Source organism: Lentimicrobium saccharophilum, from assembly GCF_001192835.1.
Taxonomy (GTDB): Bacteria; Bacteroidota; Bacteroidia; order Bacteroidales; family Lentimicrobiaceae; genus Lentimicrobium; species Lentimicrobium saccharophilum.
Genome location: NZ_DF968182.1, coordinates 1,407,324 through 1,522,666 on the forward strand (window position 1 = coordinate 1,407,324; position 115,343 = coordinate 1,522,666).

100 protein-coding genes, 1 tRNA gene and 1 riboswitch (2 of these 102 cut by a window edge) are annotated in these 115,343 nt (G+C 45.8%); of the genes, 35 read left to right on the forward strand and 66 right to left on the reverse strand.

All coding sequences use genetic code 11. The annotated features are described in order from the left end of the window. From TBC1_RS05220 to TBC1_RS05230, 3 genes are all read right to left on the reverse strand, one after another. Positions 1–266 carry the 5' portion of an IMP dehydrogenase gene (locus tag TBC1_RS05220; RefSeq protein ID WP_062039485.1) on the reverse strand. 1,237 nt of this gene lie to the left of the window's left edge, so the window shows 266 of its 1,503 coding nt (coding positions 1–266); it begins with the start codon at positions 264–266; its stop codon lies off the left edge, out of view. Positions 267–504: 238 nt separating this feature from the next. Then, positions 505–586: transfer RNA gene (locus TBC1_RS05225), tRNA-Leu, on the reverse strand. Positions 587–669: 83 nt separating this feature from the next. After that, positions 670–1,482, reverse strand: coding sequence for a hypothetical protein (locus tag TBC1_RS05230; protein ID WP_062039488.1), 813 nt, complete (start codon positions 1,480–1,482; stop codon positions 670–672). 370 nt (positions 1,483–1,852) lie between these two features. Here TBC1_RS05230 and TBC1_RS05235 point away from each other — a divergent pair, with 370 nt between their 5' ends. Next, the gene (locus TBC1_RS05235) at positions 1,853–3,253 is read left to right on the forward strand and encodes a PQQ-dependent sugar dehydrogenase (RefSeq protein ID WP_082189487.1); all 1,401 of its coding nucleotides are present in this window, start codon (positions 1,853–1,855) and stop codon (positions 3,251–3,253) included. Between the two features lie 110 nt (positions 3,254–3,363). Here the strand turns inward: TBC1_RS05235 and tpx are convergent, their stop codons facing one another. The 3 genes from tpx to TBC1_RS05250 all read right to left on the reverse strand — a co-directional run bounded on the left by tpx (position 3,364) and on the right by TBC1_RS05250 (position 7,350). Next, positions 3,364–3,861, reverse strand: coding sequence for a thiol peroxidase (gene tpx, locus TBC1_RS05240; RefSeq protein WP_062039491.1), 498 nt, complete (start codon positions 3,859–3,861; stop codon positions 3,364–3,366). Positions 3,862–3,970: 109 nt separating this feature from the next. Continuing rightward, positions 3,971–4,450 carry a glyoxalase superfamily protein gene (locus TBC1_RS05245; protein WP_062039494.1) on the reverse strand — a complete coding sequence of 160 codons (480 nt, stop codon included), beginning with the start codon at positions 4,448–4,450 and terminating at the stop codon, positions 3,971–3,973. A 2-nt stretch (positions 4,451–4,452) separates the two neighbouring features. Further along, entirely contained in the window at positions 4,453–7,350 is a 2,898-nt protein-coding gene (locus tag TBC1_RS05250; protein WP_172668836.1) for a glycoside hydrolase family 3 N-terminal domain-containing protein, read from the reverse strand. 103 nt (positions 7,351–7,453) lie between these two features. Between TBC1_RS05250 and TBC1_RS05255 the strand changes: the two genes are divergently transcribed. Beyond that, positions 7,454–8,977 (forward strand): vWA domain-containing protein, encoded by a 1,524-nt coding sequence (locus tag TBC1_RS05255; protein WP_062039499.1) that lies wholly within the window; start codon positions 7,454–7,456, stop codon positions 8,975–8,977. Positions 8,978–9,010: 33 nt separating this feature from the next. On the opposite strand, the gene TBC1_RS05260 is transcribed toward TBC1_RS05255, so the two are convergent. Then, the gene (locus TBC1_RS05260) at positions 9,011–9,703 is read right to left on the reverse strand and encodes a Crp/Fnr family transcriptional regulator (protein WP_062039502.1); all 693 of its coding nucleotides are present in this window, start codon (positions 9,701–9,703) and stop codon (positions 9,011–9,013) included. Positions 9,704–9,913: 210 nt separating this feature from the next. Here TBC1_RS05260 and TBC1_RS05265 point away from each other — a divergent pair, with 210 nt between their 5' ends. From TBC1_RS05265 to TBC1_RS05290, 6 genes are all read left to right on the forward strand, one after another. Beyond that, positions 9,914–10,297 carry a hypothetical protein gene (locus TBC1_RS05265; protein WP_062039504.1) on the forward strand — a complete coding sequence of 128 codons (384 nt, stop codon included), beginning with the start codon at positions 9,914–9,916 and terminating at the stop codon, positions 10,295–10,297. Positions 10,298–10,329: 32 nt separating this feature from the next. Then, positions 10,330–11,229, forward strand: a complete 900-nt coding sequence (locus tag TBC1_RS05270; RefSeq protein ID WP_062039506.1) for a DUF5777 family beta-barrel protein — start codon at positions 10,330–10,332, stop codon at positions 11,227–11,229. Positions 11,230–11,270: 41 nt separating this feature from the next. Beyond that, the gene (locus tag TBC1_RS05275) at positions 11,271–11,687 is read left to right on the forward strand and encodes a c-type cytochrome (protein WP_062039509.1); all 417 of its coding nucleotides are present in this window, start codon (positions 11,271–11,273) and stop codon (positions 11,685–11,687) included. A gap of 99 nt (positions 11,688–11,786) precedes the next feature. Beyond that, positions 11,787–12,779, forward strand: coding sequence for a cytochrome c3 family protein (locus tag TBC1_RS05280; protein WP_062039512.1), 993 nt, complete (start codon positions 11,787–11,789; stop codon positions 12,777–12,779). Continuing rightward, a complete protein-coding gene (locus TBC1_RS05285) occupies positions 12,769–13,455 on the forward strand; it encodes a cytochrome b/b6 domain-containing protein (protein ID WP_062039514.1) in 687 nt (228 codons plus the stop codon). The genes TBC1_RS05280 and TBC1_RS05285 overlap by 11 nt, the downstream gene beginning before the upstream one ends. A 51-nt stretch (positions 13,456–13,506) precedes the next feature. Next, positions 13,507–14,556, forward strand: coding sequence for a cytochrome c3 family protein (locus TBC1_RS05290; RefSeq protein WP_062039517.1), 1,050 nt, complete (start codon positions 13,507–13,509; stop codon positions 14,554–14,556). Between the two features lie 196 nt (positions 14,557–14,752). Here TBC1_RS05290 and rho read toward each other — a convergent pair whose 3' ends face one another. Further along, the gene (rho, locus tag TBC1_RS05295; protein ID WP_062039520.1) at positions 14,753–16,633 is read right to left on the reverse strand and encodes a transcription termination factor Rho; all 1,881 of its coding nucleotides are present in this window, start codon (positions 16,631–16,633) and stop codon (positions 14,753–14,755) included. A 422-nt stretch (positions 16,634–17,055) separates the two neighbouring features. On the opposite strand from rho, the gene gcvT reads away from it, so the two are divergent. From gcvT to TBC1_RS05315, 4 genes are all read left to right on the forward strand, one after another. Further along, positions 17,056–18,144, forward strand: a complete 1,089-nt coding sequence (gene gcvT / locus TBC1_RS05300; protein WP_062039523.1) for a glycine cleavage system aminomethyltransferase GcvT — start codon at positions 17,056–17,058, stop codon at positions 18,142–18,144. Positions 18,145–18,181: 37 nt separating this feature from the next. After that, on the forward strand, positions 18,182–18,943 hold the full coding sequence (locus TBC1_RS05305) for a 2-phosphosulfolactate phosphatase (protein WP_062039526.1): 762 nt from the start codon (positions 18,182–18,184) through the stop codon (positions 18,941–18,943). A 22-nt stretch (positions 18,944–18,965) separates the two neighbouring features. Continuing rightward, complete coding sequence (locus tag TBC1_RS05310) at positions 18,966–21,023, forward strand: dipeptidyl-peptidase 3 family protein (RefSeq protein ID WP_062042793.1); 2,058 nt, start codon at positions 18,966–18,968, stop codon at positions 21,021–21,023. Between the two features lie 267 nt (positions 21,024–21,290). Then, positions 21,291–22,490, forward strand: a complete 1,200-nt coding sequence (locus tag TBC1_RS05315) for a porin (protein WP_062039528.1) — start codon at positions 21,291–21,293, stop codon at positions 22,488–22,490. Positions 22,491–22,713: 223 nt separating this feature from the next. Here TBC1_RS05315 and TBC1_RS05320 read toward each other — a convergent pair whose 3' ends face one another. The 20 genes from TBC1_RS05320 to TBC1_RS05415 form a co-directional block, all read right to left on the reverse strand. Next, on the reverse strand, positions 22,714–23,142 hold the full coding sequence (locus tag TBC1_RS05320) for a rhodanese-like domain-containing protein (RefSeq protein WP_062039530.1): 429 nt from the start codon (positions 23,140–23,142) through the stop codon (positions 22,714–22,716). A 46-nt stretch (positions 23,143–23,188) separates the two neighbouring features. Beyond that, positions 23,189–24,262, reverse strand: a complete 1,074-nt coding sequence (gene arsB, locus TBC1_RS05325; RefSeq protein WP_062039531.1) for an ACR3 family arsenite efflux transporter — start codon at positions 24,260–24,262, stop codon at positions 23,189–23,191. A gap of 141 nt (positions 24,263–24,403) precedes the next feature. Then, positions 24,404–24,754, reverse strand: a complete 351-nt coding sequence (locus TBC1_RS05330) for a four helix bundle protein (protein WP_062039533.1) — start codon at positions 24,752–24,754, stop codon at positions 24,404–24,406. Positions 24,755–24,899: 145 nt separating this feature from the next. Next, positions 24,900–25,322 (reverse strand): arsenate reductase ArsC, encoded by a 423-nt coding sequence (locus TBC1_RS05335; RefSeq protein WP_062039535.1) that lies wholly within the window; start codon positions 25,320–25,322, stop codon positions 24,900–24,902. 35 nt (positions 25,323–25,357) lie between these two features. Next, positions 25,358–25,690 carry an ArsR/SmtB family transcription factor gene (locus TBC1_RS05340; protein ID WP_062039537.1) on the reverse strand — a complete coding sequence of 111 codons (333 nt, stop codon included), beginning with the start codon at positions 25,688–25,690 and terminating at the stop codon, positions 25,358–25,360. A gap of 140 nt (positions 25,691–25,830) precedes the next feature. Continuing rightward, positions 25,831–26,364 (reverse strand): methyltransferase family protein, encoded by a 534-nt coding sequence (locus tag TBC1_RS05345; protein WP_062039538.1) that lies wholly within the window; start codon positions 26,362–26,364, stop codon positions 25,831–25,833. A gap of 186 nt (positions 26,365–26,550) precedes the next feature. Then, positions 26,551–27,558 carry a T9SS type A sorting domain-containing protein gene (locus tag TBC1_RS05350; protein ID WP_062039540.1) on the reverse strand — a complete coding sequence of 336 codons (1,008 nt, stop codon included), beginning with the start codon at positions 27,556–27,558 and terminating at the stop codon, positions 26,551–26,553. A 186-nt stretch (positions 27,559–27,744) separates the two neighbouring features. Continuing rightward, positions 27,745–28,521, reverse strand: a complete 777-nt coding sequence (locus TBC1_RS05355; RefSeq protein WP_062039542.1) for an alpha/beta fold hydrolase — start codon at positions 28,519–28,521, stop codon at positions 27,745–27,747. 149 nt (positions 28,522–28,670) lie between these two features. Next, positions 28,671–29,564: a PIG-L deacetylase family protein gene (locus TBC1_RS05360; RefSeq protein ID WP_172668837.1), complete on the reverse strand. Its 894-nt coding sequence runs from the start codon at positions 29,562–29,564 to the stop codon at positions 28,671–28,673. A gap of 152 nt (positions 29,565–29,716) precedes the next feature. Next, the gene (locus tag TBC1_RS05365) at positions 29,717–30,166 is read right to left on the reverse strand and encodes a GNAT family N-acetyltransferase (RefSeq protein ID WP_062042796.1); all 450 of its coding nucleotides are present in this window, start codon (positions 30,164–30,166) and stop codon (positions 29,717–29,719) included. A gap of 258 nt (positions 30,167–30,424) precedes the next feature. Continuing rightward, positions 30,425–30,961 (reverse strand): STM3941 family protein, encoded by a 537-nt coding sequence (locus TBC1_RS05370; protein WP_062039546.1) that lies wholly within the window; start codon positions 30,959–30,961, stop codon positions 30,425–30,427. Between the two features lie 272 nt (positions 30,962–31,233). Then, positions 31,234–31,713, reverse strand: a complete 480-nt coding sequence (gene tsaA / locus TBC1_RS05375; RefSeq protein WP_062042800.1) for a tRNA (N6-threonylcarbamoyladenosine(37)-N6)-methyltransferase TrmO — start codon at positions 31,711–31,713, stop codon at positions 31,234–31,236. A gap of 230 nt (positions 31,714–31,943) precedes the next feature. Then, entirely contained in the window at positions 31,944–32,171 is a 228-nt protein-coding gene (locus TBC1_RS05380) for a hypothetical protein (protein ID WP_062039548.1), read from the reverse strand. Positions 32,172–32,201: 30 nt separating this feature from the next. Further along, positions 32,202–32,570 (reverse strand): alpha/beta fold hydrolase, encoded by a 369-nt coding sequence (locus tag TBC1_RS05385; protein ID WP_062039550.1) that lies wholly within the window; start codon positions 32,568–32,570, stop codon positions 32,202–32,204. Between the two features lie 167 nt (positions 32,571–32,737). After that, positions 32,738–33,106, reverse strand: coding sequence for a helix-turn-helix domain-containing protein (locus TBC1_RS05390; protein ID WP_062039551.1), 369 nt, complete (start codon positions 33,104–33,106; stop codon positions 32,738–32,740). An 11-nt stretch (positions 33,107–33,117) separates the two neighbouring features. Beyond that, positions 33,118–33,414 carry a type II toxin-antitoxin system HigB family toxin gene (locus tag TBC1_RS05395; protein ID WP_062039552.1) on the reverse strand — a complete coding sequence of 99 codons (297 nt, stop codon included), beginning with the start codon at positions 33,412–33,414 and terminating at the stop codon, positions 33,118–33,120. Positions 33,415–33,554: 140 nt separating this feature from the next. Next, positions 33,555–33,749 carry a hypothetical protein gene (locus TBC1_RS05400; protein WP_172668838.1) on the reverse strand — a complete coding sequence of 65 codons (195 nt, stop codon included), beginning with the start codon at positions 33,747–33,749 and terminating at the stop codon, positions 33,555–33,557. 213 nt (positions 33,750–33,962) lie between these two features. Continuing rightward, complete coding sequence (gene rhuM / locus TBC1_RS05405; RefSeq protein WP_062039554.1) at positions 33,963–34,967, reverse strand: RhuM family protein; 1,005 nt, start codon at positions 34,965–34,967, stop codon at positions 33,963–33,965. 199 nt (positions 34,968–35,166) lie between these two features. Continuing rightward, a complete protein-coding gene (locus TBC1_RS05410; protein ID WP_137305451.1) occupies positions 35,167–36,342 on the reverse strand; it encodes a thrombospondin type 3 repeat-containing protein in 1,176 nt (391 codons plus the stop codon). A 178-nt stretch (positions 36,343–36,520) separates the two neighbouring features. After that, positions 36,521–37,618 carry an alpha/beta fold hydrolase gene (locus tag TBC1_RS05415; RefSeq protein ID WP_062042803.1) on the reverse strand — a complete coding sequence of 366 codons (1,098 nt, stop codon included), beginning with the start codon at positions 37,616–37,618 and terminating at the stop codon, positions 36,521–36,523. Between the two features lie 1,133 nt (positions 37,619–38,751). On the opposite strand from TBC1_RS05415, the gene TBC1_RS05425 reads away from it, so the two are divergent. The 4 genes from TBC1_RS05425 (at position 38,752) to TBC1_RS05445 (ending at position 42,750) form a co-directional block, all read left to right on the forward strand. Further along, entirely contained in the window at positions 38,752–39,225 is a 474-nt protein-coding gene (locus TBC1_RS05425) for a hypothetical protein (protein ID WP_062039558.1), read from the forward strand. Between the two features lie 286 nt (positions 39,226–39,511). Beyond that, on the forward strand, positions 39,512–40,741 hold the full coding sequence (locus TBC1_RS05430; RefSeq protein ID WP_082189491.1) for a PDZ domain-containing protein: 1,230 nt from the start codon (positions 39,512–39,514) through the stop codon (positions 40,739–40,741). A 367-nt stretch (positions 40,742–41,108) separates the two neighbouring features. Then, the gene (locus tag TBC1_RS05440) at positions 41,109–41,531 is read left to right on the forward strand and encodes a hypothetical protein (RefSeq protein WP_062039564.1); all 423 of its coding nucleotides are present in this window, start codon (positions 41,109–41,111) and stop codon (positions 41,529–41,531) included. Between the two features lie 229 nt (positions 41,532–41,760). Next, entirely contained in the window at positions 41,761–42,750 is a 990-nt protein-coding gene (locus TBC1_RS05445) for a hypothetical protein (RefSeq protein WP_062039566.1), read from the forward strand. A 7-nt stretch (positions 42,751–42,757) separates the two neighbouring features. Here TBC1_RS05445 and TBC1_RS05450 read toward each other — a convergent pair whose 3' ends face one another. Then, the gene (locus tag TBC1_RS05450) at positions 42,758–43,441 is read right to left on the reverse strand and encodes an MORN repeat-containing protein (RefSeq protein WP_062039569.1); all 684 of its coding nucleotides are present in this window, start codon (positions 43,439–43,441) and stop codon (positions 42,758–42,760) included. 1,186 nt (positions 43,442–44,627) lie between these two features. On the opposite strand from TBC1_RS05450, the gene TBC1_RS05455 reads away from it, so the two are divergent. Then, positions 44,628–46,124 (forward strand): C10 family peptidase, encoded by a 1,497-nt coding sequence (locus TBC1_RS05455; protein ID WP_137305453.1) that lies wholly within the window; start codon positions 44,628–44,630, stop codon positions 46,122–46,124. Between the two features lie 87 nt (positions 46,125–46,211). Here TBC1_RS05455 and TBC1_RS05460 read toward each other — a convergent pair whose 3' ends face one another. From TBC1_RS05460 to TBC1_RS05590, 27 genes are all read right to left on the reverse strand, one after another. Further along, positions 46,212–46,895, reverse strand: coding sequence for a DUF4395 domain-containing protein (locus TBC1_RS05460; protein WP_062039573.1), 684 nt, complete (start codon positions 46,893–46,895; stop codon positions 46,212–46,214). A 168-nt stretch (positions 46,896–47,063) separates the two neighbouring features. Beyond that, positions 47,064–47,384, reverse strand: a complete 321-nt coding sequence (locus tag TBC1_RS05465) for a DsrE/DsrF/TusD sulfur relay family protein (RefSeq protein ID WP_062039575.1) — start codon at positions 47,382–47,384, stop codon at positions 47,064–47,066. A 29-nt stretch (positions 47,385–47,413) separates the two neighbouring features. Next, positions 47,414–47,776: a DUF190 domain-containing protein gene (locus TBC1_RS05470; RefSeq protein WP_062039577.1), complete on the reverse strand. Its 363-nt coding sequence runs from the start codon at positions 47,774–47,776 to the stop codon at positions 47,414–47,416. Continuing rightward, positions 47,773–48,156 carry a fluoride efflux transporter CrcB gene (crcB, locus tag TBC1_RS05475; protein ID WP_062039579.1) on the reverse strand — a complete coding sequence of 128 codons (384 nt, stop codon included), beginning with the start codon at positions 48,154–48,156 and terminating at the stop codon, positions 47,773–47,775. The genes TBC1_RS05470 and crcB overlap by 4 nt, the downstream gene beginning before the upstream one ends. Positions 48,157–48,239: 83 nt before the next feature. Further along, positions 48,240–48,303, reverse strand: a riboswitch (Fluoride riboswitch). A gap of 68 nt (positions 48,304–48,371) precedes the next feature. Continuing rightward, complete coding sequence (locus tag TBC1_RS05480) at positions 48,372–49,934, reverse strand: fibronectin type III domain-containing protein (protein ID WP_137305455.1); 1,563 nt, start codon at positions 49,932–49,934, stop codon at positions 48,372–48,374. Positions 49,935–49,978: 44 nt separating this feature from the next. Beyond that, a complete protein-coding gene (locus TBC1_RS05485; RefSeq protein ID WP_062039582.1) occupies positions 49,979–55,579 on the reverse strand; it encodes a hypothetical protein in 5,601 nt (1,866 codons plus the stop codon). Positions 55,580–55,613: 34 nt separating this feature from the next. After that, the gene (locus TBC1_RS05490) at positions 55,614–57,305 is read right to left on the reverse strand and encodes a hypothetical protein (protein WP_137305459.1); all 1,692 of its coding nucleotides are present in this window, start codon (positions 57,303–57,305) and stop codon (positions 55,614–55,616) included. Between the two features lie 515 nt (positions 57,306–57,820). Beyond that, positions 57,821–58,720, reverse strand: a complete 900-nt coding sequence (locus TBC1_RS05495) for a hypothetical protein (protein ID WP_201781631.1) — start codon at positions 58,718–58,720, stop codon at positions 57,821–57,823. A 5-nt stretch (positions 58,721–58,725) separates the two neighbouring features. Further along, on the reverse strand, positions 58,726–59,043 hold the full coding sequence (locus tag TBC1_RS18285) for a DUF2141 domain-containing protein (RefSeq protein WP_394330751.1): 318 nt from the start codon (positions 59,041–59,043) through the stop codon (positions 58,726–58,728). A gap of 143 nt (positions 59,044–59,186) precedes the next feature. Next, on the reverse strand, positions 59,187–59,390 hold the full coding sequence (locus TBC1_RS05505; RefSeq protein WP_062039588.1) for a hypothetical protein: 204 nt from the start codon (positions 59,388–59,390) through the stop codon (positions 59,187–59,189). 132 nt (positions 59,391–59,522) lie between these two features. Then, complete coding sequence (locus tag TBC1_RS05510) at positions 59,523–62,660, reverse strand: efflux RND transporter permease subunit (RefSeq protein ID WP_062039590.1); 3,138 nt, start codon at positions 62,658–62,660, stop codon at positions 59,523–59,525. Between the two features lie 12 nt (positions 62,661–62,672). Further along, a complete protein-coding gene (locus TBC1_RS05515; RefSeq protein WP_062039592.1) occupies positions 62,673–63,722 on the reverse strand; it encodes an efflux RND transporter periplasmic adaptor subunit in 1,050 nt (349 codons plus the stop codon). Positions 63,723–63,747: 25 nt separating this feature from the next. Then, on the reverse strand, positions 63,748–65,064 hold the full coding sequence (locus tag TBC1_RS05520) for a TolC family protein (RefSeq protein ID WP_172668839.1): 1,317 nt from the start codon (positions 65,062–65,064) through the stop codon (positions 63,748–63,750). Between the two features lie 206 nt (positions 65,065–65,270). Further along, positions 65,271–65,660 carry a hypothetical protein gene (locus TBC1_RS05525; protein ID WP_062039596.1) on the reverse strand — a complete coding sequence of 130 codons (390 nt, stop codon included), beginning with the start codon at positions 65,658–65,660 and terminating at the stop codon, positions 65,271–65,273. Further along, positions 65,657–66,244, reverse strand: a complete 588-nt coding sequence (locus TBC1_RS05530) for a TetR/AcrR family transcriptional regulator (protein ID WP_062039598.1) — start codon at positions 66,242–66,244, stop codon at positions 65,657–65,659. The genes TBC1_RS05525 and TBC1_RS05530 overlap by 4 nt, the downstream gene beginning before the upstream one ends. A 43-nt stretch (positions 66,245–66,287) precedes the next feature. Continuing rightward, a complete protein-coding gene (locus tag TBC1_RS05535; protein WP_062039600.1) occupies positions 66,288–66,626 on the reverse strand; it encodes a cupin domain-containing protein in 339 nt (112 codons plus the stop codon). Between the two features lie 190 nt (positions 66,627–66,816). Next, positions 66,817–68,136 (reverse strand): permease, encoded by a 1,320-nt coding sequence (locus TBC1_RS05540; RefSeq protein ID WP_062039602.1) that lies wholly within the window; start codon positions 68,134–68,136, stop codon positions 66,817–66,819. A 41-nt stretch (positions 68,137–68,177) separates the two neighbouring features. Further along, positions 68,178–68,873: an aromatic aminobenezylarsenical efflux permease ArsG family transporter gene (locus TBC1_RS05545; protein ID WP_062039604.1), complete on the reverse strand. Its 696-nt coding sequence runs from the start codon at positions 68,871–68,873 to the stop codon at positions 68,178–68,180. An 8-nt stretch (positions 68,874–68,881) separates the two neighbouring features. Continuing rightward, positions 68,882–69,310 carry a nitrophenyl compound nitroreductase subunit ArsF family protein gene (locus tag TBC1_RS05550; protein WP_062039606.1) on the reverse strand — a complete coding sequence of 143 codons (429 nt, stop codon included), beginning with the start codon at positions 69,308–69,310 and terminating at the stop codon, positions 68,882–68,884. A gap of 8 nt (positions 69,311–69,318) precedes the next feature. Further along, the gene (locus TBC1_RS05555; protein ID WP_062039608.1) at positions 69,319–69,552 is read right to left on the reverse strand and encodes a thioredoxin family protein; all 234 of its coding nucleotides are present in this window, start codon (positions 69,550–69,552) and stop codon (positions 69,319–69,321) included. Positions 69,553–69,590: 38 nt separating this feature from the next. After that, a complete protein-coding gene (locus TBC1_RS05560) occupies positions 69,591–69,896 on the reverse strand; it encodes an ArsR/SmtB family transcription factor (protein WP_062039610.1) in 306 nt (101 codons plus the stop codon). 948 nt (positions 69,897–70,844) lie between these two features. After that, positions 70,845–72,926, reverse strand: a complete 2,082-nt coding sequence (locus TBC1_RS05565; protein ID WP_062039612.1) for a histidine kinase — start codon at positions 72,924–72,926, stop codon at positions 70,845–70,847. 45 nt (positions 72,927–72,971) lie between these two features. Beyond that, positions 72,972–73,748, reverse strand: coding sequence for a LytR/AlgR family response regulator transcription factor (locus TBC1_RS05570; RefSeq protein WP_062039614.1), 777 nt, complete (start codon positions 73,746–73,748; stop codon positions 72,972–72,974). A 161-nt stretch (positions 73,749–73,909) separates the two neighbouring features. Then, entirely contained in the window at positions 73,910–75,475 is a 1,566-nt protein-coding gene (locus TBC1_RS05575) for a T9SS type A sorting domain-containing protein (protein ID WP_062039616.1), read from the reverse strand. A gap of 93 nt (positions 75,476–75,568) precedes the next feature. Next, positions 75,569–78,343, reverse strand: coding sequence for a right-handed parallel beta-helix repeat-containing protein (locus TBC1_RS05580; protein WP_082189492.1), 2,775 nt, complete (start codon positions 78,341–78,343; stop codon positions 75,569–75,571). 475 nt (positions 78,344–78,818) lie between these two features. After that, on the reverse strand, positions 78,819–79,871 hold the full coding sequence (locus tag TBC1_RS05585) for an agmatinase family protein (protein WP_062039620.1): 1,053 nt from the start codon (positions 79,869–79,871) through the stop codon (positions 78,819–78,821). A gap of 341 nt (positions 79,872–80,212) precedes the next feature. After that, positions 80,213–81,331, reverse strand: coding sequence for an acyloxyacyl hydrolase (locus tag TBC1_RS05590; protein ID WP_062039621.1), 1,119 nt, complete (start codon positions 81,329–81,331; stop codon positions 80,213–80,215). An 85-nt stretch (positions 81,332–81,416) separates the two neighbouring features. On the opposite strand from TBC1_RS05590, the gene TBC1_RS05595 reads away from it, so the two are divergent. Next, a complete protein-coding gene (locus TBC1_RS05595) occupies positions 81,417–81,746 on the forward strand; it encodes a DMT family protein (RefSeq protein ID WP_062039623.1) in 330 nt (109 codons plus the stop codon). 643 nt (positions 81,747–82,389) lie between these two features. Here TBC1_RS05595 and TBC1_RS05600 read toward each other — a convergent pair. The 3 genes from TBC1_RS05600 to TBC1_RS05615 form a co-directional block, all read right to left on the reverse strand. Then, positions 82,390–83,808: a sugar transferase gene (locus tag TBC1_RS05600; RefSeq protein WP_062039625.1), complete on the reverse strand. Its 1,419-nt coding sequence runs from the start codon at positions 83,806–83,808 to the stop codon at positions 82,390–82,392. Next, entirely contained in the window at positions 83,805–84,707 is a 903-nt protein-coding gene (locus tag TBC1_RS05605) for a hypothetical protein (RefSeq protein ID WP_137305461.1), read from the reverse strand. The genes TBC1_RS05600 and TBC1_RS05605 overlap by 4 nt, the downstream gene beginning before the upstream one ends. 119 nt (positions 84,708–84,826) lie before the next feature. Continuing rightward, the gene (locus tag TBC1_RS05615; RefSeq protein WP_062039631.1) at positions 84,827–85,813 is read right to left on the reverse strand and encodes a Gfo/Idh/MocA family protein; all 987 of its coding nucleotides are present in this window, start codon (positions 85,811–85,813) and stop codon (positions 84,827–84,829) included. An 84-nt stretch (positions 85,814–85,897) separates the two neighbouring features. Here TBC1_RS05615 and TBC1_RS05620 point away from each other — a divergent pair, with 84 nt between their 5' ends. Continuing rightward, positions 85,898–86,560, forward strand: a complete 663-nt coding sequence (locus TBC1_RS05620; protein ID WP_062042809.1) for a protein-L-isoaspartate(D-aspartate) O-methyltransferase — start codon at positions 85,898–85,900, stop codon at positions 86,558–86,560. Between the two features lie 1,134 nt (positions 86,561–87,694). Here TBC1_RS05620 and TBC1_RS05625 read toward each other — a convergent pair. The 4 genes from TBC1_RS05625 to TBC1_RS05640 all read right to left on the reverse strand — a co-directional run bounded on the left by TBC1_RS05625 (position 87,695) and on the right by TBC1_RS05640 (position 93,148). Continuing rightward, the gene (locus TBC1_RS05625) at positions 87,695–88,483 is read right to left on the reverse strand and encodes a hypothetical protein (protein WP_062039634.1); all 789 of its coding nucleotides are present in this window, start codon (positions 88,481–88,483) and stop codon (positions 87,695–87,697) included. Between the two features lie 11 nt (positions 88,484–88,494). Further along, positions 88,495–90,885, reverse strand: a complete 2,391-nt coding sequence (locus TBC1_RS05630; RefSeq protein WP_062039636.1) for a TonB-dependent receptor — start codon at positions 90,883–90,885, stop codon at positions 88,495–88,497. Between the two features lie 92 nt (positions 90,886–90,977). Continuing rightward, positions 90,978–91,904 (reverse strand): tRNA (adenosine(37)-N6)-dimethylallyltransferase MiaA, encoded by a 927-nt coding sequence (miaA, locus tag TBC1_RS05635; RefSeq protein ID WP_062039638.1) that lies wholly within the window; start codon positions 91,902–91,904, stop codon positions 90,978–90,980. Further along, the gene (locus TBC1_RS05640) at positions 91,901–93,148 is read right to left on the reverse strand and encodes a glycosyltransferase family 2 protein (RefSeq protein WP_062039640.1); all 1,248 of its coding nucleotides are present in this window, start codon (positions 93,146–93,148) and stop codon (positions 91,901–91,903) included. Before TBC1_RS05640 ends, miaA begins: the two co-directional genes overlap by 4 nt. A gap of 51 nt (positions 93,149–93,199) precedes the next feature. On the opposite strand from TBC1_RS05640, the gene TBC1_RS05645 reads away from it, so the two are divergent. From TBC1_RS05645 to TBC1_RS05655, 3 genes are all read left to right on the forward strand, one after another. Next, a complete protein-coding gene (locus TBC1_RS05645) occupies positions 93,200–94,927 on the forward strand; it encodes an aromatic amino acid hydroxylase (RefSeq protein WP_062042812.1) in 1,728 nt (575 codons plus the stop codon). Positions 94,928–95,047: 120 nt separating this feature from the next. After that, positions 95,048–95,701, forward strand: coding sequence for a phosphoribosylanthranilate isomerase (locus TBC1_RS05650; protein WP_062039642.1), 654 nt, complete (start codon positions 95,048–95,050; stop codon positions 95,699–95,701). Positions 95,702–95,996: 295 nt separating this feature from the next. Then, on the forward strand, positions 95,997–97,178 hold the full coding sequence (locus tag TBC1_RS05655; RefSeq protein ID WP_137305465.1) for a hypothetical protein: 1,182 nt from the start codon (positions 95,997–95,999) through the stop codon (positions 97,176–97,178). Positions 97,179–97,369: 191 nt separating this feature from the next. Here the strand turns inward: TBC1_RS05655 and TBC1_RS05660 are convergent, their stop codons facing one another. After that, positions 97,370–98,215, reverse strand: coding sequence for an AraC family transcriptional regulator (locus tag TBC1_RS05660; RefSeq protein ID WP_062039646.1), 846 nt, complete (start codon positions 98,213–98,215; stop codon positions 97,370–97,372). A 130-nt stretch (positions 98,216–98,345) separates the two neighbouring features. On the opposite strand from TBC1_RS05660, the gene TBC1_RS05665 reads away from it, so the two are divergent. The 5 genes from TBC1_RS05665 (at position 98,346) to TBC1_RS05685 (ending at position 105,386) form a co-directional block, all read left to right on the forward strand. Further along, positions 98,346–100,505: a GH92 family glycosyl hydrolase gene (locus TBC1_RS05665; protein ID WP_062039648.1), complete on the forward strand. Its 2,160-nt coding sequence runs from the start codon at positions 98,346–98,348 to the stop codon at positions 100,503–100,505. Further along, positions 100,502–102,409, forward strand: a complete 1,908-nt coding sequence (locus TBC1_RS05670; RefSeq protein WP_082189495.1) for a beta-L-arabinofuranosidase domain-containing protein — start codon at positions 100,502–100,504, stop codon at positions 102,407–102,409. The genes TBC1_RS05665 and TBC1_RS05670 overlap by 4 nt, the downstream gene beginning before the upstream one ends. A 256-nt stretch (positions 102,410–102,665) precedes the next feature. Next, positions 102,666–103,211: a YcxB family protein gene (locus tag TBC1_RS05675; RefSeq protein ID WP_062039652.1), complete on the forward strand. Its 546-nt coding sequence runs from the start codon at positions 102,666–102,668 to the stop codon at positions 103,209–103,211. Positions 103,212–103,220: 9 nt separating this feature from the next. After that, positions 103,221–103,748 (forward strand): hypothetical protein, encoded by a 528-nt coding sequence (locus tag TBC1_RS05680; RefSeq protein WP_062039654.1) that lies wholly within the window; start codon positions 103,221–103,223, stop codon positions 103,746–103,748. A 468-nt stretch (positions 103,749–104,216) separates the two neighbouring features. Beyond that, the gene (locus TBC1_RS05685) at positions 104,217–105,386 is read left to right on the forward strand and encodes a cation:proton antiporter (protein ID WP_062039656.1); all 1,170 of its coding nucleotides are present in this window, start codon (positions 104,217–104,219) and stop codon (positions 105,384–105,386) included. A gap of 355 nt (positions 105,387–105,741) precedes the next feature. Here the strand turns inward: TBC1_RS05685 and TBC1_RS05695 are convergent, their stop codons facing one another. Then, positions 105,742–106,905: an IS4 family transposase gene (locus TBC1_RS05695; protein WP_062039660.1), complete on the reverse strand. Its 1,164-nt coding sequence runs from the start codon at positions 106,903–106,905 to the stop codon at positions 105,742–105,744. A 378-nt stretch (positions 106,906–107,283) separates the two neighbouring features. On the opposite strand from TBC1_RS05695, the gene TBC1_RS05700 reads away from it, so the two are divergent. From TBC1_RS05700 to TBC1_RS05735, 8 genes are all read left to right on the forward strand, one after another. Continuing rightward, the gene (locus TBC1_RS05700) at positions 107,284–107,691 is read left to right on the forward strand and encodes a hypothetical protein (RefSeq protein ID WP_062039662.1); all 408 of its coding nucleotides are present in this window, start codon (positions 107,284–107,286) and stop codon (positions 107,689–107,691) included. 163 nt (positions 107,692–107,854) lie between these two features. Continuing rightward, positions 107,855–108,241, forward strand: a complete 387-nt coding sequence (locus tag TBC1_RS05705) for a hypothetical protein (protein WP_062042815.1) — start codon at positions 107,855–107,857, stop codon at positions 108,239–108,241. Positions 108,242–108,368: 127 nt separating this feature from the next. Beyond that, positions 108,369–108,494: a methyltransferase domain-containing protein gene (locus tag TBC1_RS18290; RefSeq protein WP_394330755.1), complete on the forward strand. Its 126-nt coding sequence runs from the start codon at positions 108,369–108,371 to the stop codon at positions 108,492–108,494. Between the two features lie 676 nt (positions 108,495–109,170). Further along, positions 109,171–109,503, forward strand: coding sequence for a hypothetical protein (locus TBC1_RS05715; protein WP_062039664.1), 333 nt, complete (start codon positions 109,171–109,173; stop codon positions 109,501–109,503). Positions 109,504–110,296: 793 nt separating this feature from the next. Further along, entirely contained in the window at positions 110,297–110,650 is a 354-nt protein-coding gene (locus TBC1_RS05720; protein WP_062039666.1) for a hypothetical protein, read from the forward strand. An 80-nt stretch (positions 110,651–110,730) separates the two neighbouring features. Continuing rightward, a complete protein-coding gene (locus TBC1_RS05725; RefSeq protein WP_062039668.1) occupies positions 110,731–111,966 on the forward strand; it encodes a T9SS type A sorting domain-containing protein in 1,236 nt (411 codons plus the stop codon). Then, positions 111,966–114,179 (forward strand): TonB-dependent receptor, encoded by a 2,214-nt coding sequence (locus TBC1_RS05730; protein WP_062039670.1) that lies wholly within the window; start codon positions 111,966–111,968, stop codon positions 114,177–114,179. The genes TBC1_RS05725 and TBC1_RS05730 overlap by 1 nt, the downstream gene beginning before the upstream one ends. Further along, a complete protein-coding gene (locus TBC1_RS05735; RefSeq protein ID WP_062039672.1) occupies positions 114,157–115,179 on the forward strand; it encodes an HmuY family protein in 1,023 nt (340 codons plus the stop codon). Before TBC1_RS05730 ends, TBC1_RS05735 begins: the two co-directional genes overlap by 23 nt. A gap of 26 nt (positions 115,180–115,205) precedes the next feature. Here TBC1_RS05735 and TBC1_RS05740 read toward each other — a convergent pair whose 3' ends face one another. After that, positions 115,206–115,343, reverse strand: partial view of a flavin reductase family protein gene (locus TBC1_RS05740; RefSeq protein WP_062039674.1) — the 3' portion only. The gene runs 759 nt beyond the window's last position; only the last 138 of its 897 coding nucleotides appear in the window; the start codon falls outside the window, past its right edge; it ends in the stop codon at positions 115,206–115,208.

The window sequence follows — 115,343 nt, forward strand, 5'->3', positions numbered from 1 at the left end:
TGCTCTTCAATTGGCTGGGAGCCAAAAATAAACGACAGACCCCCGTTCCGGGCCAGTGCAATGGCCATATTTGAATCCGAAACAGACTGCATAATGGCCGAAACCAGCGGAACATTCAGGCTGATATCCGGCCGTTCCCCTTTTCTGAACTTCACCAGGGGTGTTTTCAGGCTGATTGCACCGGGCGTGCATTCCTTCGTGGTGAGTCCCGGTATCAGCAGGTACTCATTGAAAGTCCTTGAAATATCGTTGATAATCTGTGCCATAATAGTGATCTAAGGAACTGCAAAGCTAAAGAAAAAGCTGTCAGATACGGGCAGACACAGGCACTTTCACCAAAGAAATATACCGGATCTGCTTATTCAGGCGCTGGCTGGCACGGGACCGGACCTGCCAGTGAAACCAATGAAACATACGGAAACAAAAAACCCGCTGAAGCGGGCTGATTGAGATTTTGATTGTTGCAATTATTAACTAATTGATAATCAATACAAATTTGCTTTGTGCGGATGAAGGGACTCGAACCCCCACGCCTCTCGGCACCAGATCCTAAGTCTGGCGCGGCTACCAATTACGCCACATCCGCAAGCGGGGGCAAAGATACAACTTTTTGCATTGACATCAATAATGCGTTTTAAAACAGATCAACCACGCCGGGTTATAAATCAGCTAATCCTTCAGAATATGACTGTAAATGCCTTCCGGAAAGAAATAACAGGAAAACCAGCCGGCAACCGGCATCCATAAAGCGTTGTAATTTCCTTCACCTTCCTCGTAAACGTATTTCCGGATGTAAGTATCGTCCCCTGCAGTATATTTTTTGGTTATCGTCAGGTTTTGCCGGTCATAAATATATTCCTCCACGGCATTTACCGCACCGGCATTGCCATTGATCACTTCGTAGCCTGATATTTTTACCAAACCGGCACCGGAATACTCAAGTTTGGCTTTAGCCATCAGATTGCCATTTGCATGAACCATTGAAAACTGCGCCGGAAAACCATCCTCATAGCCGATTTCTTCAGTAACATATAAGGTTGAATCAGACAGGAGGACCTGCATTGAAACCAACTTTTCACCGGAGTAGCTATATATGAGGCGGTTTCTTAATTCAGGCGGTGAATTGTGCGAAATCCGTTCGATTACATCACACTGTTTCAGGAGGGAGCCATTCCAGATAAAGTACCGGAAACTGTGCGCGAAACCATCGGTCCGGAATACATAATCCCGGATCTTACCATGAAGCATGGTCATGATTTCGTCATTGCTTACGGGTATCCATTCATTTTCATGTAAACTGTAATAACGCCTGGCAACAGTATCCTCAGAATAGCTGATGAGACATTTCTCTGTCATTTCATCACCATAGTATGTATAAATGCCCGTTATACGGTTGTCATCATATTCGATTTCGGAGCGGAAATCCAGGGCTTCGCCATGAATAACGGTTTTCAGCCTCAGCCCTTCACCGAACTTCTTCATGGGCTCCGGATCTTCTTTATTACATGAGGTAGATAACAAAAGGATAAACAGGGATAAAAAGAGGGAGAGGGATAACCGCATATATTATATGGCTTTATGAAATAATAAACAAATGTAAATGAATTAACCGTCTTACAATGAAAAAGAACATCAATTGCCCTTAATATTTCCTTATCAGCCGGGCCTCTCAGGGCATGGCTGCAACTATTATTTTTATAGCATCACAAAACCTGGCATCCTGATATTCAGACCGGGTGAATGCATCATAACTTCAGCAACATTATAGATTCTGCTTTAAAATGTATAGACTGCCGGCCTGACTGCTCAACCTTTTCGCAAAAATCCTGTTTAATTTTACAAACAACAGCTTATGCATAAACACAATAAATCCAACCTGATCATAATATCGGTGATTGCATTGCTTTCCATGGCCTGCACCAAAGAATCGGAAAGTCAGTTGTATATTGGTTCCACCGCTGTAGATACCACCACTGTGCTTTCCGGCATTGACACCCCCTGGGAACTGCTATACGGACCTGACGGTTATCTCTGGTTTACTGAACGATCAGGCAAAGTCAGCAGGTTCAATCCGCTTACAGGTGAAAGTACTGTTATTCTCACCATCCAGGATGTGCTGGAATATGGCGAGGCCGGGCTTCTGGGCATGGTGCTCCACCCTGAATTTGAAGGACAACCATGGGTATACCTGGTCTACAACTATGCTTCAGGTGAATTTGTGAAGGAACGGCTGGTGCGTTATGTATGGAATGGCAGCACACTCACCGACGGAATCACCCTGATCAACAACATACCGGCTAATTCCTACCACAACGGCTCGCGGCTGGTATTCGGCCCTGACGGCAAGCTGTACATGTCGACGGGTGATGCCGGATTCACATCAAATTCCCAGAATCCCAACTCTCTGGCGGGAAAGATCCTGAGAATCAACCCTGACGGCAGCATACCCGCCGACAATCCCGTGGCCGGAAGCTATATCTGGGCCTCGGGCTTACGCAACACACAGGGACTGGTCTTTTCGCCGGAAGGACTGCTTTACGGATCGGAACACGGCCCGAATAACGATGATGAGTTCAACCTGCTTGAAGAAGGCCGGAATTACGGCTGGCCGGCAGTGGCAGGCTTCTGCGATCTGCCCGCAGAAATCACATTTTGTCAGGAAAATAACGTAAGAGAGCCGCTTTATGCCTGGACGCCCACCCTTGCCGTTGCCGGCATTGATTATTACAATCATCCTGCCATCCCGCAATGGCAACACTCCATACTAATGACCTCGCTCAAGGCTTCAAAACTGGTAAGCCTGAAACTCAGCACCGACGGCCTGTCGGTGGTGAGCGCCGAGAACTGGTTCGATGGTTATTGGGGTCGCCTCAGGGATGTGTGTGTCAGTCCAGACGGAAAAATCTACCTCGCTGTAAGTAACCGCGACGGCAGGGGCTCGCCACGGCCCGGCGATGACCGGATTATAGAAATCAGGGTCGTTTCTCCCACCAGCGACAACGTTGCAAACATTGAAGACAGCCGGCTTAAAGTCATCCCGAATCCCATCAACGGAACAGGCCAGGTTAAATGGAAAGGATTAAAATCTGCCGGGGAATACTTTATCCTTAATACAGCAGGAGCCATTATAGCCTCCGGAAAGGCTGCCGCACCGTCATTCAGCATTTCAACAGTTCACTTCATACCCGGTTATTATATTCTGAGAATCAACTCGGAAAACCAAACGGTTTCAACACCTTTTCTGGTGATGTAAAAAAGTGTATCCCGGAGCCTGATCAAATGTCATTGAAGACACCAAAGCTGCGGGAAACACAAAACACTGAAACAAAAATAATTTCAGTACGATTAACGGAAGCAGAATTCTCAGAGCGCTTTCAATGCAGATTCATAATCAGGCTCCTGAGCGATCTCCGGAACCTGCTCGGTATACCTGACGATGCCGTTTTCATCGAGTACAACCACTGCCCTTGAATGAAGTCCGGAGAAAGGCCCTTCAGCAATGGTAAGTCCGTAATCCTTTCCAAAATTGCCTTCACGGAAATCAGATGCAGTCACCACCTTTTCGATGCCCTCCGCAACACAAAACCGCTTGTGTGCAAAAGGAAGGTCTTTTGAAACGCATACCACAACAGTATTCTCAAGTCTCGCGGCAGCGGCGTTGAACTGTCTTACGGATGCTGCGCAAACACCCGTATCAAGACTTGGAAAGATGTTAAGCACAACCTTTTTACCTTTAAAATCAGAAGAAGTTACTTTACCCAAATCGGCACCGGTAAGTTCAAAAGCGGGTGCCTTTGTTCCGACAGCCGGAAGATTGCCAATAGTTGAAACGGGATTACCGCCCAGTGTAATAGAAGCCATAAATATATTTTTTTTGTTAAACGTTTCTTGTCGGACAATCAAACAATCCTGATGGGAAGTGGTTCACCCCCGGCATAAAAAAACAATTGAATGCAGCATAAAATAAAGGCTATTGCGTTGGCTGACCCTGGAGCCAGGTATCGATGGCCTGCTGAGGCACGCCCATAGCCTCGCTGATCTGCCGTGCATCCATTCCTGACCCGGAAAGTCGCCGGGCAGTGCATCCGAGCGGCTCCCCGACTTCGATAATATGACCGTCCGGATCATAAAAGCGCATAACCTGCTGCCTCCACGGCTGCTCACGGATATCATGAATGAAGCGGACACCGCTCCCGGTTAAAGCATCTCTTAATGCAGCTATTTCAACGCTTTCGAAGTAAAGTTCGGCATTATTGCTGTTGAAAATGATATCATTCTGCCCCGTCAGGGATGCATAATGTGACATCAGGTGGATGGCAAAACCTCCCCTGAATGAAATATTCTCTCCGAAATCATGCTCAACTTCCTGCCCGAGCATGTTTTCGTAGAACTTCCGCGAAACATCCATATCACGCACCACAAACAGCGGGCAAATAAATTTTACTTTCATGGTCAATCAGTAATTGCCTGGTAAATTACTTCATGAATCCGGGTACGTATGTTAAGCCGGCTTATTTTGTTGTTTCCAGCATCCGGAAACACCCTGTTGCTCAGGAAAACATATACAAGGTCCTGATCAGGATCTGCCCAGGCATACGTCCCTGTAAAACCGCTGTGGCCAAAACTTCGCGGAGAAGCTGATGCGCAGGCTGGCGAAGGATCCCCTTTGATAAGGGCGGGCTTATCAAATCCTGCGCCTCTCCGGTTCTTATCAATTACAAACTGCACCCCGGTAAAATCTCTGATGACTTCCGCTTCCAGAAGGGTATCACCTCCATAATATCCATTACGCAACAACATCTGCATGATGATGGCTACATCCAGGGCATCAGAAAAAAGACCGGCATGGCCGGCAACGCCCCCCAGAAGGGCTGCCGTCTGATCATGAACGTCGCCATGAATCAGCTGCTTCCTGAAAACCATATCCAGTTCCGTGGGTGCAATCCGGCTGATGCTGAACCGGTTGCGCGGATGAAAGCCCATGGTGCGCAGACCCAGTTTACGGTAAAACTGCCTTTGAACGTAACTGCTGAACGGCTGCTGTGTGATTTCCTCAAAAGCTTTACCCAATAAAATAAATCCAAGATCGCTGTATTTAAATTCCGTTTTCGGCAGCAACGGACTCCGGATTATTGAATCAACGATTACGGCGGGATAATCGTCGCGCAGATAAAGCGCATCGGCTACCCTGTGTGTATATTCAATACTGAAGTGCCGGCCAAACAGTTCAGATTTTAATGAATCCTGTTCCATCACAGATTTCCAGAAAGGAATAAATGGCTGAAGTTTTGCCTGATGCGCAAGTATCTCTCTGATAATCAATTGATTCTTATCAGAATGCCTTAATTCAGGATAATAGCGGCTTAGCCTGCGGTCGGGATCTAGCAGTCCGTCACCGGTAAGTTTCATGGTAGTCAGGGTGGTTGCCAGAATTTTGGTCAGTGATGCCAGATCGTAAAGGTCATCGTTACGCAGAGGGATATCAGAGTCATAAACCTGACTGCCAAAAGCCTTACGGTAGATAACCCTGCCCTTGCGAATGATCACCACCTGTGCACCGGGGAATGCATTATCGCGGATACTTTCCGCCACTATGCTGTCGATCTCCCTGAGTTTGTCAGAAGAAACTCCTGCTGCTTCAGGCTGACTGAAAGCAACCCGTGTAATTTCCGGTTGCAGCAGACCAGAACCTGCCGGCCACATAGCAGTGGCGGCAACCGGAAGCTTTCCGGTTATGGCCGATCCACCGAAAATCGCCTGGGCAGTCAGTTCCTGCATCATGGCATTGTCCTGATAGGCAATCAGGACCGAAGCCATTTTTTCAATCTGATTAAAGGTAGCCAGGCTGTATGGGCTGGTAAAGATGTTGAGAATAATCTTTTTACATGCTGCTAATGAATCAATCAGCCATGCACCCTGCCTGCCAATTCCGAAGTTTTTCTGCGGCAGATCGCTTGTCTGTACAAATCCGGTGACCACCAGATTATATGGCTCAAGCAACTGCATAATGGAATCCCTTTCCTGTACCGAAGGATCTTTGCTCAAATTAAAATGATCAACCGGGGCATAGTCGGACAATCGGGACTGAAATGGCGTCAGGCTCAAGTCTCCGATAACCAGGCTGGCAATCCTGAAGGTATCCAGGCTTCTGAGCGGAATCATTCCGTCACGATCGCTTACCAGAGTGATGGCCGCGGCATTGGCCCCGGCAGTGGTAAGCCTGGCAAATGAAGAATTCAGATCTCCGGAAAGGTTATCCAGGTGAATCCTGTTATTTCCGGCAAGCCCTGATTCAAACTTCCATTGTAAAACCCGTCTGCATTTTTCATCAATCATTTGCTGACTGATCAGCCCACTGTCGATGGCTTTGCGGATATTGGCCAGGGCCATGCGTGCATCCACAGGCAGCAGCAGGATGTCGTTGCCTGCATCAAGAGCCATAACTTCAGCAAGTGCAGGATTTACAAAATCGGTAAGCCCCTTCATATCCATGCCATCGGTGATCACCATGCCCGTAAAACCCATTTTTTCACGCAGCAGCCCGGAAATCACCGGTTTTGAGAGGGATGAGATTGATCCTGCAGCAGTATCTATGGAAGGCACCCGCAAATGGGCGATCATCATACCCTTTAAACCCCTGTCGATCAGATAGGAGAATGGGAAAAGCTCCAGGGTATCGATCACGGAGCGGGGTTTATCTATGACTGGCAGGGTATAGTGCGAATCATTGCCCGTGTCCCCGTGACCGGGAAAATGCTTGGCCACGGCGATGAGGCCCTGATCCTGCATCCCTTTCATATACCAATAGGACTTTTCTGCAACATTCATCCTTTCTTCACCAAAAGAGCGTGCATTAATCACCGGATTCAGGGGATTGTTGTTGATATCGGCAACCGGTGCAAAATTGATATGCACACCAAGCCTTTGCAATTGCCGGGCAATTTCCGTTCCCATATCATAAATCAGGCTGTTATCGGTAATCGCCCCGAGGGTCATCTGTTTGGGAAAATTGAAAACACTGTCGAGCCGCATGCCCGGCCCCCATTCCGCATCAAGGGCCACAAACAAAGGCGTTTTAACTGCTCTTTGCAGCCGGTTTGTCACAATGGCCTGACGCACCGGACCTCCCTGAAAAAAGCAAACCCCTCCGATATTTTTTTCACTGACGAGGGCTGTCAACTCATTGTAATATTTTTCATCCCTGTTTGAATAGGCCCTTATCATCAACAGCTGGGCAATGCGCTCATCGGGAGTAAGGCTATTCATCACCGAATCGGCCCATTGTTCTTTCATTCGCGGTTGAGCCAATGCCTGCATCGAAACAAGAAAAACCAGAGCAGGTAATAGCAAAGTGTATTTTATTTTCCGGAGCATGAAACAGATCAGAATCAGGTTCGACAATATTTGGTATATGGTATAACAACGCGTTGGTAGCGTCAAAAATACGCTCTTTATGCCAAATAATTTTTCATTTTTTTTGTCCGGGGGTGTGGTTATATCCAAAAAGGGTTATTTTCGCATCAACAGAAAATATATTTGTCAGATCAGGCAATATTTTCTGGACAGGACCCGCTTTTATCTTTTACCTGAAGCGCCGATGATCAAAAAGCTTTTGCTTCTTTTACTGATTCTACCGCTTGCCCTTGAGGCGCAAAAAGCCGATAAGCCAACAAAGCCTGAACCGTTGAGCAGGATACTTTTTGTATTTGATGCATCTCAAAGCATGTATGCCCGCTGGCAGAGCGATATGAAAATCAATATTGCGAAGAAGCTGATGGGAAACCTGCTCGACAGCCTCTCGGGATTTAAAAACCTTGAACTTGCACTGAGGGTATACGGACACCAGAAGAATTATCCTCCTCCCGATTGTTACGACACAAAACTTGAAGTGCCTTTTGCCCCGGGTAATATTCCCAGTATCAAAAATAAAATTCTGGGACTGACACCACGGGGAACCACACCCATCGCCTATTCACTGCAGCAGGTAGTGAACGATTTTCCGCCATGCGACGATTGCCGGAATATCATTATCCTGATTACCGACGGCATCGAGGAGTGCGGAGGCGACCCCTGTGCTGCTTCAGCCGAACTTCAGAAGCACGGGATCGCGATGAAGCCTTTTATCATAGGCATTGGCAGGGATTTCAAGGAAGCGTTCAACTGTGTAGGAACATATTTTGACGCTTCGAGTGAAACTGCTTTTCAGAAAGCGCTGAATACGGTAATCCTTCAGGCGCTCAAATCCACTACCATGCAGGTTAACCTGCTCGACAGTCATAACAAGCCGACGGAGACCAATGTAAATATGTCATTTTATGACCGCACTTCAGGAAAGCTGAAATACAATTTCATTCACACATTGAATAACAAAGGCTTACCCGACACCCTGGTGGTGGACCCCCTGATTACCTACGACCTGGTTGTTCATACCGTCCCTCCCCTGGCCCTCGAGAACATCAGCCTGAAGCAACAAACCCACCTTACAGCCACCATCAGTGCCCCCCAGGGTTACCTTGACCTGAGGATGGGTACAAACGACCGCATTGTTAAGAATCTGTTTGCCATCGTAAGGCAGCACGGAAAAACAAACACCATTAATGTGCAGAACTTCGGCGACACCAAAAAATACCTTTGCGGTAGTTATGATCTGGAAATCCTGACCCTGCCCAGAATCTACATGAACGACGTAATGATACGGCAGAGCGAAACCACGACCATAGATATTCCCCTTCCCGGAATTGCCGTGATACGGAAGAGTGTTAACGGATTTGGCAGCCTGTACGTAGAACGCAATAATGTGCTTGAATGGATTTACGACCTTCGCGAACATGTACTTCAGGAAACCCTCGTCTTGCAACCCGGTAAATACCGGGTGGTTTACCGGTCAAAGAATGCCGAAAGGGCCATGTACAGCATTGAAAATACCTTCACCATCCTGCCCGGAGGGACCAGCAATGTAAATCTATTCTCATACTGAACTGATTACCGTATATGAGCCTGAAGGGTGAGATCACCCATTGCGGCTGATGGTCTCCAGCATAGGAATATTCAGCAGTTCAATCAAATCCCCTTCGGTTCTGATAAGGTTATCATCTTTGAATGTTTTCATTATCCTGATGGCACTTTCCTTGGTCATTCCCGACATATCGGCAATATCCTGGCGCGACAGGGATGTAACGAAAGGATTGGCATTGTATATCCTCTGGGAAAGGCAAAGCAGTACATCAGCAATACGGCCGGGCATCTGCTTATGCGTTAAGCTTGAGAGCTGGTCAAACATCCTGATCGCCTGCTCACTGATTTTATTAAGAAATGAAGAAGAAAAAGAATTATTATTCTCAATGATCTGTTGAAACACATCGGCGCTCACCAGGCAGGCCGTCGTTTCTTCGCAGGCTATTGCCGTAAAGTGATGCCGCTTGTCGGTAAAAGCCCCGGGAACAAATATATAGTCCACAGGTTTGGCAAAACCGATGATAATCCGCTTATCACTTTCACTCTCAAGGTAGAGTTTTACCAGCCCGGAAGTGATGCAAACAAAATCATGGCAGGGAGATCCCTGTTTAAAAAGTATCTCGCCCTGATGATATTTTATACTGACCCGGCAACTATTAACCGAGTGCAATTCATTATCCTTCAGATTCCTGAAAATATCTGACCGCTGCAAACAAAGCGTACAATTTGCTTCAACAGAATTCGCCATAAATCAATTTTAAAGTGCCCAGACTCCTATTGAAAGAAGGAGAACCATTCTTCCTGAGTTTTGAATATTCCAGATCATTATATCCGATGATATAAATCAACTGATTGACAAATATAAACAATAGTTTGCATACAAAAATATCACTTTTTAATCAGCAGATCATAATTACATAAGTACTTTCTTTGATTTGTCAATCTAACTGATAAAATAATGAAAAAAAGGTCACTGATCAACCTGTCAATCTTACTGCTGATACCGGCATTTTCGGCCTTCATAAGCAGCTGCGAATATGAATTTGTGGAACCTGATCGCACCCCGGTAACCACCGAGGTCAGTTTCGCAACCGACATCGTACCGATCTTCAACACCAGCTGCAATTTCTCCGGCTGTCATGCTGCCGGGGCTGTTCCGCCGGATCTGTCGCCGGCCGGCGCCTATAACAGCCTGATCCAGCTAAACCAGATAAATACCGATAATCCATCAGGCAGTTTGCTTTATACAAGCATTACAACCGGTAGCATGAAATCGTTTTCCAATGCCGATCAGGCCAAACTTATACTGGCCTGGATACAGCAGGGAGCAAAAAATAACTAATCACTGATTCATCAAGCCTTCAAAAACATACCATGAAAAACAGCATCAGGATATTTACGCTGGCAGCCGTCATAATCATGCAACTCTTTACGGTTGTAATGGCACAGGAAGAGGAGACAACCGAAAAGCCGAAAGAACGTCCGGCACGCCCGGCCTTTGAAAGCGGATTGCTTTTTGACAATGCCACTACCACCCTGCAACCTTCAAAAACGCTGGAAATGATTATCCAGCACCGGTTTGGTTCCGTTGAAAACGGAATCACCGACCTCTACGGCATATGGGCTCCTTCCAACATCAGGCTTGGATTAAACTACAGCATTCTCGATAACCTGATGGTCGGCATCGGGACAACCAAATTCAACAAGATGCAGGACATACAGATTAAATATAATGTGTTGCAGCAAACACGGTCGAACAAGATACCTGTCACTGTTTCAGTTTATGAAGTGATTGGCATCGACGGCAGTGCCGATTCGAAATTCGGGGTAAACTACAAGTTCACCAACCGTTTCTCTTATTTTACACAGGTAATTGTTTCACGTCGTTTCAATGAAAAGATTTCTTTGCAGATAGCGCCTTCCTTTACCCATTACAACTCCACCGATTCGCTGGTGGATCACGACAGGATTGCGCTCTCTTTCGCCGGCCGCTTCAAATTTTCACCGCAGAGTTCTCTGATTGTTTCGGGCGATTTCCCGCTACAAATACAAGGGATTTCAGAGATCCGCAAGGAAATCAATGATAAGCTTGACCCTCTGAATCCGAATATCTGTATCGGGCTCGAAGTCGCCACCAGTACCCATGCATTTCACGTATATCTGGGATCCTCGCAGGGCATACTGCCTCAGGAGAATATCCTTTACAACAAAAACAATTTTTTCAAAGGAAATATCATCCTGGGACTTAATGTTACCCGTCTCTGGAATTTCTGACAACATCTGACACAATAATTAATCAACTAAAAACAAAACAAATGAAAAACTCCGTAAAACTCCTCACGCTTTTTGTAGCCGTAATTGCATTTGTAGCCATAAATACAGCAATGACCCAAAAGGAAGGCGAACCCTGGGTAATCCCGGCTAAATACAAAAGCATGAAAAGTACCATTAAGGCTGGTGACCCCTCAATTAATACCGTAGGTAAAGAGCTATACAACCAGCATTGCCGCTCATGCCACGGCACCAAAGGCCTTGGCGACGGCCCCAAAGCCCGGAACCTGAAAACAAGCACCGGTGATTTTTCATCCAAAGCTTTTCAGGATCAGGCTGATGGTGAAATCTACTACCAGTCGTTTGTTGGTCGCGACGAAATGCCGAACTTCGAAAAGAAGATTGCCGACGAAGGTGACCGCTGGGCTGTAGTTTACTACATCCGCACCATGAAAAAGTAGGATTGAATCAGGAGCCTGGGATGTTCAGCATCCCGGGCTCTGTTTGGTATAAGATAAAATCACTGGAAAATTCAGGCTTGGGTATAAAGACTTTAATTTATGAAACACTGGTTACGAAAAAGGCCGGCCGGATGGGTAGCACTTACAACAGGATTTATTCCGCTGCTCTTTGCTATATTTCTTTCCTTTGGTTCAGAAAAACCAGCAGTCACGATTGATGAGGAGAGCAAGCAATGCCTTGTTTGTCATGGTTCACACAGGTACGAACTTACCGACACCCTTACCGGGGAAACAGTGACCATGAAGATGCACTCAGAGCTTCAGATTGACCCCGTTGAGTACAGCAAAGCCACCCATGGTGCTTTTAAATGTACCGATTGCCATTCCATCGACTATCACATACACCCTCACCCGGTGAGCACCAAGTTTGAAGTTAATTATACCTGCATGGATTGCCATGGCGGTGACGAAACCTATGCATCATTCAATTTCGAAACCATTGAGGAAGAATATCTTAAAAGTATTCATGCTACAGAACTCGGAAATGAATTCAGTTGCTGGAGTTGTCATAATCCCCATACATACCGTCTTTCCGACAAAGAGCCCGGTCAACTGATCAACCGGGTAGCGCGTAATAATTCTGCCTGTCTTCATTGCCACGGCGATATCAACAATTATGCAGTGCTGATTGAGAAAGAGTTGCCCGACCTGATCAAAAGTCATGACTGGCTCCCGAATCAAAGTCTGCACTTCAGGAAAGTCAGGTGCATTGATTGCCATGCCTCGAATAACGATAGCATTATGGTAGCCCATCTGGTACTTCCGGCATCGGAATCAGTGAAGAACTGCGTGGAATGCCATTCAACGAATTCCATCCTGATGGGTTCCCTCTACAAACACCAGGCTGCAGAAAAAAGGAATAAACTCGGCTTTTACAACGGCTTGATCATGAACGAAGCCTATGTAATAGGAGCTAACAGGAATTATTACCTGAATATTGCCAGTGTCGTGATTTTCATCATGGTGCTGATCGGAATTGCAATACACGCAACATTAAGGTACATACACAGGCACAGGAAACATGGCAACTAAAAAAATATACCTCTACCCATTGTGGCTCAGGATATGGCATCATGTAAATGCCGTTCTGATGCTTGCGCTTATCCTCACAGGGGTCAGCATGCAGTATTCCAACCCGGATTATCCGCTTATCAGATTTGATATTGCTGTCAGTGTGCATAACATCTCCGGGATTTTGCTCACCCTTTCATATTTCTACTTTTTCCTGGGTGTTTTATTTACTTCCATTGGCCGGCATTATGTAATGAAGCAGGGGTTTTTTAAAGCATTTTACCAGCAGGCCAGATACTATCTTTTCGGCATATTCAGGGGCGAACCGCATCCTTTCCCTGTGAACGCCGAGCGAAAGTTCAACCCCATCCAGCAGATTACTTACAATGTGATACAACATGCCATAACCCCGGTAACCTTTGTCACAGGCTGGGCATTGTTGTATCCGGAAACAATTATTCTGAATGTTTTCGGTTACAGTGGTATTATGCTCACCAGCCTGTTGCATGTGGCTGCAGGATTTCTGATCTCCGTTTTTCTTATAATACATCTCTATTTTATTACAGTCGGGCATTCTGTCTCCAGTAACCTGAAGAGTATGATCACGGGATATCATGAAATCCATGAAGATGAGGAAAAAGATTCTGCTGAAAACGCGGAAAAATCATCTTCTGAAAACTTAGGAAAATCAAATTAGTTACACACAATCACACAAACAAACGAAAAACAAACACTAAAACTGAAGAAAATGAAACGACAAATTTCCTTACTCACCTTAGCGACCAGTGCATTTTTGGTGCTGTGTTTTGTCTCGTTCAGCAGCTGTACTAAGACAGGGCCCGAGGGGCCTCCGGGGAAGGATGGCGAAGACGGGCTGAATGCAGATGCTTCATGCGTTACATGCCATGATTTTTCTGATGACCTTTTGACCAAAGTCCATCAGTTTGCCAATTCAGCCCACGGTAGCGGAGCCAATGTAGACCGGAGCATTGAGGGTTGTGCACAATGCCATACCAGTCAGGGCTTCAGGCTCATGGTAGATAGTGGTATGATCGCAGCCGTAGCGTCACCGGCAATCATCAACTGCCGTACCTGCCATAAAATCCATGAAACATACACACCTGCTGATTATGCGCTCAGGGGCAGCGGAGCCATTGCTATGGTAATGGGTGGACCTTCCGCCGAATATAATTATGGCACATCCAATGTTTGCGCCAATTGTCATCAGGGACGCACAGTAACTCCATACCCTGTGGCAGGCGGTGATCCAGTATCCGTCACCAATAAAAGATATGGTCCGCATTACGGCCCCCAGGCCAACATGTTTATCGGCAAAGGCGGCTATGAAATTGATGGCCCGATGCCTTATTCAAATTCACCACATACGCTGGCAGTAACCAATGGCTGCGTAACCTGCCATATGGATGGAAACCCGGTAGGTTTACAGGCCGGAGGGCATCAGATGAATATCACCTATAACGAAACATCCAAACTGCTTACCGGTTGTACCGTTTCAGGCTGCCATACGGATGCAGCAGTGGTTAAATCCATGTTTGACGAAAACAGGGCTGAAATAGCCGCCCTTGAACTGGAGCTTGAAACTGCGCTCAAAGATCAGGGCCTTCTGGATGCAGAAGGATATGTAGCGGTTCCGGCTACACTCACACAGGATCAGCTGGGAATTATACTGAACCTTAAACTGGTTCATTACGACCATAGCTATGGTGCCCATAATTACCGCTACACCAAAGCTTTGCTTGTAAATTCACTCGCTGCTTTAGCCAAATCAAGCGTTTAACAGGAATTAAGATTTTCAGTAAAATCCCGCTGTGCCTTTGCATGGCGGGATTTTTTTTGCTTGCGTGCGGGTATTAGTAATATATTGTTTGACCAGCAAGATCAATGCTTCTGTCTGCGGACATCAGAAAAAGCCTTTAAATCAAAAAAAAAAGACCCTGGTTTCCCGGGGCCTTCCATGTTCATCTTAATCTGTCTTACCCATTCATCGAAATAAGGAATTCTTCATTGGTTTGGGTGTATTTCATTTTATCCTTCAGGAATTCCATGGCTTCCAGCGGATTCATGTCGGCCAGGTGGTTGCGGAGGATCCAGATGCGTTGCAACGTTTCCTTATCAAGCAGCAGGTCCTCTCGACGGGTGCTTGAAGCTACGATGTCGATGGCAGGGTAGATGCGTTTGTTAGAAAGTTTGCGGTCGAGCTGAAGCTCCATATTACCGGTGCCTTTGAATTCCTCAAAGATCACTTCATCCATTTTGGATCCGGTATCGATAAGGGCAGTAGCAATGATGGTGAGGGAACCACCGTTTTCGATCTGACGTGCAGCACCAAAGAAACGTTTGGGTTTTTGCAGCGCGTTGGCTTCCACACCTCCGGATAGTACCTTACCCGATGCGGGAGAGACCGTATTATAAGCCCTGGCCAATCTGGTGATAGAATCAAGTAGTATCACCACATCGTGACCACATTCGGTCATCCGTTTGGCTTTCTCAAGCACAATATTGGCAATCTTCACATGACGGTCGGCCGGCTCATCAAAGGTTGAAGCGATCACCTCGGCATTCACACTGCGGGCCATGTCGGTAACTTCCTCCGGACGCTCATCAATCAGCAGTACGATCAGGTATGCCTCGGGATGGTTGGCGGCAATGGCGTTGGCAATTTCTTTGAGCAGCACCGTTTTACCGGTTTTGGGCTGCGCCACGATCAGTCCGCGCTGACCTTTGCCAATGGGTGCAAAAAGATCGATCACCCTCACCGACAGACTTGCGCCCGGATGACCGGTGATCTTGAATTTCTTTTCAGGGAAGAGCGGGGTCAGGTAATCAAAAGGAATTCTGTCGCGCACTTCATCCGGGGTACGGCCGTTGATCAGCTCAACTTTAATAAGCGGGAAGTATTTCTCCCCGTCTTTGGGCGGCCGTATGGTTCCCCTCACGGTGTCGCCGGTTTTCAATCCGAACAACTTGATCTGTGATTGCGAAACGTAAACATCGTCGGGTGAGTTCAGATAGTTGTAGTCAGAAGAGCGCAGAAAGCCATAGCCGTCGGGCATAATTTCGAGCACACCGTCTGAGGAGATAAAACCGTCGAATTCCCATACATATTCCTCGCGCCTGCGTTCCGGGAAACGCTGCTGGCGCGGATTAAAATCACGTCCGTAACGGTCTCCGTTTGGCCGTGCAGGTTCAACATCGGGCATCCTCTCAACGGGAGGTGGCGGAGGAGGCAGTATCACCCGTTCTTCAACGGTGCTTTCGGCCACCGGCAACGGAGCCTCAACCTCAGTGACCTCAGGAGTAAATGTTGTTTCAGGTTCTTCCTCTTCAATTATGGGAGCATTACTCAGCAACAGTGCTTCTTCGTCGATGTGATCAGATTTCGATTCTGAAACCTGAACCGGCTTGTCTTTGGGTGCATCAGCCTGACGCTTGGGTCTCCCGCGCTTACGCTTTCCGGTATCCTCGTTCCTGGCAGGCTGCTGATCCGGTTTACGGGGTCCGGGCTGGGCGACAGAAGAACCTTTAACGGTAGTTGCCTCAGGAGTTTCTGATGGTGTCTGGGGGGCTGTCACTGACGGATCAGAGGAGGCAACAGGCGCCTGTTGCGGCTTCTGAGGCTGCGGCTTACCTTTGACAAAGCGTTCGTTGGGGATGCGTTGCCGTTTGTGTTTGTTCTCACGTGCTTCCTTTTCCTTCTCAAGCATCTCTTTTGAAGGATTCAGCGCCTGAAAATCAAGTATCTGATAAACCAGATCCTGCTTACTTAATGAATTAAAGCGGGGAACATTCAGATTCCCGGCAATAACTTTCAGCTCATCAATAGATTTGCTGTTAAGCTCAATAATATCGTACATAAATAAAAATGATTGTGTTGTGATCGTGAATTTGACCGGAAGATTAAAGATTAATAAGCGAAACCGCGCCCCGGAATGATCCGACTACCCTGCCTAACCTAAAGAAGTAATGAGAGAATAAATGAGAGCGGGATTGAATTGTTTTTGAAGATGCAAATATAAACTAATTTATTCACTTCAGCATCTTTCCGAAAATTTTTAGAATGAAATCAACTGACCAATACCGGCCAGCCTGTTTCCCGGTCTCCTTATCTTCTTTATGCCCGACTTTACCCGTATATAAAATTTGCCCGGTTTTTCTCACCAGCACGCATAAAATCAATAAAAGAAGTTTAAACGCTTAGAATAAATTTATCCTGCTTCTTTGAATAATCTCAAAAATATCCAGTAGGTTTGCACAAAAATTTCAATATAATAAAAATATGAAACACACTGCATTTACCAGTTTTCATGAGGCAATGGGGGCCAAAATGGTTCCGTTTGCCGGTTTTTATATGCCCGTTCAGTACGAAGGACTGAATGCGGAACACGAAACAGTAAGAAAAGGCGTTGGTGTTTTTGATGTGTCGCACATGGGCGAGTTTTGGGTAAAAGGCCCCAAAGCCCTTGAATTTGTGCAGTGGGTTACTTCAAACGATGCCTCAAAACTCAGCGACGGAAAGGTACAATACAGCTGTTTCCCGAACGACAAAGGCGGAATTGTGGATGACCTGCTTGTTTACCGCATAAATGCCGAAACCTATTTACTGGTTGTTAACGCCGCCAATATCGACAAGGACTGGGCCTGGTGCAACAGCCAGAATAAAATGGGAGCTACCCTTTACAATGCTTCCGGTGAAATCTCGCAGCTGGCAATTCAGGGACCTCTCGCACTGAAAGCCATGCAGAAGCTCACCGATACACCTATTCTTGACATGGAGTATTATACCTTTAAAAAGGTAACTTTTGCCGGAATTAAAGACGTGATCCTCTCCACTACCGGATACACCGGTGCGGGTGGTTGCGAAATCTACTTTGCCAATGAAGATGCTCCGAAAATCTGGGAAGCAGTTTTCGCGGCAGGTGCTGAATTCGGTATTAAACCCATCGGCCTCGGCGCCCGCGATACCCTCCGCCTCGAAATGGGATTCTGCCTCTACGGCAACGACATCAACGATACCACCTCCCCTATTGAAGCCGGGCTTGGATGGATCACAAAATTCACCGACGAAAAGGATTTCATTAACAAAGCCGCCCTGCTGAAACAGAAAACTGAAGGCGTTACCCGCAAACTGGCCGGATTTGAGATGATTGACAAGGGAATTCCCCGTCAGCACTATCCCATTCTGGATGCTGAAGGCAATACCATCGGTGAGGTTACCTCAGGCACTCAGGCTCCATCGCTCAAAGTAGCCATTGGAATGGGTTATGTGCCTGCGGCATTTGCCAAAGCCGATACTGAAATTTTTATCAGTATCCGCGATAAGTCACTGAAAGCTAAAGTAGTGAAGCTGCCCTTCTATAAAGGTTAACTGAAACAAACCTGAAAGACCCGCAAACCTTTCCGGTATGCGGGTCTTTTTCATTCAATCACCTGCAACCATGGTCAGAAACCTGGAAGTAAGCTTAAGCCCTGCACTTTACCCGCACAGAAACATGAGCGGAAAGCATATCACCGTGGTGATTGACATCCTGCGGTTTACCACATCGCTGATCGCTGCATTCGAAAATGGTGTTTCCGCAGTAATTCCGGTCGCATCGCTGAGCGAAGCAGAAAATCTCAGTAAACAGGGATATCCTGTTGCCGCAGAACGCGACGGTTTACAGCTGCCTTTTGCTGATTTCGGAAACTCAGCCGCTGACTTCAACACCGATGCAGTCCGGGGTAAAACACTGGTTTACTCCACCACCAACGGCACCGGGGCAATGACCATGGCTGCCGGAAACGGACCGGTAGCCGCCGCCGCATTTGCCAACCTGCCGGCAATTTCGGATTGGCTTTACACCCGCAACGAAAATGTGGTCATCCTTTGCTCGGGATGGAAAAATCTGTTCAGCGCCGAAGATGCACTCTGCGCCGGTGCGCTGACCGGGATGCTCCTGAATTTGGGGACATGGACTTTAAACGGAGATGAAGCAGGCCTTGCAATTAATCTCTGGAATCTGCACAAAGACAATCTTAAAGAGGCCCTTACCAGTACCAGTCACTACCGGAGACTGATCGGACTGGGTGTCGATCCACTCCCCGACTATACAGTGAGAACCGGAATATCCGATGTAATCCCGGTTTACACCGGAGGTATTATTAAAAATATCAATGAACGGAATTAACCATTTCAACAAAACCCTGTTTATGAAAAAGCTTGTTTTACTAACCACCATTGCCATGAGCCTTGTTTTAGCGGCCTGTAACCAGGGCCCCAAAGAGGAGACCCCACAGCAGGATTTCAGATTCCTGCTGGAACAATTCGCCGACCTGAAAATCATGCGTTACCAGGTTCCCGGATTTGATGAACTCACACCCAAACAGAAAGAACTGGTTTATTATCTCAGCCAGGCAGCCATTGCCGGCCGCGACATTTTGTTTGATCAGAACTACAAATACAACCTGGCCATCCGGCGTACCCTCGAAAACATTGTGGAGCACTACCCCGGCGATCGCGAAAGCGACGATTTCAGGAATTTTATGGTTTATACCAAACGGGTATGGTTCAGCAACGGCATCCATCACCATTACTCCAAAGACAAATTTTTTCCGGAAGTCAGCCCTGAATATTTCACATCGCTGATCCGTGAAACTTCCCAGGGCAGGTTCCCCCTGCGTGAAGGGCAGGATATGGAAAACTTCATTGCCGAAATCGTCCCGGTAATCTTCGATCCGTCCATCGCTCCCAAAGCCGTGAGTCAGGAAGCCGGCAAAGACCTGCTGCTGAATTCAGCCTGTAATTTTTACGAGGGCGTTACCGAAAAGGAGGCCGAGGCTTATTATGCAGGGCTGAAAAACAATGCAGTGAAAAACGGGGCCGACACCCTGGTTTCGTTCGGCCTGAACAGCAAACTGGTAAAGAAAAACGGCGTAATTACCGAAGAGGTTTACAAAATGGGCGGCCTGTACAGCGAGGCCATTCAGCAGATCGTTTACTGGCTTGAAAAAGCCGCTGAAGTTGCAGAAAATGAACACCAGCGGGCGGTAATCGAATCGCTGGTGAAATATTACGAAACCGGCGACCTTGGCATCTGGGACGAATATAATGTGCTGTGGGTAAAGAATCTGGATTCGCATATTGATTTTGTAAACGGATTTATCGAAAATTACGGCGACCCTATGGGCCTGAAAGCCACCTGGGAAAGTGTGGTAAATTTCAAAGACGTAAAAGCCACACAGCGGGCTGAGACCATCAGCGCCAATGCGCAATGGTTTGAAGATCACTCTCCGGTGGAGCCGAGATTCAAAAAAGCCGAAGTAAAGGGTGTTTCAGCCAAAGTAATCACCGCTGCGCAACTGGGCGGCGACTGCTATCCCTCCACCCCCATTGGCATCAATTTGCCGAATGCCGACTGGATCAGGAAGGAACACGGCTCGAAATCGGTGACCATTGAAAACATAACCTATGCTTATGATCAGGCTGCCATCGGCAACGGAATGATTGAGGAATTTGCAGCTTCAGCCGAAGAAATTGAACTTTCAAAAAATTACGGCAGCCTCGCCTCAAATCTGCATACCGATCTGCACGAGTGCCTTGGCCATGGTTCGGGTCAGTTGCTGCCCGGCACCCGCGGCGATGAACTGAAAAACTACGGTTCTCCCCTTGAAGAAGCCCGCGCCGACCTTTTCGCACTTTATTACATTGCCGATCCCAAACTGATGGAACTTGGGCTATACGACAATGAAGGCGTTTACAAAGCCGAATACAACAGCTACATCCGCAACGGCATGCTTACCCAGCTTACCCGCATAGAGCCCGGAAAGACCATTGAACAGGCACATATGCGTTGCCGCCAACTGATAGCCGCCTGGAGCTATGACCTTGGTAAGGACAAAAATGTAATTGAGAAATTTGAACGCGACGGTAAAACTTACGTGAAAGTAAATGATTATCAGGCGCTCAGAGAGACTTTCGGAAGAATGCTTGCCGAAATTCAAAGAATCAAATCGGAAGGAGATTATGCTGCCGGCCGTGAACTGATTGAAAAATATGCCGTGCAGGTTGACCAGCAACTGCACAGCGAAATTCTCGGACGATTCGCTAAACTAAATCTAGCACCATACGGCGGCTTTATCAATCCGGTTTTTGTGCCGGTTACCAAAGACGGAAAAATCATAGATGTGAAGGTGGAGTACCCCGAAGATTATACCGAACAGATGATGGATTATTCAAAAAACCATTCTTTTCTGCCTACCTACAATTAAGCAGGCAGCATCTTACCGCATCGGAAGATACAGTGACCCGGCAAGCCCACCCCGACTTGCCGGGTCATTTTTTATCTGATTGCAGATTGCTTAGAAATGCCGGAACAGGCCTGCCGGAAGACCGGGCAAACTGACAATACAGTTGCCATCATCCGGTTTTAGGACAATTCATCAAGGCTTTTCATAGGAATTATCAAACCTTCAGAATCATCCCGTGTATAATGCCCCGCATTATGTATTTTTGCCAGGTTTTCCAACTCCACAATAATGATAAAACGACTTTTATTCCTTGCCGCATTATCACTTCTCAGTTTTTCATGCCTTGTCGCGCAGACCGAAGTGGATGAACGTGCCATGATCTCATTCCGCAAAGGATTGGGATTCAACGCCCCTGACAGCACTTTCGGAGTTAATCTGCGGTTAAGGATGCAGAACCGGGTAGCGATGAACTTTAATGAAGACCTGAAACTTGAGGATATTGAAGCCAGGGTCAGCCGGCTAAGGTTGCGTTTCGACGGATACATCCTCGGGCCGAAACTGACTTACTACCTTCAGCTTTCCTTTTCGAGGGGCGATCAGGACTGGGACAACACCCATGTACCGAACCTTGTACGTGACGCTATGGTTTATTATCATTTCAATCCGAAATTCTACCTGGGTTTCGGGCAGGGAAAGCTTCCGGGAAACCGGCAACGGATAATTTCGAGCGGGCAGCAACAGTTTTTTGACCGTTCAAATGTAAATGCCAATTTTACCCTCGATCGTGACTTTGGGCTGTTCGCCTATTACAGCGACAAACTGGGAGGCATACATTACAACCTGAAAGGTGCAGTGTCAACCGGTGACGGCAGGAATCAGCTGAGAACCGACAATGGCCTGATGTATACCGGAAGAATAGAATTACTTCCCCTTGGCCGCTTTAAAAAGGATGGCGATTTCTCGGAAGGAGACCTGGAATTTGAAAATACCCCAAAAATCGGATTAGCAGCCGGCTATGCCCTGAATCAGAAGGCCAGACGTACCCGCGGGACCACAGGAAGCGACCTCTATGAGAACAGGAACCTGCAATCCCTTTTCGCGGATATCATCATGAAATACCAGGGGTGGGCACTCTATTCGGAATTCATCAGCAGAAAGACGGATAACTCCGCATTTACCTATAATCCCGCCGATTCATCTATGTCGGTTCATGTAGTCGCCGGACATGGAATCAATACACAACTAAGCTATTGTTTTCCCAATTACTGGGAAATCGCTGCCCGCTATTCAGTGGTTAATCCGGATCATGAAATCCGCGATATTGCCAGACGGGACAGTTACTATATTCTGGGGGTCAATAAATACGTACGAAAGCACCTGACGAAATTCCAGGGGTTCGTTGGGTACCGCAACCAACAGTCACACCTTAACATGACTGCGGACAAAAACAACCTGTTGCTGGTCTTCCAGGTGGAGCTGGGTATCTGACAGAAAGCGGCAGGGAATCTGACCTCCAAGGAAAACCGGAATGCTTTTATTGGTGAGGAAATTATATTTTCCTGCCGGATCCAACCAGGTAATAATCACCTGAAATGCGAAAAGAAACGATGTGAAGCAGGATAGCCTCCGGGTATCTGATTATCAGGATTCAGAATCAGGAATTTCAGCCTGATTTTGCAGGCCCGTGAAAAATGCCGGGGAAGGCCTGGACTCAGTGACCGCAGGAGCAACCGCCGCAACCACCCATGCCGTCTTCCTCATCAAAACCGGTTCCGCAACTCCCGCTGCTACAATCGCCGGTGCCACAACCACCGTTGACGTTATACTTTACCGGAAAACCATCCTGAAACCAGGCCTGCACACCGCCGGCAATGTAGCCTACATTTTCAAATCCCTGATGGTGCAGAAGATTTGCAGCCTTGAAGCCAGTGGCTTCATCAAATCCTCCGGCGATATAGTAAGGCTCTCTCTCCATCCACTGCAGCTTCTCAAGCAATTGAAGCAGGGTTACCTGGGTGGATTCCACCCCATCGTAAGCCACCACACTGAATCCCTCTTCGTCAATGATATCAATAAAAACAGCGCCTTCGGACATCTTCTGGTAAGCCTCGGCCGGCTGAAGTTTGAGTATTTCGGACATAATTGAAATTTTAAACGGCAAAGTTACATATATTCATCTTAAGATATCACCATCGCATTTTTCTTTTAAACCGGAGCGCTGCACCCACCAGCGCGATCATCACCGGCACTTCAACCAGCGGGCCGATTACCGCCGCGAATGCCTCTCCGGAGTTAATACCGAATACCGCGATGGCCACCGCAATCGCCAACTCAAAGTTATTGCTGGCTGCGGTAAACGACAGGGTAGCTGACTGCTCATAATTAGCCCCGACTTTCCTGCTCATGAAAAATGAAACAAAGAACATCACCACAAAGTAAACCAGCAAAGGAACGGCAATCAGCACTACATCAAACGGGATTTTAACTATGTATTCGCCTTTGAGCGAAAACATTACCACTATGGTAAACAGCAGGGCAATCAGGGTGAGGGGGCTTATCTTCGGAATAAAAACCCGGTGATACCACTCTTTATTCTTTAAGCGGATCAGGATAAACCGTGTAAGAAACCCGGCGATAAACGGGATACCCAGATAAATAAAAACGCTTTCGGCAATCTGTCCAATGGTGATGCTTTCAACGGCATCACTGACAGGAATGCCGAACCAGCCGGGCAACACCGCTATAAAGAACCAGGCATATACCGAGAAAAACAACACCTGAAAAATGGAATTAAATGCCACAAGTCCCGCCGCATACTGGGTATCTCCCTTAGCCAGGTCGTTCCATACAATGACCATGGCAATGCAACGCGCCAGTCCGATCAGGATAATGCCATATACATAGGGCAGGTTGGCATTGTTTTCGCCGGGGAACAGTTTAAAAAGGACCACTGCAAGCAGAAACATCAGCACCGGCCCGATAATCCAGTTTTGAATCAGTGATAAAGTCAACACTTTTACATTGCGGAACACGTCGCCAAGCTCCTCGTACTTCACCTTGGCCAGTGGCGGATACATCATAAGTATCAGCCCGATGGCAATGGGAATATTGGTTGTACTCTCAGGAGAGGCTTTCAGCGAGTCCCAGAATGTAGCAATGGACGGAAAGAAATATCCTGAAAAAACGCCAAGAAACATGGCGAGAAAAATCCACAGGGTAAGATACCTGTCTAAGAATTTGAGTTGTGGTGTTGAAGGCATTGTTTAGATTTGTTGATTAGGAGATTAGCTGATTAGCTGATGAACTGGTTTAAAAAAAAGGTGCTTTTTGAACGCTTAATTTTTTACAGAAATTATATTCAGTTGTGCCTCTAAAACCCGGAAAACGCTCAGAAAACAGGATCAGCGGCTTTTTGAAGTGGAAATAATCTTGTTGATTACTTTCTTAATTGATTCAAGGTGTTCGGGCAAATCGCCCGGATCAGGCAATAAGTCAGAGAATCTGCATAACTTCAGCCAATAATCTGTTTCATTCATCTCCTTGGCCGCCATTTTGAATTTATGAATAAAGTCAGCATTGCTTTCTGCATTTTGTGCTTCACTGGCATTGGCTCCGATGGCAGTTCCGGCTTTAAATAACTGATTTGACAAGGCAAACTTCCTAACTGCATCCAGCCGTTCGCAATATTCAATAATCTTGATAGAAAACTCAAAAGTGAGTTTCAAAATCAGGTTTTCCTTTTCCTCTTTCATAGCATATATAAATGTTAAATGTTGAATAAAATTTCATCCGTCATTCCACCCAAAAAATTCATTGGATGCAGATAATCAGTGACATCCCCAAAGTAACACATCCTCTAATCATCACATCCTCAAATTAACAAATCCTCAAATCAACTCATCCTCTAATCAACTCATCCTTATAGAATCTCAGAAATCTGTCTTTAATTTCATCCCGCACACGAATGAATTCGCTATGGATAAATTCGCCGGTCCCCGCCGCATGCGAAGGATCATCAAACCCCATGTGCAGCCGGTGCTTTACCTTGCCCGTAAATGCAGGACAGGCCTCATTGGCACCGCCGCAAACAGTGATTACATAATCCCATTCTTCGCCGAGATGCAGATCAACGGAATCGGAAGTGTGGTGGCTGATATCGATGCCAATCTCTTTCATCACTTCAACGGCTTTGGGGTTGAGTTTACCCGAGGCCTCGGTTCCGGCTGAGCGCACGGTAAGCGAAGGATCAAATGACTGCAGAAAACCGTGGGCCATCTGGGAACGGCAGGAGTTGCCGGTGCAGAGTATAAGAATCTTCATGATTAAGCATTTCAGGTTTAAAGGCCGGTTGAGGGCTATTTGATTTCACAGTCAAATCCATTGGCTTTCACCGGCTCAAAAAAAACGGAGAAAAGCGCCATGAATTTTTCAATCCCGCCGGAGCAGAGGCAATAGTTGATTTTCAGTCCGTCAATCTCCCCGTGAATCAGCCCGGCATCGCGCAGCTCCTTCAGGTGCTGCGAGACCGTTGACCTGCCCAGGGGTAGGCTATCGGAAATATCACCCGAAATACAGGACCTTGTATTGGCCAGATATTTTATAATCGCCAGCCTGGCCGGATGGGAAATTACCTTCGCGTACCGGGCAAGTTCCCGGAGGTCTTCATCAAATTTTTCTGATTTGTTCATGGCCTGTTTTTAATGTCGCAAAAATACGACATAACTTAATTGACAAGCAATAAGCACAAAAATAATTTCAAATAATAACGGGCCTCTTTGGCTGCTACCGGAAAATCATGGTTAAACCGGCAGCCGTGTTTCTTCTCCGTTTATTTATTGAACCGGATTCCGGGAAACAACATCGGAACCTTTCTCCGGTATTCCAGGAATTCATCGCCAAAGTCCTTTTCCAATCGCTTTTCTTCCGATAACTTCAGGTAAGTGATCCCGGAAAGAGAGAAAATCAGTAAGGCGCCCAGGGCGGTCAGGGAGTTCAGAAATATCACGATGGAAAGATAGATAAGCAGAGCTCCGAGAACCATGGGATTTCTGCAGTACCTGTAAGGGCCGGTAGTTACCAGCCTTTGGGTACGGGGGCTTACGGAAACACCCATCCCTTCGGCCGGACCACCTTTCCCGGCCTTAAACAGAAAAATATTTGACCAGATCATCCAAAACACGCCAGACAGTAAACAACATACTGACAGGACATGTCGTACGGAGCCGGATTGCAACAATTCCAGGTCTGTCCATAGGTTGTCATAACCGGATAGTTTGTACAATCCGAATGGGATCAGAAAAAGAAAAATTGTACCGCCAAAAACGTAGCCGGCAATATATCTGAGGGTTTCCCGCATGGTCATCTTAAAGTTTGATTAATAAGAAGCCGGTATTTATCCTGGAGCTTATTCAGCATCAGCGATCATGCAGCGGATTGAATATACGGCGTTTGGCAATTCAGTGCTCAAAACTTCCAATTACTTCTTTCTTCAAGTGCCATTAACTAACTGAATATTAATTGAGTTTGACAAAATGCCGTATATCTGTTATTAAATGCTGTTTTTGATTAATTTTTTAGTCAGTAGAGCATTCCCGGAATTAATTCTTATACAATAAACTCCTACAGGAATTGTCTCAATATTTAAAGTTAATGCTGAACCAGAGATCTCATTCTTCCGGAATTCCAGAATAACATTTCCCAGCACATCAACTATACACACTGATTCAATAAATGACAATTCATTAATATTTTCAATTTGTATTACGTCAGTAGCAGGATTTGGGAAAACGCTGACTCCACTCAGATCATTTTCAGAAATGCCAACAAAACCTTCGTTGGGTATTATCCTATATGTTGTACCCTCAGATGGAGTGCCGTCAATAAACCAATAGCAAGGAGGAAGGCACATGTTAAAGAAGTCATATAACGGATTATCGGCAGCATCGTAATAACTTAATATATTACTGCAATCGTCATAAGCGAATTTGATGCTGGGCCCCGGATCAGGGTCTGATATCCCTTCAGGATAACCATATGTTCCAGGATCTGCCTGGTAATCTCCAAAATGAAGTTCAAAATGTGCATCCTCTTGAAAAATCCAGATTTGAAAGTCAACAAAATCAGAAGTATCGCTGGTAGAAAACCATTGGACAAAGCCCGCATTTTTCCATTGAATCTTAATAATGTATTGCCCTTCTTCTCCCACAACTTCGTAATCTATGCCGGATAATGAAGAATCAACTCCTTTGTCTTTTAATAAATACCCTCCAAATGGTGTATGATAAATTTGAATACCCTTTCCATCAGCAGGAAAAGAAATTCCACCTCCTGCATGAACATACAATGAACTATATTCCTGATCGAAAACAGTAAAATTAAAGTCAAAATCAATAGGATAGACACTACCTTCATTCCAGATTTCTCCGTTGTTAACAGATATTGGGTTGTTGATTTCAATATAGTCTTCCATAGATGTTGTACTGAAATATGGAGTGTCCTGTCCAAAAAGAAAATTTTTAATAATTAAAAAACTTAACAGAATCCAAATCTTTTTCATTTCTTCTTATTTTTAATAATTATCAATTAACGGTTTGCATAAGAATAGTAACTGTTTGCGGGTTTCATCCCTGTCAAGTTACACAAAAGTTGAAGCAAGCTACAACCTGTAAATTTACTACTAAACCGACTATTTTTTTAAAAAACATTGCTATAGCGCGCTTTTTATTTATTGTCAATTCGTTATCTAATACAATTCATTCCGTAATATTTCAAAAAAAGTATCTTTTGCAACTCGTTCTCTCCAAGGTATGTGTCCACAGTTTTCAATTTGAATCATTTTAAAATCGCCCAGTTTCTCGGATAATGGTTTCTCAACTCCATCAATCGGATGTGAATCATAATTACCATGAATTGCAACAACTGGACATTTTATCTTGTCTGCACAATTTATCAATTCGTTTGTTTCTCTTAATCTTGATGCTTCTGCCCATACTGACTGATAAATTGTCAAGTCTAAATCCACCGGATCATTATCTGCAGACAGGTAATCATAAGAATCGGCAATTGTCATTAGTTTACCAAAGCGTTTCAATATTTCATTATCTGAACCGTCCGAATTGATGTCCGAAATTAATCTCTCAGCTTCTTTTCTATCTTGTGGATTCAGTCTGCTTAATCGGATACTCATCAGGTCATTGTTGTATTTACTTTCAAATGCTCCTGAACTAATTATAATCAATTTTTTTACCAAATCCTGGTATCTGCTTGCAAACAAAAATCCAAGCCATGCTCCCCAGGAATATCCAATCAATATTGCAGGCAAATCAGCACATGAAGTCAGTTGATTATGCAATTCTTCTATTTGTCCATTAACTGATTTCTCAGACTGCAGAAACTCTAAAATCCCAAAATCACACGATAAGTTTTCAGCAATTGGTTTCATTTCTCCAGATGCACCTGGTCCACCGTGCAGAAGCCCAATCTGAAATGGCTGTTTTCCATATTTTCTTATCGTTTCCATATGTGCATTGTCTGTTTTTTATTATGCGCTATAACGGGTAAATTATGCATTAATGGGATTTCCCAAACACTCAAAAATGATGATAAACGAAAAATAGCACGCATCCGCTGCCGCCTGGTGTAGCCTTCATCGCGGTAATGACACCTCCATTACATTCTTATAACCCTGAAAAACTCCCTGTCGAATACCGAAAAATACTCTTCAGCAGGATATGCTTCAAAAAAGGGAATGAAAAAATCCAGGATTTCACGTTCCCGCTTGTTGTACGACCGCAGATAATCCATTTTCCGCCCGGCTTCGCCGCTGATGTTGATCTGAACATCCGGTTCCGGCATGCCTGAAACGCCATAGGTTGCTTTTGCATTTTCCCATTCATCGCCGGGGAAGCCCCAGCTTTTCATCCTCGCGGCATGCCGTTCCATAATTGTTTGCTCCATGTGATCGGTATACACGCTCTGGTAGATCAAGGCGGGGGTAATCCGCTGCTGCATGGCCAGGTCAATGACCATCTGACTGATGAAAACATGCTCAGGATGACCATATCCCCCCATTTCGCTGTCGAGGGTAAAAATAACAGAAGGATTAAATGCCCGGATGCACCGGCTATATTCCGTTTCAATAAGCTCCCGGTTAAACACAAGCTCAAACCTTTCCCGGGGAATCGCGTAATAGGCATTTTCCACCGTATCGAGGTCGTTTCTGTACTGTCCGGGTTTCAGATCCACAAACATCACGGTATCCAGGATGCTGCGGCAGGCCTCTATCTGGGCCGCATTCCGTTCCGGCGACTGCGAAAAACTGACCACGGCAATCTCCCAGCCCCGCTGATTAAGCAATGATATGGTTCCGGCCATGCCACACATATCGTCGTCGTGGGCAATGACAATCATCGCCCTTTTGTCTTCAACCAGCTGAAGGAGGGTATCATCTGCATAAACTTCGACGGGCGCATATTTTAAAATATCCTCCCGGGTGTTGCAGGCGCAGAGTGTTAAAATCATCAGCGCCGTGAACGCAAACAGTATCTGATTTCTTCCGTTCATAATTCTTATCATTGATACCACTGTAATGATAACGGCCGGCGGCGGGAAATGTTGCCGGTTACAGCCGGGGCGTTGCAGCGCTGATATATTCATGCTCAGGCGCAGTGAACCTTAGCCCTCAGGCATGTTTATTCATTTGCAACAGATACCTGCTATCCCTGCAAATCCTTATTAAGATAAATCATATCAATAAGTTGAATATCGCCCTCGAACATCGGATGGTCGTAATTGTCTGTAAAAAAGTTCTTCACCCGGTGCGACACTTCAAATCCGCAGCTTTTATAAAACGACAGGATGGCCGGCGTTTCGCCTGTTCCGACAAGCATGGTTTTGTAATCATATTTGTAGTAATCGGCAATATACCTGATCAATGCGCGGCCGTATCCTTTGCCCTGATATTTAACGCAGGTCGCTATATTTTTCAGCTCGCAGGTTTCGCCGTTTACCGGCACCACCACGCAAACACTTTTCAGATCGCCGTCATATAATGCAAACAGGTCGCCATCCGGCAAATATCTGTCAATCATATCTTCCTGTTCGTCGGCCAGCAATAATAAGTCAAGGAATCGCTTCTTGTTTTCTGCAATTTTTTCTATTTTCAATTTCTTCTGTTGTTTCAGGGTTTGTAAAACATTGTTTTTAATCGTATTAACCGCATTGCCTGTGGCATTGGGCGATATGAAATCGCCGGGGATTATGGACTTCGTATCTGTCCGCCGCCACAAACGCCGTTACGGAGAGATCGTTTTTGTTCACCAAATTAATTCCAATAATATATTCACGATATCAGATGCACAAAGTCTGAATTCAGTACATCACGGTTCCGGAAGCACGAAGCCCATACTATTGCAGAACGGCTGTTATGTATCACTTTTATGACTTTCATAGTAATTGTTTAAAGTTTCGATCAGTTTGTCCGAACTGATGTCAAGTCCTGAAGCGGCAATATTGAAAGGTGAATTGTAATTATTAATATTAAACTGCATTAATTTCCGTCTGAAGCCGTTTGTCTCTTTGTCAAGCCAATAAGCGGGATTCTTAACTCCTACAATTACAATTTTTGTGCTTTGTATTTTAATTTCTTCAAAACCGGTTATTTCACTCCACTTTATATATTCAGTCAATGATTTCTTCGGATTCACATTTAAACCATTGTGGTCAATTATTAAAGCTATTTCTGATTTAATCAGTCTTTTTATTCCAATAAAAACGCCAGGTCCGAAAAAAAGAATTGAAGCAATTCCAATTCCACGATTAAAAACCGGGCTGTTTCCTCTCCAGCCAGTCAGGTTATCTGCTTCTGTGACCAACCAAAAACCTAAAGCAACAAATGCAATTGACCCTATCAACAATAACAATGATTTCTTTTTGCTTGAATAAATTTCAATTCTTTCCATGTTTGTCTGGCCTATTAAAATGTTCAGTGGTACGTGCAGTTGGCGCAGCTTCGCGGTAGCGCGTGTTTTTGCACTCGTGGTGCGATGCAGAGATATGATGTTGTTTTGTTTATTGTCGCGTTGGCAAAAACCGTGACACCAGCAGTGATTCTCCGGCGGGAGCCGGGGCGGGCCGCACCGACGACCACTAAGCGATCTTCTTTAGCCAGAATGTTCTCGCGGTGCGAAGAAGCCAATTGCATATACCGACCTGTTATTAGCAAGAGTTGTAATTAACTAAATCTGTCGTCTGATTTAACCTCATTAGGATCGCCAGTTTTATTATTTAACCAGCCGCTTTTTTCTATTTCATGTATATCAAACTGAGAAACATAGGGTTTTATGTCTAAAAGAGGTGTTCTATCAAGCATGTCAACATTCTCAATTTCAAGAATGTTATCTCTAATGCTTAGGAGTTTAACTACAGATATGCCGATTGCATTCGGCCTTCTTGGAGCCCTGGTAGCAAATAGACCATGTTGTTTGTCATCAAGGAATGGGATAACCTGCAGATTAAAACCTTTAGACTTATGAAAGTAATACACAAGGATAATATGGGAGAATTTTTCAAGATCAAGCAAACCCTCAACATATTTTCTCTTCAGTTTTATTGTACCCTTGATTCCTTTTGATCCTATTGATTGTATTGGCATTCCTTCCTTTCTCTTAAAAGGAGTATGAATTGTGCCTATTGAGTTAAAACATATTGTCATATTATTCGGCAGATATTTTACAATTTTTGCTAACTCATTAATATCAAAACAAACATTCCGCTTTCCCCGGCACCCTGCGCGCCCGGGCATCTTTTTGTCTGCCGGATACAAAGGTTACAGATGCTGCCTTTTTCAATGGGGTATATTTTTCCACCCTGACTCGGGATGTCCTTTAATCTCAGGTCCGTCGCCTTCAAACGCATTGGCCGGAGCGCCTCCATAAAAATCCTTTAACCCGCAATCTGACCATCCGTATGATGATCAAGCCCGGATAATTTCCTTTCTTTTCGCTCCCTGAGTATCCTTCTGATAAAATCTACGGAATGAAGCACGGCAGTAATAATTGACATTACGGCAATTATGGCAAGATACAACAGAATTGCATCGTTTGCGCTGCCCGTCCCTGCGAAGGCAACAGAACCTGAAAGCAACAAGAAAATCAATAACGCTTTTTTCATGGTTTTCCCATTTTCGGTTATTCAATATGATCAGTTACTATAATCGGATATATAAGTCACATCCATTCCCGTTATTTCTGATAACTTTTCGCAATTGAAGTCCATTGGCAAACACCCTCTCAAATATACTGCTTTTCCGGGCAGTTTTAAAACTCCCGGGCACCTTTTTCCCTTACCCCTTCCCTTCAGTATCCGTTCCGGCACCTCCCTTACCCTTTCGGGTTCTTCGAAATGCGGACTGTGGGCGGAATGCTCAAAGGTGATGAATGCCTTTTCCGGCGCCTGAAACATTTCAATACAGCGTTTCGCCAGGGTGCAGGAAAAGGTATAGTCATACCGGCCGTGCAGAAAGTAAACGGGAATCTCCGCCCGGTTTACCTGCAGGATACCGGGGATCACGATCCTGAAATTGAACTGCGGCTGCGTGGAAGTCGTAGCGGTTGATGCTATGAACCGTTACATGTTCTTAGCACAATGTTGCTTATTTAGTATGTGAAAACCAGGAGCACAACCAAAAAAAACCGCTTCCGGTAATGTTATAAACCTGCCGATGGAAACCGCGCATATCAGGAAGCTAATTGATAATCGGTTATAAGCAATTCCGGCGATAAATTGAGGCGTTTTGTTAATTGCCGGATCATTTCAACAGTTAGTTTCCTTTTGCGGTTAAGAATCTCCGAAACCCTGCTTTTACTGCCAAATACTTCTACCAGATCAATTTGCCTCAGTTGTAACTCTTCCATTCTTATCCTGATAGCTTCTATAGGGTCAGGAGTTTCAATGGGAAAGTGTTTCTTTTCATATTCATCAACCAATACCCCAAGAATATCGGCTTCGTCACTTTCGGGCGTGCCGGCAGGCGCGTCAAAGACCTCTTCAAGCCTCTTTAAAGCAAGTTTATAGTCCGCTTCCGATTTAATTGGTCTGATGTTCATCGTTTTTTGTGTTAAATCGTATTTGCATCAATCTTGTCATATTCTTTATGAGATCCAATGAACCTTATAAATATCCATTGCTTCTCAAAATTAATTTTTACAACAAGTCTGTAGGAATTGCCTTTAATGTTAAACACAATCCTGCCTTCTTTCAGAACACTTGCATTTGCATAAGTCTGTTTTACATCAGAAGGAGATTTCCAATCGGAATTCATCGCCGTATCAAACCAGGTCTTCAAATATTGCTCAGCATCCGGACATCTCTCCCAAAACTCTCTTAATGTGCTTTTTGCAAATACCCTTTCCATTCAATCCTTAATCATGATGCAAAGATAGTAATAAAATTCCCATATTGGGAACTTTATAAAGGTATTTTCATTGTTTTCAATAAGTGAACACTATAACAATCTTACCACTTTCCCTAAACGCTCCGTTCCCAACCGCCGCTTCAATCTTCTCCTTCCCTTCTTTTCAGTATCCGCTCCGGCGCCTCCCTTACCCTTTCGGGTTCTTCGAAATGCGGACTGCGGGCGGAATGCTCAAAGGTAAAAAATACCTTTTCAGGCGCCTGAAATACTTCAAAACAGCGTTTCGCCAGGGTGCAGGAAACCGTGTAGTCATACCGGCCGTGCAGAAAGTACACGGGGATCTCCGCCCGGTTTACCTGCAGGATACCAGGGATGGGTATCCTGCCAGTGAACAATGGCTGCGTTAAAGTCGTAACGGACGGATCTATATGAAATTGCAAACTGCGGGTTGCTTGCTTGTCGAGCCGCACCGCTCCCGGTGATTATCGGGATTGCGGGCTAAAAGGCTAGTTGTCAGCACGGAAACGGCGATTGACATGTAGTTTTAGTTAGTTTGGGTTGTTTCTTTTGTTTATCAGATTTACAATAATTCTTACAATAATATCTTTGTCTTCCGGTTTACTAATCGCTATCATTAATGTTATAGCAACCAAAGCGTTGTCCGCAATTCTTTTATTCCCGTTTTCGTTGTATAGTATCCCGTTTTTATCCAGAAAGTATAAGAAAAGAAACGCTGCTATTCTTTTGTTTCCGTCCGCGAATGAATGATTTTTGGTAATAAGATAAAGTAGATTGGCCGCTTTCTCTTCGATACCAGGGTATAAATCTTTGCCATCGAATGTTTGATAAATTGTTGATACAGAACTTCTGAATGATTTATCTTTTTCTTTCCCAAACAGATCACTATTACCATATTTGCGTTTTACAAATTCGATTTGTCCGATCGCTTCTTCATAAGTAATCTGAACTGATTTTTTTTCGGTTGTTTCGGTAATCTTTAAAGTATTGTTATCATATTGGTCCAGAATATCAAGAGCATAAGCGTAATCAGAAATTATTGCCAATAAACCAATACTTTCATCTGTACTCAGTACTTTTTGGTTAATCGCTTCACCGATCAATTTCACCGATTTTTGTAGTTCTTTAAGTTGCTCGTTTTGTTTCTTTAACCGTAGCTCATTGATAGAAAACCCTTTGATCAGATATTCTTTTAGAATTTTATTCGCCCATATCCTGAATTCTGTACCTCTTTTGGAATTAACCCTGTAACCGACAGAAATAATGACATCAAGATTATAATATTGTATTTGACGTTTTATCTCGCGATTACCTTCTTTTTGAACTTGTGCAAATTTTGCACAAGTTGATTCTTTGTCCAACTCCTCTGTTTTGTAAATATTTGAGATATGCCTGTTTATTGAAGTCCTGTTAGTTTGAAAAAGAGATTCCAACTGGTATTGATTCAACCAAACAGTTTCGTTTTCAAGTGTCACTTGAATTTCTGTTTTACCATCTTTCGACGTGAAGATTTGTATCTCTGAATTATTCATCATTTATTTCAGATATAATGAAAATTGATGTAATAGGTTGCATTACAATAATTCACACTAACGGTCGAGGCTAAGCGCTGGCGGGCATTTTTGAAAATTTATCGTTCCGGCCAGCTCAATTTTCAATAAATGTACAATCTTTCTCCTTACAACCATGCGCCCGATAGCGTTTTAGCCTTTGTTACCGCCTGTGCTATTTTCCTCACTCAATTATTGTTTCTGTTTTTTTGATTATCCAGCCTGTGTCAGTCTTTGTCACCAAAAATTCATTAGACCAACCTCCACCACCAATACAAACAGTATATTGCTTTGAAAAAAGAGATACTTTTTCTAATGGGCTAATATAAATAATCTCTGGGGTATCAAAGTTTTCGAGCAAATATGAATCATATTCACTTTCAGGCAAAATAATAGATTTGGCATTTGTATTTGAAATATGCTGTATTTGCTGATCGTCAGTAAAAATCATGATTGTTTTATCGTCACTTGCTCTTTCATATACAATAGATTCGTTTATGTTGCCAGAATTTTCCTTTCTAAAACTCAAGAAATGATCATTATCCATACCAAACCCTGAATGATTAAGTAAAAAACTATATAACAAAGTATTTTCATTATCAATATTTTCAAGTCTTGGATTTGTATCCTTCCCATCTATAATTCCATCACCATCAGTGTCGGCATTTAAAGGATTTGTCATAAATTTTTTCTCTACAATATCCGTCAATCCATCATTATCAGAATCTAACTTAAGTAAATTCAGATTAATTGAAATTATTAATCCATCTTGAACTAACTCATACTCCCCAATTTCAAAAGTACTTAAAGAATAAGGATTGAAAAGTCTGACTAGAGAAGACTCAATCTGTATTATTGAATCAGAAGTAAATAAAGGTATTGTTGATTTTGGTTTAAAATAATAAAAGCTGCCTTTTGTTAATCCAGTATAGTAATTATTCCAGCTTTCTCCGTTGTTTTCTGATAGGGCTACCCAATACCCTCCCATTTTCTGGTCATACTTATAATCCATATAAATTATAGTTTTCACTGATCCTAGGGTGTCAAGGCGAACAATAGAGATCTGCCTTATTCCATAAATTTTTTCATAGGAAAATTGATTAAAAATCTTTGTTACAATTTCTGGTGATTTTTCATATCGCTTCAACAAAGAATCAAATTTTGCTTCATAAAAAGTAGGTTCGCGAATTGATTTGTATTTATTTATCGTATCCTGAGTTCTTTTTATTGAAATATGTTTATACGAGATGGACTTTATATAAGATATATCTGCAGGTTCAAAGGACTTATAATCATCATTGTTCTTACATGAAGCAAACATTAAGGTGATAATTATAAGTAAAATGGCAGGAGTTTTCATAATTAATTTAGTGTAAGAAGTTTCTAATTTCTTGTTAGCTCTATTTAATTATCAACATTGGTTAACTTCTTAACAGGTTCACGTTTAATTCATTTATCATTTTGTCTCAGCATTGGCGGTAACTAATGAATATCATCTCAAACTTATAACTTTTCCTGATCCACCCGGCAAAACCCCCTTAATAAGTTTCCCTTCCCTTCAATATCAGCTCCAGCACCTCCCTTACCCGCTCAGGCTCCTCAAAATGCGGACTGTGGGCGGAATGCTCAAAGGTAAAGAATGCCTTTTCAGGCGCCTGAAACACTTCAAAATAGTGTTTCGTCAGGGTATAGGAAACCGTGTAGTCATACCGGCCGTGCAGAAAATAAACGGGGATCTCCGCCCGGTTTACCTGCCGGCTCAGGTCGGTGGACAGGATGGTCTCCCAGAGCGGATGCACCCCCGCGGCGGCCTTGCCCCTCCACAGGTTGAACTTCTCCTTCAGGGTGTATTCCTTAAAGGTCAGCGAAGGAATAAACATCCCGCTGACCACCGAACGCATGGCCCGCGTGGTGCCCACGCCGATCCGGTGCATGGCCTGGTCGCGCACCCTCAGGTAAGCGGCGGGAATATGGTCGGTAACCGGACAGGCTTCGAGCCGCCTGACCATGCCGCTGTCCCCGGCCAACCGGTAGCTGTCGAGCATATATTGGTAAGCCAGCCACTCGGAATGCAACTGGTCCGACATCTGTCCGATGCCGATGTAGGCATGATACAGTTCCGGAAACCGCGCCGCCGCCTGTATGCCGAAAAAGGAGCCGCCCGAACGCCCCAGCAGGTAAATCTTCTCCTGACCGAAACGCCCGCGCAGGTAGTTGGTAAGTTCTTCAGTGTCCGAGATCAGTTGCTCCGGGGTAATGGTCTCGGGGCGCGTGCCGGGGTGGTACGACAGGCCGGCCCACCGCTGCTCCCACCATACCACGGTAAAGTACTCCTCCAGCACCATGGGATAGCGCGGGGTAAGGAAGTAATCGGGCATGCCCCCGTGCAGGTAGAGCAGCACGGGATTGCTGAGGCTTTTGCCCCGGATAAACATCCCCTGCTTCACCCCGCCTATCTCTATAAATACCTTTTCGAAAATGCTACCCGCAAGGGGATTCCCGTTCTTATCCTTCAGGGGCGCCGGCTTCCCCGGACTGTAAAGCAGCAGCAGCAAAAACAGCAGCAGCACACTGCCGGCAACAAGGGCAAACAATACAAGGATCATTTTCTTCAGCTTTTGGATAAGGGTACGCATACAGGGCAGAAATTCAAACATACAGGCAGGCCAGGGCCGGCTTTACAAACTTAGGGAATTTGGGGCAAATTAAATGCCAATAATTCAATTCTGCATTATCAGACAGTCACATTAATGTCGCAAAATCACCGGGATATCCTGGAAGTCATCATAACTTAACCAGCCCCAAAGTAAGTGCAAGGAATGAGGATTCGAATATGAAACAGGGCAAAAAAAAACAGGACACAAGCCGGATTCAGGAAGTCAAAGTGTAAAACTAATTTACAATTATTGGTTTGTCATAGAAAGTCAGAATACTTTTTTTAATCAGAAATTAATTTATAATCATTCCAAATAGATATTCAGACTTCAAATACAATAATTTGAAAAGATTCAAATACTTAATCAATAGTTCCCAATATTTAAAAAGCTATCCCTATACTGAATTAGTTTACAATCATTTAATATAATCAGCAGAGCCGGTTTAATGATATAAAGCAATTATTCATATTTATAGTTTACGTTATTGTTATCTTTATTACATATCCCATAATCGCATGTATAAAAATGTTTCTAAATATACCCTTGATTTCTGTAAAAATTGTTACTATATTTGATCTCACCAATTGAGCTAAACATCTCTACAGACTATTAAATATTCATAATAATATTATTACCGATTACAAACGTTTACAATCAAATAATATTATCCGGTATACTAAAAACAACTCCCCTACCCGATCTGACAACAATTACCATCCGGAAGAAAATTTAAACTACTGAATTGTTCAGGTAAGAGACAGCATTTGAATTTCAGGGATCAGCCACCCCTGCAAAAAAAAACCTCCCCCGGAGGTTTATTGTCAACGCGAATTAACTATGTAGAAACCAAAAACCGAGAGAGGCTATACAAAGATAGGACAAATATGCTCAGATTCTGACTTGCTAAGCATTTTTTACGGATATAATTAACATATCAATAAGTCGGCATTGCATAATCTTTCCGGCATAAAGAAGCAATGAAAACGGGCCCTCCCGAATTTTACCGGCGCTGGTTATGGCAGCCGCTGCTGCACCTGATTGACTGCGAAAGTGGAAAAGCATCTTATTCCTGCAGATGTAGAAAGTCAGGAAAACAATTAACAACTACAATTATGAAAACGGTAAAACTTATCATTTTAACACTTTTAGTATCCATGGTTTCATTTGCAATGGCGCAGAAAACGTTTAAGCCAGGTGACGTTATCGAAGGCAAAACGATTGTAAGTTGGGCCAAAGATTGGGACCTGAAGGCATTTCAGCAAACAAAAGAAATCTACAAAGCCGGAATGTCACAGGATGAATTCATCAGGATAATCCGGAGCAACTTTCCGTCACAAGCCCCAAAATCGTTGATAGATGCATTTCAGCCATATTATGAATATATTTACAATTTCCATGCCCGGGACTTATCCGAAAAAGAAGTACAAAGTTCAATCACCGGAGTTGAAACAGCAGAACTTATCACTGAGCTTTCGACATGGAATACAAATAATCCCGGAGATGCTTTAAACTTCAAAAAATGGAATTGGAAAAAAATTATTGAAATCACTATAGAAATTCTGAGCGCCATTCTTCCATTTCTATAGCTAATGTCTAGCTTACAATAAAAAGCATACTGTCTTCCTAATAAATACAAGGAAGACAGTATGCTAAGTCCAAATTTAATAAATCCTGTTTATGATATACTACTTATATTTAACTAAAATATTATATTATAAAATATTTATCTGCATAAACAAATGTAGAAGAATGTTTTTATGTATAAATAAGAAATACACAACCTACTACTATACCTTTTTTTGTTTACAAACAGTCTTAATCTTCAATGAAAGCATAAGAAATGGTTTTTCACACAACACTTAACAATAGAAGATGAAAACAAAGATGAAAATTATTTTAATGGCTATCCCATTTCTGATTAGCCTATCAGCTTGTAGAGTTGCAAGAATCATCAATGCATCACAAGATACAATAATCCTGTTTAATGAAGAATCGATAAAATTCAAGTTAATAAATAATCAAATTATTTTAACCACAAAACTTTCGCAAGGAAAGGAAAGTAACTTTCTCCTTGATCTGGGAAGTCCTATTAGTATTATTTTTATTGATTCCACTGCGAGTTTGCACTCTTATGGTAAAAGCATATCCAATAAAAAACAAAAAGCAACATCGGCTGATGGTAAGAGGTTAATGAGAGAATACCTTGATTGGGGCACTATTACTACAAACTGGTTTAAAATTGAAAACAGCGTTCTCTCAACCATATACAGAAACGATCCATTTGACTGCAACAATCTTGGAGGCATATGGGGTGCAGATATATTTGCACAGGATATCAAAGGGAAAAGAAATAAAGTTCTGCTAATAAAAATGCAGGATTCCACTGTAAGGATATTGGACAAACTTCCTCCTCTTGAAAACTGGACAAAATTAAACACCCGTTTTAATATGTTATCCCACATAAAAATACTTACTTCCGTTAATAAGAATAAAACAAAAATATACTTTGATACCGGATTTAGCGGAAGCTTAATTCTGGAAAATAACATATTCAGAGAGGTTCAAAGCCAGGATAAAGACTCTTTATCAAACATGCAGATTGTATACGGACATATTCACAGTTCCCTTGCCGGATCATCAGCGCCAGACACTGCCTACTCAGGAATTATGAATCTTCAATTGGGTCCAGGGCTTCAAATCGATTCTATTCAGGTCATCACTACACCCAACATGATCGTAAATGCGATGGGAATGGACTTGATCAAGAGATTTAACATACTCGTTGATTATCAAAAGCAAAACCTCTATTTACAACCCAATCCGGCTTACTTCCAGTCTAAAAAGAATATTTTTCAGCTTTCGGGATTCAAGGCAAGAAGTTTTGAAAACAAAGAACTTATTGTGGTGAACATGGTTGCCGGTTCGCCAGCAGAAAAGGTCGGACTGAAAATCGGAGACCAGATTGTGTCCATTAATAATATCAGGGTTGATGAGATCAATCCATGTGAAACTTACAGGACATTCGAGGAATTGAGTTGCGAATCGACCGGCAATGTAATAATTGTTAAACGCGAAGGTGAAATTTTTAAATTCATTTTATAATAGCCTTGGAATGTCGCTTAACTCAATTACTCTATATAATCATTACCAGGGAATAAAAGAGGATCAGAAAAACATTAAAAGTCATACCCCTGATGCTTTCTAATTCATAGAAGTGTGGCATTCATGCAAAAAATGACAGCTCAGACGAAATGAAACTTGTTCATTATAAAATCCCAACGCGAATTAACCAAGTATAAACCAAACCCAATCAGCCTCACAAAACATCATACACCGGAAATCTGCCTTGCATCTGCAAAGCGCTTTCTGCGCCGGAAATCCTGCGCCTGATCGTGAATTGGATACCTGCGAAAGTGGACCAAAGCCTTGCTGCTGAGCAAGAAGAAAACTAACCTCAAAAGTCAGTATCATGAAAAGAGCATTATTACTGACAGTATTCACCACACTGTCTTTCATTCAGCCGGCGCTTTCCGGCATTGTGATCAAGACCACACTGACAATTGGCAGGAAGAGCAATAACTGCTCCGGATTCGGAATCTGTTCAATCTCCAGTAGTTCTTCGTATACCGAAGGAGCCATCAATGGCATCATAACTGTAGACGAGGAAGGTGGAAACATGACTATCTGTATCGACAAAGAAGATATTGAAAAAGTGCAACCCGATAAAGCGAACTACTTTGACAACAAAAGTACAGTCGTTTTCGCTGAAGATTATTCTTTCCCTAATGAAATCAACATCGCTGCAAAAGTCAGAAATCCCATCGTGATAAGGAAAGGCGAATACAGCCTTACCTATAAAAACGGCAAATATTACATTGAACTCCTCCTTTAAAGTACCCGGGGAGCCATTCTTCTGAAAAACTGACTCCCCGGTGCTGTTTTTACCAGGGAATCACAATACGCTTCCCTGTATAACTTCTATCAGGTTCTGAATTGTCATCGCACTATAAAAACTCATTACTATGTCGGTATACCGAGGGAAGACAATTCCAGCTGAAGCTACTCCTGTAAAGAAGAGTATCGGAAATAATCCTAACCGGATATGATTCACAACATTACCTATGGTTTACAATTTGATTGCCATCAGGTTTTCATCAATTACAACCCCTTTGGGATCAATACAAAGGGGCATGCTTCTGGTCGGCATCCTTGTTTCGGCATTTGTCATTTCCAATTACCCGCTTTACAGTCAGGACACGTGCAATCAGACTAAAACAAAGCCTTCCAGACAATTAACAGCCGTGACGGTCATTGACTTTTTCACTACTTTCACCGGTGTCCGCTATCTGAATGGATATACAACAAGTGAAAAGAATAATCTGAATTTCTACTACAATTTTACTTTAAACAATAAAATAAAGGCCGGGAAGCTGGCTATTACCAATTATTATTACACCGATCTGGGGATCAGGGATTATCAGGATAGTATAACCGTAATTTCGGATGATCAGTTCATTATTAAAAATGCCGTCGCTTGCCAGTTTCTTAAGTCAAAATTCTCCTTCAGCCTGGGCACCAATTCAAAAAGTCAGTATTTCCGTCACTATGAATACGGGACTGACACTGCCGGAAACATAACAAGAACCCTTTTCACCGCTTATCAATCACCAGGCTACCGCAATTTTTCCTGCGGTATCAGATACGACGTTTCAGAAAAGGTTTCTATAGAATTCGGTCTGGTTAACGGAAAGACGACCCTTATGAAAAACCAGGATATCTACGAAAGCAGAAACACAAAGAAACTTTACGGACTGGAAAAGGGGACAAAAAAGAAATCAGAATCAGGTTTTAATCTGTTGCTTACTATACCGCCCAACAAAATTTCCAAGAACCTGATTTTCGAAAATTTCAGCCAGATAAACGTGAACAGGGCTGATCTGGACTGCATTAAATACTACAAATTCGACATCAACAACGCCATTCACTATATTTTCCTCAAACATTTCCGGCTAACCCTCCGCACCCTCTGCCGTTACGACCTGAATACCGGCAAAAGGGTAACGGTGATCCACCACCTTTCGGCGGGGTTTTACCTGAACAATACCTTTTAGGGCGGGCTTAGTTATGGTCGAGGGTTACGGTGTAGGCGCCGGGTTGCAGGATATCGATGATAAAGCGGCACTGCATGCGGCTGAGTCCGGCCTTAATGGTATAACTGAGCTCGCAGCGCAGGGGCAGGGCGCAGCGGCTTACCGAAAAGCGGCGGCCCAGTTGGGTAAGTTGTCCGGAGGAGTGTTCTATCTTCAGGTCGGAAGGTGCAAAATCGGTATTGGCCACCTGAATGGCAAAGACCACCCGGCTGTCGGCGGCGTCGGGCACGGCCTCTTCCGTTACCCTGTGCACCGGGATGCCGGTGCTTTGTCCCACCCGGTAGCTGAGGCCGGGGTCGGTGGCGCCGGCATATACATCGTCCTTCCAGTAACCGGAGAGGGTGTGTTTCTTCCCGTTTTGCGTATATTTAAAGGTTCCCTTGCCGTTTTTCTGTCCGTTTACCCAGCGCCCCTTAAACTCATCGCCGTTTTCAAACGTGTAGGTCCCCTTGCCGTGGGGCAGCCCGTTGAGGAAGGCGCCGGTATAGGTGTCCACGCCCGTGGCTTTGCCCTTGCCGCTGGCCAGGCCGTTCTCGCAGTCGCCGCTGTAGGCGCCGGCCAGTTTTTCGTGCAGTACTCTGCAGGTGTCGTTTTGCGCGTTCAGTCCGTGCATCAGCAGCAGGCTCAGAAATATCAGTATCAGCTTTTTCATAGTATGGATGCCAACGGCCGGGAGACATGTTGCCGGCAGTCAAAAGTAGCTGTTTTCCTTAACAAACCAAAGAAACGGGAATTGTTGGAGCGTTTAGCGGAACTTCAGGATGTTTTTTAACGGATATGCTGTTTTTTTTAAGCCACGGAAACACAAAAACACAAAAAAAACACCAAACGATTTTTAAGAATTAATTACTTGCTGTTACTCCATTGTTTAAATGAACTCTGATTGGCCGGATTGTCTGAAGTCGCTTTTTGCCACGGAAGCACAATCCCGATGGCATTTTAATTCAAGGATTAGCTTCGCTGAGCTCTCCCGATAGCAATCGGGATCGGTTCAAGGATTCAAAAATTCAAGGATTCAAAAATTCAAAAATTCAAAGATTCAAAGATTTAAGAAAGTATTCTGTGGTTTTCAGTTTTTCTGTGTTTTCGTGGCAAAAAATTCAAGGATTCAAAAAATCAAAGATTCAAAGATTAGCTTCGCTGAGCTCTCCCGATAGCAATCGGGATCGGTTCAAAGATTCAAAGATTCAAAGAAAAAGCAGATCCTGTAAATCCTGTAAATCCTGTCTGACAATCTGAGAAAGAGAGGGTTCAATGAATTGCGCGAAGGTGGAGAAGTGATTCAAATATTCAAGGATTTAAGATATTTTCTGTGGCTTCCCGTGTTTCCGCGTTTTAGTGGCAGTTAATTCCATGCATTCGCGCATTCGTGGCTTAAAAATTCAAGGATTCAAAAAATATTCTGTGGTTTTCAGTGTTTCCGCGCATTAGTGGCAATTTAATTCAATCATTCGCGCATTCGTGGCATCTGATTCAAAAATTCAAGGATTAGCTTCGCTGAGCTCTCCCGATAGCAATCGGGATCGGTTCAAAGATTCAAAGATTCAAAGAAAAAGCAGATCCTGTAAATCCTGTAAATCCTGTCTGACAATCTGAGAAAGAGAGGGTTCAATGAATTGCGCGAAGGTGGAGAAGTGATTCAAATATTCAAGGATTTAAGATATTTTCTGTGGCTTTCCGTGTTTCCGAGTTTTCGTGGCAAAATATTCGTGCATTCGTGGCAATTAATCCCATGCATTCGCGCATTCGTGGTTTTATGCCTTAACCTGAAATCAAGGACCAGTACTCCATAAGCCGCCCGGTTTTTCATATTATACGCAATTAGTTTTATTATATCTTTGTCAGACATAAACCAACCTGATATGAAAACCTGGCCCCTCTCCCTGCTGACCATCCTGTTCCCGATGCTGCTTTCAGCCCAACCAGCACAACCTGAAAACCTCCGCTTCGGCGATGCGCTGCAAACCGTGCGCGGGCACCTTTACCGCTATCCCGAAAAGAGGGTAAGCCCCGGGGATACTTACCTGCTGCTTTACGCGGATGGCCGCGCCGCAACTGCTACGGTACGTGCCGGTCTGGCCGGAGAGGAAGCTGCGGGCCGCGACCTGCTGGCCCGGGTGTTTCCGCTGGAACCTTCGGGCTATGTGGTGGTAGCCGCTTCTCCCCTGCTGCCCCGCGTCATCGCCTATTCATTTACCGCCGGTTGCGGCAGGCCGGAAAGCGGCAATCCGCTGCTGACGCTGCTCAGGGCCGACCTGAAATCCAGGCTCGACTATGCGGCAGAAAGCGGTCAGGCGGCGGCGGTCGGCGAACCTATGCCGCGGCGCGACCGTCCGGAGCAGTGGCCGGCTACCGGCGACGGCTGGCTGAAGACCAACTGGACGCAGAACGCGCCTTATAATAACCTCTGCCCCATGGACCCGGTAACCTTCTCGCGGAGCTATGCCGGCTGCCCGGCCGTGGCCATGGCCCAGATCCTGAACTTCCATAAAAACCTGAACAATACGCGTTTTGACGATGGCGACGACTATTACCACAGCTATGCCGGCCGCAACTACCAGATTGACGACGACCATACGCAAAACGGTTTCCCCTCCTTTCCGCAGCTTAATGTTTACCTCGACACCCTGCAGGCCCATTATGAGCGGGATGTCAACCTGAGCAATACCGACAAGGCCGCCCTGGTGTTTGCCTGCGGGGTGGCCTGCACCCAGGTGTTTACCTCGGAAGCCTCGGGCACCTTCGGGGTGGATCAGGCGCTGGAGGCCTACCTGCGCTTTGGCTTCTCCACGGTGGCCCTGCTTGACGAGAACGACGCGGACCTGTATGACCGACTGCGGCAGAATATGATGGATACCCTCCCCGCCCACCTCGCGGTGGTGGATCCCGGCTGGACCACCGGCCACAATGTGGTGGTGGACGGTTACAACTCTGACGACTACTACCACCTGAACTTCGGCTGGGGCGGCATGTACAACGGCTGGTACCTGCTTCCGGAGGAGATCCCTTACAACCTCACGGTGGTGGAGGGCGTGGTGCTCGACATCAGCAGGGACACCACCACCGTCAGCAGCCATCATGTTCAGGCAGGGCAGGCGAAGGTATTTCCCAATCCCACCGCGGGCAGGCTGACGATTGCCTTCCCCGCTTCACCGGGACAAATAAACAGCGTTAAGATTTATAACGCGGCGGGCTGCCTGATCGAAAGCAGGAAAAACATCAGTAGCGGCACGTTTAATCTGGACCTGTCAGACCGCCCCGGCGGGCTGTACATCTTCACCATCCGCGATCAACAGGGACGGGTAACCAGCGGGAAGTTTGTGATAAACAGGTAAGACGCCTGCATCTCCTGAAAATGAATCACCGGAGACCGGGCCGTGAGCATAAGCCTGTCTTAAAACAGTCACAGGCGGGTAACCTGTTCAGTCGGGGGTTGGCTGCTCAGCGGCATGCGCCTGGTTTTCGATGCCGAACAGGTCGTAAGGCTGTTCCCTGAAATTATCGTTGAAAATAAAGACGGAAACGACAATCCAGGCAATAAAACCCAGTACAATCATCCACTGGGCAAGGGAAGTTTTTTGTATGGGCTGCCTGTCTTTCACTTCACACACTTCGCCGGGGCAGTATTGCGCCTTTTCCCTGTAAAACAATGAATAAAACTTACAACCCAGGCAAATACCAAAGGCCGACTCGAAAAACAGAAATATCAGGCAGATAAGACAGATAATGCCGGTAACCGGGCTGAAAGCGTTCATAATCAAAAGGTGCACCAACATGATCAAGCCCAGCGCCAGGCCGATCACCCAGGCGAACTTTTTCTGCTGAGCGCCGACATATTCAGGGGTTTGGTTAAAGATGACCAGCCGGCCGAGTATCAGCGTGGGGGCGTACTTCGGATTGATAAAAACCCTGACCATAAAATCGGTGAGAAAGATAACGACGGCGTATTTCAGCAGCAGGAAATTTCCCTTCATAATCACTGTGAGGATAGCGGTAAACATTAACACAAAGAGCAGTCCGGCGGCCGCCCTTACCTCGCGTTCATTCAGCACGGGAATGCTGTACCCGTCCACATCTTCGCCGAATTTAATGATTTTGTTTGCCATATTAACTGTTGATTACTGTTTAATTCATTGGCTGAACATTGATAAGCACTGCCCTTTCATTCATTTACCGGCCCGCGCCGGCTTCTTCAAACAAAGGTAAAATATTATTGCCGGAAAGTAAAAATGTATTTCGTGACAGGCAGGAAAGATAACAGCAGGTTAACGGCTTCAGAAGGTCACCATTTTATCGGCCCATACCACCAGGTTTACACAATCAACCATGGTGGAAAGCGGGCAGGCTTCGGTTTCGTTCAGTTGCCTGGATTTCATACAGGTGCCGCAGGCCATGATTTCACCGCCCGCATCCGAAAAGGCCTTCAGCTGAACATCCACATTGTACTTTTCGTGGGTCAGGCCTTCGCATTCCACCGCTTCCCCCATCAGAAACATCTTTACTTCGTGCCCCTGCTTTTTTGCAGTAAGGGCAAAGCGGAAGGCATTCCATGCCTTTTCAGATTCTTTGGTTTCGAGGATAATACCGATTTTCATGTGTTGGTCAGATGGATATGGTTAAATCATCAAAAGAATTTCTTTTTCATGCCCTGCTTGAACAGCACAACCTGCACCTTTTCGGCGGTCACCAGGCAGCCGGTGGGAATTTTATCGAACCAGGGCAGGATGATATTTACAAACTGTTCAATTTTCGTGGGCTCATCCACCATTTCTACAATTACGGGCAGTTTTTCCGTGATTTCCCAGAATTTGGCGGAGTGTATAACGCTGCTCGATCCGTACCCCATACAGCCTTTAGTAACCGTAGCACCGGCCAGTCCGTAGCGTTTGGCGGCAAACACCAGGGTTTCGCTCAGCAGGGTATGCCTGAATTTATCGGTATTGCTGATGTAGAAGCGCAATCGTGTGGCTTCGGAATTGCTTTTCATGGTACTATGATTTTGGTAAGCGCGTGTCCGCCAAAGGTAGCCAGCAGGCCGAGGAATACGCTGAGTCCGGCATACAGGCTGAAATACAATATACTGCCGTCGCGCAGCAGGGCCAGGTTCTCGTTCGAGAAGGTGGAAAAGGTGGTAAAGCCGCCGCAGAAGCCCACGGCCAGAAAAAGGCGCAATTCATTGCTTATGGGGGTGCCCCTGTCGGAAAGGCCGTAAATGAGGCCGATCAGAAAGCATCCGGTGATATTGACCCAGAAAGTGCCAAGCGGAAATGAAGTGATCACAGTATTCTGTATGCTCCTTGAAAGCAGGTAGCGTGCAATGCCGCCAAGAAAACTGCCGGAGCCGATGAAAAGTAGAATCTTCAACATAGAGCCTGTAAATGATTATTTGTAAAATTAAGCAATCCGGCGCTATAACCTGCTATCAGGAAAATAAGCCGTTGGCTTTAATAAATCATCCAGGAGTTATCAGCTTGTTGAAGGCGGTTAAAGGCTAACCCCATAGCCTGCGGCAAAGATATACTTTTACCCGGAACTGATGCGGACAGATGCTCAATTATTAAATATTCCGGCCGGCCCCTGCCCTACCTCGTGCAGCTGCACTCTTCCGAGGCCCCGCTCTCCATTCCGTTTTCGTGGGTTGTGGTGAGGTAATAGAAATAGCGTACGCCAGCCAGTGTATCCGCATCAGTATATTCTGTGCTTTCACCCGGGATACTTGTCAGTTTCACCGGTGCTTTTCCCCTTTCGTAACGGTAAATATTGATTGAAGATAAACCATCGTAGCTTACCTCACCCCATTCAAGCTGAATGCCGGCTCCGGCAGAAACGGCCTGAAGGGCAAAGGGAGGAACAGGCAGACTTTGTCCGGTGCGCAGGGTGGCGATGGCGGCTGCAGCACTCCGGTTACCGTCAATATCAACCGAAAACAACCTGTAGATGTACAGTTTTCCGGGCTCTGCAGTATCATCCGTAAAACTGTTTATTTTCAGAATTTCATTCTCAGGAAGTAATGATCCGAATGCCTCCCCTTCTGACTGTCGCTGCAACCAGTAACCGGCGATTATATTATTTTGGTTTCCCTGATTTTTCCAGTGCATCACCACCTTCCGGTCTTCTTCATAGACTGTGAAATCTGAAGGCGCTTCAGGTGGGAGGCTGAGTTTAGGCCTGAGATAGGTAAGCTCAGAAAATGTGCTTTCCACGAAACTGCTGCTTTCGGTTTTGGCGGCAAAAATATAGGTAATGCCTCCCGACAATGTTCCTGATGTATCGATCCAGGAAATCAACAGCGAATCGTTGGGTCTGAGGAGGTCGCTCACCACGCGCAATTCAGGGGTAATCCCGTCGTTCCGGTAAATGCGGATACCGGTGGCTTCCGCGTCACTCACCCTGTATTGCAATGATACGCCTCCTTTCAGGCGTTTTGACCTCACCAGCCATGGCGGCGCGGGAGCCTGAGGGTTGAACGCTGCACTGAAGATTACATTACTCGCAATAGTCTGGTTTTTATCTGCCGGTACTGCCAGAATCCGGTAATAATAAACTTTATCGGGTTTGATCTCCAGATCGGTAAACCGGGTTTGATCGGCAGGAAGGGTCGCCAGCAGCGAAAAGTCTTTGTCAGGATGTTGGCTGCGTTCAATTTCAATCCTTTGAACCGATTGATTCCCGTTGAGCGCCCATTCCAGATTGATGCCCAGCATTTTGCTATCTTTTCCGGCTTTTGTGGAAATAAACCAGAACCTGGAACCCATCGGAGAAATCAGTGTGATGCTGCTGCTGTTACCTGCGATGCGGTTTGTATCCAGCTGAACCATAAAGTATTGCAGATTTTCCTGACGTGGAGTTTTCAGCACAGTGGTGTCGAAGAAGGAATAGAAGGTTGTATCAGCGCTTCGCATAATAGCTTTGACTCCTTTGGCCTCCACCGGATTGTCCCCTTCATAGCGCAGCGGCATAAAATCCGGAGCCGGTCGATCGCCTTTGCTGAACCATTGCAGGTATATCAGGTCCGGCGTTGTTTCGCTGACAAGAAAAACCGGTTTGTCGAACCCTGCCGGGGTCTTAACCTGTGCAAAGGCATCCGTCAGTAACAGGGCAATGACTGCCGGCATCAGATATTTACTCATTTTTCTAACGTTCATAACCTGGGTATTTTTCAGTAAATACAATTAGTTCCGGCCGTTTATCACGGGCAAAGGTTTTCGCCACAACTTCCGAGCATCAGGCCAAAATCGCAGCCGGTATCGCTGATCTTCATCTTAAGGCCAATATCGGGAGAGGTGATGTCGACCCCTGTCCAGCCCAAACCGTAAAACACTTCCGCTGAAACGCCGGCATTCACGCTTCCGCAACCGGTTACATTGTATGAGCCGTTGGAGTAATACAAGCCACTTATCCCCATCTGGGCATTGGCATGTACTTTCAGTGCATAGAGGCCTCCGCTCACACCGCCGCCGATGTTCCCATCTGCCAGCAATGAAATGCCATAGGTATTTACCTGCGGATCAAAGCTCATCCAGGTTCTGGCATACATCGACAGGTCGGCATATACCTGCACCCCGACAAACTGATCAATCAGGGGAAGGGTTACCCCCCACTCTATGGATGGGATGAGCTGTTTGGTGATGACCCCCTGCAGCAGGAAGCCGCTCACCTTGCCCCGGAATTCTGCAGGGATGCATTTCAGCGCCCCGAATGGCGCGGAGAGGGCCGGAGAGAGGGCTCCGTAATCGCCGAACAAACCGAAAAGACCGCAACTCCCGATGCCCGGAATAGACAGGTTGCCCTGAACATTGATGTACCACCCGTTCGGATCAAAAACACAATCGGCGGTACCATTCGCCTGCATCCCGGCCAGGTTTTTATCAACGTTGACCGAACCGGTTAACCGAGAATTCGCGATATCGTATGTCAGCGTCATGCCCGGAAAGTCATCGAGCTTACTCACACTTACGCTCTGTCCGCTTGCACTGATGTCGCCTTCGCACACAAACTTCAACCTGCTCTTCTGCGGATTGTTGCTGATGCCGTTCATCCCTGCCATCTCGCCTTCAAACCAGAAGTTATTCCAGGCATGCAGTGATTTATTCACTTCCATACCGCCTGCAACATTCTCAAAGAACTTTGTTTTATCCTGCGTGATATAGATTTTTTCATCAAACGGAATATCAATTTCGGTGGATGCCGGCTTGTGCACCAGGTCAATGTGCACAGGGCCGAGTTTTCCTTCCTCGGTGGCAGTTCCTCTGGCGGTAAAGAGCTGGGGGCTGAATTTCAAACTGGCAGGATCCCAGATAAAGGCCATATTGTTGTGTGTGAAGTTGATGGGATTGGGATTATCCAAGATAAACTTCATGCCGGAGGAGACCTTCTGCCAGGCCATATTGCCATTGAACTCCTCAATGTAAGGGATTCCGGGCAGATAAGTACCCTGAACCTTAAACCAGGGCGGAGATGCCGAATTGAAGATATTCAGGATGGATCCGGCAGCAGGTCTGAAATCGACAATGTCGAAAAGCTTCAGATTCTGCGCCAGTGGTTCAAACCTTGGCTGACTTCCGTCGCTGATCAGCCGTATTCCATTCAGCGGCAGCTTCTGCCCGGGCAATCCGGGAAGTCCTGAAATTATCGCCGTTTGTGGCCCGCCGTCGGGTGTCGCATAAAGCACCCACTGCATATTACCATTGCCGGTATCATAATAGTTCAGCCCCTGATTCTTAGTAGTTACCTCCACCGGAAGTGCACCCAGGATTTTCAGTCCGTTGAATTCAGCAATGGTATTGCTGTGATCAATGGCATCGCGCGTGATTACCAGGTTTTTCAACGGAATATCCAACCCCGAAGCCTTAATCGTTGCCTGGTCTATTTTAACGCCCAGGTTATCGAGACTCCATTTCTGGCTGGTCAGTTTCCACTGATTCAGGTTAAATGTGATGGGCCCCTTCCCGTTGAAAACAAAACTGGTTTTGCTTATTTCCACCACTCCCAGCTGAATTTTAAGGTCAGCCGGCGTTATGTTGGTACATTGGGTATGCAGGGTGGTGTTAAGAAGCAGTTTCCCGTTGTTCAGGTATGATTTGGCAATCTCTGCACTGGCTGAGTTCTCAAATGCCGGAAGCGAATACCGGAGGGCTTCTCCGTTGATTCCGCATACAAAAAAGCCGGTTGCCGGGAGTTGTACAGGTTTAACCCTTGCCGGATTGGCCGCGAAAACGGGCATGTTCATTTTATCCTGACCCGAAGCTGTCGATATGGCAAGGCCAATGGGCGGAAAAGTGGTCATGGTGTTGTTGAACTCGGTGGGTTCTATGCTAACCCTGCCTTTAAGGGTACCCCAGGCAGATGAACTGCTTTCGCGATCGATGGTTATCCCGCCCGGCTTATAAACGTTCCCTGAAAAGGTTTTCAGAACCATGATGTTTTGCAGGTTGCTTTTTGAAGTAGCCACCGGAAGGCTTGCAGGCTCAGCCAACGGAACTCCTTTGCTGTTTTTCCTGCTTCCGGCTTTGATTTCAATGTCTGAGAAAGGAATCACCAGCCCGGCATCCGCACTGAACTGTTCATTGCTGCGGATGTTCGTCAGGTTACCGTTGATTCTCACTGTCTTGTCATCATTTTCGGTAAGGCTGGTAACTTCCATGGGAAATCCCATCAGGCTGGTTATGTCCATATCCTCATAGACGGTCAGGTTGAAATCAATGGTCACGCATTCATTTGAGGCTTTGTTGATCAGGATCTTCCTTTCATCACCTATGTAGTTGCTCGCCGATTTTGCAGCAGTAACCTGTTGCAGGTAATTCCTGACCGGGAAGTTGTTCATGTAATAATAGCCGTCGGCCCCTGAAATGCTGCTCAATGTGTCGGCTGAGCCCTGGTAACGCACATTGGCAATCCCGACGGGTGATCCGGTGCCACTGCCGGCATACACATGCCCTTTGATGCATGCTGCCGGATTCAGCACGCAATTTAAGATTACCGCATGCTGACTGTAAGGGATTTTTATGGTAAAATACCGGGTTTCAAAATTCCGGCTGGTATTCGAAGGCATCCCGACCCTTATCCGGTACTCCTGATTATTATTGGCGCCACCATTAACAAAACTGAATGTAACGATGCCGTCGGAATCCGTAAAACCACCCAAAGGATAGTTATTCCCCTGTTGGTTTGTGCTGACATTCATGATGTTTACCAGCACATTCGGGACCGGCATCATGATAAAGTTATGGGAAGTCTTAACCCTTACTTCGAGCCGGCGCTTCAGGGTAAACAGCTTCACATCAAGGTGTTTCACTGCCTGGGCTGCTTCGAATCCGATGGTATCGGTGATGTAACCGTTGCGCTTTACAATCAATTTCTGTGTAACACCCGGCAGCAGCGGAACCGGCATCTCAAAACTGCCGTTTACCGGGCTGCTGTTGTAGGTCCTGCCATCCGGCAAACAGAGTTGTGCATTGAGCGGCTGATTTGATTCGGCATCGCGCACATAGCCTTTTAAAATGGCGCCCTTGCGGAGTTTTAATTCGTTTTTGATAACCTGGCGGCCGTAAATAATGATTCCGATGTGATCGTCGAGGGTCTGATACCCATCCTTGCCGGCCAGCAGGTGCCGGTCGGGACCGGTAACCGCTTTCTCCTGCATATTGTAAACCATCGTCAGGTCGTCAAAAACAAACTTTCCGTCGGCGGCCGTAATGGCCATCAGGCTGTTGAAATACTGTCCGCAGTTATTCTGCAGACAGTTAACCACCGGCTGGTTTTCATTATACATCCAGTAAGGATAATAGATCTTCAGGTTATTTTTCGGGCTCAGGTTAAATTGCTCATTCAAATCTATTTTTGCTCCGGCGATGGGTGAACTATCCTCATTTTCAAGCACAGTACCTGCCACTTTCGGCCATTGCGGCCACAAATACAGTTCTTTTGACTGTCGGGCTTTGTTGTAGTCATAGAACCCGGGGAACTGAAGGATTGAAGGATTAATTGTGCCGGTGCCTGTTTTATCGGGCACGGTTTGCGGCGGACTCCAGGCGACCGGGGCTCCAAAGGTATAATTCATGTCTGCCTCAGGCGGAGTATCCGCCATCAGGTAATACTGAAACTGACTCTGGTGATGCCAAACCACCCGCTGAAATGTCAGGGTTCCGTCGGGCCCGGTAGTTCCATGTGCAACTACGGAGAAGCCCGGAAACTTGTTCTTCACGGATTCATCCACCTGGTGCTGCTGACCTTTTATCTTTCCGTCGTTTAACGGAAACAACTGATAAGAGAAATCTATTTTCCGCAATAAATACACATTGATGGTACTAAGTTTCTCGGTTCCGACGGCATTGGTCAGATCAGCACTTAGATTCTTGTCGGGGAGGGTGGTTACTGTGATCTGACAACTTCTTACATTGGCAATTACATCACCTGTGTTAAGGTCCTTTCCTTTTTCAGGCATCAGCAACACATCAGGATTGAAATAAAAATTCCGGTGCGGGGCCTCAATCAGGATCAAAGCCACCCGGTAATGATCGTAGCCCATCTCTCCTGTGCCTGCTCCGCAACGTTTACCAAAGTCAGGGCTGTTCAGGATATTGAAAGTGAAACGGCCCTCTGAATCGGTAGTAGCAACGCCGAGCACCCGGCCGACTTCCGGGTCATCACAGCCATTGTGGGGTTGCAAAAGATGTTCCAGCACATTTCCCGGAAGCAGGGGTTGCCCTTTGAACACTTTGGCATGCCCAACCACCAGTTTAATGGTTGCGGCGGCAAGCGGAAATTTCTGATTTTCACCAGGATCGGAATATCTGTAAACAAGCCTCCCGAAAACCTTAGACGGCAATAACGGAAGCGGCACTTCCATATTGACACCGCCGATATTTACAGGCCGCACAACAGGCTCATCGCTGATTTCCGGAAGATCGGACCCGGGGAACATCATTCCGCCTGATTTCCAGATAAAACTGCACACCTCACTCTGTCCGTAGTTTCTGAAATTGTGGTGCCTGGCCGGATCATACGCGGTAACTGCAAAGGCATAGGTTTTCCCTTTCACCAGTGCTGGTTGCGCAGGTCCGTATACAAATGCAGTAGTGTTGGTATTGGTTTCAAAGAAAATGGGTTGTGCGGCCGAGTTAAATGCATTCTGAATATTGTGGGTTCCCGGGACCACTTCAATCATCTGAAGCTTATATCTTGTCGTGACCGGTGCGCCGGCCGGCCTTGTCCATGAAATAATCAGGTTTTGCGGACTGGTGGCGGTAATTTCTTCACCACAGAAAGGCTGTGTGATAACCGGCGGCTCAATGCTGGTCACCGGAAAGGGCGGACAGCAACCGGCAGGATCTTCGTCGGATAACGGCTGGTTTGTCAGGTAATCATAAGCCCTCAGGCAAATGGTATAATCGTCTTCCGGAAGTCCGTTCCCCCTTATAATTTCCTGCTCGGTAATGCCTGCATAAACAAGCTGAGAGGTATTGAAAATATCCTGTATGTTATTCAGATTGAGCCGGTAAATACTACCGGGCATCAGGTTCAGGGGTTGTGGAGGACGGTGCCCGGGCCGGGTGTAAATCCGGATACCGGAAGAACCGGAAATTTCTCCGGTCAGGTAAACCTGGAGTGCCCGGCTGCCGGTCCCCGGAAGATACTGAACGGTAGCCAGGATTTTATTGGGATTGCTGGTATACTCACTGATTTTCGGAGAATAAGGAGGTGCCACCACCAGGTTAACCCTCAGGGGGTATTCCTGTGCATGGGCGGAATATATTGTCAGAAAAGGTATGATCATTAACAGGCCGGCCATCCCACATTTGCGGATGCAACAGCCTATGCTGTTTTTAAAATGTGAATACATAACCAAAGTCCCCTTTTAGTTCGTTAAATGTTGGTTCCTGCGTGGTTCCCTTTGCCAGGAAACGGATAAAAAACACATTCAGCCGAAGCGAATGGTGGTTGCTGACCTGATAACCAGCATTAACCGAAGTATTAAGCGTCAAGCTTCTTTCGGTATCGCCTTGCTGTCCCGACCAGATCAATGCGTTACTGAGGCCCGATTGTATTTTGCCTTCGAGCCACGACTTGCTCACACCAGCCGTAAACCCGGAAGCCGAATTCTCAAAAACATAGTTTTGAAGTTTATTGTATGTAAAGCCCAGCATCAGGGTCAGCGCGCTTTTGTTAAACCCCAGGTTATAGTTCAGATTCGCAATGGTTGCATCGTTTTCGGTGAACTCCGCGGTTGAGGCATTCTTGTCATTAAGCTTCATTTTGTTGAACATCAGCATCAGGATGTGGCTGTACTTATCGTTCACAATCATCAACCGGGGCATGATGCCCAGGTTGGTGGTGGCCTGAAAGAACTTCAGGGAATCGATCAGTGGCAACCGTCCGGCCCGTTGATTGCTGCTGTAATTGTTATAGTTGATGTCGATACCGAAAACAGGTACAGGATTGTAACTCAGGTTAACCGATGAGATGGTACGCAGGCTGGTGGCTTTGCGGGTATTCCGCAGGTTATCGCGCTGCAGGCCGAGACTTCCCCTGATATTCAATTTACGCTTGAACAGGTTAAATGCCGGCGCAATCACCAGGTTTTCAAGGTCATTGTTGAAGAAGTACGCCCCCATAGAGCGATATCCCGGATCAATGCGCCGGTACTCGAGTTTGGTGCTGAAAGACCTGGATTTGAAATTCAGCGATGAGCGGACGGCTGTCAGCAGCTCAGAAGAGAGATTAACCGGTGTGATTTTATTCAGCCGGCTCAGCCAGGGATCGTCTTCCAGCCCCTCAAATCCATATGCAGCTACATCCGTAGTGTACAGGCTGCCGGCAACTTCCCCTTCAAACCACATTTGCTTGCTGAATGATATGCGGGCATTCAGGCCCGTTACAAGGTTTGATTCCGCCGGAATGTATACTTCCCCGGGCTTGCGGATTGCAGTGGCGCTGTCGTCGTTCACCTTCATCACAATCAGGTCAACAAATGTCTTTTCGGAGCCTACGCCCAGCTTTATGGCATAACCCTTCCGGCTTAGGTTGCGCGTGGTGTCTATTGCATTCTCATAGGGTACTGTGCTTTTTCTGAATCGGCCGTAAACAGCCCCAAACCTGAATTTTCCGGGGTGCATTTCAATTCCGGCGCCAAGGAAAGTGTGCCCGGCAAGGGTGTAATCAGAGAAGTTGACATTCCGGTAACCAAAGTGAGTCGTCAGCCATTTGTAAGAAGGACTCAGCCCGAACTGATTGAAGGGCTGGGTGTAATCCACCCTTTTATCGCTGAACCGGAAGGAAAACGGGATATCAAACCCATAGGTACTTATGGTGGCATTGGCTGCAAGCATCAGCGCAAATGGTCTGGCACGGTTTTCAATGCCCGAAGCATGATAACCGATCACATTGGCTGAAATGTTGCCGTGTATGGAGAAAGGATCCTGTTGGCTGAGGTGGTCCAGTTGCTGCGCGCTGACAAAGGTGTTAAAGGAAGCCAAAAAGGTTCCGGCAAGCATTAAGGCGATGTAAAGTTGTTTCATTCCGGAAGGTTGGAAAAGAAACGGCTGAATATATTGAAGGCTGCAAACAGCAAATGCTGTCAGGCAGTATATTTATCCCGGATTAATCAAAGTAAAGACCGCCAGGGCTGAACTATTGATCAAAAGAGGGTACTCCTGAATGAGTTTTTGTTCAGTACACTGCTGATTGTGCTGATTTCAAACACTTAATCTTTTAAACATTGTCAAATGCTAAACCGGGTTTTTGTATTCAGATTATATTGATTAAACAAGATTTTTAAGCCCTTGCAAATATAGGGAATTAAACATCGATTGTCAAATAAAATAAGGTTTTCGGAATATGTTATTGCCTGGTGATTGCCCGGACAAGCATCATAAATACTTTAGAATAAAAGAAAAGAAGCGATAAAACCGCGTTATCCTTTTGTAATTATGCCGGAAAAGGTCTTTCGAACGTTTACATCATTCCAAATCCAAGCCTTGCCGGGTAAGTTAAAACTGCCGCAACATTCAAAACAGGATGGATTTCTGATATCCTAAAACCTCAGCTTTTCTGTCATCAGTCCGAATCGCAGCACATCCAGCCTGTTTTCAAAATAGATGTTATAATAATCCGAACCATGATAGAACTGAACAAACAGCCCTATGTCTTCCAGAAATGCCGGATGATAATAAAAAGTTAATCTCAGATTAAGCCGGTCAAAAGGATAACCTTCCCTGGAATCTGGATTTCCAAACATCCATGTTGCTTCCCCTTTGAGGGATATATCAGCGTTTTTACGGGGATAAACCCTGTTTTTAACCGGAAGCTTGAAAATGGAAAGTGCGTTATGCCAACGGTAGTTGTGGTACAAGCCATTGAGTTCCTCCACATTCCATGCTTGCGGATGGAACTCAAATGATGACTTAAAAAACTGAACCGCATTCAAGCGGGTATTTATATTTGTGGCGATAAAACCAAATTCAAGGAAATTTGTGGAAAAATTACCGGATTCCAGGTTAATTCTTCCATCATCATTAAAGAAACTCCCATCCTGTCCGTTGGAATGGTGTGCAAAGCGCCCGAAAACACTCAACTGACCGGCATATTCCTGTCCTTTTAAAAGATAATACATGGTAAGCTGAGGTAAATAACCTGGTGTCCGGACCGGGAAAGACTCCTCCTGATACATCCGCAACATGATCTGTGGGGTCAATACCCCTATCAGCCTGGAATTTTTACTTTGGCGTATATAGAAATTGGGAATTATATTTGCTTCGAACCATAGCGGCTCAATGTTTCCAATGTCCGCCGGAAAAGTCACATAACTGTTCCCCTGGTTTACCTGCGATATTTCCGAAAGTCCGGTACGGGTGAGAGAATCCCTGACCTGCGCCGTTACCGGCAGGCTGAACAACGAAGCAATTGCCATAAAAACTACCAGCATTTTCATCATGCAGATTACATGTAAATAATTTTAACCATAACATGCTTATCGCCCAGCAAATCAAATGAAGCTTTCAAAAAGGATGGCCTGTTTGAAAATCCAACAGACTGAAAATTCGAAAATCCAATCCCTTCTTTTGGCATTAAAAGGCCTCTGTTAATCCTGCCATCCTTATTTTCATCGTGCAGAATATTAACCGCGTATCTCCCTGCCGGAAGATTATCGAATGTTACGGTTGAGCTGCCGTTTACGATTTTCCCGGTCATTTTTCGTAAGTATTTTTTATCATTATTGTCCGGTAAACCTTTGGGAGGAATTATGAGATTCTTCACTTCACTACGTTACGTTCAGAATGACAATACATTAACGATAATAAAAAGGGGGCTTGGTGGCGGCTATGCCGCCACCAAGCCCCCTTCCCCTCAAACTCATGTAAGTAAAAGTCATTCTGAGCGTTAGCGAAGAATCTCATAATTTAACCGGACAACAAAGATTTTTTATAATGCTCATCAGGAAATGCATCTTCCCTGTTGTAAAGGGCAAAAACCACAGAACCGGTTGAATTGCGCAATGCATTTACGTTAATTGTCAAATCGTATGTTTCCTGATTCTGATTGCTAAATGAAGCAAAAAGAAAATTGAGTACAATGAGTTGGATAATTCTGAAAGTTCTGTCCATTTCAGGGGTTTTTAATGATGAGAATGAACCTCATGATTACCGGGTGTCATTTTTCGAAAGCATGGGGCGAGGGCTGATGAAAGAGGCCGGATATTTCCCGGCATGCACATCAGCCGCTTCACCTCCGGGAAATCACAATTCATGCTCAACCATCAGACCTGCCTTTAAGGCTTTACGACTTGCTTTTCTATCCGCCAGCTTTTCCTTTATCGTATCTACGATGTAATACATCATAGGGACCAGATACACCGTCAGAATCATAGATGAAAGCAATCCTCCGATAATAACCCATGCCAGGCCGTTTTTCCATTCGCTTGCGGTACCTTTAGCCAAAGCAATGGGCAACATACCGATTGCCATGGATAGTGTCGTCATTAAAATCGGCCGCATTCGCTCTTTGCCGGCGATGATGAGTGCTTCTTTGAAATGCCTGCCCTGCGCTTTTAACTGGTTTGTAAAATCCACAATCAGGATGGCATTTTTTGTCACCAGACCCATAAGCATGATCAATCCCAACTGTGCAAACAGGGTAAGGTCGTTTAACGACAGGTTTAACGCCAGGAATGCCCCGATGGCGGCCATCGGGATGGCGAACAAAGCCACAAACGGATAGATGTAGCTGTCATAAAGGGCAATCATAATCAGGTAGATCAATAAAAATGAGATAATCAGCACCGAACCCAAAGCCCCGAAACTTTCATTCTGTGTTTTGATATCGGCGCCCCAGGTCAGCTTCACGCCTTCGGGCAAAGGTTTCTTCTCCAGGAAGTCAATTACATCATCCGCCAGGGTTCCCGAGGGCCTCCCGAACGATTCCGACGTAATTGTAACTGACGGCTGCCTGTCAAGTCGTTCGAGTAACGATGGCGAGTTGTCCTGTTTCACTGCTGCAAATTGCGACAATTCAACAGGAATATTCATCGGATTTACCACAGAAAGTCGCTGCACATCCTCAAAGTTCCTGCGGTCAAAGTCATCCAGCCATATCCTTACAGGATATTCAGTTCCGTTTTCAGTTAAAGAAGCATCATCGTTTCCTGTAAAAGCGGTTCTTAAGTTTAATCCAACATAAGCAGTATTCAAGCCCAGGCGCTGCATCTTGTCCTTATCGGGGATCACCTTGTATTCGGGGCTTCCTTCTTTAACCGACAACTGCACATTATCGGCACCCGGAATCTGTTCTATCGCGGCTTTCAGCTCATCGCCCGTTTTCATTACCAGGGCCGGATCGTTGCCGCTCAGGGTAATTTTTATGGGTGCCTGCTTAGGAAGTAAACCTAACACAGCCATAGAAAAATTAACACCGGCAAACTCTTTATTCAGCGCTTCACGAAGCGATTTCATAAAAGTTTCTGTATTTATATCCCTTTCTTTTTCAGGCTTCAACTGAATGGTGAATTCCGAGAGATTGGCTGAGCCAACGCCTGAACTCCCGATCCCTGTGCCAGGCCCGGCCACATTACTGAAAAGTGTTGACACCTCAGGCTGTTGCAGTATAAAATTCTCTATTTCCCGGGACCGGATATTGTTCTCCTGCACGGTGGTAGTTTTGTCATATTCCAGGTTCAGCCGGAATTTTCCCTGATCACCCGTTGACATCATTTCCTTGCCTATGATACCCTGCTGCATCATAACGCCCGTCATTACCAGGAGAAAAATCACAATTCCTGAAAAGAACAGTTTATGCGAAAGAACCCATTCCAACTGATGGCCATACCAATTGGTAAATGCTGATAACTGCCTTTCGAACCAGAGCAGGAAACGGTTAATGATGTTGGTGGGTTGCAAATCTTCCTTTTTCCCGATTCGCGAGGCCAGCCAGGGGACCAGCGTAAACCCGACCAGCAAGCTGGTAAGGGTTGAAGTGATTACTACAATGGAAAACTGTTTCAGCATATCGGCCACAAACACCTGCAAAAACAAAATAGGCAGAAACACCACTACATCGACCAGGGTGATTGAAATGGCCGAAAAACCAATCTCCATGCGTCCTTCCAATGCCGCGGCTGCCTTGTCCTTGCCCATGTCGATGTGACGCTGAATGTTTTCAAGAATCACAATGGCATCATCCACCAGAATCCCGATAATCAGCGACATGGCCAGTAGGGTCATCAGATTTAAGGTGAAACCCATCAGCCACATCACCGCAAAGGCTGTAATCAGAGAGGTTGGAATGGCAACCAGTACGATCAGAGAATTCCGGTAGCTGCGCAAGAACAGGAACATAACCAGCGAAACCAGGATCACCGCCAGTATCAGGTCGAACACCACTGAATTTACCGCTGCAATCGTCAGATCGGTTGAATCATCGGCAACCGCAAACTTCACTCCATACTGTGTATTGGCCGCTTCGATCTGCTGTAGTTTTTCACGAACCAGTTTTGAAACTTCCACGGCATTGGCATCCCCTTGCTTTTTCAATAAAAGCCCTATCCCGTTTTTGCCGTTATAACGGCTTACGGAACTTACCTCCTTCACACCGTCAACTACATTGGCTACATCTTTAACATAAACCGGACTTCCGGGCATCGGCATAGCCACCTGAACATTCATAATATCTTTTACACTTGCAAATTTCCCGGTCAACCTTACAGAATTGCTTTCCTTATCGGTTTGCGCCTTACCGGCAGGCAAATCGATTCCTGAGCGATTGATGGCTTCTACAACCTGATAAAGTGAGATTTTATAAAGTTTCAATTTATCCTGATCTGCCTTTACCTGAATTTCGCGTTCTTCACCACCCAGCATCGTAATTTCGGCAACGCCTTTAAGCTGCTGCATCTGAGGCAGGTAATCATCTTTCATTTTCTGGTAAAACTCAGTTGCCGGCAGGTTACTTGTTGCGCTGATCGAAATGATCGGCAGATCGTTCGGAGAAACCTTGCTCATGACCGGACTTAAGATATCGGCAGGCAGGTCTTTGCGGATATTGTCAATGTAGCGCTGGGCATCCTGCATGGCAATGCTCAGATCCGTGCCATATTTCAGGTTGGCGATAATGACAGAGGCATTGGGCATCGATTTGGTTTCCAGGTAGTCAACGCCTTCAAGATTTGACAGAGCATCCTCTACCTTTCTGGATACAGAGGTTTCAACTTCATCCGGCTCTGCCCCGGGATACATTGTTTTTATTACTATGACCGGTTGGTTAAAGTCGGGCAACAGCTCATAGCCCAGATTTTTAAAGCCTATGATCCCCAAAAGGGTAAATACGCTGAAAAGAACGATGATCAGCGACGGCCGGTTGATTGATATTTTTGTAATGTTCATGATCTGCAGCTATTAATTGACAATTACATTTGCTCCGTCAAAAAGATTGACGAATCCGTTGGCAACAATGATGTCGCCGCTCACCAGGCCTGCCGAAACAATGACTTTATTCTCCACCCTTTTTGAAACAGTGATGTCACGGAGAACTGCCTGCCCGTCTTTCACCAGGTAAACCTGTGGTTGAATGTTTGACCCGACAATTACAGATGCAGGGACAATGAGGTGTTTTTCAGAATCAGTATTTTTCCGTTGTACTTTGCCGAACATCCCTGACTTGATTTTCAGATCGGCCGTATTGCTTAACGTAAACTGAACCGGAAAACTATTTCCCATATTGGATTTACTGCCTGTCATGGTCAGTCTCCCGGTGAGAACAGTTCCGGGATAAACATCCGGTGAAATCGTGTACAATTCATTCATTGAAAATTGATTCAATTCGCCTTCAGGTACGTTGGCCGTGAACCTCAGCTGCGAAATATCCGTTATCTGCAGCAGGGGAATGCCCGGGGCAGCAAAAGCCCCTTCCTCGGTCAGTTTGGCTGTAACAATTCCGTTAAAAGGCGCATGAATGGTTGTTTTCCTGATTTGTTCAAGTAAAGTAGCCTTCTGCACCCGGGCCGATCGCAAAGCCAGGTCAGTCTTTTCTACCTGTATACCCTGAACAGCATCTGCTTTGGCAAGAATTATGTAACGCTGAAGATCGTCTTCCAACCCTTCAATCTGAATTTCAACAATTTGCAGCTGAAGTTTCAACAGGGCATTGTCCAGCTGAATGAGAGGCTGCCCTTTTTTAACTGTGCTTCCCACATCAACAAGCACTGAATTAATCCTGCCCTGTAACTCCGAGCTGATCTTCGTTTCCTTATTGGGCTCAAAAGTCCCGGGACAGGAGATGTCACTGTCGATGCTTTCTGCCTGCAGCGTAATCGCCTGCACTTTGATGGCCTCTTCCTTGTTGTACTGATAAACTCTGTTTATCGTGGTTTCCTTGTTGCCCCTGAGCCTCAGGATCATTATGGCAACGATTGCCACTGCCAGGATTAAATAGATTATTTTTTTCATGGTGATTATTTTTGAATCATGAGTTTTAGTTGTTTTCAGAAAGCAGATTTCCGGTTACGCGCTTGTATTCAAGTTCGGCCCTGCGCAGATCAATCAATGCCGCAATATAATTTTGCTGTGCTTCACGAAGGGCATTGTCTGCCAGAATCACATCCGTAATATTTGCTGTTCCCTGACTGTTTTGCAAAACGGTATTGCTGTATATCTTTTCAGCAAGATCAACCTGGGCACTCACCGTGGCGATGGTGGTACTTGCAATGCTGTACTGCATCTCGGCATTAATCAGGTCGAGGCGGGCTTTTTCTGCTACCATTTCCTTCTGAACCATTGACTTATCTACTTCAATCTTTTTCGCGGCAATCTTACGTTTTGTATTCATCCCATTGAATAGCGGCACTGAAAGCTGCACACCAACATAACCTATCGGGTGGAAATTGAAAAAGCTGTCGGATCCTGTGGTGCCGAAGCCGTTACTACCATATACGCCATATGCGTTCAGCGAAGGAAGGCGTGAATTTTTCAGCGCATTCACCTCCGACAGACTGAATTCCAGTTTCTTTTCGATCAACAGCATATCCGTGATTGTCCCGGGCCTGAAATCAACTTCAGCATCTGAAGTTTCGTACACCGACACATGGATGGAATCGGTAACCGGCTTCCCCATCAGGAATTTCAGCGCATTCAGGGCCTGCCTGTGCCGGGATGATATCGTATTTCGCTGGGTTGTTAACTGCTCCAGTTGCAGTTTCAGCCTGTCAACGTCAGTACTTTTGGCTAACTGCTGTTGATAAAGTAAAGTCGCTGTTTGCACCAGTTTATTGGTATTAGCAATATTGCTATCCATGAACGCCAACTGATTCAAAAGGACCTGGGCATTGTAGTAAACACCGGAAATCTCCACCACCACATCCTCATCTGTTTTAATCTTTTGTATTTCAGCAAGTTCAACAGCTATTTCCGTGCTTTTTATTGCCCCCAGTCCAACCGGATTGAAGAGCGGCACAGCAAGCTGCAGGTTTGCATTCAGGTTCTGAGGTACACCGAACTGAATCTCTTTGTACGCGCCTTCCGGGCCTCCAAAAGCAGCCTGGGGCATGATCTGATAGGGCTGATCGGTATAATACCGGTAGTCAGCGAATCCGTTCAGTCTGGGCATCAGTGTACTTTTTGCCTCGCGGTTCTTTTCACCGGCCATCAAACCGTCCAGGCGGGCTATTCTGATGTTTCTGTTGTGAAGCAATGCGGTGTCAATGCATTGCCTCAATGAGTGTGTCTGCGTGTGTGCCGGAATATACATCAGCAACAGTAAACCTGTCAAAATGCCGGCTAAAAATCCCGACATGTTCCGTATTTGCCTGTGATTATTCATTTGTCTGATTTTTTTGTGTTCAATCATTAAGTTTAAAATACTTGCTTCAACCACTTATGCATTCAACCCTGTTCTAGGCGATCGTCATCCAATTGCATCAACGATCCTCCACTGTTATTTTTTGAATCAACCAGAGTTAGTAAACATTCACTAACTTTTAAAGGCAAAAAAAGAGATCGCTACTTGTTGTTTTTCGAAATCAAAACATAAGCAAGTGCTGCAAAAACAGCTGTAACTACAATTCTGAAAAGCATCGCCCCTACCGTCTTTGTCTCGTAAATACCCCCGGAGTTGATGTGAATCAATAAACCGGCAAAGGCAAGCACTAAAATGATGGCTGAAATTCCCAATGGCTTAATTGTCCATTTCCTGCTTTTTACAAAACCATAAGCAGCAACAAGATACAGGATGCTGCTCAGAAAATTAGCCCAAACCACAAGCAAAACATAATTTCCCTCTTTTGCCCGTATGCCGAATAAATCGAAAATCACCGAACTGCTCAGGAATAGGGTCAGCAATCCAAATGCAGTCAGCAAGGCGGCTAATGATACCGGAAGCACCCTTTTCATAACTGCTTGTCTTTAATAATTGTAAGTAAAGCCTGCACCATTTTATTCCCTTCCTCTTCAATGTCAAATTCAAAATTTGCAATCCTCCATTTGAACATCTGAAGCTTGAATGTGCCCATGATAATATGCACCAGCTCTTCGGTAGCAACGGCCTTTGTAAATTTTCCTTTTTGCTGCCCCTCCGTTATTACAGGAATCAGGTGCTTGATCTTCACATTGATCAGTTTAAGAATGTGTTGATTGATTAGCCTGCTTTCTTCCATCAGTCCATCGGAGAAAACAGCCACAACAAAATGAGGGTTTGCCTTAAAAAAACTGAATTGATTCCGGAAAAGCGACTTGAGCTGCTCCTCAGGGTCTGGATACCTGGTTGAGTTTGATAACCGCTGATCAATATCATCTGCCAGGTATGTCAGCAGGGCGACAATGATTTCCTCCTTGCTGGCAAAATGCCGGTAAATGGCACTTTCTGAAAACCGCATCGCTATTGCCAGATTTTTGATTGTTAACCCACTGACACCTGATGAGGTCAGCAATGAACCTGCAGCTTCAATAATTTCCAGTTGACGTGATGTAATTTCCATAGCTACGTGCTCCTCTTTTATAATCACCTGATAATACCAGGCATTACAGAACTTTTGTTGAACTGACCGGACGGGGTGCCTTTACCACAAGAATCCTTGCCTGAAGAAAAGAAGCATTGCTCAGGAAGTGAACGATACCGGCGGGACTCTCGATCAGCGAATCGGCCGCACATACTTCACTTTCATCACCTATATGAATGGTAGGCGTTCCCTCCACAACAAAGAAAAATACATCCACCGGCGTTTTGTGCGGCTTCAGGCTTTCACCGGGCTTTAAAGCAATAAGCATTGCCTGCGCTGATTCCTTGTTGTACATCTCCCTCACGTCCACTTTGTGCGGGGTTTCTTTAATTATATGATCCTGGTATCGGGTAATTTTCATGTTATTTTTCTGTCTAAAATTATTAAAAGATTGTTAGTGAGTATTCGCTCACAAAGATAAACTAATTTACCAACCGTTGTCAAGTTTTTATGAAAATAATCTGATAGTTGTTCTAATGACTTAATTATATGCCTGTTACACCATATCTATTTTGCAAAAAAAATTATCGAATAAATTGAACCTTACTTAATCAGAATGTTCCATAAATAAGCCCTGCAATTGTAGAAAGCACCACCACCAGCAACACATACACGATGGTTTTCTGTGTACCCATCACGCCCCTGATTACCAGCATATTGGGCAATGAAAGTGAGGGCCCCGCCAGCAGCAGCGCCAGTGCCGGACCTTTGCCCATGCCCGAGGCAATGAGCCCCTGAAGTATGGGGACTTCGGTGAGGGTGGCGAAGTACATAAAAGCGCCGACAATGCTGGCAAAGAAGTTTGAGGCAAGGGAGTTACCGCCTACCAGCCAGGCAATCCATGAGTTGGGAATTACCCCCGCAATGGCGACATCATCGTGGGTGGAGCCCAGCAGAAAGCCGGCAATTACCACGCCTATGGCCAGCAAGGGGACAATCTGTTTTGTAAATCCCCAGGAAGACAGGATCCATTCCCGGTTTTCACCATCTTCCGATTTATCCATCAATGCGATGGTACTTACCGATGCAATTCCGACAACCATTGATATCAGCGGATTGGCAAACAGCAGGGCGCTCAGGGCCGTGACAGCCGCGCCTGTAAGCACCTGCCAGCTTTTCAATTTAAGGATATGAGTCATGGAATACACCAGAACCAGCCCGAATGCGCCGGTAATGTACCACTTATAAGCCCAAAGGTAATACCAGGCGCTGCTGGTGTCGCCCGTTGCCGGTTTGCCCCAGTTGGCAAACACCAGGATCAGCACCAGCGTAAAGAAGTGGAGTGCTGTATGCCACAAAGGACGGGTCTCGGGCACATCCGGAAAATTCATCTGTTCTTCACGTTTCGCTTTTTCCTCTTTGCGGTAAATCAGCGCCATGGCCGAACCAACAATGATGCTGAAAGAAACGGCACCGATGACACGGGCAAGGCCCATTTCAAATCCAAGAATACGGGCGGTAAGGATGATGGCCAGAATATTGATGGCCGGGCCTGAATAGAGAAAGGCGACTGCAGGTCCCAGGCCTGCTCCGCGCTTGTGAATGCTGGAGAACAACGGCAGGATGGTACAGGAGCACACGGCCAGGACAGTCCCCGAAACCGCGGCAACGGTATAGGCCACCCACTTCTTCGCTTTCGCACCGAAATATTTAATTACCGACGCCTGACTGACAAACACCGAAATCACCCCGGCAATCAGGAAGGCAGGTAACAGGCAGAGGATTACATGTTCGCGGGCATACCACTTTGATAAGTCGAGCGTGGCATCTATGGCGGTATTAAAGACCACGCTTTCGACGGGCAGGTAAAAGATGCCCAGAAAGATTACCGTCATCCACAGCAGCACCTTAAGTTCAGATCGGGTCTCCATAACAGACAGGGTTTCATTGCCGGTAAACGCCGGCCCGGTTTTCAGAAAAAGAAGATGATCACAAAATAAATCCCGACCCCGATAAACAAAACGGCGACCACGCGTCTGAACCAGCGTTCAAAGGCCTTGATGCGGTTGTAGGCCTGCGCAACATTCCCCACGGCATAGGCCAGCAGCCAGGCAAAAATTATAACAGGCAAGCCGGTGGCAACTGCAAAAACAAGGGGTAAAAACAATCCTGAAGGACTTGCAACCGTCAGCGGCATCAGCATGCCGAAGTAGAGGACTCCGCTGTATGGACAAAAAGCCATGGCAAAGAGTACGCCGATCAGAAACATACTCAGGTAACTGCTTCCGGATTTCTTTTCCATTTTCTCGCTGATATTCAGTCCGGGGATATTCAGCCTGATAACATCAAGCATAAACAACCCGATAAGGATCAGCGCAGGACCAAGCAGTTTCTCGCCCCAGCTCTGGACAAAACGGGCGATTGAAAGCTGACTGGCGCCGAAATAGATGATAACACCCAGTAACGTATAGGAAAAAGTACGGCCAAGGGTATATATGATCCCGTTGATAAATACCTTGTTGCGGTTTTCGAGGTTACGGCTGATAAAACCTATGGCGGAGATATTGGTAGCCAGCGGGCAGGGACTGATGGCGGTCATCAGTCCGAGCAGCAGGGCGGTAATTACCCCGTATTCCGAGTTTTCGAGCCAGGTCTGAAGAAACTCCATAGCCGTGGTTATAACATCGGATCGATTGCATTTTTAACCGCATCGTGCAGCTTGCCGGGTGTAGTGCGGGCGTAAAGGAATCCTTCACTGGTGATATCCCTGATTTCTTCGCCATGCACAACGATCAGGGATTGAGCGGCAATGTCAAATTGATCAGCAATTTGGGCGCCGGACGCCTCTTCCATGTTCAGCGAAACAAAGGCAATTTTTCCATTACCCAACGCTTCCGGATAGTACTTCTCAAGTGCCGCTTTGGTTTCAGCTTCCACGGCCTCGCAGGTCGCACACCGCCGTTCGTTATGGAAATAATAAACTACAATTTCACTTTCGGGCAATGCTGCTGCCGTAGCCGCCGTTTCACCGGGTTGGCGCGAAGTGCACGAAGTCATTAAAATTCCTGCAAAGGCAATGGCCATCAATACAATGTACTTTCTCATGTCGGATGTTATTTGGTCAGAAATGTTTCAATTTCAGCTTCGGACGGCAGGCGGCCTTTCACCACAACATGGCCGTTAACCACCAGGGCAGGCGTCTTCATCACATTGTAGGTCATAATCTCCATAATATCCTCTACCTTGATGATATTGGCGTCCAGATTCAGTTTTCCGGCAACGTCGCGCACGCGTTTCTCCAGGATCTTGCAATTGGGGCAGCCGGGGCCTAACACTTTAATCTCCATAGTTTTTTGCTTTGAGTTGTTTATATTAGTCGAACTGATCAGTCTTCAAAAAATTTTCCGAACATGGCCTTCGCGATCGCCCAGTTCTCCCGGTTAATACAATATTTAATATAAGGCGGATTGATTTCACCCTGTATCAGGCCGGCTTTTTTCAGTTCGTTCAGGTGTTCCGAAAGGGTGGAGCGGGCGATGTCGAGCAGTTCGTGCAAATCGCCGCTGTAGCAGCAGGTTTTGGTATGATTGGCAATATAATCAAGGATATAAACCCTTACCGGATGCGACAGCGCTTTCGCAAACCGGGCAATCTGCTGCTGATCTTCTGTGTAAATGGTCGTCTTTGTCATTGCATTTCGCATTTCGTCGAATGGCGAAACAAAAGTACGAAACAGATTGAATCAGCAAAATTTTTTGCAATTTTTATTGAACCCTGTCCTCCGGTCAGGTCAGTGATGCAGGTCATACAACCCTGATTAACGGATTAACATTTATAAAAAAATAAGGGCAGAGAATGTGCCGGGTTCGGACAATTGTCTGGTATTGACCTTTCTATAAACATACGACCCCGCCGGGGTCGAAGACCTGATTTGCATCGCATTTCTATAGACATACGACCCTTCCAGGGTCGAAAACCATTTACGGAAAAACGAATCAGACTCCGGAGGAGTCAAATGTTTATAGAAAACGAGAATTTATAAGATATGTACGGCCCCGGAGGGGTCGGATAAGCGGTAAAGATCCTGCAATTTCCCGCTTGCGTATAGTGCCGGGGTTGGATAATTATCTGGTATTGGCTTTTCTGAAACAAATAATCCCGCTCCGGGTGGGTCGACATAGCCTTGATTATGTTGTTGCTATAAACATACGACCCCGCCGGGGTCGAAGACCAAATTTGCATCGCATTTCTATAGACATACGACCCTTCCAGGGTCGAAAACCATTATACGGAAAAACAATCAAGACTCCGGAGGAGTCATATGTGTATAGAAAACGATAGCAAATAAGATATGCACGGCCCAGCCGGGGTCAAAGACCTGATTTGCATTGCTATTTCTATAGACATACGACCCTACCAGGGTCGAAAATCATTTACGGAAAAACGAATCAGACTCCGGAGGAGTCATATGTGTATAGAAAACGATAGCAAATAAGATATGCACGGCCCCGGAGGGGTCGGATAAGCGGTAAAGATTCTGCAATTTCCCGCTTGCGTATAGTAAAAGATAATTTTTGAGATAAATGCCAACTTCCGGCCCACCTATCGACAGGATAATTGTATGTTATTGCCCTCTCTGTTATACAAGGTTTACCGGCATGTTTATCCTGACTCTTGTTCCGGCGGGGCTCCCTGAGGCATCTGTAAGATCATCAATATCAAGCGAATACCTATGGCGCGACAGGCGGTTCAGCGAGGCGATCCGCTGCTGAATGGTTTGTGTTGCAAAAGATATCCGGTATTTTTGTCTTTCACGCTCCAGTTCGGCAGCCCTGGCACGGCCGATCCCATCATCTGTGATCAGAAATTCAATAAATGACCCGCTCAGGCGGATTTCCACTTTCAGGTTACCTTTTTCTTCCTTGAAGCGCAACCCGTGCTCAATGGCATTTTCCACAAAAGGCTGGACAAGCATGGGCGGAATCAGCAGGGCCGGGGTATCCAGCGCTTCGTCAACATCCATTTCAAAGCTGAATCTGTCCCGGTAACGGAGGATCTGCAGCCTGACGTAGTTTTCGATATTCTCAATCTCCTGATTCAGTGAGATGTACTCTTTCATGGAGCCGTAGAGAATATTCCTCATAAGTTTTGACAGGTGGCTGAGGTAAGTACTGGCCTCGACCGTTGCATGCTCAAGGATCATCCCCTGGATATTGGATAGTGTGTTGAAAATAAAGTGGGGATTTAACTGCGCCCTGAACAGCTTTTGCATCAGCAGATTGCTTTGCTGCTGCTGCCTGATTCTGTATTGCCGGATCAGCAGGCTCACGATAATTATGGCAAGTAAGGTTATTGCAAGGAAGGTAAAGAGCAGCATCCGGGTACGTTCAAGTTTTCCTTCGTTAAGCTGGTGCTGCTGCGATAAAATCTGCAGTTGTTCTTCCTTGCGTTCGGTCTGATACCGGGTATTGAGAGAGATAATCGCCTGCTGATTCAGGATTGTCTCCATTATCTTTGATTTCCGGTTAAATTCTTCCAGCAATGCCAGCGCCTGTTCATGGTTGCCGAGCTTCTTCTGAATCCAGCACATATAGTCCAGGGCCCTGATGGAGATCCGCAGTCCGATTTGTTCGTTGTAGACGGGATTGTTCTGTATCGGATTATACCAGTAATTCTTGCTGACACTATCGTCCAGGGCAACCTTTTTATGCCTGTAAATCCAGTTGCCGCAATCCATCGCTTTTTCCAGATAAGGGAACGCTTCTTCAACCGCAGATTTTTCTGTAAGAATGGTGCCCATATCCAGACAATTCTGACCGATTTCCAGGATATCCCTTTCTCCTCTCTGATGGAATTGCTCAATGGAGTAAAGCACATATTTTTCTGCCGAATCGGGCAGGTTCATTTTCAGGTAACATTGAGCGATGTCGTCGTTGAAGTCGGCAACAAACGACGGCAGCTTTTTAAATATCCCTGGATTATCATTCAGTATACCGTTTCCTTTCCTGAAATAAAACAGTGCGCTGTCAATCTGATTAAGCCCCAGGTGCGCATAGCCGGTCTGATATATCAACACAATGTAATTGGGCAGTGGTATTTTGTTGCTTTGATGGTAAATCGCTGCGCACTGATGAAACAGCGGCAACGCCAGATCGCCCGAGCCGCTGCTCATCAGGGCCCAGCCTCCGCTGATAAATGCCCTGAATCTTGTTTCCGGGTCTTCAACATCTTTGAAAGCCGGGATTGCCTCCTGTGCAACCTTATTGGCAAGGTCATAATTTCCGGAGTAGAAATAAATAAACCATACCTGTGTGATGGCTTCAAATTTGAGCTGCAGATCGTCAAGTTTTCCGGCGAGTCCCAGGGCATCCAGCCCGTAAATCAGCGCATTTAAGTAGTCGCCCCTGAAATAAAAGGCATTCGCAAGCGCAATTTTCCCTTTGCAGCTGTATCGTTTATCTTTGATTTTTTCAGCTATCTGGTTGGCCTGACGGGCAAAATCCAGGCATTTTGCCGAATCCGTCGTGGTATAAAATGATGACAGTTTCAGTAATGCATCCGCTTTCTGCGCCCCTTTAAGCGCCGGCAGCATCAATTCCAGACTATCGAAATTCGCTTTTTCCGTTTTATAAAGCAATTGGGCCCCTGCAGTGAAACAGACAAAGAGGCCCGGAATAAAAAATGCCAGTGATCTGATAATGCTTCGACATGATTTGTTCATACAGGCCGGTTTGGTCAATCCATGTATTTCCTCTCAGGAATAAACTCACTCATCAAGACTGTCGATCATCCGCATAAGCTTATCCCGCTTGCGCGACGCCACCGGTATTTTGTGCCCGCCCGAGAGTACGATGCTTCCTCCCTCGCTGCGGTCGAAACGTTCGATGGCCGAAAGATTGATCAGAAACGACTTGTGCAGGCGGTAAAATCCGCCGGGCGACAGCAACTCTTCAAAATCCTTGATTGATCTGGATGTAAAGATTGATTTTCCATCGCGCAATTTCAATGTGGTGTAGCTACCGTCCGATTCACAGTACAGCAAATCGCCCTGATTGATCAGGTAGATGCTTTCCAGGGTTTTCACCACTATTTTTTTGCCGGCAGATTCATGCGTTGCCAGGTTTGTTTCCAGGGCCCTGAGATTGAATTGCTGTTCGGCTATCATCTGTTTCGACGCCCTTTCAATGGCATTTACCAGGTCATCCGGATCCACAGGTTTAAGCAGATAATCCACCGCGCTGTACCTGAATGCCTGTACCGCGAACTCTTCGTATGCGGTAATAAAGATTAACCTGAAATCAATGTCGTCCAGTTTTCTCAGAAGGTCAAATCCTGTGCCGTCGCCCATTTTTATATCCAACAGCACAAGATCGGGATTATGTTTACGAATGGCCTCATACCCCGACTTAACACCATCGGCTTCACCAACGAGTTTCACGTTGTGGCAGAAATGGGCAATAAGGTTGGCGATGGATTTTCTCACAAAAGATTCGTCATCTATAATGAGTACTCTGACATGTGTATGACCTGCAGCTGTAATCATGATCGTGGATCTGTGGTTTTTCTGAATTTGATGGTGCACCCGTTTAAATTAATGAACCCGGTAAACTTCAGCTCAGGCAGTAAAACACTGTGTATAAGCAAAGTTAGGGAAAAAAAAGGCGTTTTCAAAATCCTTTTTTCAGGGCTGATTCCATGGCCGTTTTAAAGTTTAATCAGTTTACCGGTCGATAACCGGCTATCTGTCTGCAGGCGGAAGGAATAGATCCCCGCCGGCAACGCTTCCATGTCCCATTCAATGCTATGTTCACCAGCCGGCAACATTTCATCCGGCAATACCGCCACTTCACGTCCCAATGCATCATATATCTTCAGTGACAATCGCTGGCATTCCGAAATCCGGAATCCGAAATTCAAAATACCGCCGGTCGGGTTTGGATAAATGTTCACTTCTGTCTGCAGACTGCCCGGCAGGGGAACTCCAACCGATAAACAGGCCTCCTCCACCTCCTCCTCGCTGTTGCAGCCGGGGGCGTTATTTTCAATAGTAACGGTTCCATTTGGCGCTGCCAGGTAATCACAGATACTTTGGACAGCGCAGGAGGATAAGGAAAAATTATCGCTAATGATAAGATCATTAATAGAACTGTCAGCAATATTCTCCAGACCTGTCAAACTGGTCAGGGCATCGTTAACATAAATACTAAGTGTCCAACCGACAGAAGTGAGATTTTCCAATGCGGACAAACTGGTCAGTGCATCATTGGCAGAAATAGAAAGCAATCCCCCTATTGTAATAAGGTTGTCCAGTCCAGAAAGGCTGGTCAGGGCATAGTTATATCCAATAAAAAGATCACCCCCGACCGAAATCACATTATCCAGCCCCTCCAGACTGCTAAGAGAAGGATTAGACCCAAAGTAATTTCCGATAACAAGACTACCCACAATGGAAGTCAATCCCTCCAACCCTGTTAAACTGGTCAGAACATAGTTCTGTAATATTACGAGATCGCCTCCGATATTTGATAACCCCTCCAGCCCTGTGAGGCTGACAAGAGATTGATTTCCACACGAGGATGATCCTATATACAGACTACCACCGATAGAAGTAAGGCCCTCCAGTCCTGATAAACTGACAAGGGCATTGTTACCACAAATAATAAGGTCTCCACCAACTGAGGTCATGCTTTCGAGCCCTGTCAGATTGGACAAGGCATCGTTTCCAGCAATCACCAAGTATCCATCGATGGTCGGGCTCTGCATTCCAGTAAGGCTGGTCAGGGCAGGATTTCCAGAACCAATATTTCCAATCTGCAATCCGCCACCGATGAAAGCCAAGCTTTCCAGTCCTGTCAAACAGGTCATGGCATCGTTACTCCATAAACAAAAATTTCCACCTATAGAGGTCAGGCTTTCCAGTCCGGTCAAATTGGGAAGAGCATTATTTCTATCGATTCTGAATTCTCCCCCGATAGAACTCAGGTTATCCAGACCAGTCAGGCTGGTAAGTAAATAATTCTCATCAGGCCATCCTCCGATGCTGAAATAACCTCCGATTAAATTCAGTACACTCAATCCATTCAGATTATTAATATTAGTACCACGTATGGTAACATCTCCTTCAATCTCCGTACACCCCGGGTAATTGGTCTGGAAATTATCGATCTGTTCCTGGGTGGTGAAGGTGATGCCTTCGGGCAGGCAACCCTGACAGAAGGCAAAGCACTGGCACATAAGAACCACTGCGATGGTCAAGATAAGTTTTTTCATGGCTGCTGGATTTTGATGATCAGTCACAAACCGGGGGCATTCTGCATCCGCACTCCCTCCCGCCGTCCGCAGAGAGGGAGCGGATGCGGGAAGCTATTCAACCTTCACGACTTTGCAGCTCAATAACTTATTTCCTGCTTTCATCCTGACCAGATAAATTCCATCCGGCAGCCTGCCGGCCTGCCAGGTTTTCTGATAGGTGCCGGCGTTCAGCGTTTCATTCACAAGGGTGGTGACCGCCTGCCCCAGCAGGTTGTAGATTGTGACTTCCGCAAAGCAACTTTCAGTGAGAATAAACTCAACGGCAGTGGTTACGGTGAAAGGATTGGGATAGCTCAAAAGTTCCGGGGTGTTTTTGCCGGGATCAATCTTTTCAATTCCGGTAACATACAGCACTGAGCCAAACTCATAAGGTCCCATATCAACAATTGTCCCGTTTACACCTCCATCCCAGATCCGTACATTGCCCAGAAGATCGGTCATGGGCAGGTTGAGTCCGGTAACATCGGGAATCCCGGCGTCAATGCATGGCGATCCTTCCCCCAGCTGGTAGTTCAGCGCCAGTGCATCCATGAAAGCGGGATCGGTTTCCAGGTTGTTTTCATAAACTCCCGAACCAATGCCAAAGGGGCCGATGCCGGCCTGTCCGCCCTCGATGTCGTTGTACCTGAAATTCGCATTGCAATTGCCGGAAGATATGTATACCTGGCTGTTTAGCGGAGCGGTGTTGCCCCAAAAAATATTGTTGATCAGGTCAGGATCTGATTCATAGTAAATTTCAAGTGCGCCGCCTCTGAAATTGGAGTGGTTGTTCACAAAGGTATTGTTGAGCAGGATTGGGTCTGAATAGGTGCTTACTAAAATTGCTCCACCTCCATCTATCGTATTTTTCAGCGATATGTTGCCATAAAACAAACAGTTGGTTATTGCCGGTGAAGAAGCATTATAGCAAACGATCCCTCCGGAATAATTGGCGCGGTTGGAGCTGAATACACAGTTCCTGATTTCCGGGCTACTGGTCCATAATGCGATTGCGCCTCCGCCGGCGGTATATTCACCATTAAACAAAGCACGGTTATGGTGGAAAACGCAGTTCTCAATCATTACATTGTCGTATGCGCGGATAGCAATGGCTCCTCCGCAATTGGTTGGTTCTGACCAGGGCACTGCCTCCGGTGCAAATCCATATTCAAAAATGCAGTGTCTGAAAACGGAAGCCTCATTGGTTATGGCGGTACTGTCGAAAACAAAATGCCCCCAGCCCAGTTCAGGATTTACGGCGGTAAAAATAATGCTTCCGGTATTGCTGGTATCGCCGACGGCCTGGATGGCGCCTTCCACCTTAAAAGTGATTCTGTCAGAGAATTTCACCCATACACCCGGATCAATCACCAATGTCTGCCCATCAGGTATGGTAACATCGCCGCTGACAATGTACGGATGGCCGGCCATAGTCCAGTGGCCTGAAAGATTTCCCGGCTGTATCTGAGTTCCACGGGCAGGTACGGCCACCATCCCGGCTTCGTTGATCTGCCAGAAACCGCCATCCAGCCTTCCATTACCGCTGAAGGTCTGGTTGGCATAGGTTAACAACGTTGTAACGGTTTGAATCTGCCTGTCTTCAATATCCTTAAAAAATGAAGCAGCTACAGCCTGTATTGCTTCCGAACTGTTTTCGGAGGCATTATAAATGGAAGTGACGGCCGATGTTCCCCACCATCCTAGTCCAGGATGATTCACATCCTGCCAGGTTTTAACCGTATCGCACACAAAGCCAAACAAAGGCTCGCCATTAAGCTCACAAGAAATTAATGAATGGTAAAAACTCACTTCGTGAATACCTCCGATAAAACTCCAGTCTTCCCCTTCAATGTCTTCACCGAGGTTGCAAACGTCCATTTTTATTTTCACCTGTTCCGCATTAAAGCCCCTGTATTCAAGCTGCAAAGCGAAATTTTGAAATCCGGAACCATTTTCACCCAACAATCTGGCAAAACAGGCATTGGGGTCGGGGTCAATGTCATCATAATCCCGCGAAGCAATATAGTACAACTGGGTGTCGTGGCCATTGCGTTTGGGTTCCGGGCCGGTGCCGTCGGCATCCCAGCCGGCGAAGCCTTCATGATTTACAGCCAGCCCCTGAAAAGGCAGTTCGGGGTGCCCCTTTGAGATGGTGCAGTTAAAATTATAATACGACCCAATCCTTCCGTTACCGGTGAAATCCTGGGCCTCGCCGAATGTATTCGAGTTCAATTTTAGCTCGCCGGATCCGACATCCTGCATGAAGGCGGCCGCCACTTCCTGAACAGCCGGTGGGCTGAATCCCGATGCATCGAAGGGAAGGAAATAGTTGCTTTCGCAAATAATGAACCCACCGGTTGAAGACCCTATATGAAATATCATATAATTCGCCAGGCCTGTGATCATCAGCTCATCATCGAGATAGATCTTCAGGTCAATCGGATAAAAGTTCATATAATTTTCCGGGCCAAAGGCAAACCAGTCAGCACCCTGCAGATCATCCCCCTGGGAAGCCAGTCCCATTTTTAATTTCAACTGCCCCGGATCATAACCATGAGCTGCAAGCGCCTGGGATAAGACGGGAAAATCACTGCCAATAGCGGTGACATGGGCACCATAATTGCAGTTATTATCCACGTAGTCGCGGGTGGCAGCATAATATAAAAATGTACTATGGCCGTTGCCATAAGGCTCAGGCCCGGAGCCGTCGGCATCCCAGCCTGCAGAGCCTTCGTTCTCACTTATCAGTCCCTCTACCTGAATCTGAGCCTGTATTGAATTGAGAACGATCGGGCATGTCATCAGAATGATCATGCACAGTCTAAGCGTAAATGTCTTTGATTTCATATGTTACTATTTTTACGTTTGTCTTCTAAAATTAACGATGACTTTTTGATGAAATGAATCCGGTTGACGAACGCTGGCATCCGGTTTACGAACGCTTGTATCTGTTTTACCAACGCCCGGCGCCATGAAATTATATAGCTGTAATGTTTATTTATATCATTGAATAGCAGAGCTATATGTTATGAAATTCCAACAGTCAACTTTCTGTGTATAAAAATATTTTTTCAGGCTGTTTCAGGACCGTTGAATCGTTTTTACTTTATCCCGGTTAAGGCATTTGACAATGCTTTAGCGATTAAGTGTCTGCAATCAGCACAATCAGCATTGCACTGAACAAACACTTAACAGGAAATATCCTGATTGAATCAATAGTTCAACCCTGCCGGGCTTCCTGCTTATTAATAAGGGTTTATTTTTCGATCCAAAAAAAGAGGCAACCGTTACGATTGCCTCTCACCATATATTCTTTGGCTACTCAATTCTTTCTGCCGGCCAGCACCCCGCAAAGGTGAAACAACACCCTGGCGCCCACATTGCCGTCCCAGCCATCTTCGCTTGCAGACACTTCGCAAAGATCGAAGCCAATGATTTCTTTACCGGCGGATTTCAATACGTTCAACAGATGCATCAGCTCTTCGTATCCGAGACCGCCGGGCACGGGAGTTCCGGTATTGGGGCAGAGCTTCGGATCAAGTCCGTCGATATCCACCGAAATATGGACTTTCTCAGGCAAGCTTTCCACAATCTCATGACAGAACCTGTCCCAGTTTTCACCTTTATACATGCGCTTTCTGACTTCACGGTCGAAATAGACACTGATCCGCTCAGCATCTGACCGCACATAATTGTTTTCCTGTTCGCAATAATCCCTGATGCCAACCTGAACCAGGCGTGAAACCTGTGGGACAGTTTCCAGGACATTATAGAAAATGGAAGCATGCGAAAAGGTGAATCCTTCGTAGGCTTCGCGCAGATCCATATGGGCGTCGATATGAAGGATGCCGAATTGCTCGTGCAGATCCCCCTGCAGCTGAATATATCCCAGTGGGATGCTGTGGTCGCCGCCGGCAAGTCCCACCAGTTTTCCCTTCTTTATCCAGAATGCGGCCCTTTCCTTAACCCATTCATTCATCCGGGCACAGGCCTCATTCACGCGCTCTTGCTTTTCGGTAAGAATGGAATTCGACGGAATATCCTCCCCTTCTTCAAGGGCGGCAATAATATCCCCTGCCAGTTCCTTTGCCCGCCTTCCGGCCGCGATCAGCTCATCAGGGCAGGTGTCCATGTAAATGCCCCGTTTCCACAACTCAGGGAAGTCGTGGTGATGCAGGTCGATCTGGGCAGAGGCTTCTTTGATGGCGTCAGGTCCCTCGCCGGTACCGGAGCCGAAACTCACCGTGACCTCCCAGGGCACCGGGATGATGATGATATCCGATTGTTCAGCATCGAAAGGCAGTCCGAACAAACCGCCTTCAGCCGCGGCGGGCGCATTTGGATCAAAGGTATCAATGATTTCCTGCTTGGTCATATGCGGTGATTTAGCTTTAACTCAGCCGCAAAGTTAATCATTATCCCCGGAAGGACTTGCCTGCAATGATGATCTAACCTGAACCTGCGCGTTTGCAGGTTATTCGTTAAACGATACGTTGCAATGCCCCTGCCGGTGTGGATGTTCCGGACGGTACCAGCATTTGCCTGAACCAGGATATGACGGCTTTTTTACACCTGACAGGTTAGAAGAAAACCTGTTAGGTGGATTCCGGGACCGGCTGGCGACGACATTTCGCCCCCGCACACTAAAAACTATCTTTCATTCTTTCATTCTTTCATCCTCTCATCCTCTAATCCCTAATTCTCCTTGTCTGTTCGTCAAAACCGCCAACCAAGCCTGAAATCAAGAAAATCAGCCACATGCCGGTGGGCCATCAGGCTGACGCCGGCTTCAAGGTGTTTGCCCAGCGGATGTGTGAGGCTGTATCGTTGGTAAACCGGATCGGCGGCTTTGTAAGAATCATAAAGATAGACTCCGAAAGCCTGGCTGAAGACAAATCGTCCGAGCAGGAACCCGTGTCCCAGCATCAGTCCGGCCCGGCAGGGATCGGCCTCACTCAGCGGATTGCGGCGGATTTCTTCGCCATCGGAACCATCGTAAAGTAACAGGGTTCCGGCTCCAAGCCTGCTCAAGCGGCTTACCCTGTAATTGACCCAGGCCTCCATACCTAATACCGGATATTTCTTCAATTCTTCATGATTCAGTTGCCTGGCCGTCCCGAAAAGGTAAACGTTTCTTTGTACCCGCTGCATGTCTGTCTGCTTCCAATCGGATACTTCACGTTGCGGAAAGCGTGGAGGTTGTCTGAAAAAATCCAGTCCGAGCGCAATTGTCGGCCAGTTGATGCCCTTGTTGGGCTCGCGCAGGCCTCCGTTGGAAATATGATTGTATAGGATACCGAAGTTCAGCAATGTTCCCTGTGAAATCCGGTAATCGAGCACGGTGCCGAGCAACAGCGGGAAAGCGACATGGGTGCTGTAAGAAAAATTAAAAGGGTTTGTAACCGGGTTGTAGGGATGCGAAAGCCATGCAAATCCGACACCAGCCCTGATTGAGAAAGAGAACCGTTTACGGGCCCCGAAAACCGGCTCAATAAATGCAATGGCTGATACACCGCGACCAAGTATCTCAGGTTTGTCGAAATCCCAGAGTCCGAGGATCACGCCGGATTTCGGATAACAATTGCATGCATCCCGGGCCTGCCCGGTAGCCGTGTGCCGGCCAAGGGTAAGTTCAAGACCCAGCGGATAGGCTTTGCCGATATCTTTGATGGCCCTGCTGTGGATGATCATGGAGCCGTAATGAACCCGGGCGCCTGCATAGAAAAACTTTTCCGCGGCAAGCGTATCAGCCCCCGGCACTGACTGGCAGTATGCAGCAATCCCGTGAAATGAAAAAAGTAAGGCAATTGTAAAAACAAGTCTTCCGGGTATCATTGGTTACATGCTGTTTTTTCAAAGTTACAAATCTTCCCGGCAACACCGATTTTCGCTAATTTCGCGGCGCTAAAAATCTCAGGCAATGAGAACCATACTGCTGCTGATTGCATCCAATATTTTCATGACCTTCGCCTGGTACGGCCACCTCAAATTCAAGGAAGCCGCCCTGTGGAAAGTAATCCTGGTAAGCTGGGGCATTGCATTGTTCGAATATATGCTGATGGTTCCCGCCAACCGCTACGGACATGGCACCTTCTCGGTCGCCCAACTCAAAACCATTCAGGAGGTAATTACCCTGATCGTTTTCGGTGCATTTTCAGTGCTGTTCCTGAAGGAGCCTATGAAATGGAATTACCTGGTGGGATTCGGGTTTATCGTGATGGCGGTGTTTTTTATTTTTAAGGAATGGTGATTTAAGGTTCAAAGATTAAAAGATTCAAGGATTCAAGGATTCAAAAAATCAATCCCGCAAGTGCGGGACAAAGATTCAATTCCACTTGTGCGGGTATAGGTTTCAAAAAATAATCTGTGGTTTTTTGTACTTCCGTGCTTTAGTGGCAGATTAATTCGTGCATTCGAACATTCTTACATTCGTGCATTCGTGGCATATCAGATTCAAAGATTCAAAGATTAGCTCCCACCGACGTTAGCGGGGAACTCCCTCCGGTCGATTCAAGGATTAAAAAAATATTCTTTGAATTTTTGTGTTTCCGTGCTTTGGTGGCAGATTAATTCGTGCATTCGAACATTCTTACATTCGTGCATTCGAACATTCTTACATTCGTGCATTCGTGGCATATCAGATTCAAAGATTCAAAGATTAGCTTCCACCGACGTTAGCGGGGAACTCCCTTCGGTCTATTCAAGGTTTCAAATATTCTTTGAATTTTTGTGTTTCCGTGCTTTAGTGGCAGATTAATTCGTGCATTCGAACATTCTTATATTCGTGCATTCGTGGCATATCAGATTCAAAGATTCAAAGATTAGCTCCCACCGCCGTTAATGGGAAACTCCCTTCGGTCGGTTCAGAAATTCAACCCATTCAGTGCAGGGCATTATTTACCCCTGCCCTGGGCTACGATCAGCATGGTATAGATCAGGATTTTAAAGTCCATGGCCAGGGACATATTTTCGATGTAAAGGATATCGAATTTCAGGCGTTCCACCATCTGGTCCACATTTTCGGCATAGCCATATTTTACCTGACCCCATGAAGTGATGCCGGGTTTTACTTTCTGCAGCAATCGGTAATGGGGCGCGCGCTGAATGATCTGGTCGATAAAATACTGCCTTTCAGGCCGGGGGCCGACCAGGGACATATCGCCTTTGAGTACGGACCAGAACTGGGGAATCTCATCGAGCCTGACTTTCCGGAGAAACCGGCCGAAAGGGGTAATCCGCGGATCGTGTTTCGAGGAAAGCTGGGGCACTCCGCCCTTCTCGGCATCCACATACATACTCCTGAACTTTACCATATTAAAAGGCTTCCCGTGCAGACCGATACGCGGTTGCCTGTAAAAAACCGGGCCTTTCGAAGTAAGCTTTATGCCTATGGCCACCCCGAGATAAGCAGGGATTAAAATAATCATGGCAATGATGGATGCCACAATGTCAATGATGCGTTTAAGCGATTGCTGCCAGGCCGGCATAAGATCCGGTGAGATCTGAAGCAGCGGCGTGTGAAAGATCGAGGTTGATTTCAGGGTTCCCAAAAGGTAGTCCTGCATATCAGGAATCACTTTGATCACCACATTGGTATCTTCAACCTCCGTAATGATCTGCTCTATTGTCTTTACCTCCGAGCGCTCAATGGCTATCACAACTTCTTCCACGCTGTAGTCTTTTATCACCTGTTTCAAATCACTGATCTGGCCGAGATGCTTCAGAAATTTCTCAAGCTTATAATCTTTGTAAGGAGCTGCATTCACAAAACCCACAAAGCGGTTTCCGCTTGATTTTTCCTGATTTTCAATCTCGTTATAAATTGATATGGCATTCCCGTTGCTTCCGACAATGATGGTGTTGAATCCGATAAGTTTATGATGGATTTTATAGGCGGTTATTGAGGTGAGTATCAGGCGCAGCAGGTAGGTAGGGACAAAGTGCAGGGCAAAAAGCACCAGCACCGACTGATAGTAATTCTTATATGAAACGATGGTATCGTCAAGAATCAGGGCAAAAAACAGGATCATCACGCCGATAACGGTGATCAGCAGGGTCTGTCCCAGTTCTCTCAGGCGGGATTTCCGGTAAATCCGCCGGTAGGTTCCCATCATCACATACAGGCACAACCAGAAGAGGGGAATAAAAACCAATCCGTACAAGAGGTTGGAATCCTGATAGATAACTTCCGGGTATTCAAATACATTGGGATCAGCGGCATACTTCCGGTAAACGAAAAAGGCTCCCCAGGCCAGCAAGGCTGAAATGAAATCTGCAATGACGTAACGTGCGACCTGTAGTTTTTTATTCATTTCGCAGTATTAAAATATATCAGTTTCAGGTTATCAAGATAAATACCGGCCTGTTCCATGCCTTCATCCGTCTGTGCCCCGAAGAATATCCTGAAGTCAGTTGCATTCGGGGTATCATACTTGGGAACCGTAAGGTTAACGTATACTTTATTCCAGTTTTCACTTTTATTGAGAATCAGCAAAGGGCGCTGCACCTGCATCCCTGAAGAAAGGTAAAAAACGCCTACAACCAGCGCGTTATCAGTTTTGTAGTTCATCTCCAGAAATACTTCGGAGCCGGCAGCCGGAAAGTCGTAGGCTTCACTGGTTACAGCCTCAAATATAGAGGTATCTGCCGGCAGGTGCACAAATCCCGAGTACTCGCCCGGCTCTCCGGTCATGTTAAAACGCAATGCCGGATCGTTGGTCCGCTGCAACCTCACCGTGCTTTTAGCGGTCGTGTCGAGCGTCATGCTGCTCAGCTCAAAACTCTCCATCCATGGGAACAATACACCCTGACGGTATGAAGTAACTGTATCTGTGACCTGGATTACACTGTCCCTGACCAGGACAATATCTTTAACGATCGGGGCAAAATAAGGATATATGGCCCTGGTGCCTGAGATGCCGTTCAGCTTGATGCCCGGCCTTATGGTGACCTTCTTCAGGCCTTCCGAGAGGATAGGGACGGTTGCCGGCAGTTCAAAGGCACCGATCAGGGTTTCATCCACATACACCCACGCATCCGTGATCTTGTGCGAAGCGGTTCCCTGCTCATACTGCGTATTTAAACCGATTTTTTCAATAAAGAGATAAGATGGCACCAACGAAGCATCATCCTTCTTTTCACAACCCCCTGAGAGAATGGCTATAAATACAAACAGAAATAATAACCTGGCTATTGGTAATTTTCCCCTCATAAATTCCCGGTTTTCGCTGGCTTTACCTTATGCAGGAATGAACGCTTATGGCATGCAATTATTGCCTGCATTGCTGATTTTAAAAAAAATTTTTTTCGGAATTTTAAATCCTTTCCGGATCAGATCAGGTTTGCTGCACTGTTCATCTTACCGATGATCCTGTATGCCAGGTCCAGCGCGGCATAGCCATCGTTGATGGTAACCGGCGGAGATGTGTTGTTATTGATCGCATCGGCAAAACTTTCAAGCTCTGTCTGTATGGCATTCAGCGGCTTCACTTCGGGCTGGTCAAACAATATCTGTTTGGGCAGTTTGCCGGGGCCCAGATCAAGGATCATGGCCAGGGGATCGGCAGTGGCAGGATCCACCCCACGCATACGGATAATCTCTGTCTTTTTATCCAGAAAATCAACGGCAATGTAAGCATCCCGCTGAAAGAACCTTGATTTCCTCATGTTCTTCATCGATATCCGGCTGGCAGTCAGATTCGCCACGCAGCCATTGTCGAATTCGATGCGTGCATTGGCAATATCCGGCGTATCGCTCACCACTGCCACACCGCTGGCACTCACTTTCCGGATATTTGCCTTCACAATGCTGAGCACGATATCCAGGTCATGGATCATCAGGTCAAGGATTACCGGTACATCGGTGCCCCTGGGATTAAACTGGGCCAGGCGATGGGTCTCTATAAACATAGGATTTTCGATATATGGGGATGCCGCGATAAAAGCGGGATTGAACCGCTCTACATGCCCCACCTGAACCTTCACGCCGGCTTCTTCCGCCAGGTCAATCAACAGGCGCGCTTCCTCCGGAGTGGTAACCACCGGTTTTTCAATAAACACGTGCCTGAATTTTTTCAGTGCTTTTGAAGCGCAGTCGAAATGCGACAGGGTCGGAGTCACAATATCCACCACATCTACCTGGTCGATCAGTTCATCGATGGTGTCGAATGATTTCACCGATAAATCTTTTTCCACCTTACGGGCGTTCTCCGCATCGGCATCGTAAAAACCGACAAGTTCATACCTGTCCGTCTGTTTGATACATTTCAGGTGAATTTTTCCCAGGTGCCCTGCACCCAACACGCCGATTTTAAGCATATTCAGAAGTTGAGAATGATGAATTAGTAAAACCCTGCGAAATTAGTAATTTTGGCCACAATTTATCATAAGCGGGGCAATTCGATGAGCGGGAATAAATTTACCGACACATTCCGTCATAAAGGACTGAGAAAGAAACTGACAGAGACCGTAAGGCAAAAAGGAATATCTGATGAAAACGTACTCAGGGCAATGGAGGCTGTCCCCCGTCACTGGTTTTTCGACAGCGGGTTTCTGGAGTTTGCATACGAAGACAAGGCCTTCCCCATAGCTGCCGGACAAACCATCTCACAACCCTTTACCGTTGCTTTTCAAACCCAGCTGCTGCAGGTTAAGAAAGGGGATAAAATTCTGGAAGTCGGCACCGGCTCAGGCTATCAGGCCAGTATTCTCTACCAGATGGGCGCCAAGGTATTCTCGGTGGAGAGGCAGCGTGCCCTGTATTCAAAAGCAAAGGAGATGCTCCCGGCTGCTGGTTACCTGATCAAAACATTCTTCGGCGACGGCTACAAAGGTCTGCCCGCTTTTGCCCCTTTCGATAAGATTATCGTGACTGCCGGCGCCCCCTATATCCCCGACGCCCTGAAAGAACAGCTGAAACCGGGCGGAATCCTCGTTATCCCTGTAGATGACGACGACTACCAGATTATGACCTCCGTTAAAAGAAATGCCGACGGCTCTTTCGAAACCATGCAGCACGGCAGGTTCAGGTTTGTTCCCCTGCTGGGGGATAAAGCGCATGATTAAGGTTCAGGGATTTGAGGATTTGAGGATTTGAGGATTTGAGGATTTGAGGATTTGAGAATTTGAAAATTTAAGGATTCATCTCATCTGTTGTCCGTGGCACGCGTCTAAAGACGCGCGCTAACTGGATTCCATGATTCTCTGTTTTCTTTGTAATCCCAGTAACGTAAGGCAGTGCGAAAAAATTTCAGCATTCGCAAAAGCGACCTTCTGGTTTTCGTAAGCTATATCATCTTATAAAACTAAAACAGCTAACCTTGGTACTACAGAAAAACAGGCAGTCGTGTTGCGAATGCGAGGCCCCGCGGCCTGAGCGGATAAAAATAAGAAAGTCAACAGTTTGTGCTGACATCATTAGGCATTGATTGGAATATCAGTAGAAAGAAGACCTGACAAGTTGAAGCGCATCTGCATGGAAAATCACTCATTCCCAACGGATTACCTTTTCTTTAGTTCCTGTACTTTTGGCTTGATCCAAAAGTACCAAAAGATCAAGGCTTTCCAAAAATGGCTGAAAACAGGCGAGCGTTTGGGCAGGAAGAAACGAAGGTTGTTACAATTTCACCCTACTGAATACCGATGTACAAAAATCTCCCGTGCATCGCCAGCCATCATCGCAGGCGTTTCTTCTCTATTTTTTCGCTGCCTGTTTTCTTAACGCCATTTTTGGAAGGCCAATCCTATTTTAATTGTTGATCCCGCTTACGCGGACATACTTGTCCAGGCCAAAAAAATATGCGAGGCCCCGCGGCCTGAGCGGATAAAAAGAAGAAAGTCAACAGTTTGTGCTGACATCACCAGGAATTGATTGGAATATCAGTAGAAAGAAGACCTGACAAGTCGGAAGAAGACTTGTTAGGTCAGGTCGTTGAATTTTTTAGTCAGGCCCTATGGAGAAGTCAGGAAATGCGGGGACGCAGAATAATCATTGCGTCATTGCGACTTTGCGCGGGCTTGGTTATGCAGGCTTTATTCTGTTGAGGTCCGTGGCACGCGTCTGAAGACGCGCGCTAACACAAGAAATTGCGGGTTCGCAAAACATTCTTTGCGTCATTGCAGCTTACCCCGGTATGGCGGAGGCTTTGCGCGGGGCAGCAGTTGCTCCGATTGCAATCGAAGCCACAATCATGACAATCTTCAGTTGCCTGCCTTCACCACCACCTTGACCGATTCCACGATTTTCATGGCAGTGGTGAGGGTTTCCAGGTCATTGTAAAGCTTTCCGTCGGCACCGGCATGGTGGCTGCGCCCGATTGGTTGCATGGGGTATTCCCCGGGCACACCCGCCGTCACTTCTGCGGCATAGACGATGGCGGGTTGCGAAGAGGTCTTGTACTCCCTGTCATCGGGAAATTTATTGTTGGTCCAGTAGCGGTTCCAGTCCCAGCTCTGGTTGATCTCCATCAGCACCCGGAATTTTCCGCTCATAGGCTTGTCAGTCCTTGTTTCGAGGGTGAAATTTGCTTTGGGGGTGGCACCCGAATAAGCATCCGGAACCTCAAAGCCCGGACGGGGCATAAAGTTGCCCTTGTCGTTCATCACATTCCGCTTATGCGCCCAGTAAGGCAGGGCAGCGGGACGCTGTATCTCACCGGCCTTCCACCTGCCGGTGGATTTGTCACCGTAAGCGAAAACCCCTTTGGCAATGGATGCAGCCACGAATAATGTCTGAATGTAATTGCCATCTATATCCTCGATCCAAACCGCCATCAACGGATGGTTATGCTCAGGTCCTTTGACAAACTCCAGGTTCAGGGCATTGCCCTGCCCGTTAATATTGGTCTGAAAAGTCAGGTGCTCCACCGCTTTTGCCTTTTTGCGCTTCTGAAAACCATCGCCCCCCGGGACAAAGGCTATCAGGGCAACCGCAGAAGCAACAAGTACCAGCGTGATCAGGGTGTTGTTTATGTTTTTCATATCACTCATCTCCGTTCAGGTTAAAATTCCACAATAATTCCCACTGTCGGCAGCAAACGGCCTGCCAGATTCACCACCTCCTTGATCTGGTAGCGCGAAGGATCGGCCGGATCGATAAGGTCATTACCAAGACCATCGGTCACCGTGGTAAGGTTGGGCGCCCCTTCCTGCTGAAAGTTATAGGCATTCTGGATGTCCACATAAAAATTAAACGACCACTTATCGAAAAAGTATTGCTTATCCACCCTGACATCCAGCTGATGGGCGTTTTCCGTCCTCAGGGTGTTGAAACGGCTGAAGTCGAGATATCCCTGCCGGCGGGCATCCCAGGCCTCGCGCAGCGAAGAACGGTCCAGGTCCCAGGGGGTAAAAGGGCTTCCGCCGATAAACCTCCATTTGGCTCCCAGATTCCAGTTTTTCCCAAGATCTATTCCCAGGGTGGTGTTCAGGAGGTGCCGGTTATCCCAGGCTGAGGGAATAAATTTATCGTTAAAATCCTTAAACTCACTTCTTACAAACGTATAGGAGACAATCAGGTCTACCCGGTCCATCAGCCGGTCGCGCAGATAAACCTCAAAACCGTAAGCCCTTCCTGTTCCGGTCGAGGTCACCTCTTCGTTGCCGAATACCCCGAAATCACCACCCTTGTTGGCCAGGGATATGGAGTCAACCACCGATACCGGATAATCATTGTAATGTTTGTAAAAACCCTCCAGGGTTAGTTTCGCCGTTTCATTCCGTCGGTATTCCACTCCAGCCACTACATGGTTCGAAGCAATGTATTTCAGGTTGTTATCCTTGTTTACGAGCCTGCCCGCATTGTCGCGGTAACCCAGGGTGGTATAGGCCGGCCGCTGGAAATAACGGCCGGTATTGAAATTCAGGAAGAATTTATCGGTAAGCGCCCATGCCGCCGAAAACCTCGGGGATAACTGGTTTAAAGGATTTGACATATTCTCCGAATAGGAATTGCCGTCGGTACGCATGCCCAGCGACAGGATCAGGCGGTCGTTTGCGAAGTTCCGGCTCACCTGGGCAAAAGCATGGTATTTAAACATGTCAATTTCCGATCCATACCTGATCTCGCGGAGCGTATCCTCGGCAAGGGGAATAAAAACCTGCTGAAAGGTGTTGGTGGTATAGCGGGCATACTCTCCGCCCCCGCCGGCAATAATCTTGTAGCCGTTGATCCGTGATGAATTCTCGTAACGGAATTTGTTCTCCATTTCCTGGGAGGTATAGTCAATGGAAAGCGGCAGGCTTTCATCGTTGTTGATGTGCTTGTAGGCCACATTGCTGAGCATATTGCGGCTGAGCACCCAGGTATCGAAGGAGTTAGTCCTGAAATGCCTGTACACAGCGCCTATGGCATAATTCCACTGTTCATTCACCGGAAGGTAGTTGAGGATATAACGCTGATCTTCGGTGGGATCCTTAATCCCGGTATTCAGCACCGATTTATCAATGGCGCCGATACCCAGAAAGGTAAGTTCGTTCTTCTGGTCGAAACGGGTTTTCACCTTAAACTGAAAGTCGTTATAGGTAGGCAGAAACGGCAGGCCGATCAGGTCGAACAGAAACTGCAGGTAAGAGCGGCGGGCTGACACCAGAAAGGTGGTGTTCTCGCTCAGGGGACCGTTGAGGGTAAGCGCCAGGTCGGAAGCGCCGACAGCGCCCTTGAAGATCAGCCGCTCGGGGTTCCCGTCGATCTGCCGCATTTCAATCACCGAACTCAGGGTATTTCCGCGGTTGGCCGGAAAAGCGCCGGAATAGAAGTCCACTTCACGGATAAAATCCACATTGATGATGCCCACCGGACCGCCGGCGGATCCCTGTGTGGCGAAGTGGTTGAGGTTGGGAATCTCCATACCGTCGAGATAGAAACGGTTTTCACTGGGTCCGCCGCCGCGCACAATGATGTCGTTGCGGAACGAAACGGTGGAAGCCACCCCCGGCAAAGCCTGTATCACCTTACTGATGTCCCGGTTGGCGCCCGGACTCTTTTCAATCTCACCGATGCCCAGCGTGCGCATGGAAACCGGGCTTTCCTCGGTCTTCCGGAATGGCGAGGCCTTCACCACTACCTGTTCCAGCTGAATGGCTGTCTCACGCATCGGGATATCCACAAACACCGTCTTGGCATTGGTCACCTGAAACTCTTCACTGATGTAGGATTCAAATCCAACGGAAGTAGCCGCCAGTTTCACAAAACCGGGCTGAATCCCGGTAAAAATAAAGTTTCCGTCAAGGTCGGAAGTGGACCCTATGTTGGTGCCGAATATCACGATATTGGTAAACGGAAGGGGCTCATTGCTCTTTTCATTGAAAACACGGCCCCTGATCGTTCCGTTCTGCGCCGTCGCAGCAAAGGAAAACAATACAATCAGCAAGGGTAAAAATAATTTCTTCATCCGGGTATTGAAAAAGTTTGTTTAATATATCTGACTGATTCCATAAACATAAATAAACAAGATTGGTTCACCAATTTTCGAAAACATGAAAACTAATTATCCCTGTAAGCAGCGGCGATGATCTCCGCGTTGAATTCCGGGCCGTTCATTCCATCCAGCCACCTGATTTTCAGGCCTTTTTTTTCCATCCTTCTGAACCAGGTCATCTGCCGCTTGGCAAACTGGTGAATAGCGGTGTTCAGGCTGCTGAACATCTCGTCATAACTGATTTCTCCTGTCAGGTGCATGGTCAGGTACCTGTATTCCAGCCCGTAATACCTGAGGTCTTCAGGAGACACCCCGCTGTTTAATAATTGACTGACTTCATTCAACATCCCCGCCTCCAGTCTGGCTTTAAGCCGTGCCGTAATCCTTTCGCGGATCAGCACCCGGGGCATGCTGATGCCGAAGATCAGCTGTCTGTTGGCCTTAACAATCCTCTGCGGAAAATCATGATCCCTGTCGTTATCCGCCATGGCTACTTCTATGGCCCTGATCAGCCGTCCGCGGTCGGTGAGGTCGGTGGTATTGTGCAGATCCGAAAGTCCCTGAAGCATCTGCGCCAGGGCTTCATCGCTCATGCCGGCGGCCTTCTCCCTGAACACGGGGTCTTCGGGCGCTTCGGCCAGGCTGTACAGGCCGAGGGCCGTTTCGAGGTACATTCCACTGCCCCCGCAAACCACCACCGGGCGGCTTCGTTGGGTGATCTCCCGCACCGCCCTGTCGAAATCCCTGCTGTAATCATAGATACTGTAGCGGCTGCCGGCATCGGCAATATCGATCAGATGGGCGGGCACCCGCCCCCCTTCCACCACATAATCCTCCATATCCTTGCCGCTGCCGAGGTCCATACCCCGGTATACCTGCCGTGAGTCGGCCGAGATTACTTCAGCCCCCAGCGCACTGGCGGCCAGGGCCGCAACCCGCGTTTTGCCCGTCGCGGTGGGGCCAAGGATAAAAATCATGCGTTCAGCGTTCATGCCAGTTGTATTTGCTGCTGCAATTTACGCTCTTTTGCGGCAAGTGCGTTGCGGATGGCATCCAGTTCCTGTACCGTGCATTCGTCAAACCGCCGCAACACGGGCAAGCCGGTTCTTTCGGCATCGGTAAATACCTCTGATGCAAGCAGCGCGGATAACTTCTCTTCGTCCGTAAGGGGATAGTTTTCATTGTCAGCCTTCAGGAACTGCAGTATCCGCAGGCCGTCGAGCCGCTGCATACAGGCCCTGGTAAAGGCTTCCGCCGAAGTCGAGTTGGCGCGTAAGGGTTCCCGGAAAGAGCCGCCATCGCTCAGCTGCAAAAGAAAATCATCCAGGGGAACCGGTAAATCACGCTTATAAAGCTCCGGAAACAGTGCATAAGTGGCGGCAATCCTGCCGAAACTCTCCATGGCGTAAACCGGATAGCTGTCCCAACGGCCCTCCCTGCCGCGGATCATGGCGGGACCGGTGCCAAAATAAACCCTGTCGGAGAAGCGGGCCGCAGGGTAAATTTCCACTTCACTGCCGATAATCACCGGACCGGCCTTGCGGAGTTTCTGGATAAAATAGAAGTCCTCCCCGCTCATTTTGGGCGTGAGTCCGCCCACCTTCCGGTAAACGGCCGCCGTGCAGGCCATGCCCGATCCTATGGCCGAAAAACAATAGGGATTCCGGATGATCATCATATTGATGGCATAATTCCGCATATAAAGCTCGTAGCGCAATATGCAGCGGTCGGCGGTTTCATCGCCGGTAAGCCGGTGATAATAGGGGGCCGAAAACCCCATGGCTCCGGGATGACGTCGCAGCGCCTGCACCACCGAAGCGAAATAGCCCGGCAGGTATCGGGTATCGGCGTCCATACTCAGGATCACATCCCCATCCCCGGCCATCCCGGCAGCGGCATCCATGGCCGTTTTCCTGGCCCAGCCCACCCCGTGTCGGCGACCGATCCACCCCTTGCCCCGGCTGCTGCGATCGATCACCATGATGCGCGCATCCCCCAGGCCAGCCAGATATTCCATGGTGAGGGCGTTATCGCGGCAGACGGCGGCCTTATCTTCCAGTTCGTGCCAATGTTCAGGCTGATTGACACACACCAGCAGCATCCAGTCCGGATAATCCTGCGCCCGGATATCAGCGATCAGCTGCCGGATATTCTCCGATTCGTTCAGCACCGGCAGGGTGGCGTAAACTTTCGGCCGGGGTTGCTTGTTAGTATAAACAGATGTCGTTTTTTGCATATTTCCGGTCACGGCAGGGATCTGAAAATTGCAAAAGTAAAGAACCTTTCTATGGAATTGAATGAAGTACTGGAGAAACTGCCCCGCCACCTGCTGGGCCTGGTGATTGATCAGCCTTATCATTCCTATACCGCGCAGGATCACGCGGTGTGGCGCTACGTGATGCGGCAGAACGTGCGTTTCCTGAGCCGGCACGCGCATGGCTCTTACACCGAAGGCCTCCGGAAAACCGGGATCAGCATCGACACCATCCCCCATATGTACGGCATGAACCGCATCCTGAAGGAGATCGGCTGGGCGGCCGTGGCGGTCGACGGATTTATCCCTCCGGCGGCGTTTATGGAATTCCAGGCTTACAATGTGCTGGTGATCGCCGCCGATATACGCCCCTCCGACCAGATCGCCTACACCCCGGCGCCCGATATCATCCACGAAGCGGCCGGCCATGCCCCCATCATCGCCGACCCCGAATATGCCGCATACCTCCGGTTTTTCGGAGAGATCGGCGCCAAAGCCTTCTCCTCGGCCCGCGATTATGAATTGTACGAAGCCATCCGCCACCTTTCCATCCTGAAAGCGGATCCCTATACCCCTGCCCGAAAAATTGAACAGGCGGAAGCCCGCCTGGCCCTGCTCGAACAAAATATGGGCGAACCCAGCGAGATGGCGCTGATCCGCAACCTGCACTGGTGGACCGTGGAGTACGGGCTGATCGGCGATACGGAAAACTTTAAGATTTACGGGGCAGGGCTGCTCTCTTCCATTGGCGAAAGCATGAACTGCCTGAAACCCCGGGTGAAGAAACTCCCCTATTCCATTGATGCCGCCGGTATCAGCTTCGACATCACCACCCAGCAGCCACAGTTGTTTGTCACCCCTGATTTTAACCACCTGAACACCGTGCTCAATCAGTTTGCCGACGGCATGGCCCTGCGCAGGGGCGGCGCCTATGCGCTCACCAAAGCGGAAGCCTCGGGGAATACCGCCACCGTGGAGCTCAGCTCCGGCCTGCAGATCAGCGGCACCTTCAGCGGCTCCGTTATCCGCGACAACGAAGTTATATACCTGAAAACAACAGGGCCGACAAGCCTCTGCCATCAGAATAAAGAATTTGAGGGGCAGGGTAAAGCCAGCCACCCCCACGGCTTTGGCAGCCCGGCAGGCAGGCTTGCCGGCGGACTGAAACCCGAAACCATGGACGAAGGGGCGCTGGCCGACGCCGGCATTATCCCCGGCAAACGGGTAAGCCTTACATTTGAAAGCGGCGTAAAGGCGGAAGGCATGCTTGAATATATCATCAGGCGGAACGGGCGCACCCTGATCCTGGGCTTCTCCGGCTGCACCGTTACCCTCGGACAGGAAACCCTGTTCAGGCCGGAATGGGGCATGTATGATATGGCCGTGGGTGAATCCGTTACCTCGGCCTGGCCCGGACCGGCCGATCCGGAAGCTTTCGGCTACCTGTTTGAAGCCCCGGCCGAACGCACCCATAAAATTGAACATACCCCCGAAGCCCTGGCCCTGCACCGGCTCTACCAGCAGGTAAGGGACAAGCGCGAAAACAAGGCTTTGACTTTCGATGCCGCAGCCCTGGCCGGGGAGCTGCTCAACCGTTACCCCGGCGAATGGCTGCTGATGACCGAACTGCTGGAACTGCTGAGCGAAACCGCCTCCGAACCGGAAGTGCAGCTGCAACTCCGCCACCACCTGCGCACCCTGGCGGATAAGGATGAAGAACTTGCCCGTCTGACCGGGGATGCTGCCCTGCTTATGCAGTAGTGCAGCGGATTCCCGTGAAATGTAAGTTTACAACCTTTACAACTGCTCCGTTTTACTTAATTTTGGGCCTGCTTCCCTGAACCCGCGGAAGCAAACTTATGTACTTATCATTGAGCAGGTATGACAAGGCCAAGGGTAAAAGTCTGCTGCATCGGCAGCATTGAAGAGGCGAAAGCAGCCATGGATGCGGGGGCTTCCGCATTGGGTCTGGTGGGACAGATGCCCAGCGGACCGGGGGTGATCGGCGATGAACTGATCCACCGCATTGCCGGCGCGGTGCCGCCGCCGGTCTCCACCTTTCTGCTGACCAGTGAAACCAGTGCCACGGATATTATCAGGCATTACAAAAAAGTTTACACCTCCGTTATTCAGCTGGTTGACAAACCGGAAGCAGGCGCTTACGAGGCGCTTCGCCGCGAACTGCCCTATGTAAAGCTGGTGCAGGTGATCCATGTAAGCGACCACAACTCACTAAACGAGGCCACAGAAGCTGCCGCTTTTGTGGATGCCCTGCTGCTCGACAGCGGCAATCCCGGCCTGCCGGTAAAGGTGCTGGGCGGCACCGGCCGCACCCACAACTGGGAGATCAGCCGCGAAATCACCCGCTCGGTCACCGTACCCGTTTTTCTGGCCGGCGGACTCCACAGCGGCAATGTAAAACAGGCCATAGAAGCGGTGCAGCCCTACGGCCTCGACCTCTGCAGCGGGGTAAGGACCAACGGGAAACTGGATGCCGTAAAGCTAAAGGCGTTTTTTGAGGCCATTGACATCTAAACAGCTAACAATACCATTGCCCGGTGCAGGATTCCGAAAAATTTCCTGACGGCCACACCAGAGCCCGGGATGGAATGCTTAAACGGCAGTGCAAAAAATATTCAAAATTCCATTGAATATTCTTGACATATGGGTTTCCTTTGTAACTTTCGGGGGTAATAAGCACCCTGCAATATAGATAAAGATATGGAAATGGAAGCGGGGGCAAATGATTGTAATTGCGTGTAATTAATTAAATGACTAGTTTGTGGAGGATATTTTCGAGTTATGGCACATTATAGAAAGACAGAGCTAAATGACAAACATTCGATTTAGAAAAGAAAAAATATCAATTCAGAATATCGGTCGACAGAGATTTTGGACTGGAATTGTTGCAGGACTGATTTCAGCAATTTCAATTTCATTGTTTTTCAATCATTCAAGAGAAACGCTTAGACTATTGACAAGTATGTCCGCGGACTTGCTGATTTTAAAAGAAAATGAACTTCTATTTTTTAACTATTTCTTCTCTTTCCTTTCAACTGTGCTGGGACTTTCAATCACAATTTGGATTTGGATGCTGAACAAGAACCATAATCGGAGAAAAGACAGAATTTATAAACAGCTTTCAATTACCAATGCACTTTTAATTTTTTGGGTCATTCTGATGATAATATCGCGGTTTGGCTCAATCCTACCAATTGTATTATTCGGAACCCCCGGTTTCGACAATCATTTACACCTTTATGAAGAATACTGGATACTTTTCGTGTTAATGCCAATTGTGGTATTTATGCAAAGTTGGTTTACTGTTAAACTTGTTTACCAAGCAGGAAGATGGATTTTTCTATCGTTCCTTTTTTGCATACTGACAGCATTTACACTTCAATTAACAACTACAGTTAATCAAGAAAAACTCAATTCAGCATACCACCAAAGATTTGAAAAAGACTACAACTATATTGACCAAGAAATAAGAATTGCTAAGGTAAAATATGGGGTAGACTTTGATGAACAGACCATTGAGATTTTGAAAAAACAGATTACTGAAAGTTCTGTGGAACAAATTGCAATGGTAAAAAAAGCATTTTCAAGTGACAGACCTGTCTCAATGGACACAATAATCCTTCAAAAGATAATTGTCAGAAACTTTAAAGAAGGCGGTTGGTATTATTACAGAAGGAACTCAATAGAAAATTGGCGATATGCACTTCCTAACGATATTTTGAAGCAACTTGACTATTTTGAAAGAAGCTCAAACGAGACAAAAGAACTTTTCGAGATTTTAAGAGAAATGATTGAATTAGTGAATACACCAGAAATACATTGGGATAAATATCAAAATTTCACACAAACGGAAAGACGTAGAAGTTTGGGAGCAAGATATAATATTCCTGACACATTAATTGAACAGTTGATAGAAGTTCGGACAAGACTATTAGAAGACGACCGATATTCTGACTTTTCAAAGGATTTAAAAGTGATAAAAGACAGATAATGAAAAGAATAACGTGCCATAACAGCACTTACCCAAAAGTTGCGGTTCAATGGTTAAATCAAGCTTTGGGCTTCTATAAAAGTTTATGCCTGGTTGACTGTGAAGTGCTCTGTAATCCCCAACGATTTCATACCTCCCCCCGTTATGCTCCATACTCAAAGTCCAGAATGATTCAATACTCTGATATTATATTATAAGTTTCGATAGTGTAAGGGTGTATATCCTGTAACTTCTTTGAATGTTTTATTAAAATAGGATATGTTTCCAAAGCCAGATTCAAAACAAATTTCATTTATTGGTTTTGCCGTGTTCCGAAGCAATTGACAAGCCTGGTTAATTCTGAGTTCTCTTACGCTTTCTAAAAGTGTTTTTCTCGTTACATTTTTGAAATACCGGCAAAAAGCATTGGGAGACATATTGGCAATTCCTGCTACTGTTTTCAGAGAAATATCATGCTGATAATTTTGAATCAGGTAGCTGAAAACATTCTGAAAGCGCTCTTTATCAGCTGATAATTTATTGTGCCACGTGAGTGGTTGATCAATAAGTTTTGTTTCTTCTGAATTTGAAATCAGGTCAAGAATTTCAATCAAAATCAGTATTCTGTGCAATTTATCGGCGGTTAAGCATTGATTTATTTTTGAGATTATTTTAGGCTTTGTTTCACCCTGAATAATAATGCCGGCTTCCGATTTTAATATTAATTCCTGAATTTTCTTTAGTTCAGGCAACATCAGGAAGGCATCGCCTGCAAAATTGGAGCGAAACTGAATGACTACTGCTTGTGCATTATCAGTCGATGATTCATTCATGCTTTGCCAACAGTGAGGAATATTTGCACCCAACAAAACCAAATCGCCGGGTTCATAATCAGAAATATTAATACCCACAAACCGTTTTCCCGAACTATTTCGAATCCAAGTGAGCTCTATTTCCGGATGGAAGTGATAAGGCCCATCAAAGCGGTTTAAATTTAATTCGACAACTGAAAAAGAGTTTTCAATCCCTGTTGTTATTTGTTCAAATGATGGTTTCATTTTGCCATAATTAACAATATAGCTTTAGTATTCTTAATTAATTGGTAATATTACACAATTTTCTGCTAATTTAGACAATGACAAACTTTTCAGAGTTCCTGAAATTTGTTTTCAATAATTCATCCGCGTAATGAAGAAATATCTCATTATTTTATTTTCGGCTTTTTCTTTATTGATAAATGCACAAAGCAATTCCCGGTATGTAAATGTTTTCATAGGAACTGACGGAACAGGACACACTTTTCCGGGACCTTCCATGCCATTTGGTATGGTGCAACCCGGACCCGACAACCGGGATTTTGGCTGGAATTATACCAGCGGTTATCAGTTTAAAGATACTGTATTGATGGGGTTTTCACAAACCCGGTTTAATGGAACAGGAATAAACGAAATGGGGGATGTTCTGCTACTTCCTATCAATCCGAAAAAAGAAAAATTAAAAAATTCCTACTTTAAAAACACAGAAACCGGGAAAGTAGGATACTATTCTTTAGTCAAGAAAGACGATGTAAAAGTTGAACTCACCTGTTCGGAAAGAGTGGCTTTTCATCAATATACTTTTCCCGGTAATGAAGCTCAGGTTTTGGTGGATTTGCAGCACGGTTTGCGTTTTGTTTTTGATGAAATTAATCAAAAAGCATTGGTCGTTGAAAGCGATGTAAATGTTGAAAATAACAATACCATTTCAGGATATTGCTCCACTCAAAATTGGGTGAATAGAAAATACTTTTTTACAATAACTTTTGACCAATCTTTTGTAAAATCAACGCTTCTTGCCAATAAAGAAAACGAAAAAGCCCCGACATACCTGCTTAATTTTTTACTTGCAAAGAATAGACGTTTAAAGGTTAAAATTGCATTGTCTTCTGTTTCAATAGATGGTGCAAAACTGAATATGCAAAGCGAAATTCCGCATTGGGATTTTGAGAAATTGTGTCAAGACAATCTTAAAGCCTGGGAAGAATATTTGAGCAGAATCAGCATTGAAGCACCAAAGAAACAAAAAGAAATATTCTATACTTCAATGTATCATTTATTTTTACAACCCTCCAATATTGCCGATGTTGACGGGAAATACCGTGGTGTTGACGATAAAATTGCTATAGCGCCCAACAAAGAATACTATTCAACGCTTTCTATCTGGGACATATATCGTGGTGCGTTTCCTCTCCTGCAAATTTTAGCTCCGGAGAAAATTAATGGTATTGTTCAAACGATGCTTATCCATCACAAAGCCAAAGGTTTTTTGCCGATTTGGACAGCATGGGGTCAGGACAATTATTGTATGATTGGCAATCATTCCATTCCAATGATATTGTCTGCTTATCAAAATGGGTTTAAATGTTTTGATGCCAGTGAAGCATTAAATGCAATGGTAGAAACTTCAACCATTTCGCATATTAATTCCGATTGGGAGTTGTATAATCAATATGGTTATTATCCTTTCGATAAATTGGATAACGAAGCTGTTTCCAGAACATTGGAAAGTGGTTATGATGATTGGTGTGTTGCTGAAATGGCAAAAAAATTAAACCAAACCGATGTACTGAATACTTTCAAAAAAAGAGCCAAGTATTACCAAAATATTTATGATAAAGAAACTTCATTTTTCAGAGGAAAAGACAGCAAAGGAAATTGGCGAAAACCTTTCAACCCATTAATGGCAACCTCTCCAATGAACAACCCCGGTGATTACACAGAAGCCAATGCTTGGCAATATTTTTGGACACCAACCCAATATGATATTGAAGGAATAACAGAGCTTTTGGGTGGGACAGAAAATTTTACCAAAAAATTGAATGCGTTTTTTACCACTGAAGCCATAAATCCTGATAAGTTTTTGGGGCAGGAAGCCATGATTGGGCAATATGCCCATGGCAACGAACCAAGCCATCACATTATCTATTTATATGCTTACAGCAACGAACCCACATCCGGACAAAAATATATTCATCAAGTAATCAATGAATTTCATAACAATACTCCTGATGGTATGATTGGCAATGATGATTGCGGCCAAATGAGCGCCTGGTATATACTTTCAACACTGGGATTTTATCCCATCAATCCTGCAAATGGCGAGTTTGTTCTGGGGAGCCCACAATTGAAAAAAGCCACCATTCATCTACCTCAAAACAAAAGATTTACCATTGAAGCCAAAGACTTTTCTGAACAAGCCATTTTTAATGAAGCTCGTTTTTTGAATGGAAATATAATCAATGATCCATTTATAACTTACCAAGATATTATGAATGGTGGCAACATAACCTTCAAAATGACAACCAAATGAGAACTGCAATACTATCTTTTTTACTTCTTAGCTTCATGCAACTGATTGCTCAACAAACAGCAGAAAAATTCAATTCTTTTCCTTTCGGAAGTATTAAGCCCGGAGGTTGGCTCAAAGCACAAATGCAAGAAGATATGAACGGTTTTGTGGGAAACCTCGACAGAATTGTTCCTGAACTAATTAACGACCCTATTTATGCATCAGGAAGATTGGGGAAAAATAGCAAGGCTAAAGACCTGGGAAATCTGAAAGAAGGTGATGCCGCCGGCGACGAACAATACAAATGGTGGAACAGCGAAACGCAATCAAACTGGAGGGATGGTTATCTGCGAAATATTATATTATTAAATGATGAAGTGGATATTGACAAAGTAAAGAACTATGTTGAACGCATTTTAGCTACACAGGATGAAGATGGATATTTAGGCATTTATGATAAAGAGATACGATACAAGTTCAATTCTGAAAATGGCGAACTCTGGTCAAAAGCAACTTTGTACCGGGGCCTGCTGGCATATTACGAATATACAAAAGACGAACAAGTTTTTATGGCTGTTGAAAGAGCCGTTGCAAATGTTATGGAAAATTATCCCATCAATGTTTCAAGCCCATTTAGTTCCGGAACTTCATTCAATGGTGGTGTTTCACATGGTTTAACTTTTACCGATGTATTGGAAAGAATGTATTATCTTACTCAAAATAAAAAGTACAGAGATTATGCTCTGTTTCTCTATCATGATTTTTCAAACACTTATCAATCGGAAGCCGATGCTCAATTAAAAAATATTTTGAATCCGGATTATAAACTTAAATCACATGGTGTACACACTTTTGAACACTTAAGAGCTTTAATTATTGCAAAATATGCCTCCAATGACAAACAACTGGATGATGCGTTAAAAATCTATTTGGAAAGAATTAAAAACGCAACCACCATAAGTGGAGGTGCTATTGGTGATGAATGGATTAGCGAACGGAATGCTGATGAAACGAATACAGGTTATGAGTATTGTTCGTTACAGGAATTATTGGACAGCTATTGTTTGTTATTTCAAAAATCCGGTAAAGCTGAAATAGGTGATGCAATAGAGAACATTTTTTATAATGCAGCACAAGGTGCAAGAAATCCATATCATTCATGCATTGCCTATTTAAAAACTGACAATTCATATGAAATGTTGGGTACAAAAAATGGTGAGATTGAGCCGGGCAGAAAACAAACAAGATATAAATACTCGCCCGCTCATCAGGATGTTGCTGTTTGTTGTAATCCGAATGCAGGTAGGATTTCACCTTATTTTGTTCAAAATTCCTGGATGAAAGAAAACGAAAAAACTTTGGTTGCAACGTTATTAATGCCGAATATTCTGGAAACCACTCTCAATGGAAATAAAATAGAAATTGAAAATATAACACAATATCCTCACGAAAATGATTTTAGATTTAAAATAATACAAGCAAACCGATCAAAATTTACACTTAAAATCAGGAAACCTGTCTGGGTAAAAAAGATAAAAACGAATGAAAAATACACAATTGAAAATGATTATATTGTAATTGAAAGAGATTTTTCCCAAAATGATTATGTGGATATTTCATTTGAAACAGACATTCAAATAAAAACAGCTAATACGGGTTTTCATTATTTTACCTATGGTGCTTTGCTTTATTCTTTGCCAATTGAAGCAAAGGAAATCGACGGGAAAAATTATATAGACAATCTGGCTGATTTTACATATGAACCTGTGGAGCCAGTAAAATATTTATTCAAAGAGGGCGTAAAAATTAATTATAAAAATGGAAAAATACAGACAAAATTAATTAATCAAAATACAGGAAAGTTAGAAAAAGCAGAACTATTACCAATAGGGAAAACCATTTTGCGACAGACATCTTTCATGTAACAAAGCATTTTTATTGACTATATTTGATTGTTTAATAAACTATTTGCAACAACCCGGCAAGTTCTTGATTTATTGATTTTAATAAAGCACAGAGGCGCAACACGCGGTTTAGTTAATAAGAGTTTCAGCAGGTTTTCAGTGGGTAATAACCCGCTCTGGAATTTGCTGTAACATGGCAGGTAAAGAGACCGTAATCCCTTACTAACCATAACGCAAAACGCTGTAGCCCTTTTTAGGACCGAAAAACGACACCTACATGAGAATAGAATACACATTAGAAAAAATTGATTTTTTAAAGTATCAGCTTTTTGCCGCCTCTAAATCGGAGAGGATAATAAAGAGTAGAAAAAACTCCAGAATTAGGGTGCCAATGATTTACTTCATTTTAGGACTTCTCCTTTTTGCACTCGCTGACTTGATTTTTGCCATTATATTTATTGGAGTTGGTGTTGCGTGGTATTTTCTGCATCCGTACTTTATGAAAAAAAGGTATGTTCGCCATTTTGAAAAATACATTGACGAAAACTATCAAAATAGATTCGGCAAGCCGATTACATTGGATTTTAATGAAGAGTATATTATCACAACTGATTATATAGGAGAAAGCAGACTGAAAATTAAAGAGATAGCAGAGATTAATGAAATCAATAATTACGTATTTCTTAAATTCTCATCGGGCGAATCATTGATTATCCCAAAAGATAGAATAGAAAACATGAATGAATTAAATAACATACTAACTAAAATCGTTTACGATCTGAGCATCAATCATAATATTGACTTAGATTGGCAATGGAAATAAATTAAACTAATGACAATCAGAACATTTTGGACACTATTTTTAAAAATCCTTGGGATTTGGCTAATTCTAAGTGGATTGACTGTTATTCCTCAATTTATTAGTGCTTTCGCATTTTTTGGAGAGAATCATCAGGACAACTTTTTTGCGGCTATTTATATCATCGCCATATTACTTTTAACGGTCGGATTATACTTTGTTGTACTGAAACTATTGGTGTTTAATTCAAATTGGTTAATTGAAAAGTTGAAGTTAGATAAGGGATTTCAGGAAGAAAAACTGGATTTAAACATAACGCTAAAGACCGTTTTAACAATAGCGACAATTGTGATTGGAGGTTTAATTCTCGTTGACGCTTTGCCAATGCTATGCAAACAGATTTTCACATTTATGCTGCAGAAATCTGTATTTAGAGAAGGCCCTCAATTTTCCTGGATAATTTTTTATTTCATTAAAGCACTTATTGGATACCTTTTAATGACCAATAGTAAAGCGGTGATTAATTACATAGATAAAAAGACAGAAAACATTGAAAACTAAATAAAAACGGCTTACAATCGTGTAGACGCACCGGTGAGCGGTAAAGCCCACCGGTGCGTCTTTCGGCTTTGACCTCTGCAGCGGGGTAAGGACCAATGGAAAACCGGATGCCGTAAAGCTAAAGGCGTTTTTTGAGGCCATTGACGGTTAAACCGACACCCAAAACCCGCCCTGACCGGCAAGAATAACTCAACAGGCTGCGCAAAAGACTGGTCCGGAATGCATTAATCAAAGTATATGATAATATTAAAATCAGCATAAGAATATCAAAAGCTGGTGTTCTTTTTGTACTTTTAAGAAGAAAAATGCTTCTTTTATAAGAAGGAAATAAAATATGGAAGCAGGGGCAACTGACTGTTCGCATTAAACAGCATGCTTTGCCCAACCATTTACCCGTTAGCGGCCATATTCTGAAGACTGTGCAGAACAGAAAATGACCCGCAATAAGTAAAAAAATATCTACAGGCAATGGCAGTAACCGTTATCATAACATTTTGCGTTCTTTTACTCATTGCTTATGTATTTGACCTGACATCATCCAAAACGAAAGTTCCGTCCGTTATTCTTTTATTGCTATTAGGGTGGTCAGTCAGACAACTGACTACATTCTTTGACATTCAGCTTCCTGATCTTTCTCCCGCCCTGCCGGGCTTAGGGACAATCGGATTAATTCTTATCGTTCTGGAAGGTTCTTTGGAACTCGAACTTAACAAATCCAGGTACGTGCTGATCAGAAAATCCATTTTCAGCGCACTGATTTCAATGATTGCCCTGGCATTTTTTCTTGCATTTGCATTTCAACACTACGGAAACTTCGGGTTTAAAGACAGCCTGACAAATGCAATTCCGTTTTGTGTAATCAGCAGTGCCATTGCAATTCCAAGCGTCAGAAATCTCTCATCCGTCAACAAAGAGTTTGTGATTTATGAAAGCAGTTTGTCCGACATTTCAGGTGTTCTTATTTTCAACTTTCTTGTACTTAACGAAATAATTGACAGATTTTCAATTGGAAACTTCGCGCTGCAGCTTATCATCATCACGGCTGTTTCTTTCGTTGCAACAATCGGACTTTCATTTCTGCTGAGCAAAATTGAACACCATATTAAATTTGTTCCTATTATTTTGCTGATAGTCTTAATTTATGCCGTTTCAGAAATCTACCATCTCCCGGGACTGATTTTTATTTTGCTCTTTGGTCTGTCAATCGGCAACCTCGACGAGCTGAAACGCTTTAAATGGATTGAAAAATTCAAACCTGAGGAGTTAAACAGGGAGGTAATCAAATTCAGGGAATTGACAATAGAAGGAACGTTTCTGGTGAGGGCGTTATTCTTTCTGCTTTTCGGTTACTTAATAGAGACGGGTGAGGTGTTAAATGCGGAAACTCTCCGGTGGACATTGTTCATTGTGTTTTTCATCTTCGTTTTCCGCGCAGTGCAGCTGAAACTTTCCAGACTCCCTTTGCTGCCATTACTGTTTGTTGCGCCGAGAGGACTTATTACCATTTTACTTTTTCTTTCCATTGAACCTGCACATACAATTTCAATTGTAAACAAGTCGCTTATTATTCAGGTTATTGTTCTGACCTCGTTGCTGATGATGTTTGGCTTAATGGCTTCCAGGTCTAAAAAGAAATGATTGAAAATCTGCAATAACACAGTTTTAATCGAAAAGTATAGTGCAAACGGCCCTGCAGGAGATGACTGATGAACATAATGCTCACGATATATCCCGCCAGCGGCAGGCTTTTTTCTTCATTTACCCCGCATATTATCCAACTTAGGTTAACCGTTGAATCGACAGGATATTCCGGCATAAAAGAATTTCATAAATATTCATTGAATTTCCCAGACATTTTGAATTCTTTTGTAATTTTCGAGGTGATTGCCCCCCTGGAATACAGATAAGGATTAAGAGATGGTAGCGGGAGCGAGTGATTGTAAATGATTGTAATTAATTAAATGACTAATTAGTTGAGTACATTACTGTCCACTTAAATTAGCCTGAGGGACAGTTGGTTATAAAATGGTTCTTTGACATCTTGGTAGTTCACGTTTTTAAATAGCTCATTAACAGGAGTTTTGTCTAGTAACGATATGCCCAATACCTGTAGAATTTCGTAGGTTGACCGTTCAATTTTCAAGCTGGAACCAACAATGGAGACCAGACAATATGAAATGATGGCCGAATATACTTGAATACGCACAGCGTTTTCTGTTATACCCCAGAATGCTTTGATCTTCAGATGTTGTTTGATCCACTTGAAGAATAACTCAATCTGCCATCGGTTTTTGTATAGGAAAGCAATCTCCTCGGCTGATAGTTCAAAGTTGTTTGAAAGAAAAACAAAAGTCCTGTCTGATTCTTTGTCGTAGAACTTGACCCTGCGGAGTTTTTCAGGATAGTCTTTGGATACATAAAAGCCGGTAAGCTTGCCGATTTGATCGCTTTTTACCCCAGTTTCTTTGTTGCTTTTTAACGAATACAAACGCTTAAAGCAAAGGTTCGTTTTTGCTCTGACAACAAAATATGCAGAATGCCGGGTAATTCGGTAGAGTCTTTCAAAATCAACATAGCCCCGATCAAAGATATAATAGGCTTCAGGCTCATAAACAAGCATATCCATTGCGTTTACATCATGAGCCCCGGCCACAGAGACATGCACAAATGCTGGTATCTGGGTTGTGACATCAAACAGTGTATTCAGTTTGATTCCTCCTTTTCGCTTGCGGAATTTAGCCCACCAGAAGACATTCAAACACAAGTCAATGGTGGTAGAGTCAAAAGCATAAACCTGTCCCTTAATCTTAAAGTCATGATTTTGTCTTTGTTTACGGGCTATGGCAACCAGATGGTAGGCAAATTCTTCAAAGATCCGGTAATCCCTTTTTTCATTGGCTTTTGCCAGATTGCTCCGGGTTACACTTTTCCCAAAACCTAAGTGATATGATTTGCCTCCATGTGCATTGATTGCAACAATCAAGTCTCTCAAACTATCCCGGTTGGTAAGTTGGCCGAATACCATACAAAGCAACTGGTTCCAGCAACTAAAATGCCGTACATGCTTGTTGCCGTGATACTTGCTAACATACTTGTCAAACACTTTGTACGGCAATAATTCTACAATTTGAGCAAAAACATATTTCCCTTGATTCATGGTTTGCAGGTTTTGCGGCAAACCTAATCAATTCAAATCGTTCCCAGCTCAAAAAGCTCTGAAAGCGTGATCTGTCAAGGATTTCAAAGAACGTTGGTTAAAATTTAGTGGACACTAATGAGTTGAGTATATTTATACGTTGCGTGGCATATTAGAAAACTAAAACGGGAAATAACTTTGTTAAACAGATAAATTAAAGTAATATTAATTAAATAAAGGAGGAGTAATCATGACCGGAATAACTGTAATAATCGTAATTCTTGTTCCCATTGCATTTCAAATTTTTATGCTTCAAATTAAACAGGACAAAAGACACAATGAAATAAAAGAAATCCTCAATGGAATTGAGGAAAAACTTGAAAAACATAATCCTTAAATATGGAGGAATCAACTTTTGATGCAAAACATGACAAGAATGCACCATATTGGGCTGCAGCACTTGTATTTTTTGGTATATTAGGATTATCGACAATTTGGATTGATTTTGGAAAATTTTGGAAGGGATACTTGCTTGACATGGCAGGGCCTGCCTGGAATTATATATTATTTCGGGGACTTTTCACATACAAAACAAACAATTCATGGACACGTTTTTTTTCACCAAATAGAACTTTGGTAATATTTCTGATAGTGTGTTTTGGAATTGAAACTTTGCAATATTTTAAGATTTACGATTCAACATTTGATACTTGGGATTTTCTTGCTTACATTTCTGTGCTTGTCCCAGTGTTTTTAATAGACAAAAGCTCGATTAAAAAAAGTAGAAATACGCCACACAACACGTAATAAAAAACATAGGGAGAAAAGTGCTAAATTTGAACGACATATCATTTAATAAAAAGTTTAATAGCTTGATAGATTGGTTCTTTGATATGCCCTAAGTTTCTTATTGCCGGGCCGTTGTGTGCAACTATGGGAAACGCCTGCTATAAACAAATAAGCAATGACAATGAAGACGATTAAGAAAACAATCTTGCCAGTTCTGATAGCAACAATCTGGATTAGCATATCCGAATTTGTCAGAAATGAGTTTTTGCTAAAATCATATTGGACAGACCATTATGAAAGTATGGGATTGAATTTTCCATCCGAACCAATTAATGGAATAATATGGGGAATATGGTCATTATGTTTTGCCATCAGCATATATATTTTTGCCAAGAAGTTTACATTGATGCAGACAACCTTTATTGCATGGTTTGTCGGGTTCGTTTTTATGTGGCTTGTGATTGGCAATCTGAATGTTTTACCGTTTGGAATTTTACCTTTTGCAATCCCGTTAAGTATTTTAGAAGCATTTCTGGCTTCGTTAATCGTTAAAAAGGTAAAAATATAACAGAATTGGATTTAATGATTGACCTACCTGAAAACCCTGAGAGACAAGGGCCAGGCAGTGAAAAAGACACTCTGAAAGCACTTGGTTTTTTGGAATTTTCTTCCGGCAGAAAATTATAATAGCCGGTATTGGTTGCGGTTCAGGTGGACAAACCAATACTTTGGCTGAAAATTTAATCGGACAAATAACAGCAGTTGACTTTTTCCCGGAGTTATTGAATGAACTCAATGAGAAATCTATAAATCAGGATTGACGGACAAAATCGTTACCCTTAAAATATCAATGGACGATTTGCCTTCAAAAAAAATGAATTTGACCTTTTATGGTCAGAAGGTGCGATTTATAACATTTGTTTTGAAAACGGGCTGAAATAATGGAAAGACTATTTGAAAGCCGGTGGCTATCGGGCTGTGAGTGAGATTACCCGGACAACCCAATCACAACCCCGGGAAATTGAAGAATTCCGGAAAGAGGAATATCCTGAAATTGATGTTGCTTCCACTAAAATCATGAAACCGGAAAGCAATGGTTATTCACTTACAGGATAATTTATTTCAGCCAAAACAGTTGGATTGAGAACAATTACAAACCAATGGAGGCAAGATTTGAGGCTTATCTTAACCGAAACGACAATTCAGAACTTTCAGGAAAAGCAGTTGATGACAATAAAGCCGGGATTGATTTGTATGAAAAATTCAAGGACTAATATAACTACGGGTCTTATATTGCAAAGAAATTACAGGACAAGAAATTGCAGCACAAAGTAATGTATATAGCAAACAGGCGTGAAAGTAGTAAATTCAAGGTTTGTAGCCCGCTTCAACCTTTGTTTAACTTGATAGGAAATCGCCCGCAATCGGCAACTTTTCATACCGCCACCGTAATCCAACCACCCCTTGAGTCAATCAATACAACTACCTTAATCTCCTATGCAAAAAGTCACCCTCTACTTCCTCGAAAGGCCCGATATCAAAATTAACATTGAACTCTATTTTAACGGAAGCGGGCAGTTGATCCTCGACGGGTATGATATCGGTAAATCGGTAAATAATTCTTGGGGCGATTCGGATTACGAATACACCATCACCATTGAGCCAAAGGAGGTAATGAAACTCTATGAAATTCTCGGCCTGGAGCAGGACAACCGGGAGGCTTTGCTGGAGGCCATAAAAGATCGTTTTGGAGTAAACGAGGCTTACACACTTTTTGAAAAGTTTCTAAAGTTCCACGGAATTGATTACAGCGGTTTTACCTATATCTGAACGATTCTACCCCTGAGTGAGCTGAGGGGGACTGTTCTGGTAAGGAAAATTCATATGCAAGCATTCGTGGCATAAGGATTCAAAGATTCAAAGATTATTTCGGTGGTTGAGCGGCGGTGGTCGAGCGGAGCCGAGACCAGCCGATATTCAAAGATTAGCTCCGCTGAGCTCCTTTCGGTCGGTTCAAAAATTCAAAGATTATTTCGGTGGTTGAGTGGAGCCGAAACCATCCGATATTCAAAGATTAGCTCCGCTGAGCTCCCTTCGGTCGGTTCAAAAATTCAAAGATTATTTCGGTGGTTGAGCGGAGCCGAAACCATCCGATATTCAAAGATTAGCTCCGCTGAGCTCCCTTCGGTCGGTTCAAAAATTCAAAGATTATTTCGGTGGTTGAGCGGAGCCGAAACCATCCGATATTCAAAGATTAGCTCCGCTGAGCTCTCCCGATAGCTATCGGGATCGGTTCAAAAATTCAAAAAAAACTGCGGGTTTCAGTGTTTCTGTGCTTTGGTGGCAATTAAATTCGTGTCCCAATCGCTATCGGGATCGTGGCTTTTAATTCACGCATTCGTGTCCCGTTGGCTATGCGGCAACAGTCGGGGGATATGCGATCGTAATTCCTGAGTTTCCATGACAAAACATCCATCCGGTTACATCCATCAACCTATTTATGAACATATGTTCGGATATTTACTGATATTTCTCAGTCAGGGCCGGATTTTGCGTTTACTTTTAATCTAAAATATTACTTTTGTAGCAGCCGGGCTTCCGACAACAGGACCGGGCCGATGACATGAACAAATCCGCATATACAAGAAGAGCAGGAAAAGTTGCCGTTCTGGCGACCGCTTTCCTTGTTTTCTGGATTTATCTCGGCTCGCTGATCAACTTCCATCAGCACCATATCTGGGGGCGGAACCTGATCCCCAACGGCATCCTGAGCAAGCGCGAGGAAACCATTACGGTGGCGCAGGACCTGCCATCGGTCGATTTTCTTCAGTCACCCGATCTCAACACGCAGGAGTGTGAATTCCTGTTTAAACCACAGTTTTCAGGGCAATCACTTCCCGAATACTGCCCGCAATCCTTCAGCATCAGCGGCATCCCCGCCGCCCATGGATTGCGCGGCCCGCCATCCGTCCGCTGATTTTTCTGCATTACCATTATTATCCTGACGTGGCGCGGATTTCGCCATGTCGCATTATTCCCTTTTAAAATCACCATAAGATGAAATCTTTTAACGCACTCATTATATCACTGACCTTACTTTTCGCTTCATTCTCCGGCACATTGCAGGCCCAGACGACGCACACGGCCTCCATGGGAAACCAGTATGTAAATGAAGTCTTCTTCTCCCTCACCAACGGAGAAGTCAGGACTTCGCCCAGGAACCTCTGGGATATCGCCTTTTTCACCCCGGCTTTCAGCGCAGGCATCATCGTGAACGACGGCGCCGGGGTAGCGCTTTACACCTACCCGAATGCGGGCATCAGCGGCTGGGAAACCTTCGACACCACCGGCATGGCCTTGTGGAAAAGACTTTACAACAACACTACAGACTTTGAAGACGGGGCGTTTAACCGAAATGCCCTCGGCCATCCCGATTACGGCTGGGGCATCTACAGCATGACCAGCCACGATGTGGTGGGCGATTCGCTCTACCTGATTGCCACTCCCGACGGCATGTACCGCAAACTGCAGATTGTCAGAAAAATATCAACCCAGAACAAGTACATCATCCGGTATGCCAATCTTGACGGCAGCAATGACCAGACCGACACCCTGGAGGTAACGCCCCACATCACCAAACAGTTTATGGCCTTCTCCTTCGCCAACGGCATTGTTGACCGCGAACCGGATGCCGCCGACTGGGACCTGCTTTTCACCCGTTACAATGCAGTGGTTCAGAACACATACTACCCCGTGAACGGTGTGCTTACCAGGAAAGGCCATACCGTAGCCGAAGCGCATCCCGTAGCCCCCGACTTCACCGACTGGACCGATCTGACATTCGCACCCGATGCCGATATCATCGGTCATGACTGGAAAACCATCAACATGTCCACCTTCCAGTGGGAAATCACCGATTCCCTGGCTTATTTCGTGCAGACGGACAACGGATCGGTTTACAAGGTGGTGTTTGAAGCCTTTTCCGGTTCATCCACCGGCACCACCACCTTTACGGTTCAGGCAATTTCAACGGCCTCAGCCCCTGCGTTCGAACTCAGCGGGGTAAATATCTATCCCAACCCGGCCGGAGATTATTTCAGGATCACATTCAGCAGTCCGCTCAGCAACGCGTCTGCGGTGCTCTTCGACCTCAGCGGAAGGGCGGTGGCACAACAGTCGCTTGGCAATGCCCTTTCGGGAGAGATTAGTCTCGACGGCGTGGCCCGTGGCAGCTATATCCTGCGCATCACCAGTGAAACCGGCACATTATCGCGCAAAGTGATTGTAAGATAATGGCGGGATTCCGGATACTGATTACGGCAATGATGCTGCTGCCGCTGATGGTGGCAGCGCAGGCGCCTCCTGTGCGGGTGGTTGACGCGCGCACAGGAGCTGCCGTTGCCTTTGCCCATGTTAAAGCCACCGAAACGGGGGCGAAAACTGCAAAATACTACCTGAGCGATGACAACGGGATGATCAGGCACAATCTGGTCCGGCCCACGGTTTTCCAGGTGAGTTATGTAGGTTACCAGACCTTCAGCGACACCCTGTTCCCCGGTGGCGAAGCCATGATCAGGCTGTTGCCGGAAGTCTTCTCGCTCGACGAGGTGGTGGTCACCGCCCAGTACAACCCGGGCAGCGCCGACCATTCGCTTTACCGTGTCAACGTCATCAACCAGCTGCAGCTGCGCAGGACCGCGGCCACCGATCTGTCGGGGCTGCTGCGCAACCAGATGAACGTGAGGTTCACCCAGGACGCCTCCCTGGGCACCGGCATGAGTCTGCAGGGGTTGTCGGGCGAGCATGTGAAGATTCTGGTGGACGGGGTACCGGTGATCGGCCGCCTGAACGGAAGCATTGACCTGAGCCAGGTGAACCTGCAGAATGCCAGGCAGGTAGAGATCATCGAAGGGCCCATGTCGGTAATTTATGGCAGCAATGCCCTGGCCGGAGTGGTCAACATTATTTCGGGGGATATTCCCGGAAGATCGCTTACCGCCAATGCCGGCACATACCTTGAGTCGGTGGGGATTGTCAATTTCGACGGCAGCTTCAGCCTTAACCGGGGTAGCAATGCCTTCAGCCTGCAGGCCGGACGCAACTTCTTCGCCGGCTATTCACCGGCAGACGAAGGCAGGGCCAAACTATGGAAGCCCCGCAGGCAGCTCAATGCGGATGCAGGATACAACCTTACCCTGAAGAAAGCGGTGATCAAAACGAAGTTCAGCTATTTCGACGAACTGCTGCTGGTGCGGGGCAACCTGCTCCCCCCCTACTTCGAAAAGGCCTTCGATAACCATTTTACCACCAGCAGACTCACCACCAAGGCTGACATCACCACCCGGGGGCCCAATCCTTTCACGGCCAGCAATTCCCTTTCGTTCTATGGCAGGGTGAGAACGTTATATTACAACGATTTGACCATTCCTGAAAAAACGCCCACCGAATACGATACCACGGGCTTTGGCTCCTTTCTGTCGAGGGCCATGTACACTTATCGCAGCACATCGGGACTGATCGGGATGCAGGCGGGATACGATGCCAATGTGGAGTGGGCCACCGGTGAACGCACCGGCAATCAGCACCACCGGATCACCGATATTGCAGGCTTTGCCACCATGCAGATTCAGCCCGCCGACCTGATCTCGCTGCAGCCTGGACTGCGCTATGCCTGGAACAGCCATTTCGCCTCTCCCCTGATTTATGCCATGCATGTGAAGGCCGGCCCGGCAAAGGGCTTTATATTCCGGACATCCTATTCAAGCGGGTTCAGGGCGCCTTCGCTGAAAGAGCTTTACCTCTACTTTGTGGACGTAAACCACAACATTACCGGTAACCCCAACCTCAGCCCGGAACGGTCGAAGCACATTCAGTTGCAGGCCAGCCACAGGATAGAAAAGGTCACCTACGCCACGGAAACGGAAGCCCGGTTTTTCCTGAACGACATCGACAACCAGATCACCCTGGCCGAAACCGGTGACGGGGCTTACACCTATTTTAACCTTGACCGTTCCCGCTCCATGGGATATGTCTTCAGTCTCCGTTCCTCGCTCTATCCGCTTTTCGACCTCAGGCTGGGATGGGGCAGAACCGGCAAATCGAACCAGCTGGTGCCCGGCGAAAAACTCCGGCTTTATTGGTCACCTGAGCTCACCTCGGAGGTGACCTGCCGCATGGACGAAATCGACCTCCACCTGACGGCCATCTATAAATATACCGGTAAAACCACCCGCATCTATATGGATGAAAACGGCCTGCTGAGCGAAGGGTATATGGATTCGTGGCACAATATGGACCTGACGGTCCTGAAGACCTTCATGCAGAAAAGGCTGTCGGTGAACGCCGGGGTGCGTAACCTCTTCGATGTCACCAATATTGTCAGCGCAGGCGGCTCCGGCGGCGTGCATTCGGGCGGCGGCGGCAATGTGCCTGTTGCCTGGGGCAGAACTTACTTTCTCAAACTCTCCTACACATTTTTGAAAGATGATCCGGCTGAAAAGAAATAACTTCGTACTGATAATCACCTCCCTGCTCCTCACCTCCTGCTTCAGGGAGGATGAGGTGGTGGTGCCGCAGAAGCCCGGCGATGTGGAAACCGTGGTGATTGAGATGCTGCCCGATTACACGATACAGACCTGGTTCAGCTTTGAACACGGCATTGTTTCATCCGGCAACCGCGACAGCTGGGACCTGGCCATTGAAACTCAGGAAGGAAATTACACCCTCTGGCTGAATACTTCTCTATTCATGTATGCCGCCCATACCGGAGTCGCTGATTTCTCCGTGCCGCTGCAGACGGCCGGAATGGAATGGAAGTTTGACGCTTCTGATGGCAGCGAAACCGGCAATGCCATCGGCAAGTGGTGGACGGCGGACGGCAGCGGATTCCGTGAAAACGGCGAGGTGATCCTGATCGACCGGGGCATCGACGGCGAAGGGATGCCCAGGGGCTACCTCAAGATTCAGCCGCGCATTGACCCCCAGAGCGGAGCGGTAAGCATACGCATCGCACGGCCCGACGGCGCCGATGAAAGGGTATTAGACTTCCCCAGGGATCCCGCGCGCAGGTTTTCTACGCTTTCGTTCGACAACGGCGCTCCGGATCCGCAGACCGAACCGCCCGCCGGACGCTGGGACCTGCTCTTCACCACCTATACCACCCTGCTGTTTACCAATACCGGCGAGCCTTACCCCTACCTGGTAAACGGGGTATTGCTCAACGACACCCTGGTGATGGCCGCGCTCGACACCCTGAAGCCCTTTGCAGAGATTGACCGGGATTATGCTGAAACGTTATGGCTCAGCCATCAGCGCGACATCATCGGTTATGAGTGGAAGCAGATCAACGGCGACGTTACATCGGGCGACATCACCTATACCGCGCAGTCAGACTGGACCTACCTTGTCAGAAACCGGGAGGGGCTGTTTTATAAGATGCGGTTTATCGATTTTTACAACAACCAGGGAAAGAAAGGCTATCCCACGTTTGAATTCCAGCGGTTGTAAACAGTCCACCACAGCAGATTTACCGCTTACTTCAGCAGAAAACCGATGATCAGCGCTTCGCGCTTCTTGCCTTCATTCAGCTTCTGACGCACCAGCCGGTGAAGTTTTTCCGTTCTGGCATCAAAGGTAAGAATCTCATTTTCAATGATTGACTTAACCTCCTC

Bases quoted from the DNA above. Each gene is read 5' to 3' on its own strand.
- TBC1_RS05230 (WP_062039488.1), bottom strand. From the start codon at position 1,482: ATGAAGAAGTTCGGTGAAGGGCTGAGGCTGAAAACCGTTATTCATGGC.
- TBC1_RS05235 (WP_082189487.1), top strand. From the start codon at position 1,853: ATGCATAAACACAATAAATCCAACCTGATCATAATATCGGTGATTGCA.
- tpx (WP_062039491.1), bottom strand. From the start codon at position 3,861: ATGGCTTCTATTACACTGGGCGGTAATCCCGTTTCAACTATTGGCAAT.
- TBC1_RS05245 (WP_062039494.1), bottom strand. From the start codon at position 4,450: ATGAAAGTAAAATTTATTTGCCCGCTGTTTGTGGTGCGTGATATGGAT.
- TBC1_RS05255 (WP_062039499.1), top strand. From the start codon at position 7,454: ATGCCAAATAATTTTTCATTTTTTTTGTCCGGGGGTGTGGTTATATCC.
- TBC1_RS05260 (WP_062039502.1), bottom strand. From the start codon at position 9,703: ATGGCGAATTCTGTTGAAGCAAATTGTACGCTTTGTTTGCAGCGGTCA.
- TBC1_RS05265 (WP_062039504.1), top strand. From the start codon at position 9,914: ATGAAAAAAAGGTCACTGATCAACCTGTCAATCTTACTGCTGATACCG.
- TBC1_RS05270 (WP_062039506.1), top strand. From the start codon at position 10,330: ATGAAAAACAGCATCAGGATATTTACGCTGGCAGCCGTCATAATCATG.
- TBC1_RS05275 (WP_062039509.1), top strand. From the start codon at position 11,271: ATGAAAAACTCCGTAAAACTCCTCACGCTTTTTGTAGCCGTAATTGCA.
- TBC1_RS05280 (WP_062039512.1), top strand. From the start codon at position 11,787: ATGAAACACTGGTTACGAAAAAGGCCGGCCGGATGGGTAGCACTTACA.
- TBC1_RS05285 (WP_062039514.1), top strand. From the start codon at position 12,769: ATGGCAACTAAAAAAATATACCTCTACCCATTGTGGCTCAGGATATGG.
- TBC1_RS05290 (WP_062039517.1), top strand. From the start codon at position 13,507: ATGAAACGACAAATTTCCTTACTCACCTTAGCGACCAGTGCATTTTTG.
- rho (WP_062039520.1), bottom strand. From the start codon at position 16,633: ATGTACGATATTATTGAGCTTAACAGCAAATCTATTGATGAGCTGAAA.
- gcvT (WP_062039523.1), top strand. From the start codon at position 17,056: ATGAAACACACTGCATTTACCAGTTTTCATGAGGCAATGGGGGCCAAA.
- TBC1_RS05305 (WP_062039526.1), top strand. From the start codon at position 18,182: ATGCGGGTCTTTTTCATTCAATCACCTGCAACCATGGTCAGAAACCTG.
- TBC1_RS05310 (WP_062042793.1), top strand. From the start codon at position 18,966: ATGAAAAAGCTTGTTTTACTAACCACCATTGCCATGAGCCTTGTTTTA.
- TBC1_RS05315 (WP_062039528.1), top strand. From the start codon at position 21,291: ATGATAAAACGACTTTTATTCCTTGCCGCATTATCACTTCTCAGTTTT.
- TBC1_RS05320 (WP_062039530.1), bottom strand. From the start codon at position 23,142: ATGTCCGAAATACTCAAACTTCAGCCGGCCGAGGCTTACCAGAAGATG.
- arsB (WP_062039531.1), bottom strand. From the start codon at position 24,262: ATGCCTTCAACACCACAACTCAAATTCTTAGACAGGTATCTTACCCTG.
- TBC1_RS05330 (WP_062039533.1), bottom strand. From the start codon at position 24,754: ATGAAAGAGGAAAAGGAAAACCTGATTTTGAAACTCACTTTTGAGTTT.
- TBC1_RS05335 (WP_062039535.1), bottom strand. From the start codon at position 25,322: ATGAAGATTCTTATACTCTGCACCGGCAACTCCTGCCGTTCCCAGATG.
- TBC1_RS05340 (WP_062039537.1), bottom strand. From the start codon at position 25,690: ATGAACAAATCAGAAAAATTTGATGAAGACCTCCGGGAACTTGCCCGG.
- TBC1_RS05345 (WP_062039538.1), bottom strand. From the start codon at position 26,364: ATGACCATGCGGGAAACCCTCAGATATATTGCCGGCTACGTTTTTGGC.
- TBC1_RS05350 (WP_062039540.1), bottom strand. From the start codon at position 27,558: ATGAAAAAGATTTGGATTCTGTTAAGTTTTTTAATTATTAAAAATTTT.
- TBC1_RS05355 (WP_062039542.1), bottom strand. From the start codon at position 28,521: ATGGAAACGATAAGAAAATATGGAAAACAGCCATTTCAGATTGGGCTT.
- TBC1_RS05360 (WP_172668837.1), bottom strand. From the start codon at position 29,564: ATGAACGGAAGAAATCAGATACTGTTTGCGTTCACGGCGCTGATGATT.
- TBC1_RS05370 (WP_062039546.1), bottom strand. From the start codon at position 30,961: ATGGAAAGAATTGAAATTTATTCAAGCAAAAAGAAATCATTGTTATTG.
- tsaA (WP_062042800.1), bottom strand. From the start codon at position 31,713: ATGACAATATGTTTTAACTCAATAGGCACAATTCATACTCCTTTTAAG.
- TBC1_RS05380 (WP_062039548.1), bottom strand. From the start codon at position 32,171: ATGAAAAAAGCGTTATTGATTTTCTTGTTGCTTTCAGGTTCTGTTGCC.
- TBC1_RS05390 (WP_062039551.1), bottom strand. From the start codon at position 33,106: ATGAACATCAGACCAATTAAATCGGAAGCGGACTATAAACTTGCTTTA.
- TBC1_RS05395 (WP_062039552.1), bottom strand. From the start codon at position 33,414: ATGGAAAGGGTATTTGCAAAAAGCACATTAAGAGAGTTTTGGGAGAGA.
- rhuM (WP_062039554.1), bottom strand. From the start codon at position 34,967: ATGATGAATAATTCAGAGATACAAATCTTCACGTCGAAAGATGGTAAA.
- TBC1_RS05410 (WP_137305451.1), bottom strand. From the start codon at position 36,342: ATGAAAACTCCTGCCATTTTACTTATAATTATCACCTTAATGTTTGCT.
- TBC1_RS05415 (WP_062042803.1), bottom strand. From the start codon at position 37,618: ATGCGTACCCTTATCCAAAAGCTGAAGAAAATGATCCTTGTATTGTTT.
- TBC1_RS05425 (WP_062039558.1), top strand. From the start codon at position 38,752: ATGAAAACGGTAAAACTTATCATTTTAACACTTTTAGTATCCATGGTT.
- TBC1_RS05430 (WP_082189491.1), top strand. From the start codon at position 39,512: ATGAAAACAAAGATGAAAATTATTTTAATGGCTATCCCATTTCTGATT.
- TBC1_RS05440 (WP_062039564.1), top strand. From the start codon at position 41,109: ATGAAAAGAGCATTATTACTGACAGTATTCACCACACTGTCTTTCATT.
- TBC1_RS05445 (WP_062039566.1), top strand. From the start codon at position 41,761: ATGGTTTACAATTTGATTGCCATCAGGTTTTCATCAATTACAACCCCT.
- TBC1_RS05450 (WP_062039569.1), bottom strand. From the start codon at position 43,441: ATGAAAAAGCTGATACTGATATTTCTGAGCCTGCTGCTGATGCACGGA.
- TBC1_RS05460 (WP_062039573.1), bottom strand. From the start codon at position 46,895: ATGGCAAACAAAATCATTAAATTCGGCGAAGATGTGGACGGGTACAGC.
- TBC1_RS05465 (WP_062039575.1), bottom strand. From the start codon at position 47,384: ATGAAAATCGGTATTATCCTCGAAACCAAAGAATCTGAAAAGGCATGG.
- TBC1_RS05470 (WP_062039577.1), bottom strand. From the start codon at position 47,776: ATGAAAAGCAATTCCGAAGCCACACGATTGCGCTTCTACATCAGCAAT.
- crcB (WP_062039579.1), bottom strand. From the start codon at position 48,156: ATGTTGAAGATTCTACTTTTCATCGGCTCCGGCAGTTTTCTTGGCGGC.
- TBC1_RS05480 (WP_137305455.1), bottom strand. From the start codon at position 49,934: ATGAACGTTAGAAAAATGAGTAAATATCTGATGCCGGCAGTCATTGCC.
- TBC1_RS05485 (WP_062039582.1), bottom strand. From the start codon at position 55,579: ATGGCCGGCCTGTTAATGATCATACCTTTTCTGACAATATATTCCGCC.
- TBC1_RS05490 (WP_137305459.1), bottom strand. From the start codon at position 57,305: ATGAAACAACTTTACATCGCCTTAATGCTTGCCGGAACCTTTTTGGCT.
- TBC1_RS05495 (WP_201781631.1), bottom strand. From the start codon at position 58,720: ATGATGAAAATGCTGGTAGTTTTTATGGCAATTGCTTCGTTGTTCAGC.
- TBC1_RS05505 (WP_062039588.1), bottom strand. From the start codon at position 59,390: ATGGACAGAACTTTCAGAATTATCCAACTCATTGTACTCAATTTTCTT.
- TBC1_RS05510 (WP_062039590.1), bottom strand. From the start codon at position 62,660: ATGAACATTACAAAAATATCAATCAACCGGCCGTCGCTGATCATCGTT.
- TBC1_RS05515 (WP_062039592.1), bottom strand. From the start codon at position 63,722: ATGAAAAAAATAATCTATTTAATCCTGGCAGTGGCAATCGTTGCCATA.
- TBC1_RS05520 (WP_172668839.1), bottom strand. From the start codon at position 65,064: ATGTCGGGATTTTTAGCCGGCATTTTGACAGGTTTACTGTTGCTGATG.
- TBC1_RS05525 (WP_062039596.1), bottom strand. From the start codon at position 65,660: ATGAAAAGGGTGCTTCCGGTATCATTAGCCGCCTTGCTGACTGCATTT.
- TBC1_RS05530 (WP_062039598.1), bottom strand. From the start codon at position 66,244: ATGGAAATTACATCACGTCAACTGGAAATTATTGAAGCTGCAGGTTCA.
- TBC1_RS05535 (WP_062039600.1), bottom strand. From the start codon at position 66,626: ATGAAAATTACCCGATACCAGGATCATATAATTAAAGAAACCCCGCAC.
- TBC1_RS05540 (WP_062039602.1), bottom strand. From the start codon at position 68,136: ATGGAGACCCGATCTGAACTTAAGGTGCTGCTGTGGATGACGGTAATC.
- TBC1_RS05545 (WP_062039604.1), bottom strand. From the start codon at position 68,873: ATGGAGTTTCTTCAGACCTGGCTCGAAAACTCGGAATACGGGGTAATT.
- TBC1_RS05550 (WP_062039606.1), bottom strand. From the start codon at position 69,310: ATGAGAAAGTACATTGTATTGATGGCCATTGCCTTTGCAGGAATTTTA.
- TBC1_RS05555 (WP_062039608.1), bottom strand. From the start codon at position 69,552: ATGGAGATTAAAGTGTTAGGCCCCGGCTGCCCCAATTGCAAGATCCTG.
- TBC1_RS05560 (WP_062039610.1), bottom strand. From the start codon at position 69,896: ATGACAAAGACGACCATTTACACAGAAGATCAGCAGCAGATTGCCCGG.
- TBC1_RS05565 (WP_062039612.1), bottom strand. From the start codon at position 72,926: ATGAACAAATCATGTCGAAGCATTATCAGATCACTGGCATTTTTTATT.
- TBC1_RS05570 (WP_062039614.1), bottom strand. From the start codon at position 73,748: ATGATTACAGCTGCAGGTCATACACATGTCAGAGTACTCATTATAGAT.
- TBC1_RS05575 (WP_062039616.1), bottom strand. From the start codon at position 75,475: ATGAAAAAACTTATCTTGACCATCGCAGTGGTTCTTATGTGCCAGTGC.
- TBC1_RS05580 (WP_082189492.1), bottom strand. From the start codon at position 78,343: ATGAAATCAAAGACATTTACGCTTAGACTGTGCATGATCATTCTGATG.
- TBC1_RS05585 (WP_062039620.1), bottom strand. From the start codon at position 79,871: ATGACCAAGCAGGAAATCATTGATACCTTTGATCCAAATGCGCCCGCC.
- TBC1_RS05590 (WP_062039621.1), bottom strand. From the start codon at position 81,331: ATGATACCCGGAAGACTTGTTTTTACAATTGCCTTACTTTTTTCATTT.
- TBC1_RS05595 (WP_062039623.1), top strand. From the start codon at position 81,417: ATGAGAACCATACTGCTGCTGATTGCATCCAATATTTTCATGACCTTC.
- TBC1_RS05600 (WP_062039625.1), bottom strand. From the start codon at position 83,808: ATGAATAAAAAACTACAGGTCGCACGTTACGTCATTGCAGATTTCATT.
- TBC1_RS05605 (WP_137305461.1), bottom strand. From the start codon at position 84,707: ATGAGGGGAAAATTACCAATAGCCAGGTTATTATTTCTGTTTGTATTT.
- TBC1_RS05615 (WP_062039631.1), bottom strand. From the start codon at position 85,813: ATGCTTAAAATCGGCGTGTTGGGTGCAGGGCACCTGGGAAAAATTCAC.
- TBC1_RS05620 (WP_062042809.1), top strand. From the start codon at position 85,898: ATGAGCGGGAATAAATTTACCGACACATTCCGTCATAAAGGACTGAGA.
- TBC1_RS05625 (WP_062039634.1), bottom strand. From the start codon at position 88,483: ATGAGTGATATGAAAAACATAAACAACACCCTGATCACGCTGGTACTT.
- TBC1_RS05630 (WP_062039636.1), bottom strand. From the start codon at position 90,885: ATGAAGAAATTATTTTTACCCTTGCTGATTGTATTGTTTTCCTTTGCT.
- miaA (WP_062039638.1), bottom strand. From the start codon at position 91,904: ATGAACGCTGAACGCATGATTTTTATCCTTGGCCCCACCGCGACGGGC.
- TBC1_RS05640 (WP_062039640.1), bottom strand. From the start codon at position 93,148: ATGCAAAAAACGACATCTGTTTATACTAACAAGCAACCCCGGCCGAAA.
- TBC1_RS05645 (WP_062042812.1), top strand. From the start codon at position 93,200: ATGGAATTGAATGAAGTACTGGAGAAACTGCCCCGCCACCTGCTGGGC.
- TBC1_RS05650 (WP_062039642.1), top strand. From the start codon at position 95,048: ATGACAAGGCCAAGGGTAAAAGTCTGCTGCATCGGCAGCATTGAAGAG.
- TBC1_RS05655 (WP_137305465.1), top strand. From the start codon at position 95,997: ATGACAAACATTCGATTTAGAAAAGAAAAAATATCAATTCAGAATATC.
- TBC1_RS05660 (WP_062039646.1), bottom strand. From the start codon at position 98,215: ATGAAACCATCATTTGAACAAATAACAACAGGGATTGAAAACTCTTTT.
- TBC1_RS05665 (WP_062039648.1), top strand. From the start codon at position 98,346: ATGAAGAAATATCTCATTATTTTATTTTCGGCTTTTTCTTTATTGATA.
- TBC1_RS05670 (WP_082189495.1), top strand. From the start codon at position 100,502: ATGAGAACTGCAATACTATCTTTTTTACTTCTTAGCTTCATGCAACTG.
- TBC1_RS05675 (WP_062039652.1), top strand. From the start codon at position 102,666: ATGAGAATAGAATACACATTAGAAAAAATTGATTTTTTAAAGTATCAG.
- TBC1_RS05680 (WP_062039654.1), top strand. From the start codon at position 103,221: ATGACAATCAGAACATTTTGGACACTATTTTTAAAAATCCTTGGGATT.
- TBC1_RS05685 (WP_062039656.1), top strand. From the start codon at position 104,217: ATGGCAGTAACCGTTATCATAACATTTTGCGTTCTTTTACTCATTGCT.
- TBC1_RS05695 (WP_062039660.1), bottom strand. From the start codon at position 106,905: ATGAATCAAGGGAAATATGTTTTTGCTCAAATTGTAGAATTATTGCCG.
- TBC1_RS05700 (WP_062039662.1), top strand. From the start codon at position 107,284: ATGGAGGAATCAACTTTTGATGCAAAACATGACAAGAATGCACCATAT.
- TBC1_RS05705 (WP_062042815.1), top strand. From the start codon at position 107,855: ATGAAGACGATTAAGAAAACAATCTTGCCAGTTCTGATAGCAACAATC.
- TBC1_RS05715 (WP_062039664.1), top strand. From the start codon at position 109,171: ATGCAAAAAGTCACCCTCTACTTCCTCGAAAGGCCCGATATCAAAATT.
- TBC1_RS05720 (WP_062039666.1), top strand. From the start codon at position 110,297: ATGAACAAATCCGCATATACAAGAAGAGCAGGAAAAGTTGCCGTTCTG.
- TBC1_RS05725 (WP_062039668.1), top strand. From the start codon at position 110,731: ATGAAATCTTTTAACGCACTCATTATATCACTGACCTTACTTTTCGCT.
- TBC1_RS05730 (WP_062039670.1), top strand. From the start codon at position 111,966: ATGGCGGGATTCCGGATACTGATTACGGCAATGATGCTGCTGCCGCTG.
- TBC1_RS05735 (WP_062039672.1), top strand. From the start codon at position 114,157: ATGATCCGGCTGAAAAGAAATAACTTCGTACTGATAATCACCTCCCTG.